Annotated in this window: 117 protein-coding genes, 4 tRNA genes and 1 pseudogene (1 of these 122 running past the window's edge); 99 read left to right on the top strand and 23 right to left on the bottom strand. The window is 62.9% G+C overall.

Features of this window, described 5'->3' with window-relative positions:
• Nucleotides 1-174: 174 nt before the first annotated feature.
• The 3 genes and pseudogenes from RFM98_RS23360 to RFM98_RS23370 form a co-directional block, all read right to left on the bottom strand.
• Nucleotides 175-1,716, bottom strand: coding sequence for a DEAD/DEAH box helicase (locus RFM98_RS23360; RefSeq protein ID WP_320311045.1), 1,542 nt, complete (start codon nt 1,714-1,716; stop codon nt 175-177).
• A 293-nt stretch (nt 1,717-2,009) separates the two neighbouring features.
• A complete protein-coding gene (locus RFM98_RS23365) occupies nt 2,010-2,783 on the bottom strand; it encodes an NAD kinase (RefSeq protein ID WP_320214030.1) in 774 nt (257 codons plus the stop codon).
• 450 nt (nt 2,784-3,233) lie between these two features.
• Nucleotides 3,234-3,470, bottom strand: a pseudogene (locus tag RFM98_RS23370) (MBL fold metallo-hydrolase); the annotation flags it as partial.
• A 377-nt stretch (nt 3,471-3,847) separates the two neighbouring features.
• On the opposite strand from RFM98_RS23370, the gene RFM98_RS23375 reads away from it, so the two are divergent.
• Nucleotides 3,848-4,420, top strand: coding sequence for a DUF2569 family protein (locus RFM98_RS23375; RefSeq protein WP_320311046.1), 573 nt, complete (start codon nt 3,848-3,850; stop codon nt 4,418-4,420).
• Between the two features lie 197 nt (nt 4,421-4,617).
• On the opposite strand, the gene RFM98_RS23380 is transcribed toward RFM98_RS23375, so the two are convergent.
• A tRNA-Thr gene (locus RFM98_RS23380) sits at nt 4,618-4,693 on the bottom strand.
• A gap of 156 nt (nt 4,694-4,849) precedes the next feature.
• Between RFM98_RS23380 and RFM98_RS23385 the strand changes: the two genes are divergently transcribed.
• Together RFM98_RS23385 and RFM98_RS23390 are read left to right on the top strand one after the other, a co-directional pair.
• Nucleotides 4,850-5,017, top strand: a complete 168-nt coding sequence (locus tag RFM98_RS23385) for a hypothetical protein (RefSeq protein WP_320311047.1) — start codon at nt 4,850-4,852, stop codon at nt 5,015-5,017.
• 38 nt (nt 5,018-5,055) lie between these two features.
• On the top strand, nt 5,056-5,616 hold the full coding sequence (locus tag RFM98_RS23390) for a BA14K family protein (protein ID WP_320311048.1): 561 nt from the start codon (nt 5,056-5,058) through the stop codon (nt 5,614-5,616).
• A gap of 121 nt (nt 5,617-5,737) precedes the next feature.
• Here the strand turns inward: RFM98_RS23390 and RFM98_RS23395 are convergent, their stop codons facing one another.
• Entirely contained in the window at nt 5,738-6,163 is a 426-nt protein-coding gene (locus RFM98_RS23395) for a hypothetical protein (protein ID WP_320311049.1), read from the bottom strand.
• 115 nt (nt 6,164-6,278) lie between these two features.
• On the opposite strand from RFM98_RS23395, the gene RFM98_RS23400 reads away from it, so the two are divergent.
• Nucleotides 6,279-6,635, top strand: a complete 357-nt coding sequence (locus tag RFM98_RS23400) for a hypothetical protein (protein WP_320214034.1) — start codon at nt 6,279-6,281, stop codon at nt 6,633-6,635.
• Nucleotides 6,636-6,695: 60 nt separating this feature from the next.
• Here RFM98_RS23400 and bhcR read toward each other — a convergent pair whose 3' ends face one another.
• A complete protein-coding gene (gene bhcR / locus RFM98_RS23405; protein ID WP_320214035.1) occupies nt 6,696-7,517 on the bottom strand; it encodes an HTH-type transcriptional regulator BhcR in 822 nt (273 codons plus the stop codon).
• 203 nt (nt 7,518-7,720) lie between these two features.
• Here bhcR and gcl point away from each other — a divergent pair, with 203 nt between their 5' ends.
• The 3 genes from gcl to RFM98_RS23420 all read left to right on the top strand — a co-directional run bounded on the left by gcl (nt 7,721) and on the right by RFM98_RS23420 (nt 11,326).
• Nucleotides 7,721-9,502, top strand: a complete 1,782-nt coding sequence (gene gcl, locus RFM98_RS23410) for a glyoxylate carboligase (protein ID WP_320311050.1) — start codon at nt 7,721-7,723, stop codon at nt 9,500-9,502.
• Nucleotides 9,503-9,530: 28 nt separating this feature from the next.
• Nucleotides 9,531-10,328 carry a hydroxypyruvate isomerase gene (gene hyi, locus RFM98_RS23415; RefSeq protein WP_320311051.1) on the top strand — a complete coding sequence of 266 codons (798 nt, stop codon included), beginning with the start codon at nt 9,531-9,533 and terminating at the stop codon, nt 10,326-10,328.
• A 74-nt stretch (nt 10,329-10,402) separates the two neighbouring features.
• The gene (locus tag RFM98_RS23420) at nt 10,403-11,326 is read left to right on the top strand and encodes a 2-hydroxy-3-oxopropionate reductase (RefSeq protein WP_347349898.1); all 924 of its coding nucleotides are present in this window, start codon (nt 10,403-10,405) and stop codon (nt 11,324-11,326) included.
• Nucleotides 11,327-11,378: 52 nt separating this feature from the next.
• On the opposite strand, the gene RFM98_RS23425 is transcribed toward RFM98_RS23420, so the two are convergent.
• On the bottom strand, nt 11,379-12,242 hold the full coding sequence (locus RFM98_RS23425) for a TrmH family RNA methyltransferase (RefSeq protein WP_320311053.1): 864 nt from the start codon (nt 12,240-12,242) through the stop codon (nt 11,379-11,381).
• Nucleotides 12,243-12,440: 198 nt separating this feature from the next.
• On the opposite strand from RFM98_RS23425, the gene RFM98_RS23430 reads away from it, so the two are divergent.
• Both RFM98_RS23430 and RFM98_RS23435 read left to right on the top strand, forming a co-directional pair.
• Nucleotides 12,441-12,525 (top strand) — tRNA-Tyr (locus RFM98_RS23430).
• Between the two features lie 88 nt (nt 12,526-12,613).
• Nucleotides 12,614-12,687: transfer RNA gene (locus RFM98_RS23435), tRNA-Gly, on the top strand.
• A gap of 93 nt (nt 12,688-12,780) precedes the next feature.
• Here the strand turns inward: RFM98_RS23435 and RFM98_RS23440 are convergent.
• Nucleotides 12,781-13,230 (bottom strand): YidB family protein, encoded by a 450-nt coding sequence (locus RFM98_RS23440; RefSeq protein WP_320311054.1) that lies wholly within the window; start codon nt 13,228-13,230, stop codon nt 12,781-12,783.
• A gap of 146 nt (nt 13,231-13,376) precedes the next feature.
• Here RFM98_RS23440 and RFM98_RS23445 point away from each other — a divergent pair, with 146 nt between their 5' ends.
• Nucleotides 13,377-13,634 (top strand): GlsB/YeaQ/YmgE family stress response membrane protein, encoded by a 258-nt coding sequence (locus RFM98_RS23445; protein WP_320214041.1) that lies wholly within the window; start codon nt 13,377-13,379, stop codon nt 13,632-13,634.
• A 73-nt stretch (nt 13,635-13,707) separates the two neighbouring features.
• Here RFM98_RS23445 and RFM98_RS23450 read toward each other — a convergent pair whose 3' ends face one another.
• Nucleotides 13,708-14,595, bottom strand: a complete 888-nt coding sequence (locus RFM98_RS23450) for a DMT family transporter (protein WP_320311055.1) — start codon at nt 14,593-14,595, stop codon at nt 13,708-13,710.
• Nucleotides 14,596-14,823: 228 nt separating this feature from the next.
• On the opposite strand from RFM98_RS23450, the gene tuf (RFM98_RS23455) reads away from it, so the two are divergent.
• The 13 genes from tuf (RFM98_RS23455) to RFM98_RS23515 all read left to right on the top strand — a co-directional run bounded on the left by tuf (RFM98_RS23455) (nt 14,824) and on the right by RFM98_RS23515 (nt 32,045).
• Nucleotides 14,824-15,999: an elongation factor Tu gene (gene tuf / locus RFM98_RS23455; RefSeq protein WP_095765516.1), complete on the top strand. Its 1,176-nt coding sequence runs from the start codon at nt 14,824-14,826 to the stop codon at nt 15,997-15,999.
• A gap of 220 nt (nt 16,000-16,219) precedes the next feature.
• The gene (locus RFM98_RS23460) at nt 16,220-17,824 is read left to right on the top strand and encodes a COG3904 family protein (protein WP_320311056.1); all 1,605 of its coding nucleotides are present in this window, start codon (nt 16,220-16,222) and stop codon (nt 17,822-17,824) included.
• 190 nt (nt 17,825-18,014) lie between these two features.
• A complete protein-coding gene (locus RFM98_RS23465; protein ID WP_320311057.1) occupies nt 18,015-18,500 on the top strand; it encodes a group II truncated hemoglobin in 486 nt (161 codons plus the stop codon).
• Between the two features lie 148 nt (nt 18,501-18,648).
• Nucleotides 18,649-18,724: transfer RNA gene (locus RFM98_RS23470), tRNA-Trp, on the top strand.
• 349 nt (nt 18,725-19,073) lie between these two features.
• Complete coding sequence (gene secE / locus RFM98_RS23475) at nt 19,074-19,277, top strand: preprotein translocase subunit SecE (RefSeq protein ID WP_320311149.1); 204 nt, start codon at nt 19,074-19,076, stop codon at nt 19,275-19,277.
• Between the two features lie 26 nt (nt 19,278-19,303).
• Nucleotides 19,304-19,831 (top strand): transcription termination/antitermination protein NusG, encoded by a 528-nt coding sequence (gene nusG, locus RFM98_RS23480; RefSeq protein WP_041003121.1) that lies wholly within the window; start codon nt 19,304-19,306, stop codon nt 19,829-19,831.
• Between the two features lie 160 nt (nt 19,832-19,991).
• Entirely contained in the window at nt 19,992-20,420 is a 429-nt protein-coding gene (rplK, locus tag RFM98_RS23485; RefSeq protein ID WP_042642146.1) for a 50S ribosomal protein L11, read from the top strand.
• A 4-nt stretch (nt 20,421-20,424) separates the two neighbouring features.
• Nucleotides 20,425-21,123, top strand: a complete 699-nt coding sequence (rplA, locus tag RFM98_RS23490) for a 50S ribosomal protein L1 (RefSeq protein ID WP_320214045.1) — start codon at nt 20,425-20,427, stop codon at nt 21,121-21,123.
• Between the two features lie 370 nt (nt 21,124-21,493).
• Nucleotides 21,494-22,012 carry a 50S ribosomal protein L10 gene (gene rplJ / locus RFM98_RS23495; protein WP_320311058.1) on the top strand — a complete coding sequence of 173 codons (519 nt, stop codon included), beginning with the start codon at nt 21,494-21,496 and terminating at the stop codon, nt 22,010-22,012.
• Nucleotides 22,013-22,066: 54 nt separating this feature from the next.
• Entirely contained in the window at nt 22,067-22,447 is a 381-nt protein-coding gene (rplL, locus tag RFM98_RS23500; RefSeq protein WP_320311059.1) for a 50S ribosomal protein L7/L12, read from the top strand.
• A 268-nt stretch (nt 22,448-22,715) separates the two neighbouring features.
• Nucleotides 22,716-26,852: a DNA-directed RNA polymerase subunit beta gene (gene rpoB, locus RFM98_RS23505; protein ID WP_320311060.1), complete on the top strand. Its 4,137-nt coding sequence runs from the start codon at nt 22,716-22,718 to the stop codon at nt 26,850-26,852.
• 130 nt (nt 26,853-26,982) lie between these two features.
• A complete protein-coding gene (gene rpoC / locus RFM98_RS23510) occupies nt 26,983-31,179 on the top strand; it encodes a DNA-directed RNA polymerase subunit beta' (RefSeq protein ID WP_320311061.1) in 4,197 nt (1,398 codons plus the stop codon).
• Nucleotides 31,180-31,379: 200 nt separating this feature from the next.
• A complete protein-coding gene (locus RFM98_RS23515; protein ID WP_320311062.1) occupies nt 31,380-32,045 on the top strand; it encodes an O-methyltransferase in 666 nt (221 codons plus the stop codon).
• Between the two features lie 33 nt (nt 32,046-32,078).
• On the opposite strand, the gene RFM98_RS23520 is transcribed toward RFM98_RS23515, so the two are convergent.
• Nucleotides 32,079-33,008, bottom strand: coding sequence for a Gfo/Idh/MocA family protein (locus RFM98_RS23520; protein ID WP_320311063.1), 930 nt, complete (start codon nt 33,006-33,008; stop codon nt 32,079-32,081).
• An 84-nt stretch (nt 33,009-33,092) separates the two neighbouring features.
• Complete coding sequence (locus RFM98_RS23525; RefSeq protein ID WP_095818142.1) at nt 33,093-33,374, bottom strand: transcriptional regulator; 282 nt, start codon at nt 33,372-33,374, stop codon at nt 33,093-33,095.
• A 461-nt stretch (nt 33,375-33,835) separates the two neighbouring features.
• On the opposite strand from RFM98_RS23525, the gene rpsL reads away from it, so the two are divergent.
• From rpsL to RFM98_RS23715, 38 genes are all read left to right on the top strand, one after another.
• Complete coding sequence (gene rpsL, locus RFM98_RS23530) at nt 33,836-34,207, top strand: 30S ribosomal protein S12 (RefSeq protein ID WP_006202128.1); 372 nt, start codon at nt 33,836-33,838, stop codon at nt 34,205-34,207.
• A gap of 9 nt (nt 34,208-34,216) precedes the next feature.
• Entirely contained in the window at nt 34,217-34,687 is a 471-nt protein-coding gene (gene rpsG, locus RFM98_RS23535; RefSeq protein WP_027170372.1) for a 30S ribosomal protein S7, read from the top strand.
• Nucleotides 34,688-34,716: 29 nt separating this feature from the next.
• Nucleotides 34,717-36,807, top strand: coding sequence for an elongation factor G (fusA, locus tag RFM98_RS23540; RefSeq protein WP_320311064.1), 2,091 nt, complete (start codon nt 34,717-34,719; stop codon nt 36,805-36,807).
• Between the two features lie 65 nt (nt 36,808-36,872).
• Nucleotides 36,873-38,048, top strand: coding sequence for an elongation factor Tu (gene tuf / locus RFM98_RS23545; RefSeq protein ID WP_095765516.1), 1,176 nt, complete (start codon nt 36,873-36,875; stop codon nt 38,046-38,048).
• Between the two features lie 69 nt (nt 38,049-38,117).
• On the top strand, nt 38,118-38,426 hold the full coding sequence (rpsJ, locus tag RFM98_RS23550) for a 30S ribosomal protein S10 (RefSeq protein WP_006205468.1): 309 nt from the start codon (nt 38,118-38,120) through the stop codon (nt 38,424-38,426).
• A 61-nt stretch (nt 38,427-38,487) separates the two neighbouring features.
• Nucleotides 38,488-39,204, top strand: a complete 717-nt coding sequence (rplC, locus tag RFM98_RS23555) for a 50S ribosomal protein L3 (RefSeq protein WP_320311065.1) — start codon at nt 38,488-38,490, stop codon at nt 39,202-39,204.
• Complete coding sequence (gene rplD / locus RFM98_RS23560) at nt 39,204-39,824, top strand: 50S ribosomal protein L4 (RefSeq protein WP_320236537.1); 621 nt, start codon at nt 39,204-39,206, stop codon at nt 39,822-39,824. Before rplC ends, rplD begins: the two co-directional genes overlap by 1 nt.
• Nucleotides 39,821-40,114: a 50S ribosomal protein L23 gene (locus tag RFM98_RS23565; RefSeq protein WP_040983033.1), complete on the top strand. Its 294-nt coding sequence runs from the start codon at nt 39,821-39,823 to the stop codon at nt 40,112-40,114. Before rplD ends, RFM98_RS23565 begins: the two co-directional genes overlap by 4 nt.
• A gap of 22 nt (nt 40,115-40,136) precedes the next feature.
• The gene (rplB, locus tag RFM98_RS23570; protein WP_126084116.1) at nt 40,137-40,970 is read left to right on the top strand and encodes a 50S ribosomal protein L2; all 834 of its coding nucleotides are present in this window, start codon (nt 40,137-40,139) and stop codon (nt 40,968-40,970) included.
• A gap of 16 nt (nt 40,971-40,986) precedes the next feature.
• Nucleotides 40,987-41,265, top strand: coding sequence for a 30S ribosomal protein S19 (gene rpsS, locus RFM98_RS23575; protein WP_006205463.1), 279 nt, complete (start codon nt 40,987-40,989; stop codon nt 41,263-41,265).
• 2 nt (nt 41,266-41,267) lie between these two features.
• The gene (rplV, locus tag RFM98_RS23580) at nt 41,268-41,657 is read left to right on the top strand and encodes a 50S ribosomal protein L22 (protein WP_010909277.1); all 390 of its coding nucleotides are present in this window, start codon (nt 41,268-41,270) and stop codon (nt 41,655-41,657) included.
• The gene (gene rpsC, locus RFM98_RS23585) at nt 41,657-42,385 is read left to right on the top strand and encodes a 30S ribosomal protein S3 (RefSeq protein WP_095818137.1); all 729 of its coding nucleotides are present in this window, start codon (nt 41,657-41,659) and stop codon (nt 42,383-42,385) included. Before rplV ends, rpsC begins: the two co-directional genes overlap by 1 nt.
• Nucleotides 42,386-42,412: 27 nt before the next feature.
• On the top strand, nt 42,413-42,826 hold the full coding sequence (gene rplP / locus RFM98_RS23590; protein WP_027170364.1) for a 50S ribosomal protein L16: 414 nt from the start codon (nt 42,413-42,415) through the stop codon (nt 42,824-42,826).
• A gap of 12 nt (nt 42,827-42,838) precedes the next feature.
• On the top strand, nt 42,839-43,039 hold the full coding sequence (gene rpmC / locus RFM98_RS23595) for a 50S ribosomal protein L29 (protein WP_140701052.1): 201 nt from the start codon (nt 42,839-42,841) through the stop codon (nt 43,037-43,039).
• Nucleotides 43,040-43,043: 4 nt separating this feature from the next.
• A complete protein-coding gene (gene rpsQ / locus RFM98_RS23600) occupies nt 43,044-43,283 on the top strand; it encodes a 30S ribosomal protein S17 (RefSeq protein WP_027170362.1) in 240 nt (79 codons plus the stop codon).
• A gap of 72 nt (nt 43,284-43,355) precedes the next feature.
• A complete protein-coding gene (gene rplN / locus RFM98_RS23605; protein WP_006205457.1) occupies nt 43,356-43,724 on the top strand; it encodes a 50S ribosomal protein L14 in 369 nt (122 codons plus the stop codon).
• A 12-nt stretch (nt 43,725-43,736) separates the two neighbouring features.
• Entirely contained in the window at nt 43,737-44,051 is a 315-nt protein-coding gene (gene rplX, locus RFM98_RS23610) for a 50S ribosomal protein L24 (RefSeq protein ID WP_320214073.1), read from the top strand.
• Nucleotides 44,044-44,622 carry a 50S ribosomal protein L5 gene (gene rplE, locus RFM98_RS23615; RefSeq protein WP_036260373.1) on the top strand — a complete coding sequence of 193 codons (579 nt, stop codon included), beginning with the start codon at nt 44,044-44,046 and terminating at the stop codon, nt 44,620-44,622. Before rplX ends, rplE begins: the two co-directional genes overlap by 8 nt.
• Before the next feature lie 26 nt (nt 44,623-44,648).
• Nucleotides 44,649-44,954 (top strand): 30S ribosomal protein S14, encoded by a 306-nt coding sequence (gene rpsN / locus RFM98_RS23620; protein ID WP_042642199.1) that lies wholly within the window; start codon nt 44,649-44,651, stop codon nt 44,952-44,954.
• A gap of 12 nt (nt 44,955-44,966) precedes the next feature.
• Nucleotides 44,967-45,365 (top strand): 30S ribosomal protein S8, encoded by a 399-nt coding sequence (gene rpsH / locus RFM98_RS23625; protein ID WP_320311066.1) that lies wholly within the window; start codon nt 44,967-44,969, stop codon nt 45,363-45,365.
• Nucleotides 45,366-45,455: 90 nt separating this feature from the next.
• A complete protein-coding gene (gene rplF / locus RFM98_RS23630) occupies nt 45,456-45,989 on the top strand; it encodes a 50S ribosomal protein L6 (protein ID WP_320311067.1) in 534 nt (177 codons plus the stop codon).
• 138 nt (nt 45,990-46,127) lie between these two features.
• Nucleotides 46,128-46,490 carry a 50S ribosomal protein L18 gene (gene rplR / locus RFM98_RS23635; protein ID WP_320214075.1) on the top strand — a complete coding sequence of 121 codons (363 nt, stop codon included), beginning with the start codon at nt 46,128-46,130 and terminating at the stop codon, nt 46,488-46,490.
• Nucleotides 46,491-46,618: 128 nt separating this feature from the next.
• A complete protein-coding gene (gene rpsE, locus RFM98_RS23640; RefSeq protein ID WP_032933400.1) occupies nt 46,619-47,182 on the top strand; it encodes a 30S ribosomal protein S5 in 564 nt (187 codons plus the stop codon).
• Nucleotides 47,183-47,207: 25 nt separating this feature from the next.
• A complete protein-coding gene (rpmD, locus tag RFM98_RS23645) occupies nt 47,208-47,405 on the top strand; it encodes a 50S ribosomal protein L30 (protein WP_027170355.1) in 198 nt (65 codons plus the stop codon).
• 22 nt (nt 47,406-47,427) lie between these two features.
• Nucleotides 47,428-47,901 carry a 50S ribosomal protein L15 gene (gene rplO / locus RFM98_RS23650; protein WP_140708828.1) on the top strand — a complete coding sequence of 158 codons (474 nt, stop codon included), beginning with the start codon at nt 47,428-47,430 and terminating at the stop codon, nt 47,899-47,901.
• 257 nt (nt 47,902-48,158) lie between these two features.
• Nucleotides 48,159-49,499 carry a preprotein translocase subunit SecY gene (gene secY / locus RFM98_RS23655; protein ID WP_320311068.1) on the top strand — a complete coding sequence of 447 codons (1,341 nt, stop codon included), beginning with the start codon at nt 48,159-48,161 and terminating at the stop codon, nt 49,497-49,499.
• Nucleotides 49,496-50,086 (top strand): adenylate kinase, encoded by a 591-nt coding sequence (locus tag RFM98_RS23660; protein WP_320311069.1) that lies wholly within the window; start codon nt 49,496-49,498, stop codon nt 50,084-50,086. The genes secY and RFM98_RS23660 overlap by 4 nt, the downstream gene beginning before the upstream one ends.
• A gap of 209 nt (nt 50,087-50,295) precedes the next feature.
• Complete coding sequence (gene rpsM, locus RFM98_RS23665) at nt 50,296-50,664, top strand: 30S ribosomal protein S13 (protein ID WP_027170351.1); 369 nt, start codon at nt 50,296-50,298, stop codon at nt 50,662-50,664.
• Nucleotides 50,665-50,790: 126 nt separating this feature from the next.
• Nucleotides 50,791-51,180 (top strand): 30S ribosomal protein S11, encoded by a 390-nt coding sequence (gene rpsK / locus RFM98_RS23670; protein ID WP_006205444.1) that lies wholly within the window; start codon nt 50,791-50,793, stop codon nt 51,178-51,180.
• Between the two features lie 98 nt (nt 51,181-51,278).
• Nucleotides 51,279-52,289 carry a DNA-directed RNA polymerase subunit alpha gene (locus RFM98_RS23675; RefSeq protein WP_040983001.1) on the top strand — a complete coding sequence of 337 codons (1,011 nt, stop codon included), beginning with the start codon at nt 51,279-51,281 and terminating at the stop codon, nt 52,287-52,289.
• A 104-nt stretch (nt 52,290-52,393) separates the two neighbouring features.
• The gene (gene rplQ / locus RFM98_RS23680) at nt 52,394-52,825 is read left to right on the top strand and encodes a 50S ribosomal protein L17 (RefSeq protein ID WP_320311070.1); all 432 of its coding nucleotides are present in this window, start codon (nt 52,394-52,396) and stop codon (nt 52,823-52,825) included.
• 191 nt (nt 52,826-53,016) lie between these two features.
• Nucleotides 53,017-54,504, top strand: a complete 1,488-nt coding sequence (locus RFM98_RS23685; protein ID WP_320311071.1) for a DegQ family serine endoprotease — start codon at nt 53,017-53,019, stop codon at nt 54,502-54,504.
• 124 nt (nt 54,505-54,628) lie between these two features.
• Nucleotides 54,629-55,939: a replication-associated recombination protein A gene (locus RFM98_RS23690; protein ID WP_320311072.1), complete on the top strand. Its 1,311-nt coding sequence runs from the start codon at nt 54,629-54,631 to the stop codon at nt 55,937-55,939.
• A 382-nt stretch (nt 55,940-56,321) separates the two neighbouring features.
• The gene (locus RFM98_RS23695) at nt 56,322-57,149 is read left to right on the top strand and encodes an aspartyl/asparaginyl beta-hydroxylase domain-containing protein (RefSeq protein ID WP_320311073.1); all 828 of its coding nucleotides are present in this window, start codon (nt 56,322-56,324) and stop codon (nt 57,147-57,149) included.
• Nucleotides 57,150-57,298: 149 nt separating this feature from the next.
• Nucleotides 57,299-58,279, top strand: a complete 981-nt coding sequence (locus tag RFM98_RS23700) for an RluA family pseudouridine synthase (protein ID WP_320311074.1) — start codon at nt 57,299-57,301, stop codon at nt 58,277-58,279.
• A 44-nt stretch (nt 58,280-58,323) separates the two neighbouring features.
• Entirely contained in the window at nt 58,324-59,199 is an 876-nt protein-coding gene (locus tag RFM98_RS23705; RefSeq protein ID WP_320311150.1) for a DMT family transporter, read from the top strand.
• A 109-nt stretch (nt 59,200-59,308) separates the two neighbouring features.
• Entirely contained in the window at nt 59,309-60,100 is a 792-nt protein-coding gene (locus tag RFM98_RS23710; RefSeq protein WP_320311075.1) for an ATP12 family chaperone protein, read from the top strand.
• A gap of 306 nt (nt 60,101-60,406) precedes the next feature.
• Entirely contained in the window at nt 60,407-62,296 is a 1,890-nt protein-coding gene (locus RFM98_RS23715; protein WP_320311076.1) for an MFS transporter, read from the top strand.
• Nucleotides 62,297-62,374: 78 nt separating this feature from the next.
• On the opposite strand, the gene RFM98_RS23720 is transcribed toward RFM98_RS23715, so the two are convergent.
• Entirely contained in the window at nt 62,375-62,569 is a 195-nt protein-coding gene (locus RFM98_RS23720; protein ID WP_320311077.1) for a DUF2735 domain-containing protein, read from the bottom strand.
• Nucleotides 62,570-62,882: 313 nt separating this feature from the next.
• Between RFM98_RS23720 and RFM98_RS23725 the strand changes: the two genes are divergently transcribed.
• A complete protein-coding gene (locus RFM98_RS23725; RefSeq protein WP_320311078.1) occupies nt 62,883-63,923 on the top strand; it encodes a glutamine synthetase beta-grasp domain-containing protein in 1,041 nt (346 codons plus the stop codon).
• 527 nt (nt 63,924-64,450) lie between these two features.
• Here RFM98_RS23725 and glnA read toward each other — a convergent pair.
• Both glnA and RFM98_RS23735 read right to left on the bottom strand, forming a co-directional pair.
• Complete coding sequence (glnA, locus tag RFM98_RS23730; protein ID WP_320297955.1) at nt 64,451-65,860, bottom strand: type I glutamate--ammonia ligase; 1,410 nt, start codon at nt 65,858-65,860, stop codon at nt 64,451-64,453.
• Nucleotides 65,861-65,909: 49 nt separating this feature from the next.
• Nucleotides 65,910-66,248: a P-II family nitrogen regulator gene (locus tag RFM98_RS23735; protein ID WP_018428041.1), complete on the bottom strand. Its 339-nt coding sequence runs from the start codon at nt 66,246-66,248 to the stop codon at nt 65,910-65,912.
• A gap of 347 nt (nt 66,249-66,595) precedes the next feature.
• Between RFM98_RS23735 and RFM98_RS23740 the strand changes: the two genes are divergently transcribed.
• Nucleotides 66,596-68,113, top strand: a complete 1,518-nt coding sequence (locus RFM98_RS23740) for an NAD(P)H-hydrate dehydratase (RefSeq protein ID WP_320311079.1) — start codon at nt 66,596-66,598, stop codon at nt 68,111-68,113.
• A gap of 91 nt (nt 68,114-68,204) precedes the next feature.
• Here RFM98_RS23740 and waaF read toward each other — a convergent pair whose 3' ends face one another.
• Genes waaF through RFM98_RS23755 form a run of 3 tightly spaced genes read right to left on the bottom strand, consistent with a single transcriptional unit; the run spans nt 68,205 to nt 71,812 of the window.
• Nucleotides 68,205-69,224, bottom strand: coding sequence for a lipopolysaccharide heptosyltransferase II (gene waaF / locus RFM98_RS23745; RefSeq protein WP_320311080.1), 1,020 nt, complete (start codon nt 69,222-69,224; stop codon nt 68,205-68,207).
• 60 nt (nt 69,225-69,284) lie between these two features.
• On the bottom strand, nt 69,285-70,226 hold the full coding sequence (locus RFM98_RS23750; RefSeq protein ID WP_320311081.1) for a glycosyltransferase: 942 nt from the start codon (nt 70,224-70,226) through the stop codon (nt 69,285-69,287).
• A 53-nt stretch (nt 70,227-70,279) separates the two neighbouring features.
• The gene (locus RFM98_RS23755) at nt 70,280-71,812 is read right to left on the bottom strand and encodes an acyl-CoA carboxylase subunit beta (RefSeq protein ID WP_320311082.1); all 1,533 of its coding nucleotides are present in this window, start codon (nt 71,810-71,812) and stop codon (nt 70,280-70,282) included.
• Nucleotides 71,813-71,949: 137 nt separating this feature from the next.
• Between RFM98_RS23755 and RFM98_RS23760 the strand changes: the two genes are divergently transcribed.
• The 3 genes from RFM98_RS23760 to RFM98_RS23770 all read left to right on the top strand — a co-directional run bounded on the left by RFM98_RS23760 (nt 71,950) and on the right by RFM98_RS23770 (nt 74,294).
• On the top strand, nt 71,950-72,186 hold the full coding sequence (locus RFM98_RS23760; RefSeq protein ID WP_320311083.1) for a transcriptional regulator: 237 nt from the start codon (nt 71,950-71,952) through the stop codon (nt 72,184-72,186).
• A gap of 103 nt (nt 72,187-72,289) precedes the next feature.
• Nucleotides 72,290-72,481: a type II toxin-antitoxin system RelE/ParE family toxin gene (locus RFM98_RS23765; RefSeq protein WP_320311084.1), complete on the top strand. Its 192-nt coding sequence runs from the start codon at nt 72,290-72,292 to the stop codon at nt 72,479-72,481.
• A 340-nt stretch (nt 72,482-72,821) separates the two neighbouring features.
• Nucleotides 72,822-74,294 (top strand): DEAD/DEAH box helicase, encoded by a 1,473-nt coding sequence (locus tag RFM98_RS23770; protein WP_320311085.1) that lies wholly within the window; start codon nt 72,822-72,824, stop codon nt 74,292-74,294.
• A 58-nt stretch (nt 74,295-74,352) separates the two neighbouring features.
• Here the strand turns inward: RFM98_RS23770 and RFM98_RS23775 are convergent, their stop codons facing one another.
• Together RFM98_RS23775 and RFM98_RS23780 are read right to left on the bottom strand one after the other, a co-directional pair.
• On the bottom strand, nt 74,353-75,342 hold the full coding sequence (locus RFM98_RS23775; RefSeq protein ID WP_320311086.1) for an alpha/beta hydrolase: 990 nt from the start codon (nt 75,340-75,342) through the stop codon (nt 74,353-74,355).
• Nucleotides 75,343-75,411: 69 nt separating this feature from the next.
• On the bottom strand, nt 75,412-76,260 hold the full coding sequence (locus RFM98_RS23780; protein WP_320311087.1) for an SDR family NAD(P)-dependent oxidoreductase: 849 nt from the start codon (nt 76,258-76,260) through the stop codon (nt 75,412-75,414).
• Between the two features lie 191 nt (nt 76,261-76,451).
• On the opposite strand from RFM98_RS23780, the gene RFM98_RS23785 reads away from it, so the two are divergent.
• The 6 genes from RFM98_RS23785 (at nt 76,452) to RFM98_RS23810 (ending at nt 81,026) form a co-directional block, all read left to right on the top strand.
• The gene (locus RFM98_RS23785) at nt 76,452-77,486 is read left to right on the top strand and encodes a cysteine synthase A (RefSeq protein ID WP_320311088.1); all 1,035 of its coding nucleotides are present in this window, start codon (nt 76,452-76,454) and stop codon (nt 77,484-77,486) included.
• Entirely contained in the window at nt 77,486-78,229 is a 744-nt protein-coding gene (locus tag RFM98_RS23790; RefSeq protein WP_320311151.1) for an alanyl-tRNA editing protein, read from the top strand. The genes RFM98_RS23785 and RFM98_RS23790 overlap by 1 nt, the downstream gene beginning before the upstream one ends.
• Before the next feature lie 26 nt (nt 78,230-78,255).
• Complete coding sequence (sseA, locus tag RFM98_RS23795; protein WP_320311089.1) at nt 78,256-79,107, top strand: 3-mercaptopyruvate sulfurtransferase; 852 nt, start codon at nt 78,256-78,258, stop codon at nt 79,105-79,107.
• Nucleotides 79,107-79,670, top strand: coding sequence for a GNAT family N-acetyltransferase (locus RFM98_RS23800; RefSeq protein WP_320311152.1), 564 nt, complete (start codon nt 79,107-79,109; stop codon nt 79,668-79,670). The genes sseA and RFM98_RS23800 overlap by 1 nt, the downstream gene beginning before the upstream one ends.
• A 188-nt stretch (nt 79,671-79,858) precedes the next feature.
• Nucleotides 79,859-80,416 carry an OmpA family protein gene (locus tag RFM98_RS23805; protein ID WP_320311090.1) on the top strand — a complete coding sequence of 186 codons (558 nt, stop codon included), beginning with the start codon at nt 79,859-79,861 and terminating at the stop codon, nt 80,414-80,416.
• A 142-nt stretch (nt 80,417-80,558) separates the two neighbouring features.
• A complete protein-coding gene (locus tag RFM98_RS23810; RefSeq protein ID WP_320311091.1) occupies nt 80,559-81,026 on the top strand; it encodes a DUF1203 domain-containing protein in 468 nt (155 codons plus the stop codon).
• 540 nt (nt 81,027-81,566) lie between these two features.
• Here RFM98_RS23810 and ald read toward each other — a convergent pair.
• Entirely contained in the window at nt 81,567-82,682 is a 1,116-nt protein-coding gene (gene ald / locus RFM98_RS23815) for an alanine dehydrogenase (RefSeq protein WP_320311092.1), read from the bottom strand.
• Between the two features lie 203 nt (nt 82,683-82,885).
• Here ald and RFM98_RS23820 point away from each other — a divergent pair, with 203 nt between their 5' ends.
• On the top strand, nt 82,886-83,359 hold the full coding sequence (locus RFM98_RS23820) for an Lrp/AsnC family transcriptional regulator (RefSeq protein WP_320217742.1): 474 nt from the start codon (nt 82,886-82,888) through the stop codon (nt 83,357-83,359).
• On the opposite strand, the gene RFM98_RS23825 is transcribed toward RFM98_RS23820, so the two are convergent.
• Nucleotides 83,356-84,018, bottom strand: a complete 663-nt coding sequence (locus tag RFM98_RS23825) for a 5-formyltetrahydrofolate cyclo-ligase (protein WP_320311093.1) — start codon at nt 84,016-84,018, stop codon at nt 83,356-83,358. The genes RFM98_RS23820 and RFM98_RS23825 overlap by 4 nt on opposite strands.
• A gap of 173 nt (nt 84,019-84,191) precedes the next feature.
• Between RFM98_RS23825 and RFM98_RS23830 the strand changes: the two genes are divergently transcribed.
• The 18 genes from RFM98_RS23830 to RFM98_RS23915 all read left to right on the top strand — a co-directional run bounded on the left by RFM98_RS23830 (nt 84,192) and on the right by RFM98_RS23915 (nt 99,487).
• Nucleotides 84,192-85,457 (top strand): NAD(P)/FAD-dependent oxidoreductase, encoded by a 1,266-nt coding sequence (locus RFM98_RS23830; protein WP_320311094.1) that lies wholly within the window; start codon nt 84,192-84,194, stop codon nt 85,455-85,457.
• 139 nt (nt 85,458-85,596) lie between these two features.
• Nucleotides 85,597-85,725 (top strand): hypothetical protein, encoded by a 129-nt coding sequence (locus RFM98_RS23835; protein ID WP_320217745.1) that lies wholly within the window; start codon nt 85,597-85,599, stop codon nt 85,723-85,725.
• Nucleotides 85,726-85,826: 101 nt separating this feature from the next.
• Nucleotides 85,827-86,117: a Dabb family protein gene (locus tag RFM98_RS23840; RefSeq protein ID WP_320311095.1), complete on the top strand. Its 291-nt coding sequence runs from the start codon at nt 85,827-85,829 to the stop codon at nt 86,115-86,117.
• A gap of 76 nt (nt 86,118-86,193) precedes the next feature.
• The gene (locus RFM98_RS23845; protein WP_320311096.1) at nt 86,194-87,081 is read left to right on the top strand and encodes a VOC family protein; all 888 of its coding nucleotides are present in this window, start codon (nt 86,194-86,196) and stop codon (nt 87,079-87,081) included.
• Nucleotides 87,078-87,923: a 3-deoxy-8-phosphooctulonate synthase gene (gene kdsA / locus RFM98_RS23850; protein ID WP_320311097.1), complete on the top strand. Its 846-nt coding sequence runs from the start codon at nt 87,078-87,080 to the stop codon at nt 87,921-87,923. The genes RFM98_RS23845 and kdsA overlap by 4 nt, the downstream gene beginning before the upstream one ends.
• Nucleotides 87,924-88,018: 95 nt before the next feature.
• The gene (locus tag RFM98_RS23855; RefSeq protein ID WP_320311098.1) at nt 88,019-88,225 is read left to right on the top strand and encodes a dodecin family protein; all 207 of its coding nucleotides are present in this window, start codon (nt 88,019-88,021) and stop codon (nt 88,223-88,225) included.
• A 73-nt stretch (nt 88,226-88,298) separates the two neighbouring features.
• Nucleotides 88,299-88,664, top strand: coding sequence for a PRC-barrel domain-containing protein (locus RFM98_RS23860; RefSeq protein WP_320311099.1), 366 nt, complete (start codon nt 88,299-88,301; stop codon nt 88,662-88,664).
• Between the two features lie 386 nt (nt 88,665-89,050).
• On the top strand, nt 89,051-90,325 hold the full coding sequence (gene eno, locus RFM98_RS23865; protein ID WP_320311100.1) for a phosphopyruvate hydratase: 1,275 nt from the start codon (nt 89,051-89,053) through the stop codon (nt 90,323-90,325).
• 157 nt (nt 90,326-90,482) lie between these two features.
• Nucleotides 90,483-90,806: an FtsB family cell division protein gene (locus RFM98_RS23870; protein WP_320311101.1), complete on the top strand. Its 324-nt coding sequence runs from the start codon at nt 90,483-90,485 to the stop codon at nt 90,804-90,806.
• Between the two features lie 176 nt (nt 90,807-90,982).
• Nucleotides 90,983-92,020: a pyruvate dehydrogenase (acetyl-transferring) E1 component subunit alpha gene (pdhA, locus tag RFM98_RS23875; RefSeq protein WP_320311102.1), complete on the top strand. Its 1,038-nt coding sequence runs from the start codon at nt 90,983-90,985 to the stop codon at nt 92,018-92,020.
• 15 nt (nt 92,021-92,035) lie between these two features.
• Nucleotides 92,036-93,430, top strand: coding sequence for a pyruvate dehydrogenase complex E1 component subunit beta (locus RFM98_RS23880; protein ID WP_320311103.1), 1,395 nt, complete (start codon nt 92,036-92,038; stop codon nt 93,428-93,430).
• Between the two features lie 12 nt (nt 93,431-93,442).
• Nucleotides 93,443-93,730, top strand: coding sequence for a hypothetical protein (locus RFM98_RS23885; RefSeq protein ID WP_320311104.1), 288 nt, complete (start codon nt 93,443-93,445; stop codon nt 93,728-93,730).
• A gap of 3 nt (nt 93,731-93,733) precedes the next feature.
• Complete coding sequence (locus RFM98_RS23890; RefSeq protein WP_320311105.1) at nt 93,734-95,113, top strand: pyruvate dehydrogenase complex dihydrolipoamide acetyltransferase; 1,380 nt, start codon at nt 93,734-93,736, stop codon at nt 95,111-95,113.
• A gap of 115 nt (nt 95,114-95,228) precedes the next feature.
• The gene (locus RFM98_RS23895) at nt 95,229-95,867 is read left to right on the top strand and encodes an SGNH/GDSL hydrolase family protein (RefSeq protein ID WP_320311106.1); all 639 of its coding nucleotides are present in this window, start codon (nt 95,229-95,231) and stop codon (nt 95,865-95,867) included.
• A gap of 222 nt (nt 95,868-96,089) precedes the next feature.
• On the top strand, nt 96,090-97,538 hold the full coding sequence (lpdA, locus tag RFM98_RS23900) for a dihydrolipoyl dehydrogenase (protein ID WP_320311107.1): 1,449 nt from the start codon (nt 96,090-96,092) through the stop codon (nt 97,536-97,538).
• 138 nt (nt 97,539-97,676) lie between these two features.
• Nucleotides 97,677-97,934 (top strand): GlsB/YeaQ/YmgE family stress response membrane protein, encoded by a 258-nt coding sequence (locus tag RFM98_RS23905; RefSeq protein ID WP_027170010.1) that lies wholly within the window; start codon nt 97,677-97,679, stop codon nt 97,932-97,934.
• A gap of 125 nt (nt 97,935-98,059) precedes the next feature.
• Nucleotides 98,060-99,025, top strand: coding sequence for a lipoyl synthase (gene lipA / locus RFM98_RS23910; protein WP_320311108.1), 966 nt, complete (start codon nt 98,060-98,062; stop codon nt 99,023-99,025).
• Between the two features lie 6 nt (nt 99,026-99,031).
• Nucleotides 99,032-99,487, top strand: coding sequence for a type II toxin-antitoxin system RatA family toxin (locus tag RFM98_RS23915; RefSeq protein WP_320216835.1), 456 nt, complete (start codon nt 99,032-99,034; stop codon nt 99,485-99,487).
• On the opposite strand, the gene RFM98_RS23920 is transcribed toward RFM98_RS23915, so the two are convergent.
• The gene (locus tag RFM98_RS23920) at nt 99,484-99,972 is read right to left on the bottom strand and encodes a CinA family protein (protein WP_320311109.1); all 489 of its coding nucleotides are present in this window, start codon (nt 99,970-99,972) and stop codon (nt 99,484-99,486) included. The genes RFM98_RS23915 and RFM98_RS23920 overlap by 4 nt on opposite strands.
• A complete protein-coding gene (locus RFM98_RS23925; RefSeq protein WP_320311110.1) occupies nt 99,969-101,198 on the bottom strand; it encodes a bifunctional 2-C-methyl-D-erythritol 4-phosphate cytidylyltransferase/2-C-methyl-D-erythritol 2,4-cyclodiphosphate synthase in 1,230 nt (409 codons plus the stop codon). The genes RFM98_RS23920 and RFM98_RS23925 overlap by 4 nt, the downstream gene beginning before the upstream one ends.
• A 140-nt stretch (nt 101,199-101,338) precedes the next feature.
• Between RFM98_RS23925 and dusB the strand changes: the two genes are divergently transcribed.
• The 8 genes from dusB to hflX all read left to right on the top strand — a co-directional run.
• On the top strand, nt 101,339-102,367 hold the full coding sequence (gene dusB, locus RFM98_RS23930) for a tRNA dihydrouridine synthase DusB (protein ID WP_320311111.1): 1,029 nt from the start codon (nt 101,339-101,341) through the stop codon (nt 102,365-102,367).
• Nucleotides 102,364-103,500, top strand: coding sequence for a two-component system sensor histidine kinase NtrB (locus RFM98_RS23935; protein ID WP_320311112.1), 1,137 nt, complete (start codon nt 102,364-102,366; stop codon nt 103,498-103,500). The genes dusB and RFM98_RS23935 overlap by 4 nt, the downstream gene beginning before the upstream one ends.
• Entirely contained in the window at nt 103,497-104,957 is a 1,461-nt protein-coding gene (gene ntrC, locus RFM98_RS23940) for a nitrogen regulation protein NR(I) (RefSeq protein ID WP_320311113.1), read from the top strand. Before RFM98_RS23935 ends, ntrC begins: the two co-directional genes overlap by 4 nt.
• Before the next feature lie 120 nt (nt 104,958-105,077).
• Nucleotides 105,078-107,369 (top strand): sensor histidine kinase NtrY-like, encoded by a 2,292-nt coding sequence (locus RFM98_RS23945; RefSeq protein WP_320311114.1) that lies wholly within the window; start codon nt 105,078-105,080, stop codon nt 107,367-107,369.
• A complete protein-coding gene (gene ntrX, locus RFM98_RS23950) occupies nt 107,359-108,720 on the top strand; it encodes a nitrogen assimilation response regulator NtrX (protein ID WP_320216842.1) in 1,362 nt (453 codons plus the stop codon). The genes RFM98_RS23945 and ntrX overlap by 11 nt, the downstream gene beginning before the upstream one ends.
• An 81-nt stretch (nt 108,721-108,801) precedes the next feature.
• The gene (locus RFM98_RS23955; RefSeq protein WP_320311115.1) at nt 108,802-109,665 is read left to right on the top strand and encodes a D-amino-acid transaminase; all 864 of its coding nucleotides are present in this window, start codon (nt 108,802-108,804) and stop codon (nt 109,663-109,665) included.
• Between the two features lie 143 nt (nt 109,666-109,808).
• Nucleotides 109,809-110,054: an RNA chaperone Hfq gene (gene hfq, locus RFM98_RS23960; RefSeq protein ID WP_006202172.1), complete on the top strand. Its 246-nt coding sequence runs from the start codon at nt 109,809-109,811 to the stop codon at nt 110,052-110,054.
• A protein-coding gene (gene hflX, locus RFM98_RS23965; protein WP_320311116.1) for a GTPase HflX crosses the window boundary here: on the top strand, nt 110,055-110,819 show its 5' portion. 624 nt of this gene lie beyond the right edge of the window; the window shows 765 of its 1,389 coding nt (coding positions 1-765); it begins with the start codon at nt 110,055-110,057; the stop codon falls past the right edge of the window.

Below are 110,819 nucleotides of genomic sequence, written 5' to 3' on the forward strand. Positions count from 1 at the left end.
ATCACCCGGGACCAGCTGGTCCAACGTCACCATCTCAAGGGCGGTCTGTTCGGGGGCGGGTCGCTTCAACATGACCCAGTGAATCAAAAACCCCCGGCTAACGCCAGGGGTTTGTCAGCAGTCTGACGGCCCCGCTAGGGGCCGTTTTTATTCCAGGCTATGCCGGTATGGACTTCAGACCTTCGCGACGATCCGCATGAAGGCCGGCATATCGTCGCCGAAGCCGACGGTCGCGTCGTCTTCTTCCTGACGATGGCGGCCAGGGCGGTCGCGCTGCGGACGGGCGTCGCCGCGCTGCTCGTGACGGTTGCCCGGGCCTTTACGCTCGTTCTCCGAGCGGATCGCATCCTTGCGGGCGCGGCGCTCGGCGATGTCGGCCACTTCGGCGACAGGCTGCTCGTCGCGCACGGCCTCGGGCGTCTCGTCGCGCTTGGCGTGACGGTCCTTCTTGCGCTCACCCCGATCCTTGCGGTCTTCGTCCTTGCGGCCGGCACGACGCGGGGCGCCGCGGCCACGGCGCGGCGATTCCTCGCCCTCGCTTTCGGTCACGGTCGACAGGTCGCCGTCATGCCATTCGATCTTCGTGCCGATCAGCCTTTCGATGGCGTCGACATATTTGGTGTCGGCGCGGGTGGCGATGGTGAAGGATTTGCCGGAACGGCCGGCCCGGCCGGTGCGGCCGATGCGGTGGACATAGTCCTCGGCGTGGATCGGCACATCGTAGTTGAAGACGTGACTGACATCGGGAATATCGAGACCGCGCGCGGCGACGTCCGAAGCAACGAGATAACGCAGCTTGCCGTCGCGGAAATTGGCAAGCATCTGCATGCGGGCGCGCTGGTCCATATCGCCATGCAGGGCGCCGGCGTCGAAATCATGCTTGAGCAGCGAGCGGAACAGCTCCGACACCTCGACCTTGCGGTTGCAGAAGATGATGGCGTTCTTCAGCTCGGCGTCTTCGGCCTTCATCAGATTGCGCAGCGTCTCGCGCTTGTCCCACGGCTTCGAGCCGGACTTGACCAGGCGCTGGATAATGCTGGTGGCGGTCGATGCGGCCTTGGAGACCTCGACGCGCACCGGCGCATGCAGGAATTTTTCGGTGAGCTTGGTGATCTCGGGCGGCATGGTCGCCGAGAAGAACAGCGTCTGCCTGGTGAACGGGATCATCTCGCAGATGCGCTCGATGTCGGGGATGAAGCCCATGTCGAGCATGCGGTCGGCCTCGTCGATTACGAGGATTTCGACACCATTGAGCAGAAGCTTGCCACGCTCGCGGTGATCGAGGAGGCGGCCTGGCGTGGCGATCAGCACATCGGCGCCGCGTTCGAGCTTCTTGTCCTGCTCGTCGAAGGATACGCCGCCGATCAGGAGCGCGATGTTGAGCTTGTGGTTCTTGCCGTATTTGACGAAGTTTTCCTCGACCTGGGCGGCAAGCTCGCGTGTCGGCTCGAGGATCAAGGTGCGCGGCATGCGGGCGCGGGCGCGGCCCTTTTCCAGTCGGGTCAGCATCGGCAGCACGAAGGAAGCCGTCTTGCCGGTGCCGGTCTGGGCGATGCCAAGCACATCCTTGCCGAGCAGCGCATGCGGGATGGCGCCGGCCTGGATCGGCGTCGGCTGGGTGTAGCCGGCATCGGTGACTGCGGAAAGGACCTTCGGCGACAGGCCGAGGTCTGAAAAGGTCAACGCTTCTGGAGCGGTCGTGGTGTCTGAGGACAAGTGTTTGTTGTCTTTGGCTGGTTCGGGAAAAATCGCAACACGCGTTGCGGCAGGCGCCGCGCACCTGCAAGATCGCGGTTGCAGTTAGGCGCAAGTCCGCGATTTGTCAACAGAAACGGGTGGGAATCCGGCGATTGTGAAGACGTAACCTTAATCGCGATGCTTAAAGCGCGTTGCGTCGAAACGGATTCAGGCTTTGCGCTTCTAATCTTTGTTTGATGCATACCGCTTTCCCAAAACCGCTGCGCACTTTTGGGCGACATGCTTAATCGAAACAATATCGTTGCGCCGGCTCAGTAGCGGAATTGCTCGGCAAGGATACGTTCGTTCCAAGAATGGTTCGGATCGAACAGCAAAGTTGCCGTGGCTGTCGGCGATTCCCGCACGGTGATGGAGGCCACCGCCTTGACCTCTGTATGGTCGGCGGCGGCATTCACCGGACGCTTTTCGGCTTCCAGGATGTCGAAGCGTATGGTCGCCTTGTTGGAGAGCAGCGCCCCGCGCCAGCGGCGCGGTCGGAAAGGGCTTACCGGCGTCAGCGCCAGGAGCGGCGCATCGAGCGGCAGGATCGGCCCGTGCGCCGACAGGTTGTAGGCGGTGGAACCGGCGGGCGTGGCGATCATCACGCCGTCGCAGTTCAGCTCCTCCAGCCGCACCTGACCGTCGACGGTGATCCGGATCTTCGCCGTCTGGTACGACTGGCGCCACAGCGCCACCTCGTTGATCGCCGGCGCCGAGACGGATTCGCCATCACGCGTGACCGCCACCATTTCGAGCGGCCGGATGGTCTCGGCGACCGCGGCGGCGATGCGTTCCTCAAGGCCACCGGCGCGATACTCGTTCATCAGGAAGCCGATGGTGCCACGGTTCATGCCGTAGACTTTCTTGCCCGTGCTCATCGTGTCGCGCAGCGTCTGCAGAAGAAAGCCGTCGCCGCCAAGCGCGATGATGATCTCGGCCTCGGCGACAGGCACCTGCCCATAGCGCGCCGACAGGCTTTCCAGCGCGGCGCGGGCGTCGTCGGTGTCGGAAGAGACGAAGGCGAAACGGCTGGCGGCTTTGCTCATGGCTCCCGGAGGGCGACCATCTGCGGGGCCGCGCCGGCGACGGCGTAGCATGCGTCGCCCATATCTGTGAAGGGCGGCGTGCCGTGCCGGTCGAAGGGACGTCGAGGATGATTGTCGCGCTTCATGACAGAGGCGCAACGAATGTGATGGCTGCAATGGTTAAGACGGAGCTTAAGCACTCGTAAAGCCGGATCGATCATGTTAGCCGACAGTGGATGGGTTGGCGGGGGCTGGCCAGTCGAGAGACCTGTCTATTGCCGGTAACGCGTCTGATCATAGTCTTCCTGATGATGGGAAGTTTCGCGCTGATGTTCGCCGAACTGGTGCGTCAATCGGAAGAGATGAGCCAGCGGCCGCAGCCGACGGCTTCCCGTTGTGGCGACGCCACGGGAACCCCCTGTCCGCAAAGGGCGCTTTAGGCTCGCTTCCCTGATCGCTCCAGCCGCCGTGCAAGTGGCAGCCGGCCTTGCGCTTGCCCGCGACATCGATGAGTTGCCGATAGCGCACCTTGCCGAAGCTCGGGAAATGGCCGCCATGCACGACCGACACGTCGAGTTCGCGCATGGCAAGCATCGTCCCGACATAGTCCTCGATATCGGAGTGATAGACGTCGTCGATCAACGGCCCGTCACAGACGATGTCGCCGGATAGCAGCATGCCGGTCTTTTTCTCGTAGAGCGCGATGCCGCGGGCCCGACAGCCCTTTCGGCCAAGCCTATACCGGCCTCGACCGCTGACCGAGCAGATATGCGCGCTGATCGCCCGCCTGCAGCAGATCGGCCTCGTGCGGCCGGACACAGACGGACCGGCGGTGGGAGAACTGATCTTCAACAACATGAACATGATGATCATCGAGTTCGTGCAGCGCGACGAAGCGAAGATACCGGACCTGCCCGCAGCGATACGGAGGCAGAATAGGATATTGGTGGCGGAGATCGGGGTTCGAGGGAGCCAGGAGGAACAGTCGTTTAAGCCACTAACAAGGTGGTCGCCTGCCATGTGCCTCTTGAGTTGAGATTTGAGATATGAGACAACTTTGAGGTGTATATGGAAGGGGGGGGGAAATGGGGACGTTTTCTATTTGGCATTGGGCGATCGTGCTGCTGCTGATCGGTGTACCTGTCTTCTTTGCCGTTCGCTCGGCGATCAAGCCGTCACAGCATCCGAACGGTTTGGTTGGGTTCGGCGGTTGGCTTATGCTCCTGGCGATCGGGCAGATTTTGTCGCCGTTCCGTACGTTGGCTGAGCTGTTCTCGTCGAGCGAAGGTTATCAGCAGCTCATGGCGCTGCCCAACGGGCCCCTGGCCGTCTGTGGCGAAATCGTTCTGCTGCTGGCATTTGCGGTGCTTCAGGTGGTCGTTCTTTTCGCAATGCTGCGGCGCAGTCCCCGTTTCAAGCGGCTGTTCCTTTATCAGTGGATTGCGATCCCCGTAGTATTCATCCTCGACGTCGTTTGGACTTCGACTGTTCTCGGCGTTTCAATCAGCCGGATTCTTGCGGGAGAAGCGCTGGTCGCGGTCATCGCATCGTTTGCAGTAACCGGGATTTGGGTGGCGTACGTCTACAGGTCCGTCAGGGTCAGAAACACGTTCGATAGGGCTGCGGCCACTGCGCAGATTGCTACTGCCTTTCAGTGACAGGGCAAGGAATTCAACTCTTTGCATGAGCCGCCAGCGGTCCTCCTTCGCCAAGGCTTCGGAGGACACTCCTTCGTCTAACGATCTTCGGGTGGCCTGCCATCCGAAGCTCGCAGAGCGAAGGTGCGAAGGCGGCCTGCCATCCGAAGCTCGGAGAGCGAATGTGGCCTGCCATCCGAAACTCGAAGAGCGAAGGATGGTGCCCCCGGCAGGAATCGAACCCGCGACCTTCGGTTTACAAAACCGCTGCTCTACCAGCTGAGCTACAAGGGCATGGCGCTCCGGTAGCATATTTCGTGCGTCAGTAAAGACAAAACTCCGTTTTGGGTTGCTGATGGACCCGCCGCGGTCGCCGAGGGGGCATGCTGAAATTCGGCGCGCCGCTTCCTACATCTCGTTCGGGTGCAATCGCATCGAACCGGGTGTCACATGATCAGATTCGTCATCGTCCTGCCGCTTATCGTCGTGACCTGGCTTCTCCTGGTGAAGATCGTCAGCGATCTGAAGAAGGCCAACATCGACTGGACCGGCGTCGCCACCTTCGTCGGCTTCATCGTGCTCGCCTTCTGGCTGCGCCATGTCACCGGGATGGGGTGAAAAGAGGGAGTAGGCAGTAGGCGGTAGTGAGTGGAGGGATGCCCGTTCGCGACGGCTGCCTCGCCACTATTGACTACTCACCACTCACTCAATCTCTAGCGAGAGGACGTATTGCCTTCGAAGGGCAGCCCACCGGGCCGCCCTTTTTTGCATTCGAAAACAATGAACTGGCCGGAAAAATCGTCGGCGAAAAAATCTCAAAAAATCTTCGAACCTTTTTCCGGGCCGCGACGACCCATGTTCAAGAGGCGGATGGTTCGCCTCTCCACCGAAACCAGGAGATCGTCATGTTCAAGCGCACCATCGTTTCCGGCCTCATCGCCACCACCGTCGCAGCCGCCTCACTCGTCGGCACCGTCCAGCCTTCGGCCGCTCACAACCATCACAATCGCGAACTCGGCATCGGTATTGCCGCCGGCGTCGGCGGCTTCGTCCTCGGAAGCATGCTCGCCCAGCAGCCCCGCCCGGTCTATGTCGAGGAAGACGGCTACGACGGTTCCTGGCACGTCCGCCGCTGCATGGCCCGCTACGGCAGCTATGATCCGGGTTCGAACACCTACATCGGCTACGACGGCTACCCGCACTATTGCCATCTGTAAGAGGAGGCGGACCAACGACAGGAAAAAGGGGCTGCGCGCAGCCCCTTTTCTTGCGTTTGAACGTTAGAGCCTCCGCTGGATCGGCTAATTGAAGCGAGCGGATGCTTCACGGCCGGTAACCCTAACGGTGAGGCTTCGTATTAGCCTCGGGCATCGCCAATCCCGCCATGCGGCAGGCGCCGCCAACTGAAGCCTCGTCGCCTATCGCCACCAGTTCGAAACTGTTCCCGGGATCGGGGTAGATCTTGCCAATGAAAGGTTCGTTGCCGTCGGAACCGCTGGGAGAACTCTTGTCGTCGACATAACCGCACACCACGATCTCGTGGCGGCCGTTCAACGTGCGCTCTCCGGCGAGCATCGTTCCGAACTTTGCGGCGATAGGGTTCCTCAAGTGCTGGCGGACGCCGGCGGTGATGATCTCCTCCAGGGCCAGCGAGATCGGAATGGGATCGACGCGTTGGGTGCCGTCGGGTTCGAGCGGTGGTGGTGCCGCCGCCACGCATCCGCAAAGTGACGCGGCAGATAAAAGCTGAACTGTTTTCCGCATCCGCGCCCTTTCGCACGCATTGGAACGCTCCCGCAAGGCGACCAAGTCCATGCACGCGAAGGTGTACAGCGATTTGGCGAGCGTCTAGTCTGGCAGCAACGGCGGGGAGGGTGGCTTGGACGAGCAGGACCCGAAGGAAGAAGTGGTGGAGACGGTTTTCCGCAACGGCACCGTCACCACGGTCGGCATCCTGCTGGCCTTTTCGCTGGGTTTCATCACCCATTGGGCCGCAAATCCGATCCCCTGGCAGACCTACCATCTGGTCGCGGTCCTGCCGATCCTGGTCGGCATTGCGCTGCAGATGCGGGCACTCGCCATGCTGCTGGACATGAAATCGCTGCAGCGTCGCGTCTTCGAGCGCGCCAACCGCATCTTCATCACCGGCCTCATCTTCACGGCTTGCGGCGTCGGCGCCGCGATCCTGCTCGATTTCTTCGACATTGCGGTGAAAAGCGCCTTGCCGGGCGCATGACCCGAGAAATCGCGGACCGATTTCTCGCAAGGATCATGGGCAAGGAGAAATTCTCTTGGATCAGCCCGCTTTGGCGCCGCCGATCATCTTCGTCACCTCGGCCGCGGCGTCGCGCACCAGCGGACCGATCTCGGCCAGCCGCTCAGGCGTGACCCGCACCGTCGGGCCGGACACGGAAACGCCGCCGATCGGCTCGCCATACTCGTCGAAGATGGCGGCTGCGACGCAGCGCATGCCCGGGTGGCGTTCCTCGTCGTCGACCGACCAGCCGCGATGCTTGATGGTCGCAAGGTCGTGAGCCAGCGCAGAAATGTCGGACAGCGTCTTGTCGGTGTAGCGCTGCAGGCCTGCCTTGCGCAGGATGGCGGCAACCCGTTCCGGCTCGAGATGCGCCAGCACCGCCTTGCCGATGCCCGAGGCATGGAAGGGGCTGCGCGTGCCCGGCCGGAAGAAGGCGCGGATCGCCTGGTGCGTCTCGACCTGGTTGACGAAGACCACGCAATCATCCTCGGCGACACCCAGATTGGCGGTCTCGCCGGTCTTTTCCATCAATTCCTGCATGACGATGCGGGCGCGGTCGACGAGCTTGCGCCGGCGCAGGAAAGCCGAGCCCATGCGGTAGGTCTCGACGCCGACCGACCACAACTGGTCGGTCGTGTCGAACTCGACCATGCCGTGGTTTTCCAGCGTCGTCAGCATTCTATAGGCGGTGGAAGCGGCAATGCCGCTTTGCGCCGCGATTTCGCTGAGCGACAGGCCGCTGGCCTCGGCGACGATCGCCAGGATGCGGAGTGCCCGGTCGAGCGACTGCACCGATGCCGCTTCGGAAGGACCGTTGAAGGCGCGCGGCCGGCCGCGCTGGCGTTTTTCCGTCGTGTCCATACGCGCCATTCTCGCCGATTTCATACCGGACGCAATGAAAAAGTTTTTCAGAGATTGTCGCGGTAGGTTTTCTGGAAAACGAAAAGTGAAACGAAATCAGTCAATAAGATGGGTTTTCTAGAAATGAAAAAATATTCTGAAAAAATTGAAAAATCGAAGGCGCGCTGGCATTCTCAAGCCAACCAACGAAGTGGAGGCTTGCTATGGCCAGGATGCGCGCTGTCGACGCGGCGGTTCTCGTTCTCGAAAAGGAAGGCATCACCAATGCCTTCGGCGTGCCGGGCGCGGCGATCAACCCGCTCTATTCGGCGCTGAAGGCGAGGGCTACCATCCGCCACGTGCTTGCCCGCCATGTCGAGGGCGCCTCGCACATGGCCGAAGGCTATACGCGGGCCAAGGCCGGCAATATCGGGCTCTGCATCGGCACTTCCGGCCCGGCCGGCACCGACATGATCACCGGCCTCTATTCGGCCTCGGCGGATTCCATCCCGATCCTCTGCATCACCGGGCAGGCGCCTCGCGCCCGGCTCAACAAGGAGGATTTCCAGGCCGTCGATATCGCGTCGATCGCGGCACCCGTCGCCAAATGGGCGGTCACCGTCATGGAGCCCTATCTGGTCCCGATGGCGCTGCAGAAGGCGTTCCACCTGATGCGCTCCTCGCGGCCGGGTCCGGTGCTGATCGACCTGCCGGTCGATGTCCAGCTCGCCGAGATCGAATTCGACATCGACGCCTACGAGCCGCTCGCTCCCTTCAAGCCGGCGATGACGCGCGCCCAGGCCGAGAAGGCTCTGGCGATGCTCAACGAAGCGGAAAGGCCGCTGATCGTCGCCGGCGGCGGTATCATCAACGCCGATGCGTCCGATCTGCTGATCGAATTCGCCGAGATCACCGGCGTGCCGGTCATCCCGACGCTGATGGGCTGGGGCGCGATCCCCGACGACCACCGGCTGATGGCCGGCATGTGCGGCCTACAGACCTCGCACCGCTACGGCAATGCAACGATGCTGGCGTCAGACTTCGTCTTCGGCATCGGCAACCGCTGGGCCAACCGCCACACCGGCTCGGTCGACGTCTACACCAAGGGCAAGAAATTCATCCATGTCGACATCGAGCCCACCCAGATCGGCCGCGTCTTCGCGCCGGATCTCGGCGTCGTCTCGGACGCGGGTGCTGCGCTGAAGATCCTGCTCGACGTCGCCACCGAATGGCGCACGGCCGGCAAGCTGCGCGACTGGTCGGGCTGGGCCAAGGAATGCCAGCAGCGCAAGAAGACCATGAAGCGCAAGACGCATTTCGAGCAGGTGCCGCTGAAGCCGCAGCGCATCTATGAGGAGATGAACAAGGCTTTCGCCCGCGACACCACCTATGTCACCACGATCGGCCTGTCGCAGATCGCCGGCGCGCAGTTCCTGCATGTCTACAAGCCGCGCAACTGGATCAATTGCGGCCAGGCCGGCCCGCTCGGCTGGACGCTGCCGGCAGCACTTGGCGTGCGCGCCGCCGATCCGGACCGCGATATCGTCGCGCTCTCCGGCGACTACGACTTCCAGTTCATGATCGAGGAGCTGGCCGTCGGCGCGCAGCACAAGCTGCCTTACATCCACGTTGTCGTGAACAACGCCTATCTCGGCCTGATACGCCAGGCGCAGCGCGGCTTTTCGATGGATTACGAGGTGAGCCTCGCCTTCGAGAACGTCAACCGGGCGGGCGATCCGGAGGCAGGCTACGGCGTCGACCATGTCGCGGTCGCCGAGGCGATGGGCTGCAAGGCGGTCCGCGTGCGCAAGCCCGAGGAATTCGCCGGCGCCTTCAAGGAGGCGCAGCGGCTGATGAAGGAGCATCAGGTTCCGGTCGTCCTCGAATTCATCCTCGAGCGCGTCACCAACATTTCCATGGGCACGGAAATCGACAAGATCACGGAATTCGAGGAACTTGCCGAGAGCCATGAGGATGCCCCCACCGCGATTGTGATGCTCGACTAGGGTAAGGCGGACAAGAAAGAGAAAAAGAATGCCGCGTTTTTCAGCCAATCTTTCGATGCTCTTCGGCGAGCATGAGTTCCTCGACCGCTTCGATGCCGCCGCCCGCGCCGGCTTCAAGGGCGTCGAATATATCGGCCCCTACGATCATGCGCCGGACGTTGTCGCCGCGCGCCTGAAGAAGAATGGTCTCAGCCAGGTTCTCTTCAACCTGCCGGCCGGCGACTGGGCAAAGGGCGAGCGCGGCATCGCCGTGCTGCCCGACCGTGTGCCGGAATTCCGCCAGGGCATCGCCAAGGCGATAAGCTACGCGCATGCGTTGGGCTGCGAGCAGATCAACTGCCTGGCCGGCATCGTGCCGCAGGGTGCCGATCGCACCGTTCTGGAAAACATCTTTGCCGAAAACCTCGCCTTCGCGGCCGAGAAGCTGGAGCAGGCCGGCATCAGGCTGCTGATCGAGCCGATCAACACCCGCGACATCCCTGGCTTCTTCCTGAACTATTCCGACCAGGCGCTGGCGCTGATCGACCGCATCGGCTCGAAGAACCTGTTCCTGCAATACGACATCTATCACATGCAGATCATGGAGGGGGATCTCGCCCGTACCATCGAGGCAAACCTTCCCCGCATCGCGCATATCCAGCTTGCGGACAATCCCGGCCGTCACGAGCCGGGGACGGGCGAGATCAACTATCCCTTCCTCTATCATCACATCGACCGGCTCGGCTATTCGGGCTGGATCGGCGCCGAATACAAGCCGAAGGCCGGCACGGAAGCCGGGCTCGGCTGGTTCAGCGAGTTCGCCGGACATGGGAGCGCCGCGGCTTAAGCGCTTCCCTTCTCCCCGTCATTATACGGGGAGAAGGTGCCGGCAGGCGGATGAGGGGCAGCGCCCACCGTGCGATGTATTCGAACGAGACGTTCAGGAGAACAACAATGGAAACCATCGGCTTCATCGGCCTCGGCATCATGGGCGCGCCAATGGCGGGGCATCTGCTCGACGCCGGCTATCCAGTCATTGCCAGCGACCATCGCTCCAAACCGCCGGCCGATCTCGTCGCCAAGGGGCTGAAGACCGTGACCGGCCACAACGCGGCGGCCAAGGCCGCCGACATCATCATCACCATGGTGCCGGACACCCCGCAGGTGGCCGACGTGCTGTTCGGCGAGAACGGCGTCGCCGGCGGCCTGTCGAAGGGCAAGCTGGTCATCGACATGAGCTCGATCTCGCCGATCGCCACCAAGGAATTCGCCAAAAAGATCAATGATCTCGGCTGCGACTATCTCGATGCGCCGGTGTCGGGCGGCGAGGTCGGCGCGAAGGCGGCTTCGCTCACCATCATGGTCGGCGGCGAGGACAAGGCCTTCGAGCGCGCCAGGCCGATCTTCGAGAAGATGGGCAAGAACATCACGCTGGTCGGCCCGAACGGCGTCGGCCAGACCACCAAGGTCGCCAACCAGATCGTCGTGGCATTGACCATCGAAGCCGTCGGCGAGGCGCTGGTTTTCGCCTCGAAGGCCGGCGCCGATCCGGCCAAGGTCAGGCAGGCGCTGATGGGAGGGCTCGCCGCCTCGCGCATCCTCGAAGTGCATGGCGAGCGCATGATCAAGCGCACCTTCGCGCCGGGCTTCCGCATCGAATTGCACCAGAAGGATCTCAATCTGGCGCTGGAAGGCGCCAAGGCGATCGGCGTGTCGCTGCCCAACACGTCGACCACGCAGCAGCTGTTCAATTCCTGCGCTGCCAATGGCGGAGCCAAGGAGGATCACTCGGCGCTGGTTAGGGCGCTGGAGCGGATGGCGGGACTCGAAGTAGGTAGTGAGTAGTGAGTAGTTTTGTAATGGTTGGCCGCGAAAACCACTCACTACTCACTACTCACTACTCACTACTCGCGAGGAATTTCCTCGCCGCGTAGAGGCTCACCGCCGCCGCGTTCGACACGTTGAGCGAGTGGATGGCGCCGGGCATGTCGAGACGGGCGAGGGCGGTCACCGTCTCACGCGTCTTCTGCCGCAGGCCCTTGCCTTCCGCGCCCAGCACCAGGGCAATTTTCTCGCCGTCGAAGGTTTTTTCCAGCTCGGCCGGCCCTTCGGAATCGAGCCCGATGGTCTGGAAGCCGGCCTCGTGCAACTGTCCGAGCGCATCGGCGAGGTTCTTCACCTCGATCTGGTCGATATGCTCCAGCGCGCCGGAGGCGGATTTCGCCAGCACGCCGGATTCCTGCGGGCTGTGCCGGGCGGTCGTGATCAACGCGCCGGCGCCGAAAGCGACCGCGGAGCGCAGGATCGCGCCGACATTGTGCGGGTCGGTCACCTGGTCGAGCACCAGCACCAGCCTTGTGTCGCCAAGCGCGTCGAGACGCTTCGGCTTGAGCGGTTCGGCTTCGATCAGCACGCCCTGATGCACCGCATCGGAGCCCGTGATCCTGTCGATGTCCTTCGGCTCGACCAGCTCGGCCTTGAAGGGCAGGGCGGCAAGATCGGCGATCGAAAGCCGCTCGGCGGCGTTGCGGCTCACCAGCATTTTCCTGATCTTGCGCCGCGGATTGTCGAGCGCCGCCCGCACCGTGTGCAGGCCGTAGAGCCGCACCAGCCCGTCGGCCGGCCCATCGCCCGGCGGCACCGGCTGGCGCGGCCGGAATGCCGGCGCGCCGCCGGCCTTCTGGTCGCGATGCGCGCGCCTGAGTTTGGCGTAATGGGTATCCTTTGGGGTGCCCGGCTTGTTGCTTTTATCGTCGCTCATGCGGCCTCTATAGCGGCCCCGTCCGGCTAAGGATATGGCCCACGGCAATGAATGCCGAACATCCTCGAAAAACCCTGGCCACGGCGGTTGACACCCATCGGCCTTGCCGCCATAAGGCGCTTCGCTGATTTCGGAGAAGATCTTACTCGGGTTCCGGATCGGCGAAAATGCCTCGTTGCATGGCTCCGGCGGCAGACTGGAGAGGTGCCCGAGTGGTTAAAGGGGACGGACTGTAAATCCGTTGGCTTAGCCTACGTTGGTTCGAATCCAACCCTCTCCACCACTGCCGGCCCGGAAGCCCTGAAACGAACAAGTCTCGGACCGAAAGTGCATGGCGCTTTTCGGGTGAATCCGGTACTTCAGTGTAAGGCGCGGGTATAGCTCAGTGGTAGAGCAGCAGCCTTCCAAGCTGAATATGCGGGTTCGATTCCCGCTACCCGCTCCAGATCGCCTGCCTGCCGGGTTTCCCGCTTGACCGCCATTCGGACAGAACCGCCGCGCGCCGTAGCGCGCAGCGCATTCCGCTTCATCACGCCGCTTAGCTGTTGAAGGCCGAAGCGACCTGATGGTTCTGCGGGATCTGGCCGTTCGGCGTCAGCTTGTCGACGATGCCGGGCAGCGCCGTGGAGAGTTGCTGCAGCAGTTCCTGCTCGTTCATGCCGGTGCGCTGGGCGATCTCGCGGATGACCTGTGGGCCGATCGCGGCACCGAGGTCATTGGCATTGATCGGCTGGTTCTGGCCGGTGCCAACCCAGGAATCGGCCACGTTGCCGTGGCCGGCGCCCTTCAGCTTGTCGAGCAGGCCGCCGAGACCGCCGAGCAAGCCGCCGTCGGCGGATGTGTCCGTCGGAGCCGGCGCCGGCGCTTGCGGCGCGGCCGGCTCTTCGCTTCTGCCGCTCAACATCTTGCCGACCAAAAGCGCGCCGAGCGCGATCATCAGGGGTTTGGTGATATTGCCGCCGGGAACGGCATTGTCGAAAAGGCCCATCGTGGATCTCCTGTTATCCAGCCAAGTCTTATCCAGCCAAGTCCGCCCGGCCCCAGAATGGGGCAAACGGTCGGAATTTCAAGCTGTCTTGAGCTTTTGACAATCATATGACCATGATGGCGCGGCGGGGGATTTTGGAGGGAACTATGGGCATCATCAGCTGGATCATTCTCGGCATCATCGCAGGGTTCATTGGCAGCAAGATCGTCAACAAGACCGGTCAGGGCATGATCATGGATATCGTGCTCGGCATCGTCGGCGCCATCGTCGGCGGCGTGATCTTCAGCGCCTTCGGTGCGTCGGGCGTCACCGGCCTCAACATCTGGAGCCTGATCGTGGCCGTGATCGGCTCGGTCGTCGTGCTCTGGGCCTACCATCAGATTTCCGGCAAGCGCACGCTGTAGAGGTAGAGAAAGCCGCATTTGATCGGCTGCTGGTGGTCGACCCTTTGGGTCGGCCCGTACTGACTTTGCGCCTTCAGGCGACCATGGCCAGCCGGCGCTTTCTTTCGTCGAGCGAGACGATCGCCAGGCCGCTGGCCATCACCAGCAGGATGCCGCAGACGGCGAGCGCGTTCGGGAACTGTCCGAACACCAAGAGACCCGAAATGACCGCCCAGACGGTGAAGCAGTAATAGAAGGGCGCGACCGCGCTTGTCGGCCCGACGCGGTAGGCCATGAAGATGAAGAAATGGCCGAAGATCAGGAACAGGCCGGCGCCCGCGATCAGCAGCAGATGACGTCCCCCGGGCATCACCCATTGCTCGCAGACGAGGTGCGCCGCGCCTGAGCCGACCAGCACCACCACGACCGCGGAGATGGCGACAATCATGCCCGGCACCTCGGCGCCCACCTTGCGGCCGGCAAGGTCGCGTACCGCCGCGAAGGCCGCATTGCCGAGCGCCAGCAGGGCATAGACCGAAATGCCCTGCATTGTCGGCTGCGCCACCATAAGCGCCCCGACAAAGCCAAGCCCGATCAGCGCCATGCGCGTGGCGCCGATCTTTTCGCCGAACAGCATCGAGGAGCCGACCAGCACGATGAGCGGCGTGACTTGGCCGAGCGCCGTCGAATCCGCGATCTGCATGTTGGCTAGGGCCACGACGTAGCACAGGATCGCCAGCAGCTCGAACAGGTTCCGGCGCAGCACCTTGCGCTCGAAGAGCAGCGGGATCTGCCTGGCATAGCCCAGCATCAGAAGCAGCGGCACGCCCCACAGCATCGCCGCCGCGCCGCGCAGCAGGAGCACTTCATAGGGCGGCAGTCCCGTGGTCGCGAGCTTCATCATCGTGTCGTTGACGAGGTAGGAGCCCGTCGAGACGATCATGAACAGCGGGCCGCGGATATTTGCCGGAATGAACTGCATCCGGCGAACAAGATCAGAGCGGCGTCGCGGCGGCAATGGGCCAGCCCGGAGCCTTTGATTTTATGTCCGGCGTCCCTATATCGGCGCCATATCCCACTGAAATCGACCATTGGTACGGGTCGAGCGAGAATCCGCTCAGCCACAAGGCACTTGTGTTTTTCAGCCGTTGTCGCTAATCGCCCCGCATTCGACTGAACTGAAGGTCAAGGCCGTCCAAGGAAAGAGACTATGGCAAAAGGTAAATTCGAGCGCACCAAGCCGCATGTGAACATTGGCACGATCGGCCACGTCGATCATGGCAAGACGTCGCTGACGGCGGCGATCACGAAGTATTTTGGCGAATACAAGCGCTATGACCAGATCGACGCGGCACCCGAAGAGAAGGCGCGCGGCATCACCATTTCGACGGCGCATGTCGAGTATGAGACGGCCAACCGTCACTATGCCCACGTCGACTGCCCCGGCCACGCCGACTATGTGAAGAACATGATCACCGGTGCCGCGCAGATGGACGGCGCGATCCTGGTTGTGTCGGCCGCCGACGGCCCGATGCCGCAGACCCGCGAGCACATCCTGCTTGCCCGCCAGGTCGGCGTTCCGTCGATCGTTGTGTTCCTGAACAAGGTCGACCAGGTCGACGACGCCGAGCTGCTTGAGCTGGTCGAGCTCGAGGTTCGCGAGCTTCTGTCGAAGAACGAGTTCCCCGGCGACGACATTCCGATCGTCAAGGGTTCGGCGCTGGCTGCGTTGGAAGATTCCAACAAGACCATCGGCGAGGACGCCATCCGCGAGCTGATGGCTCAGGTCGACGCCTACATCCCGACGCCTGTGCGTCCGCTGGACAAGCCGTTCCTGATGCCGATCGAGGACGTGTTCTCGATCTCGGGCCGCGGCACGGTGGTGACCGGCCGCGTCGAGCGCGGCGTGGTCAAGGTCGGCGAGGAACTGGAAATCGTCGGCATCCGTCCGACCACCAAGACGACCTGCACGGGCGTCGAGATGTTCCGCAAGCTGCTCGACCAGGGCCAGGCCGGCGACAACATCGGCGCGCTGCTGCGCGGCGTCGACCGTGAAGGTGTCGAGCGCGGCCAGGTTCTGGCCAAGCCCGGCACGGTGAAGCCGCACAAGAAGTTCGTGGCCGAGGCCTACATCCTGACCAAGGACGAGGGCGGCCGTCATACGCCGTTCTTCACCAACTACCGTCCGCAGTTCTACTTCCGCACGACGGACGTGACGGGCATCGTGACGCTGCCGGCCGGCACCGAAATGGTCATGCCTGGCGACAACATCACCGTCGACGTCGAGCTGATCGTGCCGATCGCGATGGAAGAGAAGCTGCGCTTCGCCATCCGTGAAGGCGGCCGCACCGTCGGTGCCGGCATCGTCGTCACCATCAAGGAGTAATCGATCCGGTTATCGCCGGTTCGGCAAGGAAGGGCGGTCTTCGGGCCGCCCTTTTAGTTTTGGAAACAGTATTGCCAGGACCTTTTCAATTCTGTTGCAACCGTCGTCGCCGTAACTAGTATGGGTTGTACCCGAGGGCTTGCCAGACGTGGTTTCCACATTCCGTCCTACGACCATACGGTGCTGGCGCGGACTGCTGCGCCTGGGATTGGCCGCTGCCATGGGGCTGGCCGCCTTCGGTGCCGCCGCAAAGGAAGAGCCGCCGGACTACGGTCCGACGATGCGCTTCGTCGTCGTGCGCAGCAGCGCGCCGGGCTGCGAGCCGAACTGCCCGGAATGGATTTCAGCCGAAGGGACGATCGATGCGGGCACGCCGATGCTGCTCAGGCGCCTGCTGAAGACGCTCGGCAGGCGGCAACTGCCGATCGTCGTCAATTCTCCCGGCGGCAACGTCGATGCCGCGCTTCAGCTTGGCCGCATGGTCCGCAAGAACAAGCTCGATATCGCGGTCGGCATTACGGAGTTTTCCGGCTGCTCGCCGGCGATGAAGACTTGCCGGGACAATGACGGCAAGGGCCAGCCCTATTCCGGTGTTGCTCCCTATTTCGGCGTTGCCCACGACAGCGGTGCGATGTGCAACTCGGCGTGCCCGCTGATGTTTGCCGGCGGCATCCGCCGCGTCGTCGGTGAATGGGCCTATCTCGGCGTCCACCAGATCACCACCACCTTCCGGCGCGAGAAGCTGCTCTACCGCACGACCTATCGCATCGTGAACGGCAAGAAGAAGGTCATCAGCACCAAGATCGTCAGCCGCAAGAATGCCGGCAGTTACAAGACCTATGAGATGAGCAAGGCGGTCGAGGAGCGGCTGTCGGGCTATTTGAAGGAGATGGGCGTCGAACAGGGCGTGCTGGGCGTGATGAAGGCGACGCCTGCCAGCGACATCAGGCAGATCGAGCCCGAAGACATGCTGGAGATGAAGCTCGTCACCAGCCTCGATTCGCTCGATTTGCTGACCGAGAGGACCATTTGCCAACATGACCCGGTGCCGGTGAATTGCCGGGAGGTACCGGCGAACGGCAAGCCGGCCGCTGTCGCGGCGGTCGTGCCTTCTCCCATTGCCCCGGCGCCCGCGCCCGAAGCTCAGGAACAGGAGATGCGCTTCGTTCTTGTTCGCGGCAGCAATCCGCTTTGCAATCCCGATTGTCCGGAATGGATTTCGGCGGAAGGCACGATCGCCGCAGGTACGGCCGACAAGCTGCGCCAGTTGCTCGATACGATCCGTGAGCGCCGGTTGCCCGTCGTGATCAACTCGCCGGGTGGAGATGTGCAGGTCGCTCTCGGCGCAGGCCGGCTGATCCGCGAGCGCGGGTTGGATGTCGCGGTCGCCCGAACGGACTTTCTCGATTGCGATCCGGGCGCCGTGGGGTGCGTCGCAACCGACGGTCTCCATGCCGGCCTCACCGTCGATGCAGGCGCCGAATGCGACGCCGCCTGCGCGGTGATGATCGCCGGCGGTGTCCGACGCCTGGTTGGCGCCGATGCGCATTTCCTGGTGCATTCCATGGGCATGGAAGGGAAGGTCAGGGCGTATCTTGACGAGATGGCGATCGGCTCGGGCTTTTTCGTCGCGATGCAGTCGGCCGAATATGCGAAGCACAGGGAACTCGGCCGGGACGAACTGCAGAAATTCGGACTGACGACCGGCCCGCAATCGGTGGACGCGCTGACGGGCGCCACCATTTGCAGATCCGCGCCCAGGCCAGACAATTGCAGGGTTCTTCCGGCCGCTGATGCCGAGGCAAAGGCGTCGGCGAAATTGTAATCCCATTCTCGCACTGGCCATGGGGGCAGGTTGAGGCGGGCAGGGCTTCCGCTATCCTTTGCGACCACCGACTAAAGCGCGTCGCGCTGAACCGGATTCAGGCGACGCGCTTTAAGTCTTTGTTTTGATGCATGTCGTTGTCCCAGAACCGCTGCACACTTCTGGCGACATGCATTAAGGAGGATCGGCGATGCGCGAGGATATTCCGACTTTGTATGAATGGGCCGGTGGCAGCGAGGCGCTCAACCGGCTGACCCGGACCTTCTATGACAAGGTGGCGCGGGATCCGATCGTCGGTCCGGTGTTCAAGCACATGTCGCCGGACCATCCGGCGCATGTCGCCGCCTTTATCGGCGAGGTCTTCGGCGGGCCGAAGTCCTATAGCGAAAGGCATGGCGGCCACCGCGAGATGGTGATGCATCATCTCGGCAAGCACCTGACCGAAGTGCAGCGGCGCCGCTGGATCAATCTCCTTGCCGACGCCGCGGATGAGGTTGGCCTGCCGGATGATCCCGAGTTCCGCTCCGCCTTCATGGGTTACGTCGAATGGGGATCGCGGCTGGCGAAGATGAACTCGAATCTCGGCGAGACCTGCGATCCCGAGACCGAGCCGATGCCGGCCTGGGGCTGGGGCGTGCCGGGCGGACCGTTCAAGCCGCCTGCCGGGAAGCCGTAGGCGCGGGCGCGTCGTTGCGCGAGCGCGATCCGTTGCCGGCGCAAATGCGATCCAGATTTCCGGCAATGGTTTTAAAACGGCATGCGAGCGCTCTTTACAGAGGACCCGGAAGCTTTTAGGAAGCGCCTGCGCACAAATACGCGCATGCACGGGCATAGCTCAGTTGGTAGAGCGGCGGTCTCCAAAACCGCAGGTCGTAGGTTCGAGCCCTGCTGCCCGTGCCATTTCCCAAATGGCCGATCGAGGCCTCTGCCGTTGAATATCGCCGGATGGCTTGCCATATAGCGTGAATTAGGGCATAAGCCCCGCATAGCCGGGACGGGACGACTGGATGGTTCCGAGGCGGCGTTAGAACATAAAGCGGACGCTTGCCACTTGCGTGGATTGAGAATCGGTTTTATGTAGACGGAACAGACACGCGACGCGTGGAGCTGGGAAGCCGGCTTTACGCGTCTGATTTGCGTGGGTGCAATGGCGGTGCTGATTCGGCGCCGCACAGAGCCCAGGCGGCACGTCCCGGCCAGCGGGATCATCCAGGAGGCCCGGCCAACGGGTCTTGAAAACAGGCGGCACATGGCTTCGAAAACCACCAACCCCTTCACCTTTCTCCAGCAGGTTCGCGCGGAGACGGCCAAGGTGACATGGCCTTCGCGGCGCGAAACCATGATCTCGACGGTGATGGTGCTCGTGTTCGCGGTCATCGCGATGATCTTTTTCTTCACCGCCGACATAGCCATGGGCTATGGGATCGAGAAGATTCTGGGCCTCGGGCATTAATTCGGCGATTACGGAGAGGTCGTGAAATGACTGCGCGCTGGTATATCGTCCACGCCTATTCGAACTTCGAGAAGAAGGTCGCCGAGGATATTGAGAACAAGGCCAAACAGAAGGGCCTGTCCGGCGAGATCGAGCAGATCGTGGTGCCGACCGAGAAGGTCGTCGAGATCCGCCGTGGCCGCAAGGTCGATGCCGAGCGCAAGTTCTTTCCGGGGTATGTGCTTCTGAAGGCCAACCTGACGGACGCCGTCTTCTCGCTGGTCAAGAACACGCCGAAGGTCACCGGCTTCCTGGGGGACTCCAAGCCTGTGCCGATCACCGAGACAGAGGCGCAGCGCATCCTGAACCAGGTCCAGGAAGGCGTCGAGCGGCCGAAGCCCTCGGTCACCTTCGAGATCGGCGAGGCGATCCGCGTTTCCGACGGCCCGTTCGCGTCGTTCAACGGCGTCGTCCAAGAGGTGGACGAGGAGCGTGCCCGCCTCAAGGTGGAAGTTTCGATCTTCGGGCGCGCGGTGCCTGTCGATCTGGAATTCGGACAGGTCGAAAAGGGCTGATCCGGATACCCGCGCCGAAGGCGTCGGGAGCGGCGGCAGACGCCGCATGAACGGGTGGGAGGCGAAGGCGGCACAGCCGGCCGTCGGAACCGCACCACCAGACTGCAACCGCCGGTGTTCCCAGATCGTGGGGCCGGCATGAGAAAAGGCAGGAATAGAGATGGCTAAGAAAGTTGCAGGCCAGCTCAAGCTCCAGGTTGCCGCGGGCTCGGCCACGCCGTCGCCCCCGATCGGCCCGGCGCTTGGTCAGCGCGGCATCAACATCATGGAATTCTGCAAGGCGTTCAACGCGCAGACCCAGGAGCTCGAGAAGGGATCGCCGATCCCGGTCGTCATCACCTACTACCAGGACAAGTCGTTCACCTTCGTCATGAAGACGCCGCCGGTGAGCTACTTCCTGAAGAAGGCCGCCAACCTGAAGTCGGGCTCCAAGGAGCCGGGCAAGACCAAGGTCGGCACGATCAGCCGCGACAAGGTACGCGCGATCGCCGAGCAGAAGATGAAGGACCTGAACGCAAACGACGTCGAGGCGGCCATGCGCATGGTCGAGGGCTCCGCCCGCTCGATGGGCCTGGAAGTGGTGGGCTAAGATCATGGCAAAGATTGCAAAGCGTGTTGCCAAGAGCCGCGAAGGCATCGATCCGAACAAGGCTTATGCGCTCTCCGAAGCGCTGCAGCTGCTCAAGGACCGGTCCAAGGTGAAGTTCGACGAGACCGTCGAGATCTCGATGAATCTCGGCGTCGATCCGCGTCATGCCGACCAGATGGTCCGCGGCGTGGTCAACCTGCCGAACGGCACCGGCCGCTCCGTGCGTGTCGCCGTGTTCGCCCGTGGCGACAAGGCCGAGGAAGCCAAGGCCGCCGGCGCCGATATCGTTGGCGCCGAGGACCTGGTCGACATCGTCCAGAAGGGCACGATCGATTTCGATCGCTGCATCGCCACCCCGGACATGATGCCGCTGGTCGGCCGTCTGGGTAAGGTGCTCGGCCCGCGCGGCATGATGCCGAACCCGAAGGTCGGCACCGTGACCACCGATGTGGCAGCGGCCGTCAAGGCTTCGAAGGGCGGCGCCGTCGAGTTCCGCGTCGAGAAGGCCGGCATCGTCCAGGCCGGCGTCGGCAAGGTCTCGTTCGACGTCAAGGCGCTGGAAGAGAATGTGCGGGCCTTCGCCGACGCGGTGAACAAGGCCAAGCCGACCGGCGCAAAGGGCAACTACGTCAAGAAGGTGTCCGTCACCTCGACGATGGGCCCGGGCCTCAAGCTCGACCTCGCGACGCTCGCCGCGTCGTAAGTGTCATCCGGTCGGCCAGGGCCGATCGCAAAAGAATTCCGGGCCGCCGATCCGTCGGCGGCCCGGTACCCCGGAAGCCGAAAGGTTTCCGGATATCCTGTCCGAGATTGCAGGCGGCCCAAAAGCCTTAATTCATGTGGGCCTGCATGAGACGGGTGAAGACCCGACAAAGGAGCGGAAAGCTCCAATGAAAGGTTCGAACCGTGTTTGCCTTTTGTCAGCGCATCGCCGGCTTGGCCGTCGATGTGGCGAAAGGGGGCAGGATCCTCGAGCGCCGTTCGGGAGATCCAGGATTTGGATGGCCCGGCCGGCAAAAGGCAACCCGACTTCTGACCTCGGAAATGAGGCAGGGGTCAACTGGAGATAGGCAGTGGACAGAGCGGAAAAGCGCGAACTCGTCACGGGCCTGAACGAAGCGTTCGGAAACGCGGGTTCAGTCGTCGTGGCCCACTACGCCGGCATCACCGTGGCGCAAATGAACGACCTTCGGTCGAAGATGCGCGCTGCCGGTGGCACCGTCAAAGTCGCGAAGAACCGTCTCGCCAAGATCGCTCTTCAGGGCACGGACTCCGCATCGATCATCGATCTGTTCAAGGGACAGACGCTGGTCGCTTATTCGGAGGATCCGGTTGCGGCGCCGAAGGTCACGTCCGATTTCGCCAAGGGGAATGACAAGTTGATCATTCTCGGCGGCGCGATGGGCTCGACCTCGCTCAACGCCGACGGTGTGAAGGCACTCGCCACACTTCCGTCGCTCGACGAGCTGCGCGCCAGGCTGGTCGGCATGATCGCCACGCCGGCAACCCGGATCGCCCAGATCGTCAATGCGCCCGCGGCTTCGGTCGCGCGTGTCATCGGCGCTTACGCCCGGAAGGACGAGGCGGCATGAGGCCGTTCCTCGCTGTCAACAACACACGTTCGAACCAAGTAAAGGAATACAACAATGGCTGATCTGGCAAAGATCGTAGACGACCTTTCGAAGCTGACCGTCCTCGAGGCGGCCGAGCTGTCGAAGCTCCTGGAAGAGAAGTGGGGCGTTTCGGCTGCTGCTCCGGTGGCGGTCGCCGCTGCTGGCGGCGCTGGCGCCGCTGCTGCTGCTCCGGTTGAAGAGAAGACGGAATTCGACGTCGTTCTCGCCGACGCCGGCGCCCAGAAGATCAACGTCATCAAGGAAGTCCGCGCCATCACCGGCCTTGGCCTCAAGGAAGCCAAGGACCTGGTCGAAGCGGCTCCGAAGCCGGTCAAGGAAGGCGTTTCCAAGGCCGACGCCGACAAGTTCAAGGCTCAGCTGGAAGCAGCTGGCGCCAAGGTCGAGCTGAAGTAAGGCGTATCAAGCGGCGGGCGGCCTCGCGCCGTCCGCCACTCCCTTGCCGTGCGGGGGAGAACGCGTAGCGCGAGAACAGACGAGAACCTCTTTCCTGAGGGCCGCGGACCGGCCCTCAGGAAACGGGTTTTCTCCCGTTTCAGCCGGCAGCCGCCACGCAATTGGCAAGGGCGGCCGGAGAACAGACAGAGAGCCGCCGCCCAGGTGGCTCGGCATGCAAGGCGAACCACGGCGAGGTTCGCCCCGAGTTCAGAGCTAAGGAGCGACGATGGCCCAGACCCAGACTTTCAATGGCCGCAGACGCGTACGCAAGTTCTTCGGAAAGATCCCGGAAGTTGCGGAGATGCCGAACCTCATCGAGGTTCAGAAGGCATCCTATGACCAGTTCCTGATGGTGGACGAGCCCAAGGGCGGCCGTCCGGACGAAGGACTGCAGGCTGTTTTCAAGTCGGTCTTCCCGATTTCCGACTTCTCCGCCTCCTCGATGCTGGAGTTCGTGAAGTATGAGTTCGAGGCACCGAAATTCGACGTTGACGAGTGCCGTCAGCGCGACCTGACCTATGCCGCGCCGCTCAAGGTGACGCTGCGCCTCATCGTGTTCGATATCGACGAGGATACCGGCGCGAAGTCGATCAAGGACATCAAGGAGCAGGACGTCTATATGGGCGACATGCCGCTCATGACGTCGAACGGCACCTTCATCGTCAACGGCACCGAGCGCGTCATCGTCTCCCAGATGCACCGTTCGCCGGGCGTCTTCTTCGACCATGACAAGGGCAAGTCGCACTCGTCGGGCAAGCTTCTGTTCGCCGCACGCGTCATCCCGTACCGCGGCTCGTGGCTCGACATCGAGTTCGATTCCAAGGACGTCGTGCACGCCCGCATCGACCGTCGCCGCAAGATTCCGGTGACGTCGCTGTTGATGGCGCTTGGCATGGACGGCGAAGAGATCCTGTCGACCTTCTACAACAAGATCACCTACAAGCGCGCCGGCGACCACTGGCGCATTCCGTTCAACGTCGAGCGCTTCCGCGGCCTCAAGGCAGTCGGCGACCTGGTTGACGCCGACACCGGCGAAATCGTCGTCGAGCAAGGCAAGAAGATCACCGCCCGCCAGGCCCGCCAGCTTGGCGAGAAGGGTCTCAAGGCCATCAAGGCGACCGACGAGGATCTGCTCGGCAACTACCTCGCCGAGGACATCGTCAACTACGCCACCGGCGAGATCTTCCTCGAGGCAGGCGACGAGATCGACGACAAGACGCTGAAGGTGCTGCTCGGCACCGGCGAGGACGAGATCCAGATTCTGGACATCGACCACGTCAATGTCGGCGCCTATATCCGCAACACGCTCAACGTCGACAAGAACGAGAGCCGCCAGGACGCGCTGTTCGACATCTACCGTGTCATGCGCCCGGGCGAGCCGCCGACGCTGGAAACCGCCGAAGCCATGTTCAACTCGCTGTTCTTCGACAGCGAGCGCTACGATCTGTCGGCCGTCGGCCGCGTCAAGATGAACATGCGCCTCGAGCTCAAGGCCGAGGACACGGTGCGCGTGCTGCGCAAGGAAGACATCCTGGCCGTGGTCAAGACGCTGGTCGAGCTGCGCGACGGCAAGGGCGAGATCGACGACATCGACAATCTCGGCAACCGCCGCGTGCGCTCGGTCGGCGAGCTCATGGAGAACCAGTACCGCGTCGGCCTGCTGCGCATGGAGCGCGCGATCAAGGAACGCATGTCCTCGATCGAGATCGACACGGTCATGCCGCAGGATCTGATCAACGCCAAGCCGGCGGCAGCCGCCGTGCGCGAGTTCTTCGGCTCCTCGCAGCTGTCGCAGTTCATGGATCAGACCAACCCGCTGTCGGAGATCACCCACAAGCGTCGCCTGTCGGCGCTTGGACCGGGCGGTCTGACCCGCGAGCGCGCCGGCTTCGAGGTGCGCGACGTGCACCCGACGCATTACGGCCGCATCTGCCCGATCGAGACGCCGGAAGGCCCGAATATCGGCCTGATCAACTCGCTCGCCACTTTCGCGCGCGTCAACAAGTACGGCTTCATCGAAAGCCCGTACCGCAAGATCGTGGGCGGCAAGCTGACCAACGAGGTCGTCTATTTGTCGGCGATGGAAGAAGCCAAGCACCACGTCGCGCAGGCCAACGCCGAGCTCGACAAGAATGGCGGCTTCGTCGATGAGTTCGTCATTTGCCGTAACGCCGGCGAAGTCATGATGGCGCCGCGTGAAAACGTCGACCTGATGGACGTGTCGCCGAAGCAGATGGTGTCTGTTGCGGCGGCGCTCATCCCGTTCCTCGAGAACGACGACGCCAACCGCGCGCTGATGGGCTCGAACATGCAGCGTCAGGCCGTGCCGCTGGTGCGCGCCGAGGCGCCGTTCGTCGGCACCGGCATGGAGCCGGTCGTCGCCCGTGACTCGGGCGCGGCCATCGGCGCTCGCCGTGGCGGCGTGGTCGATCAGGTGGACGCCACCCGTATCGTCATCCGCGCCACGGAAGATCTCGATCCCGGCAAGTCCGGCGTCGATATCTACCGGCTGATGAAGTTCCAGCGTTCGAACCAGAACACCTGCATCAACCAGCGTCCGCTGGTGCGCATGGGCGACCGCGTCAACAAGGGCGACATCATTGCCGACGGTCCGTCGACCGAGCTCGGCGATCTGGCGCTCGGCCGCAACGTGCTCGTCGCGTTCATGCCGTGGAACGGCTACAACTACGAGGACTCGATCCTGCTCTCCGAGCGCATCGTGGCCGACGACGTCTTCACCTCGATCCACATCGAGGAGTTCGAGGTCATGGCGCGCGACACCAAGCTCGGGCCGGAGGAAATCACGCGCGACATTCCGAACGTTTCGGAAGAGGCGCTGAAGAACCTCGACGAAGCCGGCATCGTCTATATCGGTGCCGAAGTGCAGCCGGGCGACATCCTGGTCGGCAAGATCACGCCGAAGGGCGAAAGCCCGATGACGCCGGAGGAAAAGCTTCTGCGCGCCATCTTCGGCGAGAAGGCCTCGGATGTCCGCGACACCTCCATGCGCATGCCTCCGGGCACCTTCGGCACGGTCGTCGAAGTGCGCGTCTTCAACCGCCACGGCGTGGAGAAGGACGAGCGCGCCATGGCGATCGAGCGCGAGGAGATCGAGCGTCTGGCCAAGGACCGCGACGACGAACAGGCGATCCTCGACCGCAACGTCTATGCGCGTCTTTCCGACACGTTGGTCGGCAAGGAGGCGATTGCCGGCCCGAAGGGCTTCAAGAAGGGCTCGAAGCTGTCGAAGGACACGCTCGACGAGTATCCGCGTTCGCAGTGGTGGCAGTTCGCCGTGGAGAACGAAAAGCTCCAGGGGGAGCTCGAGGCCCTGCGCGGCCAGTATGACGAGTCCAAGAAGGCGCTCGAGCAGCGCTTCATGGACAAGGTCGAGAAGGTGCAGCGCGGCGACGAAATGCCTCCGGGCGTCATGAAGATGGTCAAGGTCTTCGTGGCGGTGAAGCGCAAGATGCAGCCGGGCGACAAGATGGCCGGCCGTCACGGCAACAAGGGTGTCGTGTCGCGCATCGTTCCGGTCGAGGACATGCCTTTCCTCGAGGACGGCACGCATGCCGATATCGTGCTCAACCCGCTGGGTGTGCCGAGCCGCATGAATGTCGGCCAGATCCTGGAAACGCATCTGGGCTGGGCTTGCGCCGGCATGGGCAGGAAGATCGGCGAGCTGATCGACGCGTATAAGGCGGGCGGCGACATCAAGCCGCTGCGCAAGACGCTCGAAAGCTTCATGCCGGCCAATGACCGTAACGAGCCGGTGCGCAGCTACGACGACGAGAGCATCGTTCGCCTGAGCGAACAGATGCGCCGCGGCGTCTCGATTGCGACCCCGGTGTTCGACGGCGCCCATGAAGCCGACATCAACACCATGCTGGAGCAGGCTGGCCTGCACACCAGCGGTCAGTCGCAGCTTTATGACGGCCGCACCGGAGAGCCGTTCGATCGCAAGGTGACGATGGGCTATATCTATATGCTCAAGCTGCATCACCTGGTGGACGACAAGATCCACGCGCGTTCGATCGGTCCGTACTCGCTCGTTACCCAGCAGCCGCTGGGCGGCAAGGCGCAGTTCGGCGGCCAGCGCTTCGGCGAAATGGAGGTCTGGGCGCTCGAAGCCTATGGCGCCGCCTACACGCTGCAGGAAATGCTGACGGTGAAGTCGGACGACGTCGCCGGCCGCACCAAGGTCTACGAGGCGATCGTGCGCGGCGACGACACGTTCGAGGCGGGCATCCCGGAGAGCTTCAACGTTCTCGTCAAGGAGATGCGCTCGCTGGGTCTCAATGTGGAGCTGGAGAATACCCAGGTCGAAGAGAACCAGACGCGCCTGCCCGACGCCGCCGAATAAGGCAATGGCGCGTCGCTCCAAGACGCGGCGCGCCCTTCAAACTTTTCGGCCGGTTTGACCGGCCAGTCTGCGGACATTTCGTCCGCGATCGATGCAAGGGGTTATCGAGGACCCCGAAAAGGAGAACGGCATGAACCAAGAGGTCATGAATCTCTTCAACCCGCAGGCGCCTGCGCAGGTGTTCGATTCCATCCGGATCTCGCTTGCCAGCCCAGAGAAGATTCTGTCCTGGTCGTTCGGCGAGATCAAGAAGCCGGAGACCATCAACTACCGCACCTTCAAGCCGGAGCGTGACGGCCTGTTCTGCGCACGCATTTTTGGCCCGATCAAGGACTATGAGTGCCTGTGCGGCAAGTACAAGCGCATGAAGTACAAGGGCGTCATCTGCGAAAAGTGCGGCGTCGAAGTCACGCTGTCGCGCGTTCGCCGCGAGCGCATGGGCCATATCGAGCTCGCCGCGCCCGTCGCCCATATCTGGTTCCTGAAGTCGCTGCCCTCGCGCATCGGCACGCTGCTCGACATGACGCTCAAGGACATCGAGCGCGTGCTCTACTTCGAGAACTACATCGTCACCGAGCCCGGCCTCACCGCGCTGAAGGAGAACCAGCTCCTCAGCGAGGAAGAGTACATGCTTGCCGTCGACGAGTATGGCGAGGATAGCTTCACCGCCATGATCGGCGCCGAGGCCATCCATGACCTGCTTGCAGGCATGGATCTGGAGAAGATCGCCGGCGACCTGCGTTCGGAGCTGGCTTCGACCACGTCCGAGCTCAAGCAGAAGAAGTACCTGAAGCGGCTCAAGGTCGTGGAAAACTTCATGGAATCCGGCAACCGCCCGGAATGGATGATCATGAAGGTGGTTCCGGTGATCCCGCCGGACCTGCGCCCGCTTGTCCCGCTGGACGGCGGCCGTTTCGCCACGTCCGATCTCAACGACCTCTACCGCCGCGTCATCAACCGCAACAACCGCCTGAAGCGGCTGATCGAGCTGCGCGCACCCGGCATCATCGTGCGCAACGAAAAGCGCATGCTGCAGGAAGCCGTCGATGCGCTGTTCGACAACGGCCGTCGCGGCCGCGTCATCACCGGCGCCAACAAGCGTCCGCTGAAGTCGCTGTCCGATATGCTCAAGGGCAAGCAGGGCCGGTTCCGCCAGAACCTGCTCGGCAAGCGCGTCGACTATTCCGGCCGCTCGGTCATCGTGACCGGTCCGGAGCTCAAGCTGCATCAGTGCGGCCTGCCTAAGAAGATGGCGCTCGAGCTCTTCAAGCCCTTCATCTATGCCCGCCTCGACGCCAAGGGTTTCTCCTCGACCGTCAAGCAGGCCAAGAAGCTGGTCGAGAAGGAGCGTCCGGAAGTCTGGGATATCCTCGACGAGGTCATCCGCGAGCATCCGGTGCTCTTGAACCGCGCGCCGACGCTGCACCGCCTCGGCATCCAGGCGTTCGAGCCGATCCTGATCGAAGGCAAGGCGATCCAGCTGCATCCGCTGGTCTGCACCGCCTTCAACGCCGACTTCGACGGCGACCAGATGGCGGTCCACGTGCCGCTGTCGCTGGAAGCGCAGCTTGAAGCCCGCGTGCTGATGATGTCGACCAACAACATCCTGCACCCGGCCTCCGGCGCGCCGATCATCGTGCCGTCGCAGGACATGGTTCTCGGTCTCTACTACCTCTCGATCGTCAACCAGAACGAGCCGGGCGAAGGCATGGTGTTTGCCGACATGGGCGAGCTCCAGCATGCGCTGGAGACCAAGGCCGTGACGCTGCATGCCAAGATCAAGGGCCGCTTCCGCACCGTCGACGCCGAAGGCAACGTCGTGTCGAAGATCTACGACACCACGCCTGGCCGCATGATCATCGGCGAACTTCTGCCGAAGAACGTCAACGTGCCGTATGAGACCGCCAACCAGGAGATGACCAAGAAGAACATCTCCAAGATGATCGACACCGTCTACCGCCACTGCGGTCAGAAAGAGACGGTCATCTTCTGCGACCGCATCATGGCGCTCGGCTTCGCCCATGCCTGCCGTGCCGGCATTTCGTTCGGCAAGGACGACATGCTGATCCCGGATACCAAGCTGAAGCTGGTGTCAGACACCGAGGCTTTGGCCAAGGAATACGAGCAGCAGTACAATGACGGCCTGATCACGCAGGGCGAGAAGTACAACAAGGTCGTCGACGCCTGGGCCAAGTGCTCGGAAAAGGTCGCCGACGAGATGATGGCGCGCATCAAGGCGGTGGAGTTCGAGGACAACGGCCGTCAGAAGCCGATGAACTCGATCTACATGATGTCGCATTCGGGTGCGCGCGGTTCGCCCACCCAGATGCGTCAGCTCGCCGGCATGCGCGGCCTGATGGCCAAGCCCTCGGGTGAAATCATCGAGACGCCGATCATCTCGAACTTCAAGGAAGGCCTCACCGTGCTCGAGTACTTCAACTCGACCCACGGCGCCCGCAAGGGTCTGGCCGACACCGCCTTGAAGACGGCGAACTCGGGTTACCTCACCCGCCGTCTCGTCGACGTCGCGCAGGACTGCATCGTCAACTCCGTGGATTGCGGCACCGACAAGGGCCTCACCATGCAGCCGATCGTCGATGCCGGTCAGGTCGTTGCCTCGGTCGGCCAGCGCGTGCTGGGCCGCACCGCGCTCGACGATATCAACCATCCGGTCAGCGGCGACCTGCTGGTCAAGGCCGGCAAGCTGATGGACGAGCGCGACGTGGAGCAGATCGAAAAGGCCGGCGTGCAGTCGGTCCGCATCCGTTCGGCGCTGACCTGCGAGGTCAGGACCGGCGTGTGCGCCGTCTGCTACGGACGCGATCTGGCTCGCGGTACCCCCGTGAACCAGGGCGAGGCCGTCGGCGTCATCGCGGCGCAGTCGATCGGCGAGCCGGGCACCCAGCTCACCATGCGTACCTTCCACATGGGCGGTACGGCGCAGGTGGTGGATTCTTCGTTCCTTGAAGCCTCCTATGAGGGCAAGGTACAGATCCGCAACCGCAACGTGGTGCGCAACTCGGAAGGCCAGCAGATGGTCATGGGCCGCAACATGGCGGTGCTCATCCTCGATGAGACCGGCAAGGAGCGCGCCACGCACCGCGTCGCCTATGGTTCGCGTATCTTCGTGGACGATGGCGACAAGGTGAAGCGCGGCCAGCGTATCGCCGAGTGGGATCCCTATACCCGCCCGATCCTCACCGAAATCGAGGGCAGGGTGGCGTTCGAGGATCTCGTCGACGGCATCTCCGTTCAGGAGACGGCCGACGAGTCGACCGGCATCACCAAGCGTGAGGTCATCGACTGGCGTTCGACGCCGCGCGGCAGCGACCTGAAGCCCGCGATCGTCATCCAGGACGCCAAGGGCAAGGTCGGCAAGCTGTCGAAGGGCGGCGATGCACGCTTCCTGCTCTCGGTCGAGGCCATCCTCTCGGTCGAGCCGGGCGCGCATGTCCGTCCGGGCGACGTGCTTGCGCGTATCCCGATGGAAAGCGCCAAGACCAAGGACATTACCGGTGGTCTGCCGCGTGTTGCGGAACTGTTCGAGGCTCGCCGTCCGAAGGATCACGCCATCATCGCCGAGATCGATGGCACGATCCGCTTCGGCCGCGACTACAAGAACAAGCGCCGCATCATCATCGAGCCGCATGACTCGACGCTCGAGCCGGTCGAGTACCTGATCCCGAAGGGCAAGCCGTTCCATCTCCAGGACGGCGACGTCATCGAGAAGGGCGACTACATCCTCGACGGCAACCCGGCGCCGCACGACATCCTGGCGATCAAGGGCGTGGAGGCGCTTGCCTCCTACCTCGTCAACGAAATCCAGGAGGTCTACCGTCTGCAGGGCGTGTCGATCAACGACAAGCACATCGAGGTGATCGTTCGCCAGATGCTGCAGAAGGTTGAGATCACCGTGCAGGGCGACTCGACCTACATTCCGGGCGACCATGTCGACGTGATCGAACTGGAGGAGGTCAACGATCGCCTGGTCGAGGACGGCAAGAAGCCGGCCGAAGGCCAGCCGGTGCTCTTGGGCATCACCAAGGCCTCGCTGCAGACGCCGTCCTTCATCTCGGCCGCCTCCTTCCAGGAGACGACCAGGGTGCTTACCGAGGCGGCGGTCGCCGGCAAGACCGACATGCTGCAGGGCCTGAAGGAAAACGTCATCGTCGGCCGTCTGATCCCGGCCGGTACCGGCGGCACGATGAGCCAGATCCGGCGCATCGCCACCTCGCGCGACGAACTCATCATCGACGAGCGCCGCAAGGCCTCCGGTGTCGAGGTCGCCGAGCCGATGCTGACCGACATGGTCAACGCCGCGCAGTAAGCGGCATGGCATGAGAAACAAGGAAAAGGGGCCCGCGCGGCCCCTTTTTGCATTTCGGAGCATGATCCCGAAGCGAAGGTCAGCGCAGCAAAAGTGGGCACCGGTTTTCGGAGAAGATCATGCCCCAACAAGGAAACTGGATCAGGATGATGGCTCCACTAGCCATCATCCCGATCTAACTTCACGAACGAGGAAGAGCTATGAGCAGCAAGACCTGGACGGCTGTCGACGAGTACATCGTTTCCTCGCTTTTCGAAGCGGACCCCGTGCTGGACGCCACGCTGGCGGCCAACCGCGACCAAGGCCTGCCGGCGATCGATGTCTCGGCCGCGCAGGGCAAGCTGTTGTCACTGCTGGTGCGTATCCGGGGCGCGAAGAAGGTGCTGGAGGTCGGCACGCTTGGCGGCTACTCGACCATCTGGATGGCGAGGGGATTGCCGGCCGACGGCAAGGTCGTGACGCTGGAACTCGATCCGCACCACGCCGAGGTGGCGCGCTCGAATTTCGAGCGGGCAGGGGTTTCCGAGAAAATCGACCTGCGGGTCGGTCCCGCGCTTCAGTCGCTTGCCGCGCTGGGAAACGAAAATGCCGGTCCGTTCGACCTGATCTTCATCGACGCCGACAAGCCCAACAACCCTAACTATCTCGCCTGGGCGATGAAGCTGTCGCGCTCAGGCACGGTCATCGTCTGTGATAACGTCATCCGCGACGGCGCGGTCCTCAAGGAAGATGGGCGTGACGCCTTTGTCGAAGGCGCGCGCGCCGCGTTTTCCTTCATTGGCAGCGACAAGCGACTGGACGGCACCGCCATCCAGACCGTTGGAGCCAAGGGCTATGACGGGTTTGCGATTGCGCTCGTCGAATGAGGCGACGACCGTCGCCGCTCGCCGCTCCACAGCCTAATCGAAGAACGCCTCGACCACGTTGCGCTTGCCCAGCATGAATGCATCGGCGACGTGCTGCAGCGGGGCGAGATCGACATCGGAAACGCCTGCGCGAACGATCTCCGCGAAGCGCTTGTAAAGCATCGGATATTCGGCTTCCGGCTCGTCGTGGACGATCTTGCCGTCGATGGCGAGCTTCGCGCCGCCGCCCGACAGCACCATCTTGCCCTTGTCGGTGTCTGCGACAATGTCCCAACTCTGCGGGCCGGTCTGCAGCCAGTCGAGTTCCATCGTCACCGGCAAGCCGGTCGAGGTGCGGAAGGCGACATGCGCCGCGACGGGCGCGGCGCGGTTCTCGGGAAAATCAAGCACGGCCGAGGTGATGAACATCGGCGGCAGGATGTGGGTGGCGATCGACAGCGCGTTGATGCCGGGATCGAACACGCCGAAGCCGCCCGGCTCCCAGATCCATTCCTGGTTCGGATGCCAGCGGCGCACGTCTTCCTTCCAGTTGATGGCGGCCGAACTCAGCTTGGCCGAGGCGAGGAAAGCGCGCGCGGCCTCCACCGCTGGCGCATAGCGCGAATGCCAGCTGGCAAAGAGCGAGACGCCGTTCTTTTCGGCAAGCGCCTTGAGGTGCTCGACCTCGCTGACCGTGGCGCCCGGCGGCTTTTCGAGGAACACGTGCTTCTTCGCTTCCAGCGCGGTGCGCGCGGCGTCGTAGCGGAACTGCGGCGGCATGCAGAGCGACACCGCCTCTAGCCCGGGTTCGGCCGCAAGCATCGCTTCTATGCTGGGATAGTTCGCTATGCCGTCGACCTTGCCGTGGCGGCTGGCAGCGGCGACAAGCTGATAACTGCCATCCTTGGCGACCGCCGGCAGGTGCTGGTCGCGGACGATCTTTCCCACGCCGACGATGCCGAGCTTGATGGGACTGCTGGTCATGAGAACTCCGGAAAAGGAAGAGTGACTGTTCTAGGTGGGAGCGTTTGCGGTTGAACCCGGGAAGGGCTATCGCGCCGCGCGGTATCAGAGCGGCTCGTCGAAGGTGACGATCGAGACCTCGCCCTCGAGCGCGCCCTGATAGGCCGACAGATGCGGCTCCTCATCGGGCTCGCCCTCCATGTCGCCGATCTGGTCGAGCTCGGCCTCCGCGAATCCTTCCGCGGCGAGCGATTCGAGCGCGCGCCGCACGGCAGAATCATCGTCGGGCGCTACCAGCATCACATGCACGCCCTCCGGCTTGCCGCCTTTCTTGCGCCAGACCCGTCCGGTGATGATGGTGACCGGCCTTTCTTCATTGTCGTTCACGGGCTGATTCCTCGTTTGCCGGGAGATTGTCCGGCCTAAGCCGCCTTTTGGCACGAAGCCTGCGTCGAAGACAGCCGCAAGCCGGTCACTTTCTTCCTCGCTCTCGAAAAAAGACGCAAGAAAATTACATGCGTTTTGCGCATGGCTGCCCAACCCCGAATTGACCGCAATATTTGCCGTTCCGGGGTTGACGGGCAATGGCCTTCCGAGTAGAAGCCGCGACGTCAGAACCGATGTGAGACCAGCCTTTCCGAAGCGACGCGCTTTGGAGTTTGTCTCAAACAGGGTTCGTTTTACGAGCGAAAAGACATTTCCGGCGCGCATGAAGCGGCTTCCGCTTCCTCTGCAATTTGTTCGGGCAGGACCGCGAGACGCGGTGTTTTGCCCGAATTCGCGTATGGAAATGACGCTTTGAGCGGCCCTGACAGGGCAGACACGGAATTGAGAGACAAGAGGGTTTAATGCCTACCGTCAACCAGCTGATCCGCAAGCCGCGCCTGGCGCCGGTGAAGCGCAACAAGGTCCCGGCCATGCAGCAGAACCCGCAGAAGCGGGGCGTCTGCACGCGCGTCTACACCACGACGCCGAAGAAGCCGAACTCGGCGCTGCGCAAGGTCGCCAAGATTCGCCTGACCAACGGTTTCGAGGTGATCGGCTACATCCCCGGCGAAGGCCACAACCTTCAGGAACACTCGGTGGTCATGATCCGCGGCGGCCGCGTCAAGGATCTGCCGGGCGTCCGCTACCACATCATCCGCGGCGTGCTCGACACGCAGGGTGTGAAGAACCGCAAGCAGCGTCGTTCGAAGTACGGCGCCAAGCGTCCGAAGTAAGGGTTTCCCATGTCCCGTCGTCACAGTGCAGAAAAGCGTGAGATCAATCCGGACCCCAAGTTCGGCGATCTGATCGTCACCAAGTTCATGAACGCCGTCATGTATGACGGCAAGAAGTCGGTTGCCGAGACCATCGTCTACGGCGCGCTGGACCAGGTCCAGGCCAAGACCAAGCAGGAGCCGGTCACCGTCTTCCATCAGGCGCTCGACAATGTCGCGCCGCATGTGGAAGTGCGCTCGCGTCGTGTCGGCGGCGCTACCTACCAGGTTCCGGTCGATGTGCGCCCCGAGCGCCGTCAGGCGCTGGCCATCCGCTGGCTGATCGCCGCCGCGCGCAACCGCAACGAGACCACCATGGTCGACCGCCTTTCGGGCGAGCTGATGGACGCGGCCAACAACCGCGGCACGGCCGTCAAGAAGCGTGAAGACACCCACAAGATGGCAGAAGCCAACCGCGCCTTCGCGCACTACCGCTGGTAAAGCGCGAACGAGACTGAGAGGCACCTCCCATGGCCCGCGAATACAAGATCGAAGACTACCGCAATTTCGGTATCATGGCGCATATCGACGCCGGCAAGACGACGACGACCGAGCGCGTCCTGTATTACACGGGCAAGTCGCACAAGATCGGCGAAGTCCATGACGGCGCTGCCACCATGGACTGGATGGAGCAGGAGCAGGAACGCGGCATCACCATCACCTCGGCTGCGACCACGACCTTCTGGAAGGGTCGCGACGGCAAGATGCGCCGCTTCAATATCATCGACACTCCCGGACACGTCGACTTCACCATCGAAGTCGAGCGTTCGCTGCGCGTGCTCGACGGCGCCATTGCGCTGCTCGACGCCAATGCCGGCGTGGAGCCGCAGACCGAGACCGTGTGGCGCCAGGCCGACAAGTACCACGTGCCGCGCATGATCTTCTGCAACAAGATGGACAAGATCGGCGCCGACTTCTACCGCTCCGAGGAAATGATCGGTTCGCGCCTCGGTGCGCAGGCCGTCGTCATGCAGCTGCCGATCGGCGCCGAGACCGAGTTCAAGGGCGTTGTCGACCTCGTCGAGATGAACGCGCTCGTCTGGCGCGATGAAACCCTTGGCGCGGCCTGGGATGTCGTCGAGATCCCGGCCGACCTCAAGGACAAGGCCGAGCAGTACCGCGAGAAGATGATCGAAGCCGCCGTCGAGATGGACGAGACCGCGCTCGAGAACTACCTCGAAGGCAAGATGCCGTCGAATGACGAGATCCGCGCGCTGATCCGCAAGGGCACCATCGCGGTTAAGTTCTTCCCAATGTTCTGCGGCTCGGCTTTCAAGAACAAGGGCGTGCAGCCGCTGCTTGATGCGGTGGTCGACTACCTGCCGTCGCCGGCCGAAGTTCCGGCCATCAAGGGCGTCGACGCCAAGACCGACGCCGAGATCGAGCGTCATGCCGATGACAACGAGCCACTGTCGATGCTGGCGTTCAAGATCATGAACGACCCGTTCGTCGGCTCGCTGACCTTTGCCCGCATCTATTCGGGCAAGCTCGCCAAGGGCATCTCGGTCGACAACACCGTGAAGGGCAAGAAGGAGCGCATTGGCCGCATGCTGCAGATGCATGCGAATTCGCGCGCCGACGTCGAAGAAGCTTACGCCGGCGACATCGTTGCCTTGGCGGGCCTCAAGGACACGACCACTGGCGATACGCTCTGCGATCCGCTGCATCCGGTCATCCTCGAGCGCATGGAATTCCCCGATCCGGTCATCCAGATCGCCATCGAGCCGAAGACCAAGAACGACCAGGAAAAGATGGGCCTCGCGCTGCATCGCCTGGCGGCCGAGGATCCGTCCTTCCGCGTCAAGACCGACGAGGAAAGCGGCCAGACCATCATCGCCGGCATGGGCGAGCTGCATCTCGACATCATCGTCGACCGCATGCGCCGTGAGTTCAAGGTGGAAGCCAATGTCGGCGCGCCGCAGGTGGCTTATCGCGAGACGATCACCCGCACGCACGAGCAGGATTACACGCACAAGAAGCAGACCGGCGGTACCGGCCAGTTCGCTCGCGTCAAGATCGTCTTCGAGCCGAACACCGAGAGCGAAGAGTTCGTGTTCGAATCCAAGATCGTCGGCGGTGCGGTTCCGAAGGAATACATCCCGGGCGTCGAGAAGGGCATCAACAGCGTCATGGGTTCCGGCCCGTTCGCCGGCTTCCCGATGATCGGCGTCAAGGCGACGCTGATCGACGGCGCCTTCCACGATGTCGACTCCTCGGTGCTGGCGTTCGAAATCGCCTCCCGTGCCTGCTTCAAGGAAGCCGCTCCGCGCCTCGGCGTGCAGCTCCTGGAGCCGATCATGAAGGTCGAGGTCGTGACGCCGGAAGACTATGTCGGCGGCGTCATCGGCGACCTCAACGGCCGTCGCGGTCAGATCCAGGGTCAGGAAGCGCGCGGCGTTGCCGTCGTCATCAACGCGATGGTGCCTTTGGCCAACATGTTCAAGTACGTCGACAATCTGCGTTCGATGTCGCAGGGCCGCGCCCAGTACACGATGCAGTTCGACCACTACGAGCCGGTTCCGACCGCGGTCGCCCAGGAAGTTCAGAAGAAATACGCGTAACTCGAGCGGGTTGCACGAGACCTTAATTCAAGGCCCGCACGGGCAAGCAGGAATGGAGAGATCACATGGCAAAAGGTAAATTCGAGCGCACCAAGCCGCATGTGAACATTGGCACGATCGGCCACGTCGATCATGGCAAGACGTCGCTGACGGCGGCGATCACGAAGTATTTTGGCGAATACAAGCGCTATGACCAGATCGACGCGGCACCCGAAGAGAAGGCGCGCGGCATCACCATTTCGACGGCGCATGTCGAGTATGAGACGGCCAACCGTCACTATGCCCACGTCGACTGCCCCGGCCACGCCGACTATGTGAAGAACATGATCACCGGTGCCGCGCAGATGGACGGCGCGATCCTGGTTGTGTCGGCCGCCGACGGCCCGATGCCGCAGACCCGCGAGCACATCCTGCTTGCCCGCCAGGTCGGCGTTCCGTCGATCGTTGTGTTCCTGAACAAGGTCGACCAGGTCGACGACGCCGAGCTGCTTGAGCTGGTCGAGCTCGAGGTTCGCGAGCTTCTGTCGAAGAACGAGTTCCCCGGCGACGACATTCCGATCGTCAAGGGTTCGGCGCTGGCTGCGTTGGAAGATTCCAACAAGACCATCGGCGAGGACGCCATCCGCGAGCTGATGGCTCAGGTCGACGCCTACATCCCGACGCCTGTGCGTCCGCTGGACAAGCCGTTCCTGATGCCGATCGAGGACGTGTTCTCGATCTCGGGCCGCGGCACGGTGGTGACCGGCCGCGTCGAGCGCGGCGTGGTCAAGGTCGGCGAGGAACTGGAAATCGTCGGCATCCGTCCGACCACCAAGACGACCTGCACGGGCGTCGAGATGTTCCGCAAGCTGCTCGACCAGGGCCAGGCCGGCGACAACATCGGCGCGCTGCTGCGCGGCGTCGACCGTGAAGGCGTCGAGCGCGGCCAGGTTCTGGCGAAGCCCGGCACGGTGAAGCCGCACAAGAAGTTCGTGGCCGAGGCCTACATCCTGACCAAGGACGAGGGCGGCCGTCATACGCCGTTCTTCACCAACTACCGTCCGCAGTTCTACTTCCGCACGACGGACGTGACGGGCATCGTGACGCTGCCGGCCGGCACCGAAATGGTCATGCCTGGCGACAACATCACCGTCGACGTCGAGCTGATCGTGCCGATCGCGATGGAAGAGAAGCTGCGCTTCGCCATCCGTGAAGGCGGCCGCACCGTCGGTGCCGGCATCGTCGTCACCATCAAAGAGTAATTTGGACTGAAACCGATCTGTCGCGGGCGCGGGAGCTGCCCGCGCCGCGCCAGAACAAGGAATTGACGCATGAACGGACAGAATATCCGCATCCGCCTTAAGGCGTTTGACCACCGGGTGCTCGACGCCTCGACGCGCGAAATCGTGTCGACCGCCAAGCGCACCGGCGCCAACGTCCGCGGCCCCATTCCGCTGCCGACGCGGATCGAAAAATTCACGGTCAACCGGTCGCCCCACGTCGACAAGAAGAGCCGCGAGCAGTTCGAGATGCGCACGCACAAGCGGCTGCTCGACATCGTCGATCCGACCCCGCAGACGGTCGATGCTTTGATGAAGCTCGATCTGGCCGCCGGCGTCGACGTCGAGATCAAGCTCTAAGGGAATGAGAGCGCGGTAAGGGGCGGTGCCCCTGGCCCGGAACTCTAAAGGAATTGAACCGATGCGTTCAGGTGTGATTGCAAAGAAGGTGGGAATGACCCGCATCTACAACGATGCCGGGGAACACGTTCCTGTCACCGTTCTCCAGATGGAGAACTGCCAGGTCGTGGCCCAGCGCACGCAGGAGAAGAACGGCTACACCGCCGTCCAGCTCGGCGTCGGCCTTGCCAAGGTTAAGAACACGTCGAAGGCGATGCGCGGCCATTTCGCCGCCGCTTCCGTCGAGCCCAAGGCCAAGGTCGCCGAGTTCCGCGTCTCCGCCGACAACATGATCGACGTCGGCGCCGAACTGACCGTCGAGCACTTTGTCGCCGGCCAGAAGGTCGACGTCACCGGCACCTCGACCGGTAAGGGTTTCCAGGGCGTGATCAAGCGGCACCACATGGGTGGCGGCCGCGCCACGCACGGTAACTCGGTCTCGCACCGCACGCACGGCTCGACCGGTCAGCGCCAGGACCCCGGCAAGGTGTTCAAGGGCAAGAAGATGGCCGGCCACATGGGCGACACCCGCGTGACCACGCAGAATGTCGAGGTCGTCTCGACCGACGCCGGTCGCGGCCTGATCCTGATCCGCGGCGCGGTTCCCGGTGTCAAGGGCGCCTGGATCCTGGTTCGCGACGCTGCCAAGGTTGCGCTGCCGGCCAACGCGCCGAAGCCTGCCGCGATCCGCGCCGCTGCCGCCAAGAATGAAGCCCCGGCCACTGAGGGAGCCGAATAATGGATCTCAAGATCACAACGCTGGGCGGCAAGGACGCCGGCAAGGTGAAACTCTCCGAGGAGATTTTCGGCCTTGACCCGCGCGAGGACATCCTGCAGCGCGTCGTGCGCTGGCAGCTCGCCAAGAAGCAGCAGGGCACGCACAAGGCCAAGGGCCGCGCCGAGATCGCGCGCACCGGCGCCAAGATGTACAAGCAGAAGGGTACCGGCCGCGCCCGTCACCATTCGGCTCGCGCTCCGCAGTTCCGCGGCGGCGGCAAGGCGCACGGCCCGGTCGTTCGCAGCCACGAGCACGAACTGCCGAAGAAGGTGCGCGCCCTGGGCCTGAAGCATGCTCTGTCGGCCAAGGCCAAGAGCGCTTCGATCATCGTCATCGACGAGCTGAAGCTCGCCGAGGCCAAGACCAAGACGCTGGTGGCGAACCTCGAGACGCTGGGGCTGACCAACGCCCTGGTGATCGGCGGCGCCGAGCTCGACCAGAACTTCAAGCTGGCCGCGACCAACATTCCGAACATCGACGTGCTGCCCATCCAGGGCATCAACGTCTACGACATTCTGCGCCGCGGCACGCTGGTCCTTTCGAAGGCCGCCGTCGAGGCTCTCGAGGAGCGCTTCAAATGACCGACCTTCGTCATTACGACGTGATCGTCTCGCCGGCGATCACCGAAAAGTCGACCATGGCTTCCGAGCAGAACCAGGTCGTCTTCAACGTCGCCAAGAAGGCGTCGAAGCCGGAAATCAAGGCTGCCGTGGAAGCTCTCTTCGGCGTCAAGGTGACGGCTGTGAACACGCTCGTCCGCAAGGGCAAGATCAAGCGCTTCCGCGGCACGGTTGGCCGCCAGGGCGACGTCAAGAAGGCGGTTGTGACGCTGGCCGACGGCCAGTCGATCGACGTCGCGACGGGTCTCTGAGCAAGGCCGCGAGGACAGGACAATGGCACTTAAGAAATTCAACCCGGTAACGCCGAGCACCCGCCAGCTGGTCATCGTCGACCGCTCGGGCCTCTACAAGGGCAAGCCCGTCAAGGGCTTGACCGAAGGCCTGACCAAGTCGGGCGGCCGCAACAATTACGGCCGCATCACGGCCCGCTTCATCGGCGGCGGTCACAAGCGTTCGTACCGCATCATCGACTTCAAGCGTAAGAAGTACGATGTCGTCGGCACGGTCGAGCGTATCGAATACGATCCGAACCGCACCGCCTTCATCGCGCTGATCAAGTATGACGACGGCGAGCTGTCCTACATCCTGGCCCCGCAGCGTCTTGCTGCCGGCGACAAGATCGTGGCCGGCGAGGCGGTCGACGTGAAGCCGGGCAACGCGATGCCGCTGGCCTCGATGCCGGTCGGCACGATCGTCCACAACATCGAGCTGAAGCCGGGCAAGGGCGGCCAGGTCGCACGTTCGGCTGGCGGCTACGCCCAGCTCGTCGGCCGCGACCAGGGCATGGCGATCCTGCGCCTCAACTCGGGCGAGCAGCGTGTCGTGCACGGCTCCTGCATGGCCACCGTCGGCGCCGTGTCGAACCCCGACCACGGCAACATCAACGACGGCAAGGCCGGTCGCACCGTCTGGCGCGGCAAGCGCCCGCACAATCGCGGCGTGGCCATGAACCCGGTCGACCATCCGCATGGCGGCGGTGAAGGCCGCACCTCGGGTGGCCGTCATCCGGTTTCGCCCTGGGGCAAGCCGACCAAGGGCAAGAAGACGCGGTCCAACAAGGCGACCGACAAGTTCATCCTGCGCTCGCGTCATCAGCGCAAGAGCTAAGAAGAGGTAACGCCAAGTGACTCGTTCGATTTGGAAAGGCCCCTTCATCGACGGCTACCTTCTCAAGAAGGTGGACAAGGTTCGTGAAGGTGGTCGCAATGAGGTGATCAAGATGTGGAGCCGTCGCTCCACCATCCTGCCGCAGTTCGTCGGCTTCACCTTCGGTGTCTACAACGGCCAGAAGCACGTCCCGGTCTCGGTGAACGAGGACATGGTCGGCCACAAGTTCGGTGAATTCGCTCCGACCCGGACCTATTACGGTCATGGCGCGGATAAGAAGGCGAAGAGGAAATAATCATGGGCAAGGCCAAAGCTCCGCGCAGGCTTGCTGATAACGAGGCGCGTGCCGTTCTGCGCACGATCCGTATCAGCCCGCAGAAGCTGAACCTGGTTGCCGCGCTGATCCGCGGCAAGAAGGTCGCGACAGCGCTTTCCGACCTCGAATTCTCGGCCAAGCGGATTTCCGGCACGGTCAAGAAGACGCTGGAATCGGCGATCGCCAATGCGGAAAACAATCACGACCTCGACGTCGATGCGCTGGTCGTGGCGGAAGCCTATGTCGGCAAGTCGATCGTCATGAAGCGCTTCCACGCTCGTGGCCGCGGTCGCGCCAGCCGTATCGAAAAGCCGTTCTCGCACCTCACGATCGTCGTTCGTGAAGTCGAGGAAAAAGGGGAGGCCGCATAATGGGCCAGAAAGTCAATCCGATCGGGCTGCGTCTCGGCATCAACCGCACCTGGGATTCGCGCTGGTTCGCGAACACCGGCGAGTATGGCCAGCTACTGCACGAGGACCTCAAGATCCGCAAATATCTTGAGAAGGAACTCAAGCAGGCCGCGATCTCCAAGGTCGTGATCGAGCGTCCGCACAAGAAGTGCCGCGTCACCATCCATGCCGCGCGCCCGGGCCTGATCATCGGCAAGAAGGGCGCCGACATCGAGAAGCTTCGCAAGAAGCTGACCGAGATGACGAAGTCCGAAACGCACCTCAACATCGTTGAAGTGCGCAAGCCGGAGATCGACGCCACGCTGATCGCCCAGTCGATCGCGCAGCAGCTCGAGCGCCGCATCGCGTTCCGCCGTGCCATGAAGCGCGCCGTTCAGTCGGCCATGCGCCTCGGCGCCGAAGGCATCCGCATCAACTGCTCCGGCCGTCTCGGCGGCGCCGAAATCGCGCGCATGGAGTGGTACCGCGAAGGCCGCGTGCCGCTGCATACGCTGCGCGCCGATGTCGACTACGGCACGGCCGAGGCGAACACGGCTTACGGCATCTGCGGCGTCAAGGTGTGGGTGTTCAAGGGCGAGATCCTCGAGCACGACCCGATGGCTTCGGAGCGTCGCGCCACCGAAGGTGATGCCGCGCATGGCGGCGGTGGCGGCGAGCGTGAGCGCGGCCGTCGTCGCGAGAACGCCTGAGACATTTGAGAATTTGGAGTTAGAACGATGCTGCAGCCAAAGCGCACAAAGTTCCGCAAGCAGTTCAAGGGCCGTATCCACGGTACCGCCAAGGGCGGCACCAATCTGGATTTCGGCGGTTTCGGGCTGAAGGCGCTTGAGCCGAACCGCGTCACCGCGCGCGAGATCGAGGCGGCTCGCCGCGCGATCACCCGCGAGATGAAGCGCGCCGGCCGCGTCTGGATCCGGGTGTTCCCGGATCTGCCGGTCACCTCGAAGCCGACCGAAGTCCGCATGGGTAAGGGCAAGGGCGCCGTCGACTACTGGGCGGCGCGCGTCAAGCCCGGCCGCATCATGTTCGAGATCGACGGCGTCAGCGAGGAGACCGCGCGTGAGGCGCTGCGTCTCGGCGCCGCCAAGCTCTCGGTCAAGACGCGCTTCGTGCAGCGCATCGCAGAATAAGGACAGGCGATCATGAAAGCCGAAGACATCCGGACCAAGACCCAGGATCAGCTGACCGACGACCTGGCCAGCCTGAAGAAGGAGCAGTTCAACCTGCGCTTCCAGAAGGCCACCGGTCAGCTCGAAAAGACCGCGCGCGTGAAGCAGGTCCGCAAGGACATCGCGCGCATCAAGACCATTGCCGCGGAAAAAGCCGCGGCCAAGAAGGGTTAAGACCATGCCAAAGCGCATTTTGCAGGGCACCGTCGTCAGCGACAAGAACGAGAAGACGGTTGTCGTCAAGGTCGAGCGGCGCTTCACGCATCCCGTGATGAAGAAGACCGTGCGCATGACCAAGAAGTACAAGGCGCACGACGAGAACAACGCCCACAAGGTCGGCGACCAGGTGTTCATCCAGGAATCGAAGCCGATTTCGAAGGACAAGCGCTGGATCGTCGTCACCTCGGACCAGGCGTAAACAAACGAATTTTGGACAGACCGGGGAGGGGCTTCGAGCCTGTCCCGTTAGAAAAGAAGAAGGCGGCCAGTCATGATTCAGATGCAAACAAACCTCGACGTCGCGGACAATTCCGGCGCCCGTCGTGTCATGTGCATCAAGGTGCTGGGCGGCTCGAAGCGGAAATATGCCTCCGTCGGCGACATCATCGTGGTGTCGATCAAGGAAGCCATTCCGCGCGGCCGCGTTAAGAAGGGCGATGTGATGAAGGCGGTCGTGGTTCGCACGGCCAAGGACATCCGCCGCCCGGACGGCAGCGTGATCCGTTTCGACAAGAACGCGGCCGTTCTCGTCGACAATAAGAAAGAGCCGATCGGCACCCGTATCTTCGGACCGGTTCCGCGCGAGCTTCGCGCCAAGAACCACATGAAGATCATCTCGCTCGCGCCTGAAGTGCTGTAAGGAGCCGGACCAATGCAAAAGATCAAAAAAGGCGACAAGGTCGTCGTGCTTGCCGGCAAGGACAAGGGCCGTTCGGGCGAGGTCCTGTCGGTGCAGCCGAAGGAAGACACCGCGCTCGTTCGCGGCGTGAACCTCATTCGCCGTCACCAGAAGCAGACCCAGTCCCAAGAGGGCGGGATCATCACCAAGGAAGCGCCGATCCACCTGTCGAACATCGCGCTGGCCGACCCCAAGGACGGCAAGCCGACCCGCGTCGGCTTCACCATCCAGAAGGACGGCAAGAAGGTGCGCGTCGCCAAGCGTTCGGGAGAAGTCATCAATGGCTAAGGCTGAAACCAAGCAGGCAACTGCCAAGAACGAGCCGCGCCTCAAGAAGGTCTATAACGAGACCATCCGCAAGGCGATGCAGGAGCAGTTCGGTTACGACAACGACATGCAGGTTCCGCGCATCGACAAGATCGTGCTGAACATGGGTGTCGGCGAAGCGACCGCGGACTCCAAGAAGCCCTCGGTCGCGGCCGAGGATCTCGCGATGATCGCCGGCCAGAAGGCCGTCGTCACCCGTGCCCGCAACTCGATTGCCGGCTTCAAGGTGCGCGAGAATATGCCGATCGGCGCCAAGGTCACGCTGCGCAAGGAACGCATGTACGAGTTCCTCGACCGCCTCGTGAACATCGCGCTGCCGCGCGTTCGCGACTTCCGCGGACTGAACCCGAAGAGCTTTGACGGCCGTGGCAACTACGCCATGGGCATCAAGGAACACATCGTGTTCCCGGAGATCAACTACGACAAGGTCGATCAGGTCTGGGGCATGGACGTCATCGTTTGTACGACGGCGAAGACGGACGACGAGGCAAGAGCGCTGCTCAAGGCCTTCAACTTCCCCTTCCGCCAGTAACGGCAGCGAAAAAGGAAACATCTGAAATGGCAAAGACCAGCTCAGTCGAGAAGAACAACCGGCGCCGCAAGCTCGCCGACCAGTACGCCGCCAAGCGCACGGCGCTCAAGGCCATCATCATGGATCAGTCCAAGCCGATGGAAGAGCGTTTCCGCGCCCAGTTGAAGCTTTCGGCACTGCCGCGCAACTCGGCCAAGATCCGCATCCGCAACCGCTGCGAAGTCACGGGCCGTCCGCGCGCCTACTATCGTAAGCTCAAGCTTTCGCGTATCGCGCTTCGCGATCTGGGCAATACCGGCCAGATCCCGGGCCTGGTCAAGTCGAGCTGGTAAGGAGACACTGAGATGTCATTGAGCGATCCTCTCGGCGATATGCTGACCCGCATCCGCAACGCCTATGGCCGTAAGAAGTCGAGCGTTTCGACGCCGGCCTCGCGTCTGCGCGCCCGCGTCCTCGAAGTGCTGAAGTCGGAAGGCTACATCCGCGACTACAGCCAGACCGATTTTGAAAACGGCAAGTCGGAAATCGAGATCGAGCTGAAATATTTCGACGGCGCCCCGGTCGTGCGCGAAATCGCGCGTGTCTCGAAGCCCGGCCGCCGCGTCTATGTCTCAGCCAAGTCGATCCCGCAGGTCGCCAACGGCCTCGGCATCGCCATCCTTTCGACGCCGAAGGGCGTCATGGCCGATCACGAAGCGCGCGAGCAGAATGTCGGCGGCGAGATCCTCTGCCAGATCTTCTGATCGGCTAAGAGATTGATGAATGGGCTTCGGTTCTCGGGATCGCGCCCGGGAACTGGAACCTGAAACCAAAGAAGTGACGAGGACAACAAAATGTCTCGTATCGGAAAGAAACCCGTTTCGCTGCCGCAGGGCGTGACCGCGACCGTCAACGGCCAGACCGTGACGGCGAAGGGCCCCAAGGGCGAGCTGAAGTTCGTGGTGAACGACGAAGTGCTGGTCAAGATGGAAGGCAGCGAGATTGCTGTCGAGCCGCGCGGCCAGACCAAGGCGGCCCGCTCCAAGTGGGGCATGTCGCGCACGCAGATCGTCAACATCCTGCAGGGCGTGAAGGACGGCTTCGAGAAGAAGCTTGAGATCACCGGCGTCGGCTATCGTGCGGCGCTGCAGGGCAAGAACCTGCAGCTGGCCCTCGGCTTCAGCCACGATGTGGTCTATGAGACGCCGCAGGGCATCACGATCACCGTGCCGAAGCCGACCGAGATCACGGTCTCGGGAATCGACAAGCAGCAGGTCGGCCAGGTCGCCGCCGAGATTCGCGAATATCGCGGTCCGGAGCCGTACAAGGGCAAGGGCGTGCGCTATGCCAACGAGCGCATCGTGCGCAAGGAAGGCAAGAAGAAGTAATAGGCTTGGCCCCGAAAAGCTGCAGACTTTTCGGAGAGGGCCAAGCCCGGGAAGTATAACGCCGCGGGGAGCGGCCGCGGGAGGCCTGGCCTACCGCACACGGTTGCCCCCGTTTTCTGAAGGCAAGGAACTGACATTATGGCAAGCCCCAAAGAGACCATCCAGCGCCGCGCGCAGCGCGTACGCCGCCAGTTGAAGAAGGTCGCCGGCGCGCGTCCGCGGCTTTCGGTGCACCGCACCTCGAAGAACATCTACGTCCAGGTCATCGACGATGCCAACGGCCACACGCTGGCTGCCGCCTCGACGCTCGAGAAGGACCTCAAAGGTTCGCTCAAGACCGGCGCCGACACCGCAGCCGCTGCCGCGGTCGGCAAGCTGATCGCCGAGCGCGCCACCAAGGCCGGCGTCAAGGAAGTCGTCTTCGACCGCGGCCCGTATATCTATCATGGCCGCGTCAAGGCGCTGGCCGAGGCTGCCCGCGAAGGCGGTCTGAGCTTCTAATGCATGATCCCGAAAAGTTGCAGACTTTTCGGATAAGATCGTGCAAAGGGAAAATTCGCCGTCGGCGACCCGAATGAGGCGTCGGCAAACAGCAACCCGTGCTTCCGGAAAAGAACAAGGAACAGGATATGGCACAGGAACGTAGAGAAGGCGGCCGCGGCCGCGAACGCGAAGAGCGCGACGATGGCATGGTGGACAAGCTCGTCCACATCAACCGCGTCGCCAAGGTGGTGAAGGGTGGCCGTCGCTTCGGCTTTGCCGCTCTCGTCGTCGTCGGCGACCAGAAGGGCCGCGTCGGCTTCGGCCACGGCAAGGCGCGCGAAGTGCCGGAAGCGATCCGCAAGGCGACCGAGTCGGCCAAGCGCGACATGATCTTCGTGCCGCTGCGTTCGGGCCGCACGCTGCATCATGACGTCGAGGGCCGCTGGGGCGCCGGACGCGTTCTGCTGCGCGCCGCCAAGCAGGGTACCGGCATCATCGCCGGCGGTCCGATGCGCGCCGTCTTCGAGACGCTCGGCATGCATGACGTGGTCGCCAAGTCGATGGGCTCGTCGAACCCCTACAACATGGTTCGCGCCACCTTCGACGCGCTGAAGAGCCAGATGCATCCGAAGGATGTGGCTGCCGCGCGCGGCATCAAGTACTCGACCCTTCAGGCCCGCCGCGGCACCGCCGTTGCGGCTGAAGAATAGTCGACGCTGACCAGGGATTTCGACCATGGCCAAGAAAGCTACCAAGACCATCACCGTCGAGCAGATCGGTTCGCCGATCCGCCGGCCGAAGGAGCAGCGCGCGACGCTGGTCGGCCTCGGCCTGAACAAGATGCACAAGCGGCGCACGCTGGAAGATACCCCTTCCGTGCGCGGCATGATCGCCGCCGTCCAGCACCTCGTCCGCGTCGTGGACGAGGCCTGAACGGAAGCGCAGGAGAAGCAACATGAAACTCAACGATCTGCGTGACAAGGACGGCGCCACGCACTCCAAGAAGCGCCTCGGCCGCGGCATCGGCTCCGGCTCGGGCAAGACCGCCGGTCGCGGCGTCAAGGGTCAGAAGGCCCGCTCGGGCGTTGCCATCAACGGCTTCGAGGGCGGCCAGATGCCGCTCTACCGGCGCCTGCCGAAGCGCGGCTTCAACAACATCTTCGCCAAGAGCTTCACTGTCGTGTCGCTGGCTCGTATCCAGGCCGCGATCGACGCCAAGAAGCTCGACGCCAAGGCGACCGTGACGGCCGAGGCCCTGGTTGCCGCCGGCGTCATCCGCCGCGCCAAGGACGGCGTGCGCGTGCTCTCCGACGGCGAATTGAAGGCGAAGCTGTCCTTCGACGTCGCCGGCGCCTCCAAGGCCGCGATCGAGAAGATCGAGAAGGCCGGCGGTTCGGTGAAGCTGCCGGAAGCGGCCGCCGCCGAGTAACGGCGATTTGAAGCGCGGCCGGCGGGAATGACTTCGAAACCACCGCCGAACCGTGCTTCGATCTGGTGAATTGGGCGGCCGCGTCAACGCGGCCGCTTGCATGTTTACGGTCCGGAGCTTATCTCGTGAGCTTCGGTGACACGCGCCGCCTGAGCTGCGGGCATCGAGCGTGACATAGAAATCAAAGAAGTAGAGCATGATGTAGTCCGAAAACCGCTCCACACTTTTCGGCATCATGCTCTAGCGGAGAATCAGGCATGGCTTCGGCTGCTGAACAACTAGCCTCCAATCTCAATTTCGCGGCCTTCGCCAAGGCCGAGGATCTGAAGAAGCGCATCTGGTTCACGATCGGCGCGCTGCTTGTCTATCGCCTCGGCACCTACATCCCGCTTCCCGGCATCAATCCCGATGCGTTCGCCCAGGCCTTCTCCTCGCAGAGCAAGGGCGTGCTCGGCATGTTCAACATGTTTGCCGGCGGCGCCGTGCAGCGCATGGCGATCTTTGCGCTGGGCATCATGCCTTACATTTCCGCCTCCATCATCATGCAGCTGATGACGTCGGTCATCCCGTCGCTGGAAGCGCTGAAGAAGGAAGGCGAGCAGGGCCGCAAGATCATCAACCAGTACACGCGCTACGGCACCGTGCTTCTGGCGCTGATCCAGGCCTACGGCATTTCGATCGGCCTCGAAGGCGGCAACGGCATCGTCAACGATCCCGGCATGTTCTTCCGCATCTCGACCGTCGTCACGCTGGTCGGCGGCACCATGTTCCTGATGTGGCTCGGCGAGCAGATCACCGCGCGCGGCATCGGCAACGGCATTTCACTGATCATCTTCTCCGGCATCGTCGCCGGCCTGCCGCGGGCGATCTCCGGCACGCTGGAACTGGGCCGCACCGGCGCGCTGTCGACCGGCTTGATCCTGGCGATTATCGTGCTGGCCATCATCGTCATCGCGCTGATCGTCTTCTTCGAGCGCGCGCAGCGCCGCCTGCTCATCCAGTATCCGAAGCGCCAGGTCGGCAACCGCATGTTCCAGGGCGATACCTCGCACCTGCCGCTGAAGCTCAACACCTCGGGCGTCATCCCGCCGATCTTCGCCTCTTCGCTGCTGCTTTTGCCGGCGACCGTCGCGGGCTTCTCGCAGGCGACCAACCTGCCGGCCTGGGCAAGCACGATCCTGGCCTCGCTCGGCCACGGCCAGCCGCTCTACATGCTCTTCTATGCGGGCATGATCGTCTTCTTCGCCTTCTTCTACACGGCGATCGTCTTCAACCCGAAGGACACGGCAGACCAGCTCAAGAAGCATTCCGGCTTCATCCCGGGCTACCGTCCGGGTGAGCGCACCGCCGACTATATCGACTATGTTCTGACGCGTATCACCGTCGTCGGCGCTATCTACCTTGTGCTGGTCTGTCTGCTGCCGGAGTTCCTGATTTCGGCGACTGGCGTACCTTTCTACCTCGGTGGCACATCGCTTCTGATCGTGGTCAGTGTCACGCTCGACACGGTGGCGCAGATTCAGGGTCACCTGATCGCGCACCAATATGAGGGCCTGATCAAGAAGTCGAAGTTGCGCGGGGGTAAGAGGAGCAGATGAGGCTGATATTGCTTGGGCCGCCAGGAGCGGGCAAGGGGACGCAAGCACAAAGACTGGTAGAAAAACACGGCATACCCCAGCTCTCGACGGGTGACATGCTGCGTGCCGCCGTCCAGGCCGGAACCGAGGTCGGCAAGCGCGCCAAGGCGGTGATGGATGCCGGTGAGCTGGTCTCGGATGCGATCGTCAACGCCATTGTCGCCGAACGCATAGATCAGGCGGATTGCGGCAAGGGTTTCATCCTCGACGGCTATCCGCGCACGCTGGTCCAAGCCGATGCGGTCGAAGCCATGCTCGCCGAGCGCGGCATTGCGCTCGACACAGTCATCGAGCTCGTCGTCGACGACAAGGCGCTGGTCGGGCGCATAGTCAAACGCGCCGAGGATGCCAAGGCAGCCGGCCAGCCGGTGCGCAAGGACGACAACCCCGAGGTGTTCGAAGAACGCCTGCGCGAATACTACAAGAAGACGGCGCCGCTGATCGGCTACTATTACGCCAAAGGCAAGCTCAAGACCGTCGACGGCATGGCGGGTATCGATGCGGTGACGGCCGCGATCGGCAAGGTGCTCGCCGCAGCGGCGAAGTGAGCCGGGCCGACAATTAAAGATTGCGCTTGACTAGAGTGGGCCGTTGGGTTATGGCCGCCCGTCTTCCTATCAGGCATGGACTTTGCTTGCCCTTGCGGGCAAGGCAGTCGCTTTGAACCAGGAAACTCCCGCAAGGGCCGGCCTCCACCGGACGCGGGGCAACTTCGAAAGCGCCGGCTTGTCCGGCCCAAATGGAGAAAGAGAAGAAAATGGCTCGTATAGCCGGCGTCAACATTCCGACCAACAAGCGCGTCGTCATCGCGCTTCAATACATTCACGGCATCGGCAAGAAGTTTGCCCAGGAGATCGTCGACAAGGTCGGCATTCCGGCGGACCGCCGCGTCAACCAGCTGACCGACGCGGAAGTGCTGCAGATCCGCGAGACGATCGACCGCGACTACCAGGTCGAAGGCGACCTGCGCCGCGAAGTCTCGATGAACATCAAGCGGCTCATGGACCTTGGCTGCTACCGCGGCCTGCGTCACCGCCGCTCGCTGCCGGTCCGCGGCCAGCGCACGCATACCAATGCGCGCACCCGCAAGGGCCCGGCCAAGGCGATCGCCGGCAAGAAGAAGTAATTGAGCGAATAGCGAGTAGCCATTAGCGAGTAGGGGTCCCTATTCGCTACTCACTACTCCCCACTCGCTTCCCAAGGTGGAGCCGCTGGCATTACGGCGGTGTAGAGATCAACTGAAAGGACTACCATGGCCAAGGAAGCCGCTCGTGTTCGCCGTCGCGAACGCAAGAATATCTCGTCGGGCGTTGCCCACGTCAATTCGACCTTCAACAACACCATGATCACCATCACCGACGCGCAGGGCAATTCGATTGCCTGGTCGTCGGCCGGTGCGCAGGGCTTCAAGGGTTCGCGCAAGTCGACCCCGTTCGCCGCCCAGATGGCTGCCGAGGACGTCGCCAAGAAGGCGCAGGAACATGGCATGCGCATGCTCGAGGTCGAGGTCTGCGGACCCGGCTCCGGTCGTGAATCGGCCCTTCGCGCGCTGCAGGCGGCTGGCTTCACCATCACCTCGATCCGTGACGTGACGCCGATCCCGCACAATGGCTGCCGTCCGCGCAAGAAGCGCCGCGTCTAATTTTTTAAACGCCGCGTGAACGCCAAGGCGTTCCTCCGCGGTTTTCCGTGTCGCCCGCCACGATTGGATGGTGGCGGGGCAAAGGAAGGAAGATATTTATGATTCAGAAAAACTGGCAGGAACTGATCAAGCCGAACAAGATCGAGTTCTCGTCGAAGAAGAAGACGCTGACCACGCTGGTGGCCGAGCCGCTCGAACGCGGCTTTGGCCTGACGCTGGGCAACGCGCTGCGGCGCGTGCTTCTGTCTTCGCTGCGCGGCGCGGCTGTGACCGCCGTGCAGATCGACGGCGTGCTGCATGAATTCTCGTCCATCGCCGGCGTGCGCGAGGACGTGACCGATATCGTGCTCAACATCAAGGAAATCGCCATCCGCATGGAAGGCGATGGTCCCAAGCGCATGGTCGTGCGCAAGCAGGGCCCGGGCGCCGTGCTGGCCGGCGACATCCAGACCGTCGGCGACGTCGAGATCCTCAACCCCGACCACGTCATCTGCACGCTGGACGAGGGCGCCGAGATCCGCATGGAGTTCACCGTCGACACCGGCAAGGGCTATGTGCCGGCAGAGCGAAACCGCGCCGAGGACGCGCCGATCGGCCTGATCCCGGTCGACAGCCTCTACTCGCCGGTCAAGAAGGTCTCCTACAAGGTCGAGAACACCCGCGAGGGCCAGGTTCTCGACTATGACAAGCTGACCATGACCATCGAGACCAACGGCTCGATCTCGGGCGAGGACGCGGTCGCTTTCGCCGCCCGCATCCTGCAGGACCAGCTCGCTTTGTTCGTCAACTTCGACGAGCCGCAGAAGGAAGTCGCCGCCGAGGCCGTCACCGAGCTCGCCTTCAACCCGGCGCTGCTCAAGAAGGTCGACGAGCTCGAGCTTTCGGTGCGTTCGGCCAACTGCCTGAAGAACGACAACATCGTCTATATCGGCGACCTGATCCAGAAGACCGAAGCCGAGATGCTGCGCACCCCGAACTTCGGCCGCAAGTCGCTGAACGAGATCAAGGAAGTGCTGGCGGCCATGGGCCTCCATCTCGGCATGGAAGTGCCGGACTGGCCGCCGGAAAATATCGAAGACCTCGCCAAGCGTTACGAAGACCAATATTGAGCATGAATTCCAAGGATCGGCGGCGAGAGCCGCTCGATCCGACGGTCATGCGGAAAATCATCAGAGGCCGTGGCCTCTCGAACAACTGAAGAAGGAAAAGAGCCATGCGCCACGGTTTCAAAGGCCGCCGCTTCGCCCGCAGCATCAGCCATCGCAAGTCGATGTTCGCCAATCTTGCCGTCTCGCTGATCGAGCACGAGCAGATCGTCACCACCCTGCCGAAGGCGAAGGACCTGCGTCCGATCGTCGAGAAGCTCGTCACGCTCGGCAAGCGCGGCGACCTGCACGCCCGCCGCCAGGTGATCGCGCAGATCGGCAATGAAGGCGTCGTCAAGCGCCTGTTCGAGACCATCGCTCCGCGCTACGCCACCCGCAACGGCGGCTATCTGCGCATCATGAAGGCGGGCTTCCGCAAGGGCGACAACGCCGCGATGGCGGTCATTGAGTTCGTTGACCGCGACACCTCGGCCAAGGGCGCCGGCGACCGCGCCCGCCTCGAGGCGGAAGGCGCCAATGAGGAAGCCGCGGCCGCCTGAGGCCCTGCGTTTTCTTCAATGACTTCAAGGGGCCTACGGGCCCCTTTTGCATTCGGATCAGGTTTGAGCCGGGTGATAGGAATTTCACGCCCCGGTCCATGCTTTTGCGCGACAAGTGTCGCATTTGTGTGCATTAGCCTTTCATTCTGCACAATCGTCGGGACAATGGCGCCCGATCTGGAGGATTCGGAATGCACCTCAAACGACTGTTTCTTGTTGTCGCGCTGGCTGTCTTCGCTGCGGCACCGGCCGCAAGACAGGCTTTTGCCGAGGACGCCGCCAAGCCGGCCGATCCGGGCCTCTCCGACGTGCTGACCGATCTCTTGCATGGCGTCGAAGGCGAGAACGGCACGTCCGGCCCCGACAAGCGCGTGCCGTTCGGCCGCGAGGAGGTGCAGCTTTCCTTCGCGCCGCTGGTCAAGCAAACGGCGCCGGCCGTCGTCAATGTCTATGCCTCGCAGACCGCAAAGGTGACCTCGCCCTTCGAAGGCGATCCCTTCTTCGAGGAGTTCTTCGGTCGCGCGCAGCCGCGCGCGCAGTCGTCGCTGGGCTCCGGCGTGCTGGTCGATCCGAGCGGCGTGATCGTCACCAATTACCATGTCATCAAGAATGCCGATGAAGTGAAGGTCGCGACCGCGGACGGGCGCGAGTTCACCTCCAAGGTCATGCTCAAGGACGAGACGCTCGACCTCGCGGTGCTCAAGATCTCGGCCGACAAACCGTTCCCGGTGATCGCCATCGGCGATTCCGACGCGCTCGAGGTCGGTGACCTCGTGCTGGCCATCGGCAATCCGTTCGGCGTCGGCCAGACCACCACCAGCGGCATTGTCTCGGCGCTCGCCCGCAGTCATATCGGCGTCTCGGATTCGGGCTATTTCATCCAGACCGATGCCGCCATCAACCCCGGCAATTCCGGCGGCGCGCTGATCAACATGGGCGGCCAGTTGGTCGGCATCAATACGGCGATCTACAGCCGCAGCGGCGGCTCGATCGGCATCGGCTTCGCCATCCCCGCGAACATGGTGCGCGCATTTGCCGATGCCGCCAAGGCCGGGCTCGACTTCTTCGAGCGCCCCTATATCGGTGCGGAATTTGAAATGGTGACGCCGCAGATCGCCGAATCGCTCGGCATGGAGAAGCCGACCGGCGCGTTGGTGTCGACGGTGGACGCCGCAGGCCCCGCCGGCAAAGCCGGGCTGAAGCCGGGCGATGTCATCCTGTCGCTCAACAATACACCTGTCGAAAGCATCGAGGCGCTCGACTATCGCATGGCAACGCTGTCGATCGGCACCAAGGCGACGTTCGCCGTGCTGAGCAAGGGCCAGCAGGCGACGATGGAAATCCCGTTGGAGCGCGCGCCGGAAGGCGCCAAGCCCAGCGAAGTCACCTTGCGTGGCCGCAGTCCCTTTTCCGGCGCCAAGGTCGCTGAACTGTCGCCCAGGCTTGCCCAGCGGCTTGGCCTTCGCACCGATCTCAAGGGCGTCACCGTCATCGATATCAGCCGCGATTCGCCGGCCGCCGATTTCGGCTTCCAGCCCGGCGATATCGTGCGTGAGGTGAACGGCACCACCGTCGATACCGCGGCGACGCTGGCACAGGTTGCCCAGCAGGACACGCGCTGGTGGCGCTTTACCGTCGAGCGCGGCGGGCAGATACTGCGCCAGGTGTTGCGTTATTGAGGCGATCTGCCCATTTAGAGCATGATCTCGAACCGAAAATCCGCGTAGTAAAAAGTGGGAACCGGTGTTCGGACAAGATCATGCTCTCAAAAGAGCGGGATCGCGATTCAACCAAAAGACTTGTATGGCCGATCTGTTCAGTTCCGATGAACCGGAGAAGGCGCCGCCCGGCCGGCCGCTTGCCGATCGGCTGCGCCCGAAGAACCTCGGCGAGGTCGTGGGGCAGGAGCATCTGACCGGCCCTGACGGCGCGCTGACCAGGCTGATCGATTCCGGTTCGCTCGGCTCGATGATCTTCTGGGGTCCGCCCGGCACCGGCAAGACGACGGTGGCGCGGCTGCTAGCCGGCGAGACTAATCTTGCCTTCGAGCAGATATCGGCCGTGTTTTCCGGCGTCGCGGACCTCAAGAAGGTCTTCGAGGCCGCCAAGCTGAGGCGTGCCAACGGCCGCCAGACGCTGCTCTTCGTCGACGAGATCCATCGCTTCAACCGCGCCCAGCAGGACGGTTTTCTCCCCGTCATGGAGGACGGCACGGTGGTGCTGGTCGGCGCCACCACGGAGAACCCGTCCTTCGAGCTGAACGCCGCGTTGTTGTCCCGAGCGCGCGTGCTGGTGTTCCGTTCGCTGGGCGAAGAAAGCATTGCCAAGCTCCTGGCGCGGGCCGAAGAAACCGAGGGCAGGGCGCTGCCGCTCGATGAAGAGGCGCGCGCGATGCTCATCCGCATGGCGGACGGCGACGGCCGCGCCTCGCTGACGCTGGCCGAGGAGGTCTGGCGCGCCGCCAAAAAAGGCGAGGTATTCAGCCCGGAAGGCCTGCAGCGTGTCATCCAGCGCCGCGCGCCGATCTACGACAAGGGGCAGGACGGTCACTACAATCTGATCTCGGCGCTGCATAAATCGGTGCGCGGCTCCGATCCGGATGCCGCCCTGTATTACCTCGCCCGCATGTTCGATGCCGGCGAGGATCCGCTCTATCTCGGCCGCCGGCTCGTGCGCATGGCGGTGGAGGATATCGGGCTCGCCGATCCCCAGGCGCTTGTCGTCGCCAATGCTGCCAAGGACGCCTATGACTATCTGGGCTCGCCGGAGGGCGAGCTCGCCTTCGCTCAGGCCGCCGTCTACCTGGCCACGGCGCCGAAATCGAATGCTGTCTACAACGCCTTCAAGGCCGCGACCGCGGCCGCCAAGGAGTTCGGCTCGCTGCTGCCGCCCAAGCACATCCTCAACGCGCCGACGAAGCTGATGAAGCAGGAGGATTACGGCGCCGGCTATCGCTACGATCATGACGAGCCGGACGCGTTTTCCGGCCAGGACTATTTTCCGGAAAAGATGGGTCGGCGTACTTTCTACGATCCACCGGAGCGCGGTTTCGAGCGCGATATCCGCAAGCGGCTGGAATACTGGGCAAAGCTGCGCAGCGAACGGAACGGTTGAGTTGCGCGCCCCTGTGGTCGGCACGCTTCGTCGCGAAACCACGCCTTGGGGCATATCCACGTCGATCGCACTGCACGCGCTGCTCGCCACGGCGCTGGGGCTGATGCCGCTGCGAGTTGGTCGGGGACGGCGAAAGCGTCGTCGGCTTGGAATTCCTGGGCGGCGATCCGATCCCCAGGGAAAGATTGGACGAGCTTGGCTTGCCGGCTGTGCATTGAATTGAAGTGGAGTAACATACTCCACATACTTGCGCTGGCCGACCATTGAGGCCTGTGCGACGGCATTGTGCCGGGAAACAAAAAATCTTATTTAGACCCACGGCGGGCGGGGGTCGCCGTGATTTTGGCAAACGGAACAGGATCGCGCTCCCGCGCGAATGACAATGACAAAGCAAACCGTCAAGACGCTCCGCAAGGCTGCTATCGCGGTCGTGGTTCTCGCGCTCGGCTTCTACTTCATCCCGATCATTACGGCGATCTGGGTTGTCTGCGGCCTGATCGACGTCATGCGCAACGACCAGAAGGACCGCAATCTGTTCGACCGCTATTTCCTCGGCAACGGCCTGTTCACCTGGCTGCTGTCGCCGTTCAACCTGATCGTCGACCTGCTCTGCTACCGCAATCCCGGTGTCTGGAAGCCCGAGCAGTTCCCCGAGGACTATCAGCGCGAGATCAACGAGGTCCTGGGCGTCTTCAACGCACGCAAGGACGAGATCATCGCCGATATCGACGCCAATTTCGGCGCCGGCCGTCGCGGCATGTATGTCTACCAGTGGTATGGCAAGCACAAGATCGACAACGTCCCCGAATTCAACAAGGACTACAAATACATCAAGACGATCGCGGTATCTGTTTTCAGCAAGCGCGAATCCACGTCCTGGCACTTCGGTCCGCTCCGGCTCAGCCTGCGCATCCTCTACAATCTGATTCCGGTGAAGGCCGAGATATTCGTCCAGTGCGGCAGCAAGAAGAACTACTGGTACGACAATCCGCTGTTCATCTTCGACGACACGCTGTTCCACCGGTCGGTCAACGAATATGACGGCCGCCGCTACTGCGTTTTCGTCGACATCATCCGTCCGTCTCCATTCCCGAGGCTGATCGCGGGTCTTCTTGCCGTCGTCTCGGTCAGCGTCGAGCGCATCAATTCCGTCTTCTACAAGAATTGGAAGATGATCGGCTCGTCCAAGCCGAAGGCCGCCGCCAACTGATTGGGCATCGCGCTGTTGTCCCGGTTCGGCTGGTGTCGATGACCGGACATCGCGACGATTGGGGCAATCGCCGTGCTTTATTGGGTCTTTGGCTCGCAACCTGCGTGCCTTAGTGCTATGGCGCCGCTTTCAAATGGAAAAGCGAAGTCATGGCAGGTGTTGAACAGATCACGGTGGAGGCCGGCGAGGCGGGCATGCGGCTCGATCGCTGGTTCAAGGTCCATTTCCCGGGCCTCGGCTTCGGCCACCTGCAAAAGCTCTTACGCTCGGGCCAGGTCCGGGTCGACGGAGGTCGGGTAAAGGCCGACACGCGCGTCGAGCCCGGCCAGACCGTGCGCATCCCGCCGCTTGATGTCGACAAGAAAGGCGACGCGCCGCTCACCGGCCACTCGATCCGCAATCAGGGTGATGCCGACGTGCTCGCCAAGATGCTCTTGCATGAGGATCCGAAAGTCTTCGTGTTCAACAAGCCGGCCGGCTTGGCGGTGCAGGGCGGCTCGGGTGTCACCCGCAACGTCGACGACATGCTGGAGGCTTGGCGCAACCAGAAGGGCGAGAAGCCGCGCCTCGTGCACCGCCTCGACCGCGACACCTCCGGCGTGCTGGTGGTTGCCCGCACGCGTCTTGCAGCGATGAAGCTGTCGGAAGCGTTCCGGGCGCGTGAGACCAAGAAGACCTACTGGGCGCTGGTCAAGGGCGTGCCGCCGAAGCGCGAGGACAAGATTTCGACCTGGCTGATCAAGGAGCCGACTGAGGACGGCGACCGCGTACGCGTGGCCGCGCATGGTGAAAAAGGCGCCGACCACGCTGTGTCCTTCTACCGCATCATCGAGCAGGCGGCGCAGACCATGACCTGGCTTGAAATGGAGCCTTATACCGGCCGCACACACCAGCTTCGCGTTCATGCCGCCTATATTGGCTGCCCGATCATCGGCGATCCCAAATATTTCGAGGCCGATACCAACTGGGATTTCCCAGGCGGCATTCAAAACCGCCTGCATCTGCATGCACGCCGCATCATCATCCCGCACCCCGACAAGGGCGTCATCGATGTCACGGCGCCGATGCCGCCGCATATGCGTCAGAGCTGGAACCTGATCGGCTTTGACGAACAGAGTGCGGAGGACTGACATTGGCGGCTGCGCCTGCATTGGATCGCCGCAATGCGGTCGACATGGCGGCGGCCGCCATCATGGTCGGGCTGACATTTTCCTGGGGGCTGAACTACGTTGCCGCCAAGATATCCTATGCTGGCTACGACCCTGTCTTCGTCTCGATCGCACGGTCGTTTCTCGGCGGGCTCTGCGTGCTCGGATGGTGCCGGCTGCGCGGCATCAAGCTCTTCGAAGCTGACGGGACGCTTGGCGCCGGCATCGTCGTCGGCGTCCTCTTCGGCGTCGAGTTCCTGTGCCTCTATATCGGGCTCGAATACACGACCGTTGCCCGCAACACGCTCTTGGTCAACACCATGCCGTTCTGGGTCCTGATCGGCGGCCATTTCCTGCTGGCCGAACGCATCAATGCCCGCAAGCTGGCCGGGCTCATCCTTGCATTCTGCGGCCTCGTGGCGGTCTTTTCCGACGGCATCGTCGCCGGAAACGACGCAACGCTGACAGGAGACCTGCTCAGCCTCGGTTCAGGCATCCTCTGGGCGACGACCAGCATCGTCATCAAGCGGTCGAAGCTGGTCGAGACCAGCGCCGAGAAACTGCTGCTTTATCAACTGGCAGGCGCCGCCATTGTCGGTGCCCTGGTGATGCCGTTCGCGGGCCCGCCGATCCGCGCGGTTGCCGCCTTGCCGACACTGGCGCTGCTGTTCCAGTCTTTCTATATCGTCGCCTTCACCTATGTGTTGTGGTTCTGGCTGCTCACGCGCTATCCGGCGGCCGGCTTGTCGAGCTTCGCCTTCCTGTCACCGGTGTTCGGCGTTCTGTGCGGCGCGGTGCTGTTGGGCGAGCCGCCGACGATCAGGATCTTCCTTGCGCTGGGGCTGATCGCCGCTGGCCTGATCATCGTCAACCGCCCGGCGCGCAGGCAGCCCGCACCCTAGAGCGTTCATCGTTTCACAGAAACGGCGACCGCTCTGTCTCTTTGTTTGACGCAATCCCACACGGAAAACCGTTTCACACTTTTCCTGGAATTGCTTTAAGGAGTTCGACATGCGCGACATCCTCGAAGACCTCGAAGCCGGAAAACTGCTTTCCGATCCCGATCCGGTGCGCCGCGCCCAGATCCAGATGAAGACGCCACTACCGAAGCGTTTTTATAAGGCCGTTTCGGTCGTCCCGGCGGAAGGTGGCTTTGCCGTGCATCTCGACGGCAGGCCGGTGCGCACGCCGGGCAAGGCCGTGATGGTGCTGCCGACCGAAAAGGCGGCCGCGCTGGTGGCCGATGAATTCAGCGCGCAGGATGAGGTCATCGATCCCGTCACGATGCCGGTCATGCGCCTCGTCAACACCGCCATCGACGGCGTCGCCTCCGACCCGCAGGCGGTGCTGGAGGATGTCCTGCGCTTCGCCTCGTCCGATCTGCTCTGCTATCGCGCCGACGGTCCGCAAGGCCTGGTCGACCGTCAGAACAAGCTATGGGATCCGGTGCTGGACTGGGCACACGGCCATCTCGGCGCGCGCTTCAACCTTGCCGAAGGCGTCATCCATGTCGAGCAGCCGCGCGAAGCCATCGCCGTCCTCGGCGCGCATCTTGGCCAGCGCTCCGACCCGATGCGGCTGGCCGCCATCCATGTCATGACCGCGCTGACCGGTTCGGCGCTGCTGGCGCTGGCCGTCGATTTCGGCGAACTCGATGGTGAGGAAGCCTGGGCCGCCGGCCATGTCGACGAGGACTGGCAGATCGAGCACTGGGGCCATGATGCGGAGGCCGTTGCGCGCCGCTCGGCCCGCAAACGCGACATGATGGCGGCGGTCAGCCTGCTCGAGGCACTGCAAGGCTAAAGCAATTCCAGGAAAAGTGCGTAGCGGTTGGGCTCGGCGACTTCGCAGCAGCCTTCCGTCCGGGATTGCGTAAAACAAACTTGGAGCGGATCGGCGATCCACCAGGGCTGAGCCACTCCAAGCGCCGCGCCGCTTTCGCAGCGCACCTAATACCAAAGTCATAATCCCATCGTCGCGGTGCCTTTCGCCCGCCCTTTCTGTCATTTTTTCTTCGTTGGCTGCTTTTTTCGAGTCCGGGTTCGGAGGAGCACGGAAGGTGGCGCGCAGCCACCGAGGACAGACGGGATCTCACGGGAGGATATTTAAATGGCAATGGCTTCGACCGCCGGCGGAACCAGCCGCGGCATGACGCGGGAGGAGAAGAAAGTCATCTTCGCCTCGTCGCTCGGCACCGTTTTCGAATGGTACGACTTCTATCTCTACGGCTCGCTGGCGGCCTTTATCGGCTCAACCTTCTTCAGCCCGACGATTCCGGAGGCGACGCGCAACATTTTCGCGCTGCTCGCCTTTGCCGCCGGCTTCCTTGTTCGCCCGTTCGGCGCGCTGCTTTTCGGCCGCATCGGCGACCTCGTCGGCCGCAAATACACCTTCCTCGTCACCATGACGATCATGGGCCTGTCGACCTTCCTGGTCGGCCTGCTGCCCGGTTATGCGAGCTGGGGCATCGCAGCTCCGGTGATCCTGATCGGGCTGCGCATGCTGCAAGGCCTGGCGCTCGGCGGTGAATATGGCGGTGCCGCGACCTATGTCGCCGAGCACGCGCCCGACGACCGCCGAGGCTTCTACACATCCTGGATCCAGACCACGGCGACGCTCGGCCTGTTCCTGTCGCTGATCGTCATCCTGATCGTGCAGGGATCGCTCAGCAAGGAAACCTACGCCGCCTGGGGCTGGCGCATTCCCTTCATCGTCTCTTTCGTGCTGCTTGCCGTTTCGGTCTGGATCCGGCTGTCGCTCTCGGAGTCGCCGACCTTCCAGCGCATGAAGGAAGAGGGCAAGGGCTCCAAGGCGCCGCTGACGGAAGCTTTCGGCCAGTGGAAGAACGCCAAGATCGCGCTTCTGGCGCTGCTCGGCCTCACCGCCGGCCAGGCGGTGATCTGGTACAACGGCCAGTTCTATGCGCTTTTCTTCCTCACCAACGTGCTGAAGGTCGACGCGCAGTCGGTCAACATCATGATCGCGATCGCGCTGGCCGTCGGCTCGATCTTCTTCGTCGTGTTCGGCTGGCTGTCGGACAAGATCGGCCGCAAGCCCATCATCATGGCCGGCCTTGCACTCGGCATCGTCGGCACTTTCCCTCTGTTCAAGGCGCTGACCTGGGCCGCCAATCCGGCTTTGGCCACGGCCCAGCAGAACACCCGCGCGACGGTGACGGCCGCACCCGGCGACTGCAAGTTCCAGTTCAATCCGGTCGGCACGGCGAAGTTCACGACATCCTGCGACATAGCAACTTCCTTCCTGACCAAGAACTCGGTGCCTTACGACGTCGTCACGACGGCGGCACCCGGCACGGCGGCCACGGTCAAGATTGGCAGCGAGACGGTTGAGTCCTATGACGCCGTCGCCGCCGGGGACCAGGCCAAGGCCAAGGAGGCCGCCTTCCAGAAAGCGGTGAACACGTCGCTGCGGGACGGCGGCTATCCCCTGAAGCGTGCCGCGGCCAAGGTTCCGGACCAGAAGCTCGACGCCTTCATCGCAGCCAATCCGGAACTGAAGCTCGATGCCGCAGCCATCCGCGGCGGCGAGAAGACGACGGTTCCGACCGACAAGGCGATCACCGACAAGCTTTTAACCAAGGACGAGGCAGCCGGTGCGCCGGACGTCACCGTCTACAATATCCCGGGTGGCGGCCCCTTCGCGATGACCGCCGATCCGGCCGCCATCAACTGGCCGATGACGATCGGCATCCTGTTCATCCTGGTGCTGCTCGTGACCATGGTCTACGGACCGATCGCGGCGATCCTGGTCGAGATGTTCCCGACCCGCATCCGCTACACCGGCATGTCGCTGCCCTACCACATCGGCAATGGCTGGTTCGGCGGCCTGCTGCCGGCGACGGTGTTCGCGCTCAGCGCCTATAAAGGCGATATCTATTATGGCCTCTGGTACCCGGTGATCATCGCGGCGATGTCGCTCATCATCGGCATGATCTTCGTCAGGGATACGCTCGGTACCGATCTGCACGCCAAGCAGTAGCCGATCGATCCTCTGCAAACGAAAAGCCCGGCGCGAGTGATCACGCCGGGCTTTTTCGTGCCGAACCGGAAGAAGCGGTCAGCTCTTGCGCTGCAGGTTCTCTTCCTCGACGGCCGCTTCGTGATACCAGCCATCGAAGTCGGCGTGTTCGCCGCGAAGCGCTGCAAGTTCTGCCGCGAATTTGGCCTTGGCGCCTATATTTGAGGCAGACTTGCGAGCTGCAAGTGGGAACATCAGGATTTTTGCCGACGAACGCGATGGCGTGACTTGCATGGCCGGTCTCCTTGCTTCCTCGGAAGCTTGTCGATTCACCTTTCCAGCAAAATAGGTCCTGCGATTCCTTTAGGCAATATGCCTGCGAAAAGATCAGCAAATGCCCAATTTATAAGCAAAAATGGCAACTGAGCGATCCGGGCGCATTGCTGAGACGGCTCAGCAAAATCAACGCTTTGCCTTGACCATTTTGCCGCACCCCGTGAGAGCCGAGTGGCATACGACTTGCTTTTTAATCATCGGCAGGCCGGCGCGGTCCGGCCATGCATTGATGCCGCCCACTTGCGGCGTCCTAGCAACGAGAGGCACTGGAATGACCAAGTACAAGCTCGAGTATATCTGGCTCGACGGCTACACCCCGACCCCCAATCTGCGCGGCAAGACCCAGATCAAGGAGTTTGCCGAGTTCCCGACGCTCGAGCAGCTGCCGCTGTGGGGCTTCGATGGTTCCTCCACCAACCAGGCAGAGGGCCGCAGCTCCGACTGCGTGCTGAAGCCGGTGGCGCTCTATCCAGATCCGGCCCGCAGCAACGGTGTTCTGGTGATGTGCGAAGTCATGATGCCCGATGGCGTCACGCCGCATGTATCGAACAGCCGCGCGACCATTCTCGATGACGAGGGTGCTTGGTTCGGCTTCGAGCAGGAGTACTTCTTCTACAAGGACGGCCGCCCGCTCGGCTTCCCGGAGAGCGGCTATCCGGCCCCGCAGGGCCCGTACTACACCGGCGTCGGCTACAAGAATGTCGGCGACGTCGCCCGCCAGATCGTCGACGAGCATCTCGATCTCTGCCTCGCCGCCGGCATCAACCATGAAGGCATCAATGCCGAAGTGGCGAAGGGCCAGTGGGAATTCCAGATTTTCGGCAAGGGCTCCAAGAAGGCCGCCGACCAGATGTGGATGGCGCGTTACCTGCTGCTGCGCCTGACGGAAAAATACGGCATCGACATCGAGTTCCACTGCAAGCCGCTCGGCGACACCGACTGGAACGGCTCGGGCATGCATTGCAACTTCTCGACCAGCTACATGCGCGAAGTCGGCGGCAAGGCCTATTTCGAGGCACTGATGGCGCAGTTCGAGAAGAACCTGATGGATCACATCGCCGTTTACGGTCCGGACAACGACAAGCGCCTGACCGGCAAGCACGAGACCGCGCCGTGGAACAAGTTCTCCTACGGCGTCGCCGACCGCGGCGCGTCGATCCGCGTGCCGCATTCCTTCGTCAAGAATGACTACAAGGGCTATCTGGAAGACCGCCGCCCGAATTCACAGGGCGACCCCTACCAGATCGCCTCGCAGGTCCTGAAGACGATCTCGGAGGTTTCGACCGACGCGAAGGTTTCGGCCGCAGCCTGATCTATTACCGCGCGGCTCCGCGCCGTTCCTTGACGACCAAAGCCTTGGCGGAAACGCCGAGGCTTTTTTGTCGCGACCTTTCGCGGTCGATCGTCGGGTAGCCGACTAGGAAAGACTTGACTCAGTTGTGTCGAGAACGTTCGTTGGCACGCTTGCGCCACGCGCAATACCTAATTGATGTCTCGTGGCGACGACGTAGTTGATACCCGCATATTGAACCAACGTTGCGGACCCAGCACGGCCTACCGAAGTGACCGGTCGCTGGCCTCGTGAAAAACCATGCGGCAGGATTGCGTAATTGTCTCGTAGACATCCCTCGGCTTAAGAAAAAGCCGTCCCACTTTGACGGCACTGATGCCGGGATAGTCTCGAATGAACATCTACCGACCTTCCAAAGGCGGCGTATTGAGCGTTGAAGTCACCACCTGTTGTCGGCAGTCCTCCCTTGCTTCCCTGCGAGCTTGGCGTCTGTCCATGCAAGAACCCCGGCTTGCGCCGGGGTTCTTTTTTGTCGGAAATGTAGTCGTTTAGACCGAATAGTACATGTCGTACTCGACCGGGTGCGGGGTCATTTCGAAGCGCATGACCTCGGCCATTTTCAGCTCGATATAAGAGTCGATCTGGTCGTCGTCGAAGACGCCGCCAGCCTTCAGGAAGCCGCGGTCCTTGTCGAGGCTTTGCAGCGCTTCGCGCAGCGAGCCGCAGACGGTCGGGATCTTCTTCAATTCCTTCGGCGGCAGGTCGTAGAGATCCTTGTCCATCGGCTGTCCAGGATGGATCTTGTTCTTGATGCCGTCGAGGCCGGCCATCAGCATGGCTGCGAAGCCGAGGTAAGGGTTCGCGCCCGGATCGGGGAAGCGGACCTCGACGCGCTTCGACTTCGGCGAGTTGCCGAACGGAATGCGGCAGGAGGCCGAGCGATTTCGCGCCGAATAGGCGAGCAGCACCGGCGCCTCATAGCCCGGCACCAGACGCTTGTAGGAGTTGGTGAGCGGATTGGTGAAGGCGTTGATCGCCTTGGCGTGCTTGATGATACCGCCGATGTAATAGAGGCAGCTCTCCGACAGCCCGGCATATTCGTTGCCGGCGAAGGTCGGTTTGCCACCCTTCCAGATCGACTGGTGGACATGCATGCCCGAGCCGTTGTCGCCGAACACCGGCTTCGGCATGAAGGTGGCCGTCTTGCCATAGGCGTTGGCGACCTGGTGCACGACATACTTGTAGATCAGCATCTTGTCGGCGTTGCGCACCAGTGTGTCGAACTTGATGCCTAGCTCGTGCTGGGCGGCGGCGACCTCATGGTGGTGCTTTTCGACCCGCACGCCCATTTCAGCGAGCACGGTCAGCATTTCGGATCGCATGTCCTGGCAGGAATCGATCGGCGGCACCGGGAAATAGCCGCCCTTGATGCGCGGACGGTGGCCGAGATTTCCGGTCTCGTAGTCGGTGTCGTCGTTGGACGGCAGTTCGGTCGAGTCGAGGCGGAAGCCGGTGTTGTAGGGATCGGCCTTGTACTTGACGTCGTCGAACACGAAGAATTCGGCTTCCGGGCCGACATAGATGGTGTCGCCGATGCCTTCCGACTTCATATAGGCCTCGGCCTTCTTGGCGGTGCCGCGCGGATCGCGATTGTAGGCCTCGCCGGAGACCGGATCGAGGATGTCGCACAGGATGACCATGGTCGACTGGGCGAAGAACGGATCCATGTGGACGGTGTCCGTATCCGGCATCAGCACCATGTCGGACTCGTTGATCGCTTTCCAGCCGGCGATCGAGGAACCGTCGAACATGACGCCGTCGGCGAACATGTCTTCCTCGACCTCGACGACATCCATCGTCACATGCTGCAGTTTGCCCCGCGGATCGGTGAAGCGCAGGTCGACGAATTTCACGTCGTTGTCCTTGATCTGCTTCATGATGTCTTTGGCTGTCGTCATGTCATTTCTTCCCTGTGTGATGACGTCCGGAATGGATTATAGGTTCGGGTCAGATGGCGTCGATGCCGGTCTCGCCGGTGCGGATGCGCACGACTTCCTCTATGTTGGAGACGAAGATTTTTCCATCGCCGATGCGGCCTGTTTGCGCCGCCTTGCGGATGGCCTCGATGGCGCCTTCGACGGCCTCGTCGCCGAGCACCACTTCGATCTTCACCTTGGGCAGGAAGTCGACGACATATTCGGCGCCGCGATAAAGCTCGGTGTGGCCCTTCTGGCGGCCGAAACCCTTGGCTTCGGTGACGGTGATGCCTTGCAGTCCGGCCTCTTGAAGCGCTTCCTTCACTTCGTCCAGCTTGAATGGCTTGATGATCGCTTCGATCTTTTTCATGTAAAAAGTGGCCTCCACTGCCAAGAAGACGGGTTGTGTGCCCCGCTTGCGCCTCCATCAAGCACGAACCGTGCCAATCCTGAGGAGTGCAGGCGGTGAGGGGCGTTTTCGACCCCATGCCGCATTCGGATGCAAATTCGCGTCATCCGCTGCATCGGATGCGTCATCGACGCCCAAACCCTATACATCGCTCCTCCTCACGTCTGCGCAAAAAATGGGCAGGCAGCGCAATTTGCAGGCAGACCCCCTCCCGGATACGACGCGTCAGCAAGATGATGCGCGGTCGCGGTGGTTTGCTTCGAACCGAAAACTGGACAATGCTTGATCGCATGAAGATCGGCAATCCCATGCGTAATGAACTTCTTTCCCCGGCCGAAATGGCCAAGGCGGACAGGCTGGCGATCGCGGCCGGGCCGCTCGACGGCTACGGACTGATGCGACGTGCCGGCGAGGCGGTTGCCGCGGTGGTGCTGGCGCGCTACCCAACGTCGGCACGGGTGCATGTGATGTGCGGCCCCGGCAACAATGGCGGTGACGGTTATGTCGTGGCGCGGCGGCTGGCCGAGGCCGGCGTCAGCGTGGCGCTGTGGGTAACGAGCGAACCGCGGGCGGGCAGCGACGCCGCGCTCGCGGCCGCCGAATGTCGGATCGAGCGGCGGCCGTTGTCGGCTTTTCAGGCGGAACCTGGCTCGCTCGTGGTCGACGCTCTCTATGGAGCCGGCCTGTCAAAGCCGCTCTCGGGGGATGCCGCCAAAGCAGTTCAGGCCGTGACGGAGCTGAATCTGCCGGTGGTGGCCGTCGACCTGCCTTCCGGCGTTTCCGGTAACAGCGGCGAGGTACTCGGCTCGGCATTTCGCGCGATCCTCACAGTGACCTTCGCACGAAAGAAACCCGGACACCTGCTGCTGCCTGGCCGCGAGCGATGCGGCGAGATCGTGTTGGCCGACATCGGCATTCGTGACGAGATTATCGATGAGCTCGCGCCGCGAGCCTTCGAGAACCGACCCGGGCTCTGGATCGCGAGCTTCCCTGTGCCGGCCGTCGACGCGCACAAATACAAGCGTGGTCACACGAGCGTCTTTTCGGGCGGACCATCCGCGACGGGCGCGGCACGCCTTTCGGCACTAGCGGCAGCCCGAAGCGGGGCAGGGGCTGTCACCGTGCTCTCTCCGGCGAACGCCATGCAGGTAAACGCTGCGCATCTCACCTCGATCATGCTGCGCAAGGTCGACGCGATCGAGGACGTGCATGACGTTATCGGCGATCGTCGGCCGTCGACCTTTGTCCTCGGCCCCGGCTTCGGCATCGGCGACAAGGCGCGCGATTTCACCCTTGCCGTGCTTGCCGGGAAACGGCAGGACGGCGGTGTCGAGGGCCTTGTGCTCGACGCCGACGGCATCACGTCTTTTCGCAATGCGGCCACGACGCTGTTCGAGGCTGCCGGCAGGCCGGACGCGCCGGCGCTGGTCATGACGCCGCATGAGGGCGAATTCGGCAGGCTGTTTCCGGACATTGCAGGCGACAAGGCACTCTCCAAGCTGGCCAAGACCCGTGCCGCCGCAGAGCGTTCCAACGCCGTGATCGTCTATAAGGGCGCCGACAGCGTGATCGCATCGCCGGATGGCCGCGCTGCGGTCAACAGCAACGGCGCGCCATGGCTTGCCACCGCCGGTTCGGGCGACGTGCTGGCAGGCATTATCGCCGGCTTGCTTGCTCAAGGCATGCCGGCCTTCGAAGCGGCTTGCGCCGGGGTCTGGATACACGCCGAAGCCGGCAGCCGTTTTGGGCCGGGTTTGATAGCCGAAGACCTGCCCCTGGCCATGGTGCCGGTTCTCCGTCAATTGATGGAGAGCACTGTGCGATGAAACGGCTGGGGCTGCTTGTCGCAGTCCTTCTCCTGACTGCGTTCGCTTCGCAATCGGCGCGCCGGCTTCGGCGCGGCAGCAGAGGAATAGGTTAGGCGAATTGCGGCGCGTGTTTTCTGATCGCCGCCGCCAGCGCCTCGCGAACCCTGTCTTCGCTGACGGCGCGCGTATTCTCCACCCAACCCGGTGTCGAAATCGGCGGCTCGAGAAAGATCACCTGTGCGTTTACCGGACCATGCAGATAAGCTCGGTTCGAGCCGTATATGAGCACGCATGGACCGCCAAGCGCCCCGGCGGCATGGGAGATGCCGCCGTCGACGCCGAGGAAGACGGTCGAGGCCGCGATCTGGCACATGGCTTCGGCAATATCAGGCGTCGAGGTGAAATCGATCGCCTCGGGCAAATGAGCTCTTATTTCGGCCGCCGCCTGACGCTCGCGCGGCCCGCCGACAAGCCAAATCGACCAGCCGCGGGCAACATGGTCGCGCGCGATCGAGACGAAGCGCTCCATCGGCCATGAGCGCTTGTTGGCAAAGTCGGACGTGTAGAGGGCAATCACCGGCCTGGCCGCGTCGATGCCATTGCGCTGGCGCCAACCGGCAAGCTCTTCGGGGGGCACAACAAGTTGTGGAGCCGGCAATGGTGCGTCTTCGGCGGGCCGCTCCCCGAGACGTGCGATTGCGCAGACCTGTTCGGCAAGCCGCGTCTTGCGTGGGCCGAAGGCCACCATCGACTTCAGCCAGCCGGCAGGCAGGCGGTTGACCATGCCGAACTGGAATTCGCGCGGATAGCCGATGCGCTCCGGTATCCGGGCAAGCCACGGCACCAGGGAAGCCTTGGTGCTGCTGGTCAGCATATAGGCAGCCTGGTAATTCTCCCTGCGGAGCTCTCGCGCCAGGCGAACCCGCTCTTTCAGCCCGGGCTTCCAGTGCTTTTCCGCCACCCAGACCTTGCGAACATGCGGCATCAGCCGCGCCAGCGGCGCGGCGACCCTTGAGGTGACGATATCGATCGACTGCCCGGGAAATCTCTCGGCGATGATCTGGATAGCCGCGTGGCAGCGGATAAAGTCACCGATAGCCGGCAGGCAGAAAACCAGGATGGGGCGCAATGCGCGATACCTTTTCGATCCGGATCGGCTGCTGCCGAGAGGAGACGCCTGCGTGATTTCTCACGGAAGCGCTTCGCCATCAAGGATGCGGTGATAGAGCTCCAGATAGGCTTTTGCAGCCTTCTGGATCGGAAACCGGTCGGCTGCGGATTCGCGGCATCTTTGCGCCGACAAACCGCCGATTTCGCCGAGGCCGCGCGCGAATTCCTCGTCCGTGTCGAAGAAACGCCCGGTATCGGCATCGACGGTTTCGGGCAGCGCGCCGCGCGCCGTCGTCAAAACCGGCGTGCCGCACAGCATGGATTCAACCGGCGCGTTGCCGAAAGGCTCTTCCCAGGAAATCGGGTTCAGAAAGGCCTTGGTCTCGCCCAACAGGCGCACCTTCGGTTCGCCGTCGACCATGCCGTGATAGCGGAAGCGGGACGACAAGCTTTTGAAAAAGACGCCCTCGCGGCGGGTCTTGCTGCGGCCGAGCAGCTTCCAGCGCGAACCGCCGGCGATGTCGAGCTTGAAATCATACTTCTTCGCAAGGTCCACCGCCCGGTTAAGGCCCTTTCCGGCTCGCGCGATGGCCGCCATGAAAAACAGATGGTCGTTCTTCGAAGGCGCCAGCCGGTAGGCGTCCACCGGAAAGCCATTGTAGACGTAGGTCTTGCGGCCGTGCAGCTCGGCATGGCGGGCGCTGATGAAGCTCCAGTTCGGCTGCGGCCTCGGGTAATCCGGCAGATGGCCGCGCTCGGTATTGAGCGTCGGAAAGGGAACTTCGACCTTCCAGGCGTGGAGATGGACGATGTCGGTGTCCTTGGGAACAGCCGCGCGGCATTCGTCATTGGTGACCGCGTGGCGGACCTCGCACATCGGATGCGACGATCCCGGGCCGGCGATCAATGTCACCTGATGGCCCATCTTGACCATTTCGGTGGTCAACCATTCGACCTGACGTTGGATGCCGCCATAGCCTTTGCACGGAATAAGGCCCTGGGCCGCAAGTGTTATTCGCATTTCGTCTCCGCACTCATGTAGCGGTTGCCATCCTTCCGGCTGATGGAGGTCATTCACAACGGGATGTTGTCGTGCTTCTTCCAGGGGTTCTGCATATCCTTGTTGCGCAGCATGCGCAGCGCTCGCGCCACGCGGCGCCGTGTCGAATGCGGCATGATCACCTCGTCGACATAGCCGCGTTCGGCGGCGACGAAGGGCGACAGGAAGCGATCCTCGTAAGCCTTTGTATGTGCGCCAATTTTCTCCGGATCGCCGATATCCTTGCGATAGATGATCTCGACTGCGCCCCTTGCGCCCATCACGGCGATCTGTGCCGTCGGCCAGGCATAGTTCATATCGCCGCGCAGGTGCTTCGATGCCATCACGTCATAGGCGCCGCCATAGGCCTTGCGGGTGATGACGGTGATCTTCGGCACGGTCGCCTCGGCATAGGCAAAGAGCAGCTTGGCGCCGTGCTTGATCAGCCCGCCATACTCCTGCGCGGTGCCTGGCAGGAAACCCGGGACGTCGACGAAGGTGACGATCGGAATCGAAAAGCAGTCGCAAAAGCGCACGAAACGCGCCGCCTTGCGGCTGGCGTCGGAATCGAGCACGCCGGCGAGCACCATCGGCTGGTTGGCGACGAAGCCCACCGTGCGGCCTTCGACCCGGCCGAAGCCGGTGACGATGTTTTTGGCAAAGCTCTGCTGTATCTCGAAGAAATCGCCTTCATCGGCAACCTTCAGGATCAGCTCCTTGATGTCGTAGGGCTTGTTGGCATTGTCGGGGATCAGCCGGTCGAGCGACAGGTCATGGTCCGTCACCGACTGGTAGCACTCGATCTCAGGGATTTCGGCCGTGTTCGACGCCGGCAGCAGGTCGACCAACCGGCGCATCTGCAAGAGCGCCTCGACATCGTTGTCATAGGCGCCGTCGGCGATCGAGGATTTGGTGGTGTGGACGGAAGCGCCGCCCAGGCTTTCGGCCGTTACCGTCTCATTGGTCACCGTCTTCACCACGTCCGGCCCGGTGACGAACATGTAGGAGGTGTCGCGCACCATGAAGATGAAATCGGTCATGGCGGGCGAGTAGACGTCGCCGCCGGCGCAGGGACCCATGATCAGCGAAATCTGCGGGATGACACCGGAGGCAAGCACGTTGCGCTGGAAAATCTCGGCATAGCCGCCGAGCGCCGCCACGCCTTCCTGGATGCGCGCGCCGCCGGCATCATAGAGGCCGATGATCGGCGCGCGGTTGCGCAGCGCCATCTCCTGGACCTTGATGACCTTTCCGGCATGCGCCTCCGACAGCGAGCCGCCGAACACGGTGAAATCCTTGGCGAAGATATAGACCGCGCGCCCGTTGACAGTGCCCCAGCCGGTGACGACGCCGTCGCCGGCGATCTTGGTCTTCTCCATGCCGAAATCGGTCGAGCGATGCTCGACATACATGTCGAACTCTTCGAACGAGCCCTCGTCGAGAAAGATCTCGATACGCTCGCGGGCGGTGAGCTTGCCCTTCTTGTGCTGCGCCTCGATGCGGTCCTTGCCGCCGCCCATGCGGGCGATCTCGCGGCGGCGCTCGAGTTCCTTCAGCACGTCCTTCATGGTCGATCTCCTGCGGGCCGCAATTGTGGTAATGACGCGTGCGGGCGAGCGCAAGCATTGCGTTTCAGCAGCGCAACGCGATCGCCGCTGCGCGATACGCCTTGGCAGTCGTTCGCCGGATATGGCAGAACGAACCAATGAAGAACAACGTAGAAATATCCGAAGACTTGAATCGTCGGATCGAAATGTTGACCTCCCGGTCGACGCTCACCCGTGACCAAATCATTGAGGATGCGCTCTCCCATGGCCGTTCTCTGGCGTGGCAAGAAAAGTGGATCGCCGGCGTCCAAGCGGGGATCGAGTCCGCCGATCGTGGCGACTTCGCAAAAGAGGAAGAAATAGCAGCCGTATTGAATAAATACGGTCAGGCATAACGCTCTGTGCGAATTGTTTGGACCCGACACTATCTGACCGAGCTTGCATCAATTGGCGACTACATCGCCCAACATAACCCAAGGGCTGCCGCCCGAACGGTCAATGAGATTCACTCAAAGGACCGCACGGCTATTGTCCGCTAATCCGTTCATCGGACGGGTTGGTGAGATCAAAGGCACTCGTGAACCGGTGATCCCGGGCACACCCTACATCGTTGCATATCGAGTGAGCGACAATCAGATGGAAATTCTGTTCGTTCAACACGGTGCTAGGAAATGGCCGGATGAAGTTTAATGAGAGAAACTCCGCCACTTTTTAGCGGTTTTGCTGCGCTGCAACATTAAGCCCTTGCATTTCAAGGCGAACTCGGCCATATGCAGCTTCATAGGCGCTTGGGCCGGACTCACCGGCCTTCTCGACGAATGAGACTGGTTGCGTCTGTTTTCCCTCTTTCCGGATGATCGGCAAAGGTGGCGAAAAAGCCCCGAGGCATAACGCTTGCGGGCACGACAGCGCAGCCGAGCGGACGCGACGCGTCCGCCGCCTTGTCGTTTCATGACAGTTTATCCGACGGCAGGTTGCGCCCTGCCGCCATTGATGTTTGCGGCCGCAGGCCGCGTGAAAGAAGATTATTTTGACCAATGAAAACACCGCGGAACTGAACGGTTCCGCCACACAGCTCTCGGGCTTTGCCGCTCTGGGAATTTCGGGCGCGCTGCTCAAGGCGACCCATGCCGCGGGCTTTGCCGATCCGAAGCCGATCCAGACGCAGGCGATCCCGCCGCAGCTCGAAGGGCGCGACATTTTCGGCATCGCCCAGACCGGTTCGGGCAAGACGGCGGCCTTCGCGCTGCCGATCCTGTCCAAGATCATCGGGCTCGGCACCAAGCGGCGAGCCAAGACGACGCGGGCGCTGATTCTGGCGCCGACGCGTGAACTGGCCGTGCAGATCGAAGAGACCATCAAGATCCTGGCCAAGGGCGCTCATGTCTCCACCGCGCTCGTGCTGGGCGGCGTTTCGCGCTTCAGCCAGGTGAAGAAGATCGCTCCGGGCGTCGACATCCTGATCGCCACGCCGGGCCGGCTGACCGATCTGGTGCGCGAGGGCGATCTCATCCTTGCCGATACCAAATGGCTGGTGCTCGACGAAGGCGACCGCATGCTCGACATGGGCTTCATCAACGACGTCAAGCGCATCGCCAAGGCGACAGCGCCCGACCGCCAGACGGCGCTGTTTTCGGCCACCATGCCTGATGAGATCGCCGAGCTCGCCAAGGGCCTGTTGAAGAACCCGGTCCGCATCGAAGTTGCGCCGCAGAGCACGGCGGCTGCCGAGATCGTGCAGAGCGTCGTGCTTGCGCGCACCAAGCAGAAGCGCCAGGTGCTGTCCAAGATGCTGGCCGACGAGGCGATGCGCTCGGTGATTGTGTTCTCGCGCACCAAGCACGGCGCCGACCGCGTCACCAAGGACCTCGCCCGCGACGGCTTCAACGCCGCCGTCATCCACGGAAACAAGTCGCAGAACGCCCGCCAGAAGGCGCTGAACGATTTCCGCGACGGTTCGGTGCGCATCCTGGTCGCGACCGACATCGCGGCGCGCGGCATCGACGTGCCCGGCATCAGCCATGTCGTGAATTTCGACCTGCCGGACGAGGCTGAAAGCTATGTCCACCGCATCGGCCGCACCGGCCGCAACGGCAGGGACGGCATCGCGATCACGCTGTGCGATCCTTCGGAGAACGCCAAGCTGCGGCAGGTCGAGCGTATCATTCGCGCCAAGCTGCCTGTCGTCGCCGACCATCTCGGCAGCCCGGATCCGCAGCGCGACCCCAAGGAAAAGGCCGAACGCCATTTCGAACCGGCCAATGACCGCGAGCATCACGGCGGCCGTCGCGACGGGCGTCGTCCCGGCAACAACGGATCCGGCAAGCAGCGATTTGGCGGCAAGCCTGGCGGTGAGCGCCAATTCGCGTCAAAGCCGCAGGGCGAGCGTCCGGCAGGCACGCAGCCAAGTGGCGAGCGCAAGCCCGATGGTGGCTTCAAGCGTTTCAAGGGCAACAACAAGCGCCGCTTCGGCGGCAAGCGTCCGGCCAATCGGGCGGCCTGAGTTTCCTCGCTCGATCAAATCGAGACGGCCGGAGCCTTCGCTCCGGCCGTTTTTCATTTCACTGGCTTGATTGCTGCTGCATCAGCGCCTTCACCCACACCACGATGCGTTGCGTGAGAAAGGCCGTGGTCTGCGGCGACAGCGCATCGCCGGCGATGACGTGATCGTCCGGATCGCCGGTGTCGTCGACCGGCACTAGTTCGTGCGGACCGCCCCAGCGCCCGCCTATCTCGCGCGTCCGGTCCGGCCGCACCACCTTGTCGGAATCCGAGAAGATGAACAGGGCAGGGATCTTTGCCTTCTCGACCGGCGCGGCATAAGCGAGCTCGGTGAGCGCGGCCATCGGCAGCACCGCCTTCATGGGGTATTTCGTGGTCCAGAATTTTTCGTGGAGCGCGTTGCGCGCCTGGAAACTGCGCTCCTTGCCGCCGATAAGCTCGGCGAGCTGCCCACCCCAGGGCATGGTCAGCAACTCCGCGCCGGAGGCCTTGACGCCGAAATTCGGGGATATGAACGCGACTGCCGCGACGCCTTTCGAAGCGCCCGGCTGTGTCGCTGCCCATGCCGCTAGCGAGCCGCCGGTCGAGGTTGCGATGACGATCACCTTGTCGCCGATGTCGCGGCCGATGGCCAAAGCCTCCTCATAGTCGTTGACCCAGGCATTGACGCTGCCTTCGGCCATGGCCGCGCCGTCCTGGCCGTGACCAGTCAGGCGGGTGTAGAAGAGGTTGGCGTCCAGTTCACCCGCAATGTCGTCCGGCAAGGGGCGGACCTCGCCCTTCGAGGCGGAAAAGCCGTGGATGTAGACGATGGCCAAAGGCGTCTTGGCATGGACCATCGGGTTCGCCCAGATGATTTCCTTGTCGAGCCCGTCGCGGATGTTAGGTACGGCAGCCTCTTCACGCGCCAGATAGGCCTGCGGATCGTCGCCGATCACCGAAGGATTGAACCGGATTGTCGTATCGACCTGCACGCGGGGGCCGAGGAAGAAACCGGCTACCAGGACGACTGCAAGGCCAAGCACCGCAAGCACGATCCGCCGCCCCATTACAGTCTCCAGGCAATGATTCTCAACCTATGGCCGTCCCTGACGGCAAGCAATCGCTGTTTCGCCGGCTTATGTCGCCTTGTCGCGGGATGGATCTTTGTCGCCAGGCAGCCTGCGATCGAAATACAACGGCCGCCCCCACCAGCTGGTGGTCAGGCCGATGACAAAGCGGCCGATCGGCCGCGGCAGCAGGGCGAGCAGCTTCAACGGCAAGCTTATGCGGTGCGGGAAGGTGACTTCGAAGCCGCCCTTCTTGATGCCGCGGGCCATGCGGCGCGACGCTCGATGCACGGGCATGAGACCCGGCATCGGCAGCTTGTTCTTTTCGGTCAGCGGTGTGTCGACGAACCCCGGATTGATGACCTGGACGCGGATGTTCATCTTGTCGAAGTCGTATTTCAACGACTCCGCCAGGATGTTGATCGCGGCCTTGGTGCCGCCATAGGCCGCTGTTGTCGGCCAGCCGGAATAGGCGGTGACCGATCCGACCAGAACGACATGGCCGCGTCCGCGCGCGCGCATGTGCTCGACGACAGGCACCACGCCGTTGACGATGCCGAAATAGTTCACGGCGAAGGAACGGTGGAAATCGCGCACAACCAGATTTTCGCCGGGTGTGGCGATATAGTTGCCGGCGTTGAAGACGGCAAGCACGATCGGCCCCATCTGCTCCTCGATCGCGGCGGCCGTGCGCGCCATGCCATGCTCGTCAGTGACGTCGCACGGAAAGGACTTCACATGTCCAGACATTTGCGCCGTTTCGACGATCAGCGTGTCGGCCGGATATTCCGGCAGCGATGTCACAGCGACGGCATAGCCTTGATTGGCGAGATCCTTGGCCAATGCGCGGCCAAGTCCGCTGCTGCCGCCCGTGATCCAGGCGACACCGTCCTTCGGATTGGCCCGATAGAGTGTCATACGATGCCCTGTGAATGTTAGGGCTTGCTCTAGCGGCGAAGAAATCGAATGAAAAGAGCGCTTTTGCGCTTGGCGTTGAAATGATCGCGAGCATTGCAGCGTCTAGAATGCGACTGGACCAGGCAAAATCTTGCCTTGAAACCGCGGCGTCCGGTTTTTAGGGTCTCGCCGCACACATAAAGGAATCCCGCATGCCCCGTTCTGTGATCGAAGCGATCGGCAACACGCCCCTGATTCGGCTCAACAAGGCTTCGGAAGCGACCGGCTGTGAGATCCTCGGCAAGGCCGAGTTCATGAATCCGGGGCAGTCGGTGAAGGATCGGGCCGGCCTGTTCATCATTCGCGATGCCGAGCAGCGTGGGTTCCTCAAGCCTGGAGGGCTCATCGTCGAAGGTACTGCCGGTAACACCGGCATCGGCTTGACCCTGGTCGCCAAGGCGCTCGGCTACCGCACCGTGATCGTCATTCCTGACACGCAGAGCCAGGAAAAGAAGGACGTGATCAAGATCCTGGGCGCGGAGCTCATCGAGGTGCCGGCCGTGCCCTACAAGAACCCCAACAATTACATAAAACTGTCCGGCCGCCTTGCCGAGCAACTGGCGCGATCGGAGCCGAACGGCGCGATCTGGGCCAACCAGTTCGACAATGTCGCCAACCGCGACGGCCATATCCGCACGACCGCGCAAGAGATCTGGGCTCAGACCGGCGGCAAGATCGATGGTTTCGTTTCGGCCGTAGGCTCCGGCGGCACGCTCGCCGGTGTCGCGCTCGGGCTCAAGGGCAAGAGCAAGGACGTCAAGATCGCGCTCGCCGATCCGCTGGGCGCCGCGCTCTACAGCTTCTACACCAGCGGGGAACTGAAATCCGATGGCAGCTCGATCACCGAAGGTATCGGCCAGGGCCGCATCACCGCCAATCTCGACGGCTTCACGCCGGACTTCTCCTACCAGATCCCGGATGAGGAAGCGTTGCCGATCATCTTCGACCTGATCCAGGAAGAGGGGCTTTGCGTCGGCGGCTCGACCGGGATCAACATTGCCGGCGCCATCCGGCTGGCGCGCGAGCTCGGCCCTGGCCACACCATTGTGACAATCCTCGCGGACTATGGGACACGCTATCAGTCGAAGCTGTTCAATCCGGAATTCCTGCGCAGCAAGAATCTTCCGGTGCCGGGCTGGATGGAAGAGAAGGCCGACATTTCGGTGCCGTTCGAAAAGGTGGCATGATGGCCCGGAAAACCGTGGCGCTGTTTCGTGACGATGCCTATCAGAAGATGGCGGAGGCCGAGGTCGTCGCGATCAACGACCGTGGCGGCATCCTCCTCGACCGTACAGTCTTTTATGCAACGTCCGGCGGGCAGCCGGGCGACACCGGGATGTTCGAGCGAGCCGACGGCGGCCGCGTCGCGATCGCCGCCACCATCACCGGCGAGACCAAGGACGAGATCATCCACGTGCCGGCGGCGGATCAGGCGCTGCCCGCGGTCGGTGAAAGGCTGAAGCTTCTTATCGACTGGGAGCGGCGGCACCTTTTGATGCGCATGCATTCTGCCTGTCACCTGCTGACCGTGGTCTGTCCGTTTCCGATTACCGGGGCGGCGGTCGCCGAGGACGACAGCCGCGTCGATTTCGACATTCCCGACGCCGGCTTCACCAAGGAGGATGTGACGGCTCGGCTGATGGAACTGGTGCGCGCCGACCATCCGATCTTCACCCGGCTGATCACCGACGAGGAGCTCGCCGCCAATCCCGGCCTCGTGAAATCGAAGAACGTCCGCCCGCCGGTCGGCACCGGCAAGATCCGCCTGGTCTGCATTGGCGAGAACGGCTCGATCGACAGCCAGCCCTGCGGCGGTACGCATGTGAAGTCGACCGGCGAGGTCGGCGAGATCCATATCGGCAAGATCGAGAAGAAGGGCCGCGAAAACCGGCGCTTCCGCATCCGCTTCGGGCCGATGCCGGCGAACTGAACGAGCACGGGGCAGGGAGAAGAAGAATGGCGCAGGACAGTCCTTTCATCGTCGACGCCGACTGGCTGCAGAAGCAGCTTGGCGAGCCCGGCCTCACCATCATCGACGCATCCTGGTATCTGCCGGCGCAGAAGCGCGACGCCCGCGCCGAGTACGACGCCGCTCATATCCCAGGCGCGCGCTTCCTCGATCAGGATGCGGTTTCCGATCCGGATTCGAAACTGCCGCACACCTTGGCGTCGCCGCAGCACTTCGCCCAATATGTCGGCGCCATGGGCGTTACCGCCGACGACACCATCGTCGTCTATGACGGTCCGGGCCTGTTCTCGGCGCCGCGCGCCTGGTGGATGTTCCGTGTCATGGGCGTCTTCCAGGTCTATATCCTGAACGGCGGCATGGACCGCTGGAAGGCCGAGGGGCGACCAGTGACGGCTGAGCCGACAAAGATCGCGCCGAGTGTCTTCCACGCCGATTTCGACGCAGGCCGCGTCGTCGGTCTCGACGAGATGCGCGCGATCGTCGGCGGCCGCAAGAGCCAGATCGCCGACGCGCGCTCGGCCGGCCGCTTTGCCGGAACCGATCCTGAGCCGCGCCCAGGCGTCCGTTCAGGCCATATGCCGGGTGCGCATAATGTCCCGATCACGGCGCTTGCCGAAAATGGCGAGCTGCTGTCCAAGGACCGCTTGCGCAAGGTGATCGAGGGTGCCGGTATCGACCTGTCGAAGCCGGTTGTCACGTCCTGCGGGTCGGGTATCACGGCGGCGGCGATCACGCTGGCGCTTGAGACGCTCGGCCATAGCGACAACCGGCTTTACGACGGTTCCTGGACAGAATGGGGCGGTCTCGGCGACACGCCGGTGGTGACGGGGAAAGAATGATGGAAAACGGCGCGCTGCAAGATATCGACGTCACGGTCACGTTCCTGGAGATGCATGCCGTGCCGGCGATTTCGCCGCCAATCCCCTACAACCGCCAGATCGCGCTGTTGAAGACGAAAGATATCCCGCTCCATTTCTATCGCTATTTGATGGATCGCGTTGGGCGCAAATGGCACTGGGTCAATGTGCTCAGGCTAAGCGACGAGGAGCTTGCCGCTGGCTTGCACCGCGAGGACCGTGACATCCGGGTGCTCTATCTCGACGGCGCTCCCGCCGGCTTCTTCGACCTCAAGCCGCATCTGCCGGACGAAGTGGAGCTCGCCTATTTCGGCATGATGGAACATGCGCATGGCCAGGGTATCGGCCGCTGGTTCCTCGGTGCGGCGATCTCGGCGGCCTGGGCACATGGACCAAGGCGTGTGACCGTGCAGACCTGCACGCTCGACCATCCGGCGGCTCTGCCGCTTTACCAGAAGCTCGGCTTCACGCCGGTGGCGCAAAAGAAGGAAGTGGTGCATCCGCTGACCTTCGCCGAGCGTTCGGCCAGCGTCATGCGAGCCTGATGCATGTCGCCCAGAAGTGTGCAGCGGTTCTGGGACAACGACATGCATCAAAACAAAGACTTAAAAGCGCGTCGCTTGAATCCGGTTCAGCGCGACGCGCTTTAGTTGAACACCTCGTTCATCGCCGCTTCAGGCTGTCTTTGCCATTGTCCGGTCGCATTACGAGGCCGAGCATATAGGAGAAAGACATGTTGACCCGACGTACATTTGCCGTGGCCGTGATTGCGGCAATTGCCATGCCGAGCCTGGCATCCGCGCAGGCGACCACGCCCTCCGCCGCGACCATCGAGCGCCAGCTCGATGCGGCCCCCAGGAAGAAGCTGCGCCCCAACGAGCGTGTCACCATTCGTGAGTTCAAGCGCCGGCCGGACCTTCGGCGCATGGCGCGTTCGATCGACATCCAGTCGATCAATTTCGAGTTCGGCTCGGCCGCCATTGCGCCGTCGCAATACGGCAAGGTCGAAATCATTGCCGATGCGCTCCATCGCATCCTGCGGCGCGACCGCGGGGCCCGTATCCTGATCGAGGGTCACACCGACGCCGTGGGCTCTTTCGAATCGAACCAAGTCCTGTCCGAACGCCGCGCCGCCTCCCTTAAGCGGACGCTGGCAGGCGAGTTCGGCGTTCCCGCCTTCGCATTGGAGACCGTCGGCTATGGCGAAGAATTCCTGCTTGTGCAGACCCAGCAGGAGAACTGGCGCAACCGCCGCGTGACGCTGCGCCGCTTCGACGATTTCGTGCGGTAGCGCTCAAGCCGATAATGCCGATATTGAGGGCCCGGTTGGCCAAAAGCAGCCGGGCTCTTTTACACGGACGCCAGTCAGGATTCGGGTGGGCGACACCGTCTTCGACGCATAATTTCCGGATATCGACACCGGAGATTTTGCCATGAGCATCCACTTCAAAGCCTTGCCGACCGAAGCCGTGCGCGCCTTGCAGCAGGGAGGGCCCGATGCCTATGGCCGCACTCCCGAACACCGGATTTCCGACGGCGACGGCGTGCCCTGCAGGCACTGCATGAAGAATGTTGCGGCAGGCGAAGGCTACCTGATCGTCGCCTACCGGCCGTTCCCGCAACTGCAGCCCTATGCCGAAACCGGCCCGATCTTCCTGCATGCCGAGGAATGCGAGCGCGCCGCGGAAGCGGAAGCGCTGCCGGAGATGCTCGAAGGCAGCGACTATATCGTCAGGGGGTATGACATAGACGATCGCATCGTCTATGGCACCGGCGCCGTCACGCCGACGGGCGATATTGCCGCCCGCGCGGAGACGCTGCTTGCCCGCGACGATATCGCCTACATCCATGTCCGCTCGGCGCGGAACAACTGCTATCAATGCCGCATCGAGCGGGCATGACCCAAACAAAAAAGAAGCCCGCCGATGGTCTGGCGGGCCGTTGGAGGGTCTGTGACAGAAGCTGTCGGCAAGTGCTGTCCGGGCCGGACTTGCCCGACCCGGCAAGCAGCTCAGGCCGCCAGTAACGGCACGTCTCTAGGCAACTTTCCCGCGCAGCGAATGTGAAGCATTTCACACAAGCACGCATAATGGCCGGGAAGATCAAAACCGGGCGCATTTCAAAACTGTCGTATTCCCGTCGTACTACCGCGCTAAAAAGCAATGGTTGATGATTTGTCGACCGCGGATGGACCGGCGGCAGGTCGCAACACCGAGGAAGCGGGGCTTTTGCTCCGCTTTTTTGTTGCCCGGATTTCTCGACGGGACTTAAAGCGCGTCGCATTGAAACCGATTTAGGCGACGCGCTTTAAGTCCTTGTTTTTATGCATGTCGTTGTCCCAGAACCGCGCACACTTCTGGGCGACATGCATTGGTTTCCGCGCAACAAAAAAGCCCGCCGGAATGACCGGCGGGCGACTGGAAGAAGGTTTTACGAACTTGTCAGGCGGCAAGCACTGCCTTCGGCTCGACCATTTCGTAGCCGAGCGCCTCGGCGACGGCGCGGTTGGTGATCTTGCCCTTATGGACATTGAGGCCATTGCGCAGGTGATGATCGTCAACCAGCGCCTTGAGGCCCTTGTCGGCAAGCTGCAGGCCGTAATGCAGCGTCGCGTTGTTGAGCGCATGCGCCGAACTGACCGGCACGGCGCCAGGCATGTTGGCGACGCAATAATGGATGACGCCATCGACCTCATAAGTCGGATCGGCGTGGGTCGTGGCATGCGAGGTCTCGAAGCAACCGCCCTGGTCGATCGCCACGTCGACCAGCACCGAGCCCTTCTTCATGCCGGAAAGCATTTCGCGGGTAACGAGCTTCGGCGCCGCGGCGCCGGGGATCAACACAGCGCCGATGACGACGTCGGCCGAGAAGCATTCTTCCTCCAGCGCTTCGACGGTCGAGTAGCGGGTATGGACGCGGCCGCCGAAAATGTCGTCGAGCTGGCGCAGGCGCGGGATCGAACGGTCGATGATGGTGACGTCGGCACCGAGGCCAACCGCCATCTTGGCCGCATGAAGGCCGACGACGCCGCCGCCGAGCACGGTGACCTTGCCGGGCAGCACGCCAGGCACGCCGCCAAGCAGCACGCCACGGCCGCCATTGGCCTTCTGCAGCGCCGTGGCGCCGGCCTGGATCGACAGGCGGCCGGCGACTTCCGACATCGGCGCGAGCAGCGGCAGGCCGCCGCGATCGTCGGTCACGGTCTCATAGGCAACCGCGGTGACGCCTGAGCCGAGAAGACCCTTGGTCTGCTCCGGATCCGGAGCCAAATGGAGATAGGTGTAGAGGATCTGGCCGTCGCGCAGCTGGATCCATTCGTTGGGCTGCGGCTCCTTGACCTTGACGATCATGTCCGACTTGGCGAACACGTCGGCGGCCGTCTTGGCGATGGTGGCGCCGGCTGCGCGGTAGGCGTTGTCGTCGGCGCCGATACCAGCGCCCGCTCCGGTCTCGACCAGCACTTCGTGGCCATGCGCGACATATTCGCGGACCGAGCCGGGCGTCAGGCCGACGCGATATTCATGGTTCTTGATTTCCCTGGGGCAGCCGACGCGCATCTTTCTTCTCCTGTCCGCGCCCTTCAAGGGGCGCTCTCCCTGTCACTCGTGCATGCCGCCGGCTCCAAATGTGGAGGCGGACACGCCGTAACCGCAGTCAACCACAAATCGTTCCGTATGTGTTTGCGAATGCACTTGCGGCAATGACCGTTCTTCGATAATCGTTGCGCGAAATGGCTATAAATTCGCAGGAACCACGAAAAATGCCGCTCGATAGGATTGATATCGCCATTCTGGAGACTTTGCAGAAGGATGGTCGGATACCCAATGCGGCGCTTGCCGAGAAGGTCGGCCTCTCGCAATCGGCCTGTTCGCGCAGGCTCGACAATCTGGAGAAGTCCGGAACCATCCGCGGCTACCACGCGCGGCTCTCCAACACCGCGCTGGGCCACCAGATGACGGCGATCGTGCATATATCGCTGTCAGGCCAATTCGAGAAGACGCTGTCGGATTTCGAGGCGGCGATCAAGCGCTGTCCGAACGTGCTCTCCTGCCACCTGATGTCAGGCGAATACGACTACATCCTGCGCATCGCGGCGAAAGATCTCGTCGACTATGAGCGCATCCACAAGGAATGGCTGTCGGCCATGCCGCATGTGACGAAGATCAACTCGTCCTTCGCGCTGCGCGAGATCGTCGATCGCACGGCGGTCGGCCTGCGGCCTGAGATGGCCTAGGCGTTGCTAAGCGCCTCCGTCACCACGGTCGTCATCGGGATATCGTGCGGCTGCGGATAGATGGTCGGGATGCGCTGCAATTCGTAGCCGACACCGATGACGAGCGGCCTGAACGGCATTGCCGCCAGCGTGCGATCGTAGAAGCCGCCGCCATAGCCCAGCCGATACTTGCCGGGATCGATGCCGACGATCGGCGAAATCACGATGTCGGGCAACACCGGATCGCCCTCGGCCGGGATCGGAATGTTCCAGACACCCTTTTCAAGCCGGTCACCCGGTTTGTAGGCGCGAAACACCAGCGGTTGTCCCTTCTCGATGACGACAGGCAGCGCGGTGCGGCCGCCACGCTCGTTGATCGAGGCCATCCAGCCACGCAAATCCGGCTCGCCGCGAAAAGGCCAGTAGAGGCTGACCATCCGGCCGGCTATGTCTCCGATCAGCGCATCGAGGCCGCCCGCAATGCGCGCCGACATTGCGGTGCGCGCATCGGCTGAGACGGCAAGGCGGGCGCCGATGAGCCGCTCGCGCTCGGCCTCGCGCCATCGCCTGACATCCGACCAATCGGAGAGCGGCTCCCGGTATTCCGGGTCGAGTTCATGCATAAAGCAGGGTGGTGAAGCGTATTGTGCCGGCCCTTCGTCATCGCGGTTGTCGGCCATGCTTGGCTCCTGTCGTTTTGTTTCACGCTATACTCGCCCTTTTGTGGTCGCATGTGCATTCACGACGCCGCGCGACGACTCCCGGGCATGATCATTGCCGGATGCAATATTGTTGCAGCGCACAAAAATACCTACATCATGGGCGGCGATCGCACTTGGCGAGGTGGAATGAAATGAGCGAAACCGAGCATAAGGTCGTTGTCGTCGGCGCCGGGTTCGGCGGTCTCGAGCTCACCCGCGCCCTGGCCGGTGTTCCGGTGCGCATCACCATGATCGACAAACGCAACCACCATTTGTTCCAGCCGCTGCTTTACCAGGTGGCAACGACGTCGCTCGCAACCTCTGAGGTCGCCTGGCCGATCCGCCATCTGCTGCGCAGGCGCAAGGACGTGACGACCCTTTTGGGCAATGTCACCGGCGTCGACCGCGCAGGCAAACGCGTGCTCCTCGAAGACGGCAGCTCTATTCCCTACGACACGCTGGTGCTCGCCACGGGCGCGCGCCATGCCTATTTCGGCCATGACGAATGGGAGCCTTTCGCGCCGGGGCTGAAGACGCTCGAGGACGCCACGACGATCCGCCGCCGCATCCTGCTTGCCTTCGAGCAGGCAGAGCGCGAGACGGACCCGGCCAAGCGGCAGGCACTGCTGACGCTGGTTATTGTCGGCGGCGGTCCCACAGGCGTGGAACTCGCCGGTACGATCATCGAGCTTGCGCATGACACGTTGCGCGGCGAATTCCGCAACATCGACACGCGGCAGGCGCGCGTCGTCCTGATCGAGGCCGGCGACCGGATCCTGGCCAATTTCGCCCCGCAGCTGTCGGCCTATGCGCAAAAGGCGCTCGAACGGCTCGGCGTCACCGTCGAACTCGGGCGCCCCGTCACTCAACTGGATGCCGAAGGCGTCGTCTTCGGCGACAAGCACCTGCCGGCAAGGACGATCATCTGGGCGGCTGGCGTTGCCGCTTCGCCGGCGGCCGAGTGGCTGGGGGCGGCGGCCGATCGGGCGGGCAGGGTGCTGGTCGAGCCCGACCTCACGGTGCCGGGCAGTCCCGACATTTTCGTCATCGGCGACACTGCACATGTGTTGCGGCCGGATGGAAAGCCGGTGCCGGGTGTGGCGCCCTCGGCCAAGCAGGAAGGCAAGCATGTTGCCGCGACGATCAAGGCGCGACTTGCCGGCGACACCGCAACGCGTCCTTTCCAGTACCGCCATGCCGGCGACCTGGCGACAATCGGCAAGCGCGCCGCCGCGATCGATTTCGGCTGGATCAAGCTCACCGGCTGGCTCGCCTGGTGGCTCTGGGGCATTGCCCACATCTATTTCCTGATCGATTTCCGCAACCGGCTCGCGGTGTCACTTAGCTGGCTATGGATATACCTCACCGGACAGCGTAGCGCGCGGCTGATCACACAGGGCGACGACGACAAGAGCTGATCTTCTCGCTGTCGCCGGCTTCATCGACGCGTCGGCGCTGCGGCTGATGGAATGCGGTCCCAGGCAAAAAGCAGTTAACTCGATCAATCGCTGACGTCCCTACTCTGGTTCCGGCCGTTCACATGCGATAGTTTCAGCCATGCGTTATGTGATCGTCATCGCCGCCATCACCTTCTTCCTGATCTGGGATGGCCTCTATAATCATGGCCATTATCTCGATGTGACCGTCCGGGAAATGTCGCGCATAGTGCGCTACGTCACCGGGTAGGGCTCGCCAATTTTGCATCGCGGGCGCGACATCGTTGCCGGTTGACGCCCAGGCATTGCTCCCACAGAAACACCGCTGAACCGACGACCAGGGAGGCTGGATTGATCCGGCACATCGTTTTCTTCAGCGTGCGGCGCAAGGAAGATGTCGAAGCTGTGCGCTCGGGCCTGCTGGCGCTCGGCAGGATTCCGCACTCGAGGCATTTCGAGGTGACGCTCAACACCAAGGTCGATCTGTTCTCCAACGCGATCGATGTGGTCGTCTATGCCGAGTTCGAGGACGAGGCGGCTCTTGCCGCTTACAAGGCGCATCCGATTTATGCCGATACGACCAGCAAGGTGAAGCCGCTGCGCGAACTGCGCTATTCGGCCGATGTCGTGGCCGCGGCCTGAACTGCCCGCGCGGCGGCGCGCTCCGTGGGTCCAGTGCTCTTGAACCGCCGGCCGGAATGGGGCACACCGCGCCGGCATGATCAAAAAATCCGCCCATCCACTCGACCATCTGGTGTTGCCGGTACGGAGCCTCGACGCCGCGCGTACGCGTCTGGCCTCGCTCGGTTTTGTCGTCGCACCGATCGGCGTCCATCCTTTCGGAACCGAGAACGCCTGCGTCTTTTTCGTCGACGGCACCTATCTGGAGCCTCTGGCAGTGGGCAATGAAGCCATAGCCGCACAGGCGATCGGCTCGGGCAATGTCTTCGTCGCGCGTGATCGCCTCTATCGCGACAGGCTGGGCGACGACGGTTTTTCCGCCGTCGCCCTCGGCACGGGCAATGCCGACGCCGACCACACGCGCTATCTTGAAGCCGGCCTGTCGGCCGGCAATACGCTGAGCTTCTCGCGCGCCTTCACCGATCCAAACGGCAGGAGCGACACGGCATCGTTCAAGCTCGCCTTCGCATCTGGCAAAGAGACAATGGATGCCTTCCTCTTTGCCACCCAACGCATCAATGCGCCAAACATCGACCGCACGGCGCTGCAGGCCCATGCCAATGGCGTAACCGGCATCGTCGAAGTGATCGCGGTCAGCGATGCACCTTCCGCGCAGATCGGACTGATCTCTATCGCCACCGACGCGGTTGCCGCCGAGTTGGGGGCGGGTGACGACGCGGTGCGGCTGCCGAATGCGATCCTGAGCGTCGTCACGTCCGAAAGCTACGCGCAGCGCTTCGGCCTGGCCGCCCAGCCCTCATCGCATCTGCGGTTTCAGGCGATTATATTCTCGATCCGCGACAAAGCTTCAGCCGCACGCGCGCTTGCGACAGGCGCAATCGATCACGACATGAGCGGCAATGATATCGTCGTTCCGCCGGCGCCCGGGCAGGGTGCCGCCTTCATCTTCCGGGAGATCCCATGAGCAAGCCCCTGGCGCCCAATGCATCGGTAACCGTCGGCAAGGTCGTCTTCGCCAACAATGCACCGCTGTCGCTGATCGCCGGCCCGTGCCAGCTTGAATCGCGCCAGCATGCCTTCGACATGGCCGGCGCGCTGAAGGAACTGACGCAACGGCTGGGCATCGGCCTCGTCTACAAGACCAGCTACGACAAGGCCAACCGCACCTCGCTGTCGGCGACGCGCGGCGCCGGGCTCGATGCGGCAATGCCGATCTTCGACGATTTGCGCAAAGAGTTCGCCCTTCCGGTGCTGACCGACGTCCACACCGAGGAGCAATGCGCGATCGTCGCCCCGCATGTCGATGTCCTGCAGATCCCGGCCTTCCTGTCGCGCCAGACCGACATGCTGGTGGCCGCGGCCAAGACCGGCAAGGTCATCAACGTCAAGAAGGGCCAATTCCTTGCGCCCTGGGACATGAAGAACGTGATCGCCAAGATCACCGGCTCCGGCAACCCGAACGTGCTGGCCACCGAGCGCGGCGCCTCCTTCGGCTACAACACGCTGGTCTCGGACATGCGCGCGCTGCCGATCATGGCCGAGATCGGCGCTCCGGTGATTTTCGATGCCACCCATTCCGTGCAGCAGCCGGGCGGGCAGGGCGGCTCCTCGGGTGGCGAACGGCGCTTTGTCGAGACGCTCGCGCGCGCTGCCGTTGCCGTCGGCGTCGCCGGTGTCTTCATCGAAACCCATCAGGACCCGGACAACTCGACGTCTTCCGATGGTCCCAACATGGTGCCGCTGAAGGACATGCCGGCGCTGCTGGAAAAGCTGATGGCTTTCGACCGCATCGCCAAGGGGCTCTGATACCGGCGGCTGAACCGACCCTGCGCCGGCTTGTGATTACGCTGAGCCGGCGATACGCTCCTTTGCGTAACTGAGCGTCCTGGCAGGAGGAAGCCATGTCTGTTGCCCGCGTCACCGAAATCACGTCGTCGTCCAAGAAGAGCTTTCAGGACGCCATCGAAAAGGGCATCGCGCGCGCCGCAAAGACCCTGAAAAACGTCGAGGGTGCCTGGATCCAGGACCAGAAGATCGTGGTCGTGGACGGCAAGATCGCGGCTTACCGGGTCAACATGAAGGTCACCTTCATTCTCACCGACAGCTGAGCACAAAAGTCTGGGAACCTTCGCCCGCTCCTCTCATTGTCAGTGCAGGCATTCAACCGAGAGGAGCACCACCATGACCACCCCGTCCGGGCATACCGAAGCCATTGCCGCCTCGCGCGTCATCGGCACGTCAGTCTATAACACCGAAGGCAAGAGCATCGGCAGCATCGAAGACGTCATGCTCGACAAGATGTCGAACGGCATCATGTTCGCCGTGATCGGTTTCGGCGGCTTTCTCGGCATGGGCGAGAAGTACCACGCCATTCCGTGGGCGACCCTCGACTATGACGAGGACAGAGGCGGCTACGTCGTGCCATTCACCAAGGAGCAGCTCCAGGCCGCGCCGGCATATTCGATCGACGAATTGACCGGCGCGGACGGTGAAGCCGCTCGCGATGCCTCATTCCAATATTACCATGTGAAGCCCTATTGGCATTGACGCACTGACCGGCACACGGAAATCGAAGGGCTCCCGGCAGGCCGGGAGCCCTTCAGCTTGGTGCTATTGCGCCGCTTGGAGGGTCGATAGCTCTGCCGAGCTCTGCTGGGGCTTCTGATCGTCGCATGACGTCAGGAACGCCGCCGCGATCAGGAACAAACTCACGATACCGCTCAACTGGGACATGGCGAAACTCCTCCTGTTTCGCCCCGCGCGAAGGCGACCATAGATGAGAAGGTCGCGCAGTGGGCATGACTTATGATGACAGAAATTTGCGCTTCGTGAATCGTGCGCGCGGCAATAATTGCGGCCCCGCCGATTGCCTTTTGCTCCGCTTTGGCTAAGAGGGTCGCGACGCTTCAATCGATCAATCGGGGACATCGCAAATGACCGCCATCATCGACATTGTCGGGCGTGAAATCCTGGACAGCCGTGGCAATCCGACCGTCGAGGTCGATGTGGTGCTTGAGGACGGCTCGATGGGCCGCGCCGCGGTTCCGTCGGGCGCATCGACCGGCGCGCATGAGGCGGTCGAATTGCGTGACGGCGGACCGCGCTATCTGGGCAAGGGCGTCCAGCGCGCGGTCGAGGCCGTGAACGGCGAGCTGTTCGAGGCGATCGGCGGCATGGAAGCCGAGAACCAGATCCATATCGACCAGACGATGATCGAGCTCGACGGCACGCCGAACAAGAGCCGCCTCGGCGCCAACGCCATCCTCGGCGTGTCACTGGCGGTCGCCAAGGCCGCGGCGGAAGCCGCAGGCCTGCCGCTCTACCGCTATGTCGGCGGCACCAAGGCGCACATTCTGCCGGTGCCGATGATGAACATCATCAATGGCGGCGCGCATGCCGACAACCCGATCGACTTCCAGGAATTCATGATCCTGCCAATCGGCGCGCCGACGTTGCGCGACGGCGTGCGCTGGGGCTCGGAGATTTTCCACACGCTGCGCAAGAAGCTCAAGGATGCCGGCCACAACACCAATGTCGGCGACGAGGGCGGCTTCGCCCCCAACCTGAAAAGTGCGCCGGCAGCGCTGGATTTCATCATGGAATCGATCGAGAAGGCCGGCTTCAGGCCGGGCGAGGACGTCGCGCTCGGCCTCGACTGCGCCGCCACCGAGTTCTTCAAGGACGGCAACTATGTCTATGAGGGCGAGAAGAAGACCCGCGACCCGAAGGCGCAGGCCAGATATCTCGCCAAGCTCGCCTCCGACTATCCCATCATCACCATCGAGGACGGCCTTGCCGAGGACGACTGGGAAGGCTGGAAGATCCTGACCGATCTGATCGGCAAGAAGATCCAGCTCGTCGGCGACGACCTCTTTGTCACCAACACGGCGCGCCTGCGCGACGGCATCCGCATGGGCGTCGCCAATTCGATCCTGGTCAAGGTCAACCAGATCGGCTCGCTGACCGAGACGCTCGACGCGGTCGAGACCGCGCACAAGGCCGGCTACACCGCCGTCATGTCGCACCGCTCGGGTGAGACCGAGGATTCGACCATCGCCGACCTCGCCGTCGCCACCAATTGCGGACAGATCAAGACCGGGTCGCTGTCGCGTTCGGACCGCATGGCCAAATACAATCAGCTCATCCGCATCGAGGAAGAGCTCGGCAAGCAGGCGCGCTACGCCGGCAAGTCGGTGGTCAAAGGCTGATCCAGCCTATTCGAACAATCCGGAAGGGGCGGGGCATTCCCGCCCTTTTTCGTTTCCAGCGATCCCGGATCGGGCCGCCCGTAACTGTCCATTAAGCACAATCGGGCGAAATACGACTCATGGCCGCTTGCGTTCGCGGCCGCGAGGGTTCGGGGTCATGTGGACACGTCAGCACAAGCAGAGAAACACCGGCAGGCTGATCATCCCCTCGCTTTGCGTGCTGTTCCTGGCCTATTTCGGCTTCCATGCCTATCACGGCGAATTCGGCATCTATTCCAAGTACAGGCTTGAGGCTCGAAAGGTCGAATTGCAGGCACAACTCGATGCCGTCAAGGCGCGCCGGATCGACTTTGAGCGCCGTGTCCAGCTGATGCATGAAGGCACGCTGGAGAAGGATATGCTTGACGAGCAGGCCCGAAAGGGGCTCAATCTGTCCCATCCCGACGAAATCACCATCATGCTGCCTGCCTCGACGAAATAACCGAAATTCGGTTAATCGTCATTATTTGCAACGATTCTAATCGCTTAGATGCATGCCAGCCATGCATTTTTCAGCATGGCGCAATGCATCCTTGCGTGTTAGCTTCCCAGAAATCGGTGGGGAGACGATCGATCTCTCCCGAATGTCCGCAAAGAGACGCCAACAGGGAGTGACGCATGGCCACCGCCGCCAAAAAAGCGCCCGCCAAATCCAGATCCGACAAACAGCCCAATCTGTCAGCGCCGAAGCCGGCGGATTTCACCAAGGAAGAAGAGCTTTCCGCCTATAGGCACATGCTCTTGATCCGCCGCTTCGAGGAGAAGGCCGGCCAGCTCTACGGCATGGGCTTCATCGGCGGCTTCTGCCATCTCTATATCGGCCAGGAGGCCGTCGTCACCGGCATGAAGATGGCGCTGATCGAAGGCGACCAGATGATCACCGCCTATCGCGACCATGGCCACATGCTGGCGATGGACCTGTCGCCGCGCGGCGTCATGGCCGAGCTCACCGGGCGCCGCGGCGGCCTGTCGAAGGGCAAGGGCGGCTCCATGCACATGTTCTCCAAGGAGAAGCATTTCTATGGCGGCCACGGCATCGTCGGCGCGCAGGTGTCGCTCGGCACCGGCCTCGCCTTCGCCAATCGCTATCGCGACAACAAGAATGTCTCGCTGACCTATTTCGGCGACGGCGCCGCCAACCAGGGCCAGGTCTATGAAAGCTTCAACATGGCTTCGCTGTGGAAGCTGCCGGTGATCTACATCATCGAGAACAACCGCTACGCCATGGGCACGTCCGTATCGCGCTCGTCGGCCGAGACCGACTTTTCGCATCGCGGCGCTTCCTTCAAGATCCCCGGCATCCAGGTCGACGGCATGGACGTCCGCGCCGTGAAGTCGGCGGCCGATCTTGCCACCGAATGGTGTCGCGCCGGCAACGGTCCGCTGATCCTCGAAATGCAGACCTACCGCTATCGCGGCCACTCGATGTCCGACCCGGCGAAGTACCGCTCCAAGGAAGAAGTGCAGAAGATGCGCTCCGAGCACGACCCGATCGAACAGGTCAAGGCGCGGCTGATGGACAAGAAGTGGGCGAGCGAGGACGAGCTCAAGGCCATCGACAAGGAAGTCCGCGACATCGTCGCCGACGCCGCCGAATTCGCCCAGCACGACGCCGAGCCGGATCCGTCCGAGCTCTGGACCGATATCGTACTCTAAGGAGAGGGCAAGGACATGCCGATCGAAATTCTCATGCCCGCGCTTTCCCCGACCATGGAAGAGGGCAATCTTTCCAAATGGCTGAAGAACGAAGGCGACAAGATCGTCGCCGGTGACGTCATCGCCGAGATCGAGACCGACAAGGCGACGATGGAGGTCGAAGCCGTCGACGAAGGCACGCTCGCCAAGATCGTGGTTCCCGCCGGCACGGAAGGCGTCAAGGTCAACGCGGTGATCGCCGTGCTTGCCGTCGACGGCGAAGACGTGGACAAGGCCGGCGAAGGCATCGGCGAAGAAGAGCCTGCCAAGCCTGAGGCCGCAGCGCCGGCGCCAGCGCCAGCCGCAGCCATGAGCGAGGCCGCGGCACCTGTCGCCGCCGCGCCGAAAACGGAAGTCGCCGCCGACCCCGACATCCCCGCCGGCACCGAGATGGTCTCGACCACTGTGCGCGAGGCGCTCCGCGACGCCATGGCCGAGGAAATGCGCCGCGACGGCGATGTCTTCGTCATGGGCGAGGAGGTCGCCGAATACCAGGGCGCCTACAAGATCACTCAAGGGTTGCTGCAGGAATTCGGCCCGCGCCGTGTGGTCGATACGCCGATCACCGAGCACGGCTTTGCCGGCGTCGGTGTGGGTGCCGCGATGGCCGGGCTGAAGCCGATCGTCGAGTTCATGACCTTCAACTTCGCTATGCAGGCGATCGACCAGATCATCAACTCGGCCGCCAAGACGCTCTATATGTCTGGCGGCCAGATGGGCGCGCCGATCGTGTTCCGCGGCCCGAACGGCGCCGCCGCCCGCGTCGCCGCGCAGCACTCGCAGTGCTACGCCGCCTGGTACAGCCACATTCCAGGCCTGAAGGTGGTGATGCCTTACACGGCAGCCGACGCCAAGGGCCTGCTCAAGGCCGCGATCCGCGATCCGAACCCGGTCATCTTCCTCGAGAACGAGATCCTCTACGGCCAGTCCTTCGACGTGCCGAAGCTCGATGACTTCGTGCTGCCGATCGGCAAGGCGCGCATCCACAAGCAAGGCAAGGACGTCACCCTCGTCTCCTTCGGCATCGGCATGACCTATGCGGTCAAGGCGGAAGCCGAACTGCGCGGCATGGGCATCGATGCCGAGATCATCGACCTGCGGTCCATTCGCCCGCTCGACTTCGATACGATCATCGCCTCGGTGAAGAAGACCAACCGGCTGGTGGTGGTCGAGGAAGGTTTTCCGCAGAGTTCGGTCGGCGACCACATCGCCAACCAGGTCTCGCAGCGCGCCTTCGACTTCCTCGATGCGCCGGTCATCACCATTGCCGGCAAGGACGTGCCGATGCCTTACGCGGCGAACCTCGAGAAGCTGGCTTTGCCCAATGTCGGCGAGGTCGTCGAGGCCGTCAAAGCCGTTACCTATCGCTAGGGGGCAACGCCAATGCCGTCTTTCTGGGTTTTGGCTGCTGTCATCGTTCCCACCGTCGCGATTGCCTTTTTGGTGCGTTCCATGACGGGCAGGTTTGACGCGATCCTGTTGATGCTCAGCGGCGCGGCCTCGCTTGTTCTCGCCATTGTTGCGACCGGCTCCGCTCAGGTCGACCAGACAGGCGCCATGATGAGCCTGGAAATGAGCAAAAGCAGTTTCCATTTCGGTGTCTTGCCACCGGTGTTCATCGTCGCCACGCTGACGGTCATGCGCGGCCTGTTCAAATTCATCCAGGAGTGAGCGATGCCTATCAACATCACCATGCCGGCCCTGTCGCCCACCATGGAAGAAGGCAATCTTTCCAAGTGGCTCGTGAAGGAAGGCGACAAGGTTTCGCCCGGTGACGTGATCGCCGAGATCGAGACCGACAAGGCGACGATGGAGGTCGAGGCCGTCGACGAAGGTACGGTCGCCAAGCTGGTGGTTCCGGCCGGCACCGAAGGCGTCAAGGTCAACGCGCTGATCGCCATCCTGGCCGGTGAAGGCGAGGATGCCGGCGCCGCGGCCAGGAGCGGTGGCGATGCCGCGTCGAAGCCGGAGGCACCCAAGGCCGAGCCTCCGAAGGCCGAGGCGCCCAAGGAAGCGCCGAAAGCGGCAGCGGCCGCTACGGCGCCCGCACCGGCGAACGCCGAGCCCGCTCCCGCCGCCAACGGGCACGCCTCTGGCGACCGCGTCTTCGCTTCGCCGCTGGCCCGCCGCATCGCCAAGGATGCCGGCGTCGACGTAACGGCACTGACCGGCTCCGGCCCGCATGGTCGCGTGGTGAAGGTCGACGTCGAGGCGGCGATCGCTTCCGGCGGCGCCAAGGCCGCACCGGCGGCGAAGGCGCCGGCAGGCGCCCCAGCGTCCGCTCCGGCCACCGCGCCCAAGCCTATGTCGGACGACCAGGTGCTGAAGCTGTTCGCCGAAGGCTCCTACGAACTGGTGCCGCACGACAATATGCGCAAGACGATCGCGCGGCGCCTGGTCGAAGCCAAAACCACCATCCCGCATTTCTACCTGACGCTCGACTGCGAGCTCGATGCGCTCTTGGCGCTGCGCACCCAGCTCAACGCGGCGGCACCGATGAAGAAAACCGAAAAGGGTGAGGCGCCGGCCTACAAGCTCTCGGTCAACGACATGGTCATCAAGGCGATGGCCATGGCGCTGATGGCGGTGCCGGATGCGAACGCCTCGTGGACCGACAGCGCCATGGTCAAGCACAAGCACGCCGATGTCGGCGTCGCGGTGTCGATCCCCGGCGGCCTGATCACGCCGATCATCCGTCATGCCGACGAAAAGACGTTGTCCACCATCTCCAACGAGATGAAGGACCTGGCGAGCCGTGCCAGGAGCCGCAAGCTGAAGCCGGAAGAATACCAGGGCGGCACCACGGCGGTGTCCAATCTTGGCATGTTCGGCATCAAGGACTTTGCCGCCGTCATCAACCCGCCGCACGCGACGATCCTGGCGGTCGGCGCCGGCGAGCAGCGCGCGGTGGTCAAGAGCGGCGAGATCAAGATTGCCAATGTGATGTCGGTGACGCTCTCGACCGATCACCGCGCCGTCGACGGCGCGCTTGGCGCGGAACTCCTCGGCGCCTTCAAGCACATGATCGAAAACCCGATGGGCATGCTGGTGTAAGAAGGAAAAGGCGGTGCGGAAATTCTTCACCAGCCTTTTTGCCTTCGTCCTTTCCGGCTTCGCCGGCGGGCTGGTGGCGCATCCAAACAGGTGTTGGTAGAAGCGGGGCAAAGGCGTGAAGACAATTCTGTGCTACGGCGACTCCCTGACCTGGGGCTACGACGCCGCCAGCCTCGGCCGCCATGCGCTGGAGGACCGCTGGCCGAGCGTGCTTGGGGCCGAGCTCGGCGGCGATATCGAGGTCATCGCCGAAGGTCTCAACGGCCGCACCACGGCCTTTGACGACCATCTGGCCGGCGCCGATCGCAACGGCGCCCGCGTCCTGCCGACGATGCTGACCAGCCACGCGCCGCTCGATCTCGTCATCGTCATGCTCGGCTCCAACGACATGAAGCCGTGGATCCACGGCAATCCGGTCGCAGCCAAGCAAGGCATGCAGCGGCTGATCGATATCGTGCGCGGTCACGACTATCCGTTCGAATGGCCGGCACCACAGATGCTCATCGTCGCGCCGCCCACTGTCTCGCGTACCGACAATGCCGAATTCAAGGAAATGTTCGCCGGCGGCGATGACGCTTCGAAGCGGCTGGCACCGCAATATTCACTGCTGGCCGATGAGGCCGGCTGCGGCTTCTTCGACGCCGGCACGGTTGCAACAACCACGCCGCTCGACGGCGTCCATCTCGATGCCGAGAACACGCGAAACATCGGGAAGGCGCTGGCACCGTTGGTGCGCGTGATGCTAGCGACATGATGGTCGATGCATTTCTGATCATCGGACTGTTGTTGGCCGTGCGTTCGCAAGGCCGTCGAGGTCCGCTTCTTGCAGGCTGCGCATTTGTGGGACTCTGGGTTTTTCATGCTCTTTCGATACTGATGAATGAGCCAGCTTTCAGGCCTCCGATGCCGACACACGAGCCATGGTTGATACCAAAGCCTTCTTTCGGTGAAGCCTTGCTTCAATAAGGACCATAAAATGTCTGAATCCTACGACGTCATCATTATCGGCTCAGGCCCCGGCGGCTATGTCACGGCGGTGCGTTCCGCCCAGCTCGGCTTCAAGACGGCGATCGTCGAGCGCGAGCATCTGGGCGGCATCTGCCTCAATTGGGGCTGTATACCGACCAAGGCGCTGCTGCGCTCGGCCGAGATCATGCATTATTCGGATCACCTCAAGGACTACGGCCTGAAGCTTGAAGGCGGCAAGGTCAGCCCCGACACGGCCGCCGTGGTCGACCGGTCGCGAAAGGTGTCGCTGCGGCTCAACACCGGCGTCGGCTTCCTGATGAAGAAGAACAAGGTCGACGTCATCTGGGGCGAAGCGAAGCTTTCGAAGCCTGGTGAGGTTGTCGTTTCGAAGACCGCGAAGAAGGCGATGGAACCGCAGCCGCCGGTGCCGAAAGGCGTCAAGGGCGAGGGCACCTACACCGCCAAGCACATCATCCTGGCGACCGGCGCCAGGCCGCGCGCGCTGCCCGGCATCGAGCCGGACGGCAAGCTGATCTGGACCTATTTCGAAGCGATGGTTCCGAAGGAAATGCCGAAGTCGCTGCTGGTGATGGGCTCGGGCGCCATCGGCATCGAATTCGCTTCTTTTTACCGCACCATGGGTGCCGACGTGACGGTGGTCGAGCTGTTGCCGGCGGTGATGCCGGTCGAGGACGCCGAAGTCTCGAAATTCGCGCAGAAGCAGTTCGAGAAGCAGGGGATGAAGATCATCCTCGAAGCCAAGGTGACCAAGGTTGAAAAGGGCGCCAATTCGGTCACCGCGCATGTCGAGATGAAGGGCGGCAAGGTCGAGAAGATCACCGCCGACCGCATGATCTCGGCCGTCGGCGTACAGGGCAACATCGAAAACCTCGGCCTCGAGGCGCTCGGCGTGAAGACGGACCGCGGCTGCGTGGTCGCCGACGGCTACGGCAAGACCAATGTGCCCGGCGTCTACGCCATCGGCGACGTCGCCGGACCGCCGATGCTTGCCCACAAGGCGGAGCACGAAGGCGTCGTCTGCATCGAGAAGATAGCCAATTTCCCGGGCGTGCACGCCATCGACAAGCTGAAGATCCCGGGTTGCACCTATTGCAGCCCGCAGGTCGCTTCCGTCGGCCTGACGGAAGCGAAGGCCAAGGCCGAAGGCAAGGATATCCGCGTCGGCCGCTTCCCGTTCAGCGCCAACGGCAAGGCCATCGCGCTCGGCGAGGATCAGGGTTTCGTGAAAACCATCTTCGACAAGAAGACCGGGCAGTTGCTTGGCGCGCATATGGTCGGCGCCGAGGTGACCGAGCTCATCCAGGGTTTTGTCGTGGCAATGAACCTGGAGACGACCGAGGAAGAGCTGATGCACACGATCTTCCCGCATCCGACCCTGTCGGAGATGATGAAGGAGAGCGTGCTCGACGCCTATGGCCGCGCTTTGAACGCATGATAAATCACCAATCGGTGATAAATGGCCAATCGGTGATAGATTGGCTGCGTGAGACTCACCTGCGGCAGCCGGAGAAATCTGACGGCAAGGCAGTTCATATCCGGATGCATTTTCACCTGATCGAGGAGGAATTGGCACATGCATTTGAATGGCGTCGGCTGGATCGCAGCCATCATCGTCGGAGGTCTGGCGGGCTGGCTCGCCGAGATGGTCATGAAGAGCAACACCGGCATCTTCATGAACATCATCATGGGTATCGTCGGCGCGGTGGTGCTGAACGCGATCCTGCAGGCTCTCAACATCCAGTCGTTCGGCGTCGGCTGGGTCGCCTACCTGATAACCGGCTTCATCGGCGCCTGCCTGCTGATCTTCGTGGGACGGCTTGTTCGCCGCTAGACGAACACCGCTATGCGAAAAAGGCCGGGGCGGCATGCGCCTCCACGGCCTTTTTCTTTGCCTCGAAAAGTCTTAGATGACGAAAGACGGGCGGCTGTCGAAATCGCGGCCGCGAAGGGTTTGACATGGTCACAGTCGTAGACACGATCGCCAACCGGCCGCGCCCGCGGCACCCCGAGAAGGCGCACAGGCCCGACCAGGAAGTGCTGCGCAAGCCCGACTGGATCCGCGTCAAGGCGCCGGTTTCGAAGGGCTATGCCGAAACGCGCGAGATCGTGAAATCGCACAAGCTGGTGACGGTTTGCGAAGAGGCCGGCTGCCCCAACATCGGCGAATGCTGGGACAAGAAGCACGCCACCTTCATGATCATGGGCGAGATTTGCACGCGCGCCTGCGCCTTCTGCAATGTCGCGACCGGCATCCCGACCGCGCTCGATGCCGATGAGCCGGCGCGCGTCGCGCACGCCGTCAAGCAGATGGGGCTAAGCCACGTCGTCATCACGTCCGTCGACCGTGACGATCTTGCCGACGGCGGCGCGCAGCATTTCGCCGATGTCATCCGCGCCATCCGCGCGGCCACGCCCTCGACCACAATCGAGATTCTGACGCCCGACTTCCTGCGCAAGGACGGCGCGCTCGAAATCGTGGTTGCGGCCAAGCCCGACGTCTTCAACCACAATCTCGAAACCGTGCCGTCGAATTATCTGACGGTGCGTCCCGGGGCCCGCTATTTCCACTCGATTCGGCTTTTGCAGCGGGTCAAGGAGCTCGACCCGTCGATCTTCACCAAATCCGGCATCATGGTCGGCCTCGGCGAGGAGCGGAACGAGGTGCTGCAATTGATGGACGATTTGCGTTCGGCCAATGTCGACTTCATGACCATCGGCCAGTACCTGCAGCCTTCGAAGAAGCACCATCCGGTGATCCGCTTCATCCCGCCCGACGAGTTCAAGTCCTACGAGACGGTCGGCAAGACAAAGGGTTTCCTGCTGGTGGCGTCGAGCCCGCTGACGCGCTCCTCGCACCATGCCGGCGAGGATTTCGCCAGGCTGCGCGCGGCGCGCGAGGCGCAGCTCAAGAAGGCCAGCTGACCTTCAATGCCGAAATTCGAGGCGACACGCCGCGTTGCGCATACGCCGGAGGAGATGTTCGCGCTGGTTGCCGACATCGAGACCTACCCGCAATTCCTGCCGCTCTGTGAATCGCTCACCATACGCTCGCGCAAGGAGCGAGACGGGCGCACCATCCTGGTTGCCGACATGAGCATCGGCTACAAGGCGATCCGCGAGACCTTCACGACGCAGGTGCTGCTCAATCCGGCCGAGCACGCCATCGATGTCAAATACATTGACGGCCCGTTCAAATATCTCAGCAATATCTGGCGTTTCGATCCCGCCGAGCGCGGCTGCGAGGTGCATTTCTTCATCGACTATGAGTTCAAGAGCCGCATCCTGGGCGCGGTCATGGGCACGATGTTCGACCGCGCCTTCCGCATGTTCTCGGAAGCCTTCGAGAAACGCGCCGACGTGATCTACGGACCGAAACCAGCCTAATCTTTACCCAGAACGCGCAAACCCAGCTGCAGTGCGTGCCGCACCGTCTCGTGACGGATGAATTCGCGGCCCTTGTGACCGAACAGCTGATGCTCGGCGACAATCGGCTGGCCTGCCAGCGCTATCCCGAACCAGACGAGACCGACCGGCTTTTCCGCCGAGCCGCCGCCAGGGCCGGCAATGCCGGTGACGGCAAGCGAGAGGCTGGCTTGCGAATGCGCCAATGCGCCCGCCGCCATTTCGAGAACCGTCTCGCGCGAGACCGCGCCATGCGCGTCGAGCGTGGCGGCGGAGACGCCGAGCATCTCCATCTTGGCTTCGTTGGAATAGGTGATGAAGCCGCGATCGACCACGGCGGAAGAGCCGGCGATGTCGGTCAGCGCGGCGATGATCAGGCCGCCGGTGCAGCTCTCGGCCGTCGCCAGCATGATGCCGCGCTGCTGGCAGGCTTGAAGCAGTGCGTTTGCGAGTTCAGCGTTGCTCATGCCGGCACCTCGCCCGGATAGACGACGCTGGCCGTGGCGATTGCGGCGATGCCTTCACCGCGCCCGACAAAGCCGAGCTTCTCGTTGGTCGTCGCTTTGATCGAAATGCGCTCGGGCGCAATCCCGAGCATGGCCGAAAGCGCTTGCGTCATCGCCGCGCGATGCGGCCCGACGCGCGGCGCCTCGCAGATCAGCGTGATGTCGGCATTGGCGATGCGGCCGCCGCGCTCGCGCACCAGCTTTGCCGCGTGCTCTACGAAGATCTTCGAGGCCACACCCTTCCACTGCGGGTCCGACGGCGGGAAATGCGTACCGATGTCGCCGGCGCCGCAGGTGGCGAGCAGCGCATCGGTCAGCGCGTGCAGCCCGACATCGGCGTCGGAATGGCCGGAGAGTTTTCGCTCGTAGGGAATGGCGACGCCGCACAAGGTGACATGGTCGCCCGGCTCGAACGCATGCACGTCATAGCCATTGCCGGTCCGGATATCCGGGAAGCGCTGCTGCGCGCTCAAGAGCCGTTGGTCGGCCAATGCAATATCCCTTGCCCAGGTGAGTTTGACGTTGTCCGGCGATCCGGGAACGATCTTGACCGGTATATGTGCCCATTCGGCGATCGCCGCGTCGTCGGTGAACTCCGTCTTGCCCAGATGATGCGCCTTCTCATGTGCGGCAAGCAGCGGCCAGAACGGAAAGCCCTGCGGCGTCTGCGCGGCATGAAGGCCGGCTCTCGATACCGTCTCATCGATCATGCCGGTGGCCGATTCCCGCTTCAGCGTGTCGGCAACGGGCAGCGCCGGCAGCGCGCCCTGGCGCTCGCCGATGGCTTCGATGGTGCGGTCGATCAGCCCGGCGTCGACGAACGGGCGCACGGCATCGTGAACCAGCACTTTTGCGGGTGCCTGGTCCCTCAGTGCCAGAAGGCCGAGCCGGACGGAGGCCTGGCGCGAAGGGCCGCCGATAACCGTGATGAGACGTTCGGCGTGCACCCCCGCCGCGTGCTGCAAAAGCTCGGCATCGTCGCCGTGGATAGCCACGACCACCGAGCCGATCATCGGATGGGAGAGAAAGATATCCAGCGTATGCGCGATGACGGCACGACCGCCGATGCGCTGATATTGCTTCGGACCGTCGGCCTGTCCGGCGCGCGCGCCACGGCCGGCGGCGACGATCACCACCCCGATGCCGCCGCTCGGGCCTGCCGCTTGCTTTTCGCTTGCCTCGCTCATTCCGATCGGTCCTAGTCGGGGTGATGGCCGAAGGCCAGCATTTTCCAAAATGCGCCTTAATGTGACGTCATTGCGCGTTGCACAATGCCAGACTTCTGGCTAGAGAATGTGCAACGATCGTACATGCTTGGTTTTTGTGCATGACTGAACTGACCACTTTGGCTTCGCCACTCGATGTCGGCGGCGTGAGAATCCGCAATCGCGTTTTCCTGGCGCCGATGTCGGGCATCACCGACGAGCCGTTCCGGCGGCGCGCCCACGCGCATGGCGCCGGGCTGGTCGTGTCGGAAATGGTGGCGAGCGGCGAACTGGCCAGGGGCAGGGCCGGATGCGACCTGCGCATCCGTCATTCCGGCCTGCCTGTGCATATGGTGCAGCTTGCCGGGCGCGAGGCGGTCCATATGGGCGAGGGCGCGCGTATCGCGGCGGGCGAGGGCGCCGATATCATCGACATCAATATGGGCTGTCCGGCAAAGAAGGTGACCGGCGGCTATGCCGGTTCAGCACTGATGCGCGATCTCGACCACGCACTTTCGCTGATCGAGGCTGTGGTCGGCGCCGTTTCGGTGCCGGTGACGGTCAAGATGCGGCTCGGCTGGGACGAAAGCGCCCTGAACGCGCCGATGCTGGCTCGCCGCGCCGAACAGGCGGGTGTCAGGATGGTGACCGTGCATGGCCGCACGCGTTGTCAGTTCTACCAGGGCAAGGCCGATTGGCGCGCCATTGCCCGCGTCAAGGAAGCTGTCTCCATCCCGGTCGTGGCCAACGGCGATGTCGGCTCGCCGCAAGAGGCTGCGACAATCCTCGAGCAATCCGGCGCCGACGCGGTGATGATCGGCCGCGCGCACTACGGCGCGCCATGGATCGCAGGCGGCGTTGCGACAGCCGCGGCCGGAACATGCACACAAGGCATTCCCCAAGCGCCGGAAGCGCTCGCCGATTACGTCGTCTCGCACTACGAGGACATGCTCTCGCTCTACGGCATCGAAAGCGGTCTCCGGCAGGCGCGCAAACACCTCGGCTGGTATCTCGACCGTCATGCTCCCCGAGCTTGCGCAGAGCAGCGCAAACGCATCCTCACTTCCGTCGAGCCGGGTGAAGTCACTGCCGAGTTGCACCGCGTGCTCGCCGATAGCTCGCCATCGATCAGCTTGCGGAGCGCGGCATGAAGGCTGATGTTCCACAGCAGGTGGCGGACGCAGCCAACATCGTGCTCAACACCATCCGCCGCCCGGTGATCATGGTCGATCCCGAGGGCTTTATCACTTTCGCCAATGCGGATGCCGAGGACTTCTTCCGCTCCAGCGCAACCATGCTCGCCCGCAACACGCTGTCCAAGCTGGTGCCGTTCGGCAGCCCGCTGCTGACGCTGGTCGATCAGGTGCGCGAGCGTGGTGCGCCGGTCAACGAATATCGCGTCGACGTGTCGTCGCCGCGCCTCGGCATCGAGAAGATGGTCGATCTCTATGTCGCGCCGGTGCCGGAGTTTTCGGGCTCTGTCGTCGTCATGTTCCAGGAACGGTCGATGGCCGACAAGATCGACCGCCAGATGACGCATCGCGGTGCGGCGCGCTCCGTCACCGGTCTTGCCGCCATGCTGGCGCATGAGATCAAGAACCCGCTCTCCGGCATCCGTGGCGCCGCCCAATTGCTCGAGCTTTCGGCTTCCGATGAAGACCGCGCGCTGACCCGCCTGATCACCGACGAGACCGACCGCATCGTCTCGCTGGTCGATCGCATGGAAGTGTTTTCCGACGAGCGGCCGATCGAGCGCTATCCGGTCAACATCCATGTCGTGCTCGATCATGTGAAGGCGATCGCCAAGAACGGTTTTGCAAGGCGGATCAAGATTTTGGAGGAATATGATCCATCATTGCCTCCGGTCTTCGCCAACCGCGATCAGCTGATTCAGGTCTTCCTCAATCTGGTCAAGAACGCCGCCGAGGCCATCGGCGCGGACCCGCAAGGCGAGATCATGCTCTCGACGGCCTTCCGTCCGGGCATCCGCGTTTCCGTGCCTGGAACGCAGGACCGTGTCTCGTTGCCGCTGGAATTCTGCGTGCATGACAACGGCCCCGGCGTTTCCGAGGACATCCTGCCGATCCTGTTCGATCCGTTCATCACCACCAAGCCGAATGGTTCCGGCCTTGGGCTGGCCCTGGTCGCCAAGATCGTCGGCGAGCATGGCGGCATCATCGAATGCGATTCGACGCCGCGCGGCACCACGTTTCGCATCCTGCTGCCTGCCTGGAAGGAGACTTCGCCAGGCTCGGGCGATGAAGCTGAAGGAGACCGCAAATGAGCGTTCGCGGCAATATTCTGGTCGCCGACGACGATGCAGCCATCCGCACCGTGCTCAACCAGGCGCTGTCGCGCGTCGGCCACGAGGTGCGCGTCACCTCCAACGCCTCGACGCTGTGGCGCTGGGTTGCGGCGGGCGAGGGCGATCTCGTCATCACTGACGTGGTGATGCCCGATGAAAACGCCTTCGACATGCTGCCGCGCATCAAGAAGGCGCGGCCCGAGCTGCCGGTCATCGTCATGAGCGCGCAGAACACGTTCATGACCGCCATCCGCGCCTCCGAGACCGGCGCCTACGAATATCTGCCGAAGCCGTTCGACCTCACCGAACTGCTCAACATCGTCAACCGGGCTCTGGCCGAGCCGAAGCGACCGAAGCTCGATGCCCGCGCGGAAGACCAGCCGGAGACGATGCCCCTGGTCGGCCGCTCGGCCGCCATGCAGGACATCTACCGCATGCTGGCGCGCATGATGCAGACCGATCTCACGGTCATGATCAGCGGCGAGTCCGGCACCGGCAAGGAACTGGTGGCGCGTGCGCTGCACGAATATGGCCGCCGTCGCGGCGGTCCGTTCGTGGCCATCAACATGGCTGCGATCCCGCGCGACCTCATCGAGTCTGAGCTGTTCGGCCACGAGAAAGGCGCCTTCACCGGCGCCCAGAACCGCTCCAGCGGCCGCTTCGAGCAGGCGGAGGGCGGCACGCTGTTCCTCGATGAGATCGGCGACATGCCGATGGAAGCGCAGACCCGGCTGCTGCGCGTGCTGCAGCAGGGCGAATACACCACGGTCGGCGGACGCACGCCGATCAAGACCGACGTGCGTATCGTTGCGGCCACCAACAAGGATCTGCGCACGCTGATCAACCAGGGCCTGTTCCGCGAGGATCTATTCTATCGTCTCAACGTCGTGCCGCTGAGGCTGCCGGCGCTGCGCGAGCGTTCCGAGGACATTCCAGATCTCGTGCGGCACTTCTTCAAGCAGGGCGCCAGCGAGGGCCTGCAGACCAAGCGCATTTCGACCGGCGGCATCGAGCTTATGAAGCGCTATCCCTGGCCGGGCAACGTGCGCGAGCTCGAAAACCTGGTGCGCCGGCTGGCCGCCCTCTACTCCCAGGACGAGATTTCATCGGAGATCATCGAGTCCGAGCTCAAGACCGGCGATAGGCCGGTCGTGCCCGACGGCGGCGCGCTCATCCCCGACGATCTGTCGATCGGCCAGGCGGTCGAGCATTTCCTGCAGCGCTATTTTGCCTCCTTTGCCGGCGAATTGCCGCCGGCCGGGCTGTACCAGCGCATCCTTGCCGAGGTCGAGTATCCGCTGGTGCTGGCTTCGATGACGGCGACGCGCGGCAACCAGATAAAGGCGGCCGAGCTTCTGGGGCTCAACCGCAACACGCTGCGCAAGAAGATCCGCGAGCTTGGCGTCAACGTCTACAAATCGACCAGGCAGCCGTAACGTCACCTCGTCTTTTCGGCGAATTAGGCGGGGAAAGATTTTCGTCCCGGCCACACTTGTTGCATAATCGCCACAATGCGTTGCATACATCCGACGCAATGACCGAGTCTGTACCGCGACATGGCAGCTGAGGCTCCGACCCTGAACCAACCGCTTTTCAGCCAGACCGGCACGCGTGACGGCCGACGGTTGCTGGCGCTGCCCGGCGTGGTCGCGATCGCCGGTGCGGTGATCACGGCGGCGATCTCGTTCGCGATCCTGGTCGGCGCCACGCCGATCGCCCCGACCGCCGACGCGACCTGGGCCCTGGTCGCGGCCAATGCCGTTTTTGTTCTGTTCCTGATCGCCTTGATCGCCCGCGAGGTGCGTCGCATCGTTCTGGCGCGGCGCCACGGCAGGGCCGCCTCGCGGCTGCATGTGCGCATCGTCGCGATGTTCGCGCTGGTTGCCGCCATCCCGGCCATCATGGTGGCGATCATCGCCTCGATCACGCTCGACATCGGTCTCGACCGCTGGTTCGAAATCCGCACCAAGACGATCGTCAACTCGTCGCTGTCGATCGCCGACGCCTACGTGCAGGAAAACGCCCGCAACCTGCAGGGCACGACCTTGTCGATGGCATATGATCTCGATGCCTCGCGCACGCTTTACGGCCTTGACCGCGGCGGTTTCCTCGATTTGCTGACCAAGGAAGCTGTCGGCCGCGGACTGGCGCAGGCGGCCTTGATCAAGCCCGACGGCTCGTTCGTCATGAGCGCCAAGACCGATGCCGATTTCGCCATGCCCGAGCCGCCGCCGGGCGCCGTCAACACCGCGGGGGACGGCAAGCCGGTGCTGATCGAACCGCGGACCCGCAACATCATGGGCGCCATCATCAAACTGCGCGCGATCGAAGGGCTTTACCTGTATACGATCCGGCTGGTCGACCCCGACGTGATCAAGGCGCGCCAGATCGTCAAGTCCAACACCGACGAATACCGCAACCTGGAGGACAACCGCCGGACCTCGCAGATCGCTTTTGCGCTGCCTTATTTGTCCCTCACCCTGATCATTACGCTGTCGGCGATCTGGACCGGCATTGCGGTCGCAGACCGCATTGTGCGACCGATTCGCCAGTTGATCGGCGCCGCCGACGAGGTGGCGACCGGCAATCTCGACGTTGCCGTTCCGGTGCGCCAATCCGATGGCGACGTCGCCTCGCTCGGCGATACCTTCAACAACATGATCCTCGAGCTCAAATCGCAACGCAACGAGCTCCTCTCGGCCAAGGATGTGATCGACGAGCGCCGGCGTTTCTCCGAGGCGGTGCTCGCCGGCGTCACCGCCGGCGTCATCGGCGTCGACCCTTACGGCATCATCACCATCGTCAATCGCTCGGCCGAAACCATGCTGGCGATTTCGGCGAATGCGACGCTCGGCCAGAACCTTTCGGCGGTCCTGCCCCTCGTCGGCCGCGTCTTCGAGATTGGACGGCAGTCCGGCAAGCCGGTCTATCGCGAGCAGGTGACCTTCTTCCGTACCGGTCTGGAACGCACTTTCAATGTCCAGGTTACTGTCGAGGCCGGCGACGACGGCGAGGACGAGAAGTCCTATGTGGTCACGGTCGACGACATCACCGATCTCGTCCAGGCGCAGCGCTCGTCGGCCTGGGCGGATGTCGCCCGGCGCATCGCGCATGAGATCAAGAACCCGCTGACGCCAATCCAGCTCTCGGCCGAGCGCATCAGGCGCCGCTATGGCAAGGTCATCACCGAGGACCGCGAGGTCTTCGACCAGTGCACCGACACCATCATCCGCCAGGTCGAGGACATCGGCCGCATGGTCGACGAATTCTCGGCCTTCGCCCGCATGCCGAAGCCGGAGATGAAGGCGATCGATCTGCGTGAATCGCTGCGCGAGGCGTCCTTCCTGGTCGAGGTCAGCCGCTCCGACATCGCCTTCCAGCGCGACTTCGGCAGTGAGCCGTTGAAGGGCACTTTCGACAGCCGCCTGATGGCGCAAGCCTTCGGCAACGTCATCAAGAACGCCGCCGAGGCGATCGACGGTCTTGATGCGCAAGACCGTTCGGACGGCACAATCCGGATTCAGGCCGGTCACCAAGATGGCGCCATACGAATCGACGTTATCGACAACGGCAAGGGGCTGCCGCGCGAGAATCGCCAAAGGCTTCTCGAGCCCTATATGACGACGCGCGAGAAGGGCACCGGGCTTGGCCTCGCTATTGTCAAGAAGATCGTGGAAGACCATGGCGGCCGTCTCGAGTTGCACGACGCGCCAGCGGATTTCCATGGTGGCCGGGGCGCGATGATCTCGATCATCCTGCCCCCGGCAACGGTCGTAGCCGCGCCGCCACGCGGTGAAGGTCGAAGCGAACACGAAAGAGAAACTGAAAAGGTCGGTAATGGCGTCTGACATTCTCATCGTCGATGACGAGGAAGATATCCGCGAACTTGTCGCCGGTATACTGAGCGACGAGGGTCATGAAACTCGCACGGCGCATGATGCCGACAGCGCGCTTGCGGCAATTGCCGATCGCGCGCCGCGGCTGATTTTCCTCGACATCTGGCTGCAAGGCTCGCGCCTCGATGGCCTGGCGCTGCTTGACGAGATCAAGACCATGCATCCGAACATGCCGGTGGTGATGATCTCCGGACACGGCAACATCGAAACGGCGGTCTCGGCCATCCGGCGCGGCGCGTACGACTTCATCGAGAAGCCGTTCAAGGCCGATCGCCTGATCCTGGTCGCCGAGCGCGCGCTGGAGACGTCCAAGTTGCGGCGAGAAGTCTCCGATCTCAAGCAGCGCAGCGGCGAGACCTTCGACCTGATCGGCATGTCGTCGGCAATGAGCCAGTTGCGGCAGACCATCGAGCGCGTCGCGCCCACCAACAGCCGCGTCATGATCATCGGCCCTTCCGGCTCCGGCAAGGAACTGACGGCGCGCGCCATCCACACGCTTTCGTCGCGCAAGGCCGGTCCGTTCGTCACGTTGAGTGCGGCCACCATCACGCCCGAGCGCATGGAAATCGAGCTGTTCGGCACCGAATCGAACGGCACCGAGCGCAAGGTCGGCGCGCTGGAGGAGGCGCATCGCGGCATTCTCTACATCGACGAAGTCGCCGACATGCCACGCGAAACGCAAAACAAGATCCTGCGCGTGCTGGTCGAGCAGCAATTCGAGCGGGTAGGCGGCACCAAGCGCGTCAAAGTCGATGTCCGCATCATCTCCTCGACCTCGCAGAATCTTGAAGCAATGATCGCCGACGGCCGCTTCCGCGAGGACCTTTACCACCGCCTGGCAGTGGTTCCTGTCATGGTGCCGGGGCTTGCCGAGCGGCGCGAGGACATTCCCTATCTCGTCGACAATTTCATGAAGCAGATCGCGCGCCAGGCCGGCATCAAGCCGCGCCGCATCGGTGACGATGCGCTGGCGGTGCTGCAGGCCCATAACTGGCCGGGCAACGTTCGCCAGTTGCGCAACAACGTCGAACGCCTGATGATTCTGGCGCGAGGCGAAGAGGCCGATGCGCCGATCACCGCCGACCTTTTGCCGTCCGAGATCGGCGACGTCATGCCACGCACGCCCAACCAGTCGGACCAGCACATCATGGCGCTGCCGCTGCGCGAGGCACGCGAGCAGTTCGAGAAGGACTATTTGATCGCCCAGATCAACCGCTTCGGCGGCAACATCTCGAAGACGGCCGAGTTCATCGGCATGGAACGCTCGGCGCTCCACCGCAAGCTGAAATCGCTGGGCGTGTAGCGAACGGTGGCCCACGTGATTGTCCATTACCGCAGCGGCGGAATCGCCTAAGAAAGCCTGACGTTTTCCCCGAGGGTGCCCATGCCGCGCATTGCCTATGTCAACGGGCGCTATGTCGTCCATGCTGAAGCCCGCGTCCATATCGAGGACCGCGGCTACCAGTTCGCCGATGGCGTCTATGAGGTCTGCGAGGTGGCGCGCGGCCATATCGTCGACATGCCGCGCCACCTTGCCCGGCTCAAGCGCTCGCTGGGGGAACTGTCGATCGCCTGGCCGGTCTCGGAAGGGGTCCTGCCGATGCTGTTGCGCGAAGTGGTCAATCGCAACGGCGTGGTCGACGGCCTTGTCTATCTGCAGGTGACACGCGGCGTCGCCAGCCGTGATTTCGTCTTCCCACCGGCAGGCACAAGGTCGTCACTGGTCATAACCGCCAGAAAAGCCGATCCGGCCGCGGGAGCGAAGCGGGTGGAGACTGGCATCAAGGTCATCACGGTGCCTGAGAATCGCTGGGACCGCGTCGACATCAAGAGCACGGGTCTCTTGCCCAATGTGCTCGCCAAGCAGAAAGCCAAGGAAGCCGGCGCCCAGGAAGCCTGGTTCGTCGACACCGACGGCAACGTCAAGGAAGGCGGTTCTTCGAACGCCTGGATCGTCACCCGGGACGGCGTCCTGGTGACCCGGCCGGCCGAGCACGGCATCCTGCGTGGCATCACCCGCACGACGCTTTTCGATGTCGCCGCCAAGCTTGGCCTCAAGATCGAGGAGCGCGGCTTTTCGGTCGCCGAAGCCAAGGCCGCCAAGGAAGCATTCATCAGCTCGGCGACGACAATCGCCATGCCTGTGGTCGAAATCGACGGCGCGCCGATCGCAAATGGCCATCCTGGTTCCATGACACTTTCGTTGCGGCAGGCCTTTTTTGACGTTGCGGAAAAAAGTCCAGCCTGATAACCGCACAACTGGAATGAACCTTAACTATCTCGTTCTGCTTGCCATTGTGTTGGCAAGAGGGGGTTTGCGCGCTTGACAGGTGCCGCGTAATTTGGCGCATTGGTCCGCAAACCGAAGGGGATCGGCGAAAGACAAGAAAAATGGCGGAACGATCGCAAAACCTTCAGGACCTGTTCCTGAATTCAGTTCGCAAGAGCAAAAATCCACTCACCATCTTCCTCATCAATGGCGTGAAGCTGACCGGTGTGGTCACTTCGTTCGACAATTTTTGTGTGTTGTTGCGGCGTGACGGGCACTCCCAGCTCGTCTACAAGCACGCCATTTCCACGATCATGCCGAGCCAGCCGGTTCAGATGTTCGATGGCGAGGAAAGCCAGGGCGCCTGATTGGCACGTGATAAGGACGCGGACCGCAGCGTTCGCGGAAAACAAGGACATCAACTCGGGCCGGAAGCCAAGGATCCGACCCGAGCTGTCGTCATTGTGCCGGTGCTTGCCCGCCAGCCGCGCGGCGACGATGACGCGAGCCGTCCGCGGCTGAGCCGTTCGGCCGACGCCCGCCACGACGAGGCGGTCGGGCTTGCCAGCGCCATCGATCTCAATCCGGTCCACACGGCCGTGGTGACGGTCGCCGACCCGCGGCCGGCGACGCTGCTCGGCAGCGGCAAGGTGGCCGAATTCGCCGACATCGTGAAGGAACGCAAGGCGGAGCTGGTCATCGTCGACCATCCGCTGACGCCGGTGCAGCAGCGCAATCTCGAAAAGGAACTGAACGCCAAGGTGCTCGACCGCACGGGGCTCATTCTCGAGATATTCGGCGAGCGCGCGCGTACCAAGGAAGGCACGCTTCAGGTCGAGCTCGCGCATCTCAACTACCAGAAGGGCCGGCTGGTGCGGAGCTGGACCCACCTTGAGCGGCAACGCGGCGGCGCCGGCTTCCTCGGCGGCCCCGGCGAAACCCAGATCGAATCCGACCGGCGCATCCTGCAGGACAAGATCACCAAGCTGAAGCATGAGCTGGAAACGGTGCGGCGCACCCGCGACCTGCACCGGGCCAAGCGCAAGAAAGTGCCGTTCCCGGTGGTGGCGATCGTCGGCTACACCAATGCCGGCAAGTCGACGCTGTTCAACTGGCTGACCGGGGCAGGGGTG

The organism is Mesorhizobium australafricanum, assembly GCF_033977265.1.
GTDB lineage: Bacteria > Pseudomonadota > Alphaproteobacteria > Rhizobiales > Rhizobiaceae > Mesorhizobium > Mesorhizobium australafricanum.

What these genes read in the sequence shown, in the direction of transcription:
- RFM98_RS23365 (WP_320214030.1), bottom strand. Translation starts at nt 2,783, where the DNA reads ATGAGCAAAGCCGCCAGCCGTTTCGCCTTCGTCTCTTCCGACACCGAC.
- RFM98_RS23375 (WP_320311046.1), top strand. Translation starts at nt 3,848, where the DNA reads ATGGGGACGTTTTCTATTTGGCATTGGGCGATCGTGCTGCTGCTGATC.
- RFM98_RS23385 (WP_320311047.1), top strand. Translation starts at nt 4,850, where the DNA reads ATGATCAGATTCGTCATCGTCCTGCCGCTTATCGTCGTGACCTGGCTT.
- RFM98_RS23390 (WP_320311048.1), top strand. Translation starts at nt 5,056, where the DNA reads ATGCCCGTTCGCGACGGCTGCCTCGCCACTATTGACTACTCACCACTC.
- RFM98_RS23395 (WP_320311049.1), bottom strand. Translation starts at nt 6,163, where the DNA reads ATGCGGAAAACAGTTCAGCTTTTATCTGCCGCGTCACTTTGCGGATGC.
- bhcR (WP_320214035.1), bottom strand. Translation starts at nt 7,517, where the DNA reads ATGGACACGACGGAAAAACGCCAGCGCGGCCGGCCGCGCGCCTTCAAC.
- gcl (WP_320311050.1), top strand. Translation starts at nt 7,721, where the DNA reads ATGGCCAGGATGCGCGCTGTCGACGCGGCGGTTCTCGTTCTCGAAAAG.
- hyi (WP_320311051.1), top strand. Translation starts at nt 9,531, where the DNA reads ATGCCGCGTTTTTCAGCCAATCTTTCGATGCTCTTCGGCGAGCATGAG.
- RFM98_RS23420 (WP_347349898.1), top strand. Translation starts at nt 10,403, where the DNA reads ATGTATTCGAACGAGACGTTCAGGAGAACAACAATGGAAACCATCGGC.
- RFM98_RS23425 (WP_320311053.1), bottom strand. Translation starts at nt 12,242, where the DNA reads ATGAGCGACGATAAAAGCAACAAGCCGGGCACCCCAAAGGATACCCAT.
- RFM98_RS23440 (WP_320311054.1), bottom strand. Translation starts at nt 13,230, where the DNA reads ATGGGCCTTTTCGACAATGCCGTTCCCGGCGGCAATATCACCAAACCC.
- RFM98_RS23445 (WP_320214041.1), top strand. Translation starts at nt 13,377, where the DNA reads ATGGGCATCATCAGCTGGATCATTCTCGGCATCATCGCAGGGTTCATT.
- RFM98_RS23450 (WP_320311055.1), bottom strand. Translation starts at nt 14,595, where the DNA reads ATGCAGTTCATTCCGGCAAATATCCGCGGCCCGCTGTTCATGATCGTC.
- tuf (WP_095765516.1), top strand. Translation starts at nt 14,824, where the DNA reads ATGGCAAAAGGTAAATTCGAGCGCACCAAGCCGCATGTGAACATTGGC.
- RFM98_RS23460 (WP_320311056.1), top strand. Translation starts at nt 16,220, where the DNA reads ATGGGGCTGGCCGCCTTCGGTGCCGCCGCAAAGGAAGAGCCGCCGGAC.
- RFM98_RS23465 (WP_320311057.1), top strand. Translation starts at nt 18,015, where the DNA reads ATGCGCGAGGATATTCCGACTTTGTATGAATGGGCCGGTGGCAGCGAG.
- secE (WP_320311149.1), top strand. Translation starts at nt 19,074, where the DNA reads ATGGCTTCGAAAACCACCAACCCCTTCACCTTTCTCCAGCAGGTTCGC.
- nusG (WP_041003121.1), top strand. Translation starts at nt 19,304, where the DNA reads ATGACTGCGCGCTGGTATATCGTCCACGCCTATTCGAACTTCGAGAAG.
- rplK (WP_042642146.1), top strand. Translation starts at nt 19,992, where the DNA reads ATGGCTAAGAAAGTTGCAGGCCAGCTCAAGCTCCAGGTTGCCGCGGGC.
- rplA (WP_320214045.1), top strand. Translation starts at nt 20,425, where the DNA reads ATGGCAAAGATTGCAAAGCGTGTTGCCAAGAGCCGCGAAGGCATCGAT.
- rplL (WP_320311059.1), top strand. Translation starts at nt 22,067, where the DNA reads ATGGCTGATCTGGCAAAGATCGTAGACGACCTTTCGAAGCTGACCGTC.
- rpoB (WP_320311060.1), top strand. Translation starts at nt 22,716, where the DNA reads ATGGCCCAGACCCAGACTTTCAATGGCCGCAGACGCGTACGCAAGTTC.
- rpoC (WP_320311061.1), top strand. Translation starts at nt 26,983, where the DNA reads ATGAACCAAGAGGTCATGAATCTCTTCAACCCGCAGGCGCCTGCGCAG.
- RFM98_RS23515 (WP_320311062.1), top strand. Translation starts at nt 31,380, where the DNA reads ATGAGCAGCAAGACCTGGACGGCTGTCGACGAGTACATCGTTTCCTCG.
- RFM98_RS23520 (WP_320311063.1), bottom strand. Translation starts at nt 33,008, where the DNA reads ATGACCAGCAGTCCCATCAAGCTCGGCATCGTCGGCGTGGGAAAGATC.
- rpsL (WP_006202128.1), top strand. Translation starts at nt 33,836, where the DNA reads ATGCCTACCGTCAACCAGCTGATCCGCAAGCCGCGCCTGGCGCCGGTG.
- rpsG (WP_027170372.1), top strand. Translation starts at nt 34,217, where the DNA reads ATGTCCCGTCGTCACAGTGCAGAAAAGCGTGAGATCAATCCGGACCCC.
- fusA (WP_320311064.1), top strand. Translation starts at nt 34,717, where the DNA reads ATGGCCCGCGAATACAAGATCGAAGACTACCGCAATTTCGGTATCATG.
- tuf (WP_095765516.1), top strand. Translation starts at nt 36,873, where the DNA reads ATGGCAAAAGGTAAATTCGAGCGCACCAAGCCGCATGTGAACATTGGC.
- rpsJ (WP_006205468.1), top strand. Translation starts at nt 38,118, where the DNA reads ATGAACGGACAGAATATCCGCATCCGCCTTAAGGCGTTTGACCACCGG.
- rplC (WP_320311065.1), top strand. Translation starts at nt 38,488, where the DNA reads ATGCGTTCAGGTGTGATTGCAAAGAAGGTGGGAATGACCCGCATCTAC.
- rplD (WP_320236537.1), top strand. Translation starts at nt 39,204, where the DNA reads ATGGATCTCAAGATCACAACGCTGGGCGGCAAGGACGCCGGCAAGGTG.
- RFM98_RS23565 (WP_040983033.1), top strand. Translation starts at nt 39,821, where the DNA reads ATGACCGACCTTCGTCATTACGACGTGATCGTCTCGCCGGCGATCACC.
- rplB (WP_126084116.1), top strand. Translation starts at nt 40,137, where the DNA reads ATGGCACTTAAGAAATTCAACCCGGTAACGCCGAGCACCCGCCAGCTG.
- rplV (WP_010909277.1), top strand. Translation starts at nt 41,268, where the DNA reads ATGGGCAAGGCCAAAGCTCCGCGCAGGCTTGCTGATAACGAGGCGCGT.
- rpsC (WP_095818137.1), top strand. Translation starts at nt 41,657, where the DNA reads ATGGGCCAGAAAGTCAATCCGATCGGGCTGCGTCTCGGCATCAACCGC.
- rplP (WP_027170364.1), top strand. Translation starts at nt 42,413, where the DNA reads ATGCTGCAGCCAAAGCGCACAAAGTTCCGCAAGCAGTTCAAGGGCCGT.
- rpmC (WP_140701052.1), top strand. Translation starts at nt 42,839, where the DNA reads ATGAAAGCCGAAGACATCCGGACCAAGACCCAGGATCAGCTGACCGAC.
- rpsQ (WP_027170362.1), top strand. Translation starts at nt 43,044, where the DNA reads ATGCCAAAGCGCATTTTGCAGGGCACCGTCGTCAGCGACAAGAACGAG.
- rplN (WP_006205457.1), top strand. Translation starts at nt 43,356, where the DNA reads ATGATTCAGATGCAAACAAACCTCGACGTCGCGGACAATTCCGGCGCC.
- rplX (WP_320214073.1), top strand. Translation starts at nt 43,737, where the DNA reads ATGCAAAAGATCAAAAAAGGCGACAAGGTCGTCGTGCTTGCCGGCAAG.
- rplE (WP_036260373.1), top strand. Translation starts at nt 44,044, where the DNA reads ATGGCTAAGGCTGAAACCAAGCAGGCAACTGCCAAGAACGAGCCGCGC.
- rpsN (WP_042642199.1), top strand. Translation starts at nt 44,649, where the DNA reads ATGGCAAAGACCAGCTCAGTCGAGAAGAACAACCGGCGCCGCAAGCTC.
- rpsH (WP_320311066.1), top strand. Translation starts at nt 44,967, where the DNA reads ATGTCATTGAGCGATCCTCTCGGCGATATGCTGACCCGCATCCGCAAC.
- rplF (WP_320311067.1), top strand. Translation starts at nt 45,456, where the DNA reads ATGTCTCGTATCGGAAAGAAACCCGTTTCGCTGCCGCAGGGCGTGACC.
- rplR (WP_320214075.1), top strand. Translation starts at nt 46,128, where the DNA reads ATGGCAAGCCCCAAAGAGACCATCCAGCGCCGCGCGCAGCGCGTACGC.
- rpsE (WP_032933400.1), top strand. Translation starts at nt 46,619, where the DNA reads ATGGCACAGGAACGTAGAGAAGGCGGCCGCGGCCGCGAACGCGAAGAG.
- rpmD (WP_027170355.1), top strand. Translation starts at nt 47,208, where the DNA reads ATGGCCAAGAAAGCTACCAAGACCATCACCGTCGAGCAGATCGGTTCG.
- rplO (WP_140708828.1), top strand. Translation starts at nt 47,428, where the DNA reads ATGAAACTCAACGATCTGCGTGACAAGGACGGCGCCACGCACTCCAAG.
- secY (WP_320311068.1), top strand. Translation starts at nt 48,159, where the DNA reads ATGGCTTCGGCTGCTGAACAACTAGCCTCCAATCTCAATTTCGCGGCC.
- RFM98_RS23660 (WP_320311069.1), top strand. Translation starts at nt 49,496, where the DNA reads ATGAGGCTGATATTGCTTGGGCCGCCAGGAGCGGGCAAGGGGACGCAA.
- rpsM (WP_027170351.1), top strand. Translation starts at nt 50,296, where the DNA reads ATGGCTCGTATAGCCGGCGTCAACATTCCGACCAACAAGCGCGTCGTC.
- rpsK (WP_006205444.1), top strand. Translation starts at nt 50,791, where the DNA reads ATGGCCAAGGAAGCCGCTCGTGTTCGCCGTCGCGAACGCAAGAATATC.
- RFM98_RS23675 (WP_040983001.1), top strand. Translation starts at nt 51,279, where the DNA reads ATGATTCAGAAAAACTGGCAGGAACTGATCAAGCCGAACAAGATCGAG.
- rplQ (WP_320311070.1), top strand. Translation starts at nt 52,394, where the DNA reads ATGCGCCACGGTTTCAAAGGCCGCCGCTTCGCCCGCAGCATCAGCCAT.
- RFM98_RS23685 (WP_320311071.1), top strand. Translation starts at nt 53,017, where the DNA reads ATGCACCTCAAACGACTGTTTCTTGTTGTCGCGCTGGCTGTCTTCGCT.
- RFM98_RS23690 (WP_320311072.1), top strand. Translation starts at nt 54,629, where the DNA reads ATGGCCGATCTGTTCAGTTCCGATGAACCGGAGAAGGCGCCGCCCGGC.
- RFM98_RS23695 (WP_320311073.1), top strand. Translation starts at nt 56,322, where the DNA reads ATGACAAAGCAAACCGTCAAGACGCTCCGCAAGGCTGCTATCGCGGTC.
- RFM98_RS23700 (WP_320311074.1), top strand. Translation starts at nt 57,299, where the DNA reads ATGGCAGGTGTTGAACAGATCACGGTGGAGGCCGGCGAGGCGGGCATG.
- RFM98_RS23705 (WP_320311150.1), top strand. Translation starts at nt 58,324, where the DNA reads ATGGCGGCGGCCGCCATCATGGTCGGGCTGACATTTTCCTGGGGGCTG.
- RFM98_RS23710 (WP_320311075.1), top strand. Translation starts at nt 59,309, where the DNA reads ATGCGCGACATCCTCGAAGACCTCGAAGCCGGAAAACTGCTTTCCGAT.
- RFM98_RS23715 (WP_320311076.1), top strand. Translation starts at nt 60,407, where the DNA reads ATGGCAATGGCTTCGACCGCCGGCGGAACCAGCCGCGGCATGACGCGG.
- RFM98_RS23720 (WP_320311077.1), bottom strand. Translation starts at nt 62,569, where the DNA reads ATGCAAGTCACGCCATCGCGTTCGTCGGCAAAAATCCTGATGTTCCCA.
- RFM98_RS23725 (WP_320311078.1), top strand. Translation starts at nt 62,883, where the DNA reads ATGACCAAGTACAAGCTCGAGTATATCTGGCTCGACGGCTACACCCCG.
- glnA (WP_320297955.1), bottom strand. Translation starts at nt 65,860, where the DNA reads ATGACGACAGCCAAAGACATCATGAAGCAGATCAAGGACAACGACGTG.
- RFM98_RS23735 (WP_018428041.1), bottom strand. Translation starts at nt 66,248, where the DNA reads ATGAAAAAGATCGAAGCGATCATCAAGCCATTCAAGCTGGACGAAGTG.
- RFM98_RS23740 (WP_320311079.1), top strand. Translation starts at nt 66,596, where the DNA reads ATGCGTAATGAACTTCTTTCCCCGGCCGAAATGGCCAAGGCGGACAGG.
- RFM98_RS23750 (WP_320311081.1), bottom strand. Translation starts at nt 70,226, where the DNA reads ATGCGAATAACACTTGCGGCCCAGGGCCTTATTCCGTGCAAAGGCTAT.
- RFM98_RS23755 (WP_320311082.1), bottom strand. Translation starts at nt 71,812, where the DNA reads ATGAAGGACGTGCTGAAGGAACTCGAGCGCCGCCGCGAGATCGCCCGC.
- RFM98_RS23760 (WP_320311083.1), top strand. Translation starts at nt 71,950, where the DNA reads ATGAAGAACAACGTAGAAATATCCGAAGACTTGAATCGTCGGATCGAA.
- RFM98_RS23765 (WP_320311084.1), top strand. Translation starts at nt 72,290, where the DNA reads ATGAGATTCACTCAAAGGACCGCACGGCTATTGTCCGCTAATCCGTTC.
- RFM98_RS23775 (WP_320311086.1), bottom strand. Translation starts at nt 75,342, where the DNA reads ATGGGGCGGCGGATCGTGCTTGCGGTGCTTGGCCTTGCAGTCGTCCTG.
- RFM98_RS23780 (WP_320311087.1), bottom strand. Translation starts at nt 76,260, where the DNA reads ATGACACTCTATCGGGCCAATCCGAAGGACGGTGTCGCCTGGATCACG.
- RFM98_RS23785 (WP_320311088.1), top strand. Translation starts at nt 76,452, where the DNA reads ATGCCCCGTTCTGTGATCGAAGCGATCGGCAACACGCCCCTGATTCGG.
- RFM98_RS23790 (WP_320311151.1), top strand. Translation starts at nt 77,486, where the DNA reads ATGGCCCGGAAAACCGTGGCGCTGTTTCGTGACGATGCCTATCAGAAG.
- sseA (WP_320311089.1), top strand. Translation starts at nt 78,256, where the DNA reads ATGGCGCAGGACAGTCCTTTCATCGTCGACGCCGACTGGCTGCAGAAG.
- RFM98_RS23800 (WP_320311152.1), top strand. Translation starts at nt 79,107, where the DNA reads ATGGAAAACGGCGCGCTGCAAGATATCGACGTCACGGTCACGTTCCTG.
- RFM98_RS23805 (WP_320311090.1), top strand. Translation starts at nt 79,859, where the DNA reads ATGTTGACCCGACGTACATTTGCCGTGGCCGTGATTGCGGCAATTGCC.
- RFM98_RS23810 (WP_320311091.1), top strand. Translation starts at nt 80,559, where the DNA reads ATGAGCATCCACTTCAAAGCCTTGCCGACCGAAGCCGTGCGCGCCTTG.
- ald (WP_320311092.1), bottom strand. Translation starts at nt 82,682, where the DNA reads ATGCGCGTCGGCTGCCCCAGGGAAATCAAGAACCATGAATATCGCGTC.
- RFM98_RS23820 (WP_320217742.1), top strand. Translation starts at nt 82,886, where the DNA reads ATGCCGCTCGATAGGATTGATATCGCCATTCTGGAGACTTTGCAGAAG.
- RFM98_RS23825 (WP_320311093.1), bottom strand. Translation starts at nt 84,018, where the DNA reads ATGGCCGACAACCGCGATGACGAAGGGCCGGCACAATACGCTTCACCA.
- RFM98_RS23830 (WP_320311094.1), top strand. Translation starts at nt 84,192, where the DNA reads ATGAGCGAAACCGAGCATAAGGTCGTTGTCGTCGGCGCCGGGTTCGGC.
- RFM98_RS23835 (WP_320217745.1), top strand. Translation starts at nt 85,597, where the DNA reads ATGCGTTATGTGATCGTCATCGCCGCCATCACCTTCTTCCTGATCTGG.
- RFM98_RS23845 (WP_320311096.1), top strand. Translation starts at nt 86,194, where the DNA reads ATGATCAAAAAATCCGCCCATCCACTCGACCATCTGGTGTTGCCGGTA.
- kdsA (WP_320311097.1), top strand. Translation starts at nt 87,078, where the DNA reads ATGAGCAAGCCCCTGGCGCCCAATGCATCGGTAACCGTCGGCAAGGTC.
- RFM98_RS23855 (WP_320311098.1), top strand. Translation starts at nt 88,019, where the DNA reads ATGTCTGTTGCCCGCGTCACCGAAATCACGTCGTCGTCCAAGAAGAGC.
- RFM98_RS23860 (WP_320311099.1), top strand. Translation starts at nt 88,299, where the DNA reads ATGACCACCCCGTCCGGGCATACCGAAGCCATTGCCGCCTCGCGCGTC.
- eno (WP_320311100.1), top strand. Translation starts at nt 89,051, where the DNA reads ATGACCGCCATCATCGACATTGTCGGGCGTGAAATCCTGGACAGCCGT.
- RFM98_RS23870 (WP_320311101.1), top strand. Translation starts at nt 90,483, where the DNA reads ATGTGGACACGTCAGCACAAGCAGAGAAACACCGGCAGGCTGATCATC.
- pdhA (WP_320311102.1), top strand. Translation starts at nt 90,983, where the DNA reads ATGGCCACCGCCGCCAAAAAAGCGCCCGCCAAATCCAGATCCGACAAA.
- RFM98_RS23880 (WP_320311103.1), top strand. Translation starts at nt 92,036, where the DNA reads ATGCCGATCGAAATTCTCATGCCCGCGCTTTCCCCGACCATGGAAGAG.
- RFM98_RS23885 (WP_320311104.1), top strand. Translation starts at nt 93,443, where the DNA reads ATGCCGTCTTTCTGGGTTTTGGCTGCTGTCATCGTTCCCACCGTCGCG.
- RFM98_RS23890 (WP_320311105.1), top strand. Translation starts at nt 93,734, where the DNA reads ATGCCTATCAACATCACCATGCCGGCCCTGTCGCCCACCATGGAAGAA.
- lpdA (WP_320311107.1), top strand. Translation starts at nt 96,090, where the DNA reads ATGTCTGAATCCTACGACGTCATCATTATCGGCTCAGGCCCCGGCGGC.
- RFM98_RS23905 (WP_027170010.1), top strand. Translation starts at nt 97,677, where the DNA reads ATGCATTTGAATGGCGTCGGCTGGATCGCAGCCATCATCGTCGGAGGT.
- lipA (WP_320311108.1), top strand. Translation starts at nt 98,060, where the DNA reads ATGGTCACAGTCGTAGACACGATCGCCAACCGGCCGCGCCCGCGGCAC.
- RFM98_RS23915 (WP_320216835.1), top strand. Translation starts at nt 99,032, where the DNA reads ATGCCGAAATTCGAGGCGACACGCCGCGTTGCGCATACGCCGGAGGAG.
- RFM98_RS23920 (WP_320311109.1), bottom strand. Translation starts at nt 99,972, where the DNA reads ATGAGCAACGCTGAACTCGCAAACGCACTGCTTCAAGCCTGCCAGCAG.
- RFM98_RS23925 (WP_320311110.1), bottom strand. Translation starts at nt 101,198, where the DNA reads ATGAGCGAGGCAAGCGAAAAGCAAGCGGCAGGCCCGAGCGGCGGCATC.
- dusB (WP_320311111.1), top strand. Translation starts at nt 101,339, where the DNA reads ATGACTGAACTGACCACTTTGGCTTCGCCACTCGATGTCGGCGGCGTG.
- RFM98_RS23935 (WP_320311112.1), top strand. Translation starts at nt 102,364, where the DNA reads ATGAAGGCTGATGTTCCACAGCAGGTGGCGGACGCAGCCAACATCGTG.
- ntrC (WP_320311113.1), top strand. Translation starts at nt 103,497, where the DNA reads ATGAGCGTTCGCGGCAATATTCTGGTCGCCGACGACGATGCAGCCATC.
- RFM98_RS23945 (WP_320311114.1), top strand. Translation starts at nt 105,078, where the DNA reads ATGGCAGCTGAGGCTCCGACCCTGAACCAACCGCTTTTCAGCCAGACC.
- ntrX (WP_320216842.1), top strand. Translation starts at nt 107,359, where the DNA reads ATGGCGTCTGACATTCTCATCGTCGATGACGAGGAAGATATCCGCGAA.
- RFM98_RS23955 (WP_320311115.1), top strand. Translation starts at nt 108,802, where the DNA reads ATGCCGCGCATTGCCTATGTCAACGGGCGCTATGTCGTCCATGCTGAA.
- hfq (WP_006202172.1), top strand. Translation starts at nt 109,809, where the DNA reads ATGGCGGAACGATCGCAAAACCTTCAGGACCTGTTCCTGAATTCAGTT.